At 70.7% G+C, this 110079-nt stretch carries 110 protein-coding genes, 1 tRNA gene, 3 pseudogenes and 1 riboswitch (2 of these 115 only partly in view); of the genes and pseudogenes, 57 read left to right on the forward strand and 57 right to left on the reverse strand.

Translation table 11 applies throughout. The features are described from left to right. The 3 genes from ACYQ8Q_RS21070 to ACYQ8Q_RS21080 form a co-directional block, all read right to left on the reverse strand. Nucleotides 1-1148 carry the 5' portion of an MFS transporter gene (locus ACYQ8Q_RS21070; RefSeq protein WP_460067021.1) on the reverse strand. 328 nt of this gene lie to the left of the window's left edge, so 1148 of the gene's 1476 nt are visible here — the first part of the coding sequence; its start codon is at nucleotides 1146-1148; its stop codon lies beyond the left edge, outside the window. A gap of 124 nt (nucleotides 1149-1272) precedes the next feature. Beyond that, nucleotides 1273-2103, reverse strand: a complete 831-nt coding sequence (locus ACYQ8Q_RS21075; RefSeq protein WP_460067023.1) for a metallophosphoesterase family protein — start codon at nucleotides 2101-2103, stop codon at nucleotides 1273-1275. A gap of 40 nt (nucleotides 2104-2143) precedes the next feature. After that, complete coding sequence (locus tag ACYQ8Q_RS21080) at nucleotides 2144-3271, reverse strand: NADH:flavin oxidoreductase (protein ID WP_460067024.1); 1128 nt, start codon at nucleotides 3269-3271, stop codon at nucleotides 2144-2146. 177 nt (nucleotides 3272-3448) lie between these two features. Here ACYQ8Q_RS21080 and ACYQ8Q_RS21085 point away from each other — a divergent pair, with 177 nt between their 5' ends. Together ACYQ8Q_RS21085 and ACYQ8Q_RS21090 are read left to right on the forward strand one after the other, a co-directional pair. Beyond that, nucleotides 3449-4414 carry a WD40 repeat domain-containing protein gene (locus ACYQ8Q_RS21085; protein ID WP_460067026.1) on the forward strand — a complete coding sequence of 322 codons (966 nt, stop codon included), beginning with the start codon at nucleotides 3449-3451 and terminating at the stop codon, nucleotides 4412-4414. Beyond that, entirely contained in the window at nucleotides 4411-5094 is a 684-nt protein-coding gene (locus ACYQ8Q_RS21090; protein ID WP_460067027.1) for a class I SAM-dependent methyltransferase, read from the forward strand. Before ACYQ8Q_RS21085 ends, ACYQ8Q_RS21090 begins: the two co-directional genes overlap by 4 nt. Here the strand turns inward: ACYQ8Q_RS21090 and ACYQ8Q_RS21095 are convergent. Beyond that, nucleotides 5075-5449, reverse strand: a complete 375-nt coding sequence (locus ACYQ8Q_RS21095) for a VOC family protein (protein ID WP_460067029.1) — start codon at nucleotides 5447-5449, stop codon at nucleotides 5075-5077. The genes ACYQ8Q_RS21090 and ACYQ8Q_RS21095 overlap by 20 nt on opposite strands. Nucleotides 5450-5522: 73 nt before the next feature. After that, nucleotides 5523-5861, reverse strand: a complete 339-nt coding sequence (locus tag ACYQ8Q_RS21100) for a hypothetical protein (protein ID WP_460067031.1) — start codon at nucleotides 5859-5861, stop codon at nucleotides 5523-5525. A gap of 113 nt (nucleotides 5862-5974) precedes the next feature. Here ACYQ8Q_RS21100 and ACYQ8Q_RS21105 point away from each other — a divergent pair, with 113 nt between their 5' ends. Continuing rightward, the gene (locus ACYQ8Q_RS21105) at nucleotides 5975-6814 is read left to right on the forward strand and encodes a helix-turn-helix domain-containing protein (RefSeq protein WP_460067032.1); all 840 of its coding nucleotides are present in this window, start codon (nucleotides 5975-5977) and stop codon (nucleotides 6812-6814) included. Further along, nucleotides 6798-6983 carry a DUF397 domain-containing protein gene (locus ACYQ8Q_RS21110; RefSeq protein ID WP_460067034.1) on the forward strand — a complete coding sequence of 62 codons (186 nt, stop codon included), beginning with the start codon at nucleotides 6798-6800 and terminating at the stop codon, nucleotides 6981-6983. Before ACYQ8Q_RS21105 ends, ACYQ8Q_RS21110 begins: the two co-directional genes overlap by 17 nt. Before the next feature lie 291 nt (nucleotides 6984-7274). Here the strand turns inward: ACYQ8Q_RS21110 and groL are convergent, their stop codons facing one another. The 4 genes from groL to thrC all read right to left on the reverse strand — a co-directional run bounded on the left by groL (nucleotide 7275) and on the right by thrC (nucleotide 11517). Then, nucleotides 7275-8897: a chaperonin GroEL gene (gene groL / locus ACYQ8Q_RS21115; RefSeq protein ID WP_055636802.1), complete on the reverse strand. Its 1623-nt coding sequence runs from the start codon at nucleotides 8895-8897 to the stop codon at nucleotides 7275-7277. Nucleotides 8898-9210: 313 nt separating this feature from the next. After that, nucleotides 9211-9417 (reverse strand): cold-shock protein, encoded by a 207-nt coding sequence (locus tag ACYQ8Q_RS21120; RefSeq protein ID WP_019057200.1) that lies wholly within the window; start codon nucleotides 9415-9417, stop codon nucleotides 9211-9213. A gap of 452 nt (nucleotides 9418-9869) precedes the next feature. Next, nucleotides 9870-10148 (reverse strand): MoaD/ThiS family protein, encoded by a 279-nt coding sequence (locus tag ACYQ8Q_RS21125; RefSeq protein WP_460067038.1) that lies wholly within the window; start codon nucleotides 10146-10148, stop codon nucleotides 9870-9872. A gap of 88 nt (nucleotides 10149-10236) precedes the next feature. Continuing rightward, a complete protein-coding gene (thrC, locus tag ACYQ8Q_RS21130) occupies nucleotides 10237-11517 on the reverse strand; it encodes a threonine synthase (protein ID WP_460067039.1) in 1281 nt (426 codons plus the stop codon). Nucleotides 11518-11535: 18 nt separating this feature from the next. Continuing rightward, nucleotides 11536-11674, reverse strand: a riboswitch (SAM riboswitch). Nucleotides 11675-11810: 136 nt separating this feature from the next. Between thrC and ACYQ8Q_RS21135 the strand changes: the two genes are divergently transcribed. Then, nucleotides 11811-12755 carry a glucosyl-3-phosphoglycerate synthase gene (locus tag ACYQ8Q_RS21135; protein WP_460067041.1) on the forward strand — a complete coding sequence of 315 codons (945 nt, stop codon included), beginning with the start codon at nucleotides 11811-11813 and terminating at the stop codon, nucleotides 12753-12755. Between the two features lie 103 nt (nucleotides 12756-12858). Further along, nucleotides 12859-14289, forward strand: coding sequence for an alpha,alpha-trehalose-phosphate synthase (UDP-forming) (locus ACYQ8Q_RS21140; RefSeq protein WP_460067043.1), 1431 nt, complete (start codon nucleotides 12859-12861; stop codon nucleotides 14287-14289). On the opposite strand, the gene otsB is transcribed toward ACYQ8Q_RS21140, so the two are convergent. The 3 genes from otsB to ACYQ8Q_RS21155 form a co-directional block, all read right to left on the reverse strand. Next, nucleotides 14277-15131 carry a trehalose-phosphatase gene (gene otsB / locus ACYQ8Q_RS21145; RefSeq protein WP_460067045.1) on the reverse strand — a complete coding sequence of 285 codons (855 nt, stop codon included), beginning with the start codon at nucleotides 15129-15131 and terminating at the stop codon, nucleotides 14277-14279. The two genes, ACYQ8Q_RS21140 and otsB, sit on opposite strands and share 13 nt — an antisense overlap. Before the next feature lie 9 nt (nucleotides 15132-15140). Then, nucleotides 15141-15371 carry a DUF3263 domain-containing protein gene (locus ACYQ8Q_RS21150; protein ID WP_460067047.1) on the reverse strand — a complete coding sequence of 77 codons (231 nt, stop codon included), beginning with the start codon at nucleotides 15369-15371 and terminating at the stop codon, nucleotides 15141-15143. 62 nt (nucleotides 15372-15433) lie between these two features. Then, complete coding sequence (locus ACYQ8Q_RS21155) at nucleotides 15434-16693, reverse strand: ABC transporter substrate-binding protein (protein WP_460067048.1); 1260 nt, start codon at nucleotides 16691-16693, stop codon at nucleotides 15434-15436. Between the two features lie 198 nt (nucleotides 16694-16891). Here ACYQ8Q_RS21155 and ACYQ8Q_RS21160 point away from each other — a divergent pair, with 198 nt between their 5' ends. The 3 genes from ACYQ8Q_RS21160 to ACYQ8Q_RS21170 all read left to right on the forward strand — a co-directional run bounded on the left by ACYQ8Q_RS21160 (nucleotide 16892) and on the right by ACYQ8Q_RS21170 (nucleotide 20091). Then, the gene (locus tag ACYQ8Q_RS21160) at nucleotides 16892-17836 is read left to right on the forward strand and encodes an ROK family protein (protein WP_460067049.1); all 945 of its coding nucleotides are present in this window, start codon (nucleotides 16892-16894) and stop codon (nucleotides 17834-17836) included. 104 nt (nucleotides 17837-17940) lie between these two features. After that, nucleotides 17941-19044, forward strand: a complete 1104-nt coding sequence (gene nagA, locus ACYQ8Q_RS21165; protein WP_460067051.1) for an N-acetylglucosamine-6-phosphate deacetylase — start codon at nucleotides 17941-17943, stop codon at nucleotides 19042-19044. 123 nt (nucleotides 19045-19167) lie between these two features. Next, nucleotides 19168-20091: a 1-phosphofructokinase family hexose kinase gene (locus tag ACYQ8Q_RS21170; protein WP_460067053.1), complete on the forward strand. Its 924-nt coding sequence runs from the start codon at nucleotides 19168-19170 to the stop codon at nucleotides 20089-20091. A 4-nt stretch (nucleotides 20092-20095) separates the two neighbouring features. On the opposite strand, the gene ACYQ8Q_RS21175 is transcribed toward ACYQ8Q_RS21170, so the two are convergent. Both ACYQ8Q_RS21175 and cdgB read right to left on the reverse strand, forming a co-directional pair. After that, nucleotides 20096-21058, reverse strand: coding sequence for a carbohydrate-binding protein (locus tag ACYQ8Q_RS21175; protein ID WP_460067055.1), 963 nt, complete (start codon nucleotides 21056-21058; stop codon nucleotides 20096-20098). Nucleotides 21059-21201: 143 nt separating this feature from the next. Continuing rightward, complete coding sequence (gene cdgB, locus ACYQ8Q_RS21180) at nucleotides 21202-22872, reverse strand: diguanylate cyclase CdgB (RefSeq protein WP_460067058.1); 1671 nt, start codon at nucleotides 22870-22872, stop codon at nucleotides 21202-21204. A 387-nt stretch (nucleotides 22873-23259) separates the two neighbouring features. Between cdgB and ACYQ8Q_RS21185 the strand changes: the two genes are divergently transcribed. Next, nucleotides 23260-23778, forward strand: a complete 519-nt coding sequence (locus tag ACYQ8Q_RS21185) for a flavin reductase family protein (protein ID WP_460067059.1) — start codon at nucleotides 23260-23262, stop codon at nucleotides 23776-23778. A gap of 265 nt (nucleotides 23779-24043) precedes the next feature. On the opposite strand, the gene ACYQ8Q_RS21190 is transcribed toward ACYQ8Q_RS21185, so the two are convergent. Continuing rightward, nucleotides 24044-24910: an alpha/beta hydrolase gene (locus ACYQ8Q_RS21190; RefSeq protein ID WP_460067060.1), complete on the reverse strand. Its 867-nt coding sequence runs from the start codon at nucleotides 24908-24910 to the stop codon at nucleotides 24044-24046. A gap of 87 nt (nucleotides 24911-24997) precedes the next feature. After that, nucleotides 24998-25435 carry an alternative ribosome rescue aminoacyl-tRNA hydrolase ArfB gene (arfB, locus tag ACYQ8Q_RS21195; RefSeq protein WP_460067062.1) on the reverse strand — a complete coding sequence of 146 codons (438 nt, stop codon included), beginning with the start codon at nucleotides 25433-25435 and terminating at the stop codon, nucleotides 24998-25000. Nucleotides 25436-25580: 145 nt separating this feature from the next. Here arfB and ACYQ8Q_RS21200 point away from each other — a divergent pair, with 145 nt between their 5' ends. The 4 genes from ACYQ8Q_RS21200 to ACYQ8Q_RS21215 all read left to right on the forward strand — a co-directional run bounded on the left by ACYQ8Q_RS21200 (nucleotide 25581) and on the right by ACYQ8Q_RS21215 (nucleotide 28869). Next, nucleotides 25581-26156, forward strand: a complete 576-nt coding sequence (locus ACYQ8Q_RS21200) for a TerD family protein (RefSeq protein ID WP_037709701.1) — start codon at nucleotides 25581-25583, stop codon at nucleotides 26154-26156. Between the two features lie 187 nt (nucleotides 26157-26343). Beyond that, a complete protein-coding gene (locus ACYQ8Q_RS21205) occupies nucleotides 26344-27057 on the forward strand; it encodes an MPN domain-containing protein (RefSeq protein WP_460067065.1) in 714 nt (237 codons plus the stop codon). After that, nucleotides 27054-27854: an SgcJ/EcaC family oxidoreductase gene (locus tag ACYQ8Q_RS21210; protein WP_460067068.1), complete on the forward strand. Its 801-nt coding sequence runs from the start codon at nucleotides 27054-27056 to the stop codon at nucleotides 27852-27854. Before ACYQ8Q_RS21205 ends, ACYQ8Q_RS21210 begins: the two co-directional genes overlap by 4 nt. Nucleotides 27855-27882: 28 nt before the next feature. Next, entirely contained in the window at nucleotides 27883-28869 is a 987-nt protein-coding gene (locus ACYQ8Q_RS21215) for a GNAT family N-acetyltransferase (RefSeq protein WP_460067069.1), read from the forward strand. 7 nt (nucleotides 28870-28876) lie between these two features. Here the strand turns inward: ACYQ8Q_RS21215 and ACYQ8Q_RS21220 are convergent, their stop codons facing one another. Continuing rightward, nucleotides 28877-30295 carry a M1 family metallopeptidase gene (locus ACYQ8Q_RS21220; protein ID WP_460073434.1) on the reverse strand — a complete coding sequence of 473 codons (1419 nt, stop codon included), beginning with the start codon at nucleotides 30293-30295 and terminating at the stop codon, nucleotides 28877-28879. A 7-nt stretch (nucleotides 30296-30302) separates the two neighbouring features. Between ACYQ8Q_RS21220 and ACYQ8Q_RS21225 the strand changes: the two genes are divergently transcribed. After that, entirely contained in the window at nucleotides 30303-30803 is a 501-nt protein-coding gene (locus ACYQ8Q_RS21225; RefSeq protein WP_460067071.1) for a hypothetical protein, read from the forward strand. A gap of 42 nt (nucleotides 30804-30845) precedes the next feature. Here the strand turns inward: ACYQ8Q_RS21225 and ACYQ8Q_RS21230 are convergent, their stop codons facing one another. After that, nucleotides 30846-31523 carry a pentapeptide repeat-containing protein gene (locus ACYQ8Q_RS21230; RefSeq protein ID WP_460067073.1) on the reverse strand — a complete coding sequence of 226 codons (678 nt, stop codon included), beginning with the start codon at nucleotides 31521-31523 and terminating at the stop codon, nucleotides 30846-30848. Nucleotides 31524-31656: 133 nt separating this feature from the next. Between ACYQ8Q_RS21230 and ACYQ8Q_RS21235 the strand changes: the two genes are divergently transcribed. Together ACYQ8Q_RS21235 and ACYQ8Q_RS21240 are read left to right on the forward strand one after the other, a co-directional pair. Then, nucleotides 31657-32631: a zinc-binding dehydrogenase gene (locus ACYQ8Q_RS21235; RefSeq protein WP_460067075.1), complete on the forward strand. Its 975-nt coding sequence runs from the start codon at nucleotides 31657-31659 to the stop codon at nucleotides 32629-32631. 123 nt (nucleotides 32632-32754) lie between these two features. Then, on the forward strand, nucleotides 32755-34248 hold the full coding sequence (locus ACYQ8Q_RS21240) for an MFS transporter (RefSeq protein WP_460067077.1): 1494 nt from the start codon (nucleotides 32755-32757) through the stop codon (nucleotides 34246-34248). Between the two features lie 47 nt (nucleotides 34249-34295). Here the strand turns inward: ACYQ8Q_RS21240 and ACYQ8Q_RS21245 are convergent, their stop codons facing one another. Both ACYQ8Q_RS21245 and ACYQ8Q_RS21250 read right to left on the reverse strand, forming a co-directional pair. Next, nucleotides 34296-35702, reverse strand: a complete 1407-nt coding sequence (locus ACYQ8Q_RS21245; RefSeq protein WP_460067078.1) for an NAD(P)/FAD-dependent oxidoreductase — start codon at nucleotides 35700-35702, stop codon at nucleotides 34296-34298. Beyond that, nucleotides 35699-36376, reverse strand: coding sequence for a rhomboid-like protein (locus tag ACYQ8Q_RS21250; RefSeq protein WP_460067079.1), 678 nt, complete (start codon nucleotides 36374-36376; stop codon nucleotides 35699-35701). The genes ACYQ8Q_RS21245 and ACYQ8Q_RS21250 overlap by 4 nt, the downstream gene beginning before the upstream one ends. A 10-nt stretch (nucleotides 36377-36386) precedes the next feature. On the opposite strand from ACYQ8Q_RS21250, the gene ACYQ8Q_RS21255 reads away from it, so the two are divergent. Next, nucleotides 36387-37280: an aminoglycoside phosphotransferase family protein gene (locus ACYQ8Q_RS21255; protein WP_460073436.1), complete on the forward strand. Its 894-nt coding sequence runs from the start codon at nucleotides 36387-36389 to the stop codon at nucleotides 37278-37280. A 14-nt stretch (nucleotides 37281-37294) separates the two neighbouring features. On the opposite strand, the gene ACYQ8Q_RS21260 is transcribed toward ACYQ8Q_RS21255, so the two are convergent. From ACYQ8Q_RS21260 to ACYQ8Q_RS21295, 8 genes and pseudogenes are all read right to left on the reverse strand, one after another. After that, nucleotides 37295-38284: an RCC1 domain-containing protein gene (locus ACYQ8Q_RS21260; RefSeq protein ID WP_460067081.1), complete on the reverse strand. Its 990-nt coding sequence runs from the start codon at nucleotides 38282-38284 to the stop codon at nucleotides 37295-37297. A 46-nt stretch (nucleotides 38285-38330) separates the two neighbouring features. Further along, complete coding sequence (locus ACYQ8Q_RS21265; RefSeq protein ID WP_460067084.1) at nucleotides 38331-39698, reverse strand: hypothetical protein; 1368 nt, start codon at nucleotides 39696-39698, stop codon at nucleotides 38331-38333. Between the two features lie 50 nt (nucleotides 39699-39748). Continuing rightward, nucleotides 39749-40687: a hypothetical protein gene (locus ACYQ8Q_RS21270; RefSeq protein ID WP_460067086.1), complete on the reverse strand. Its 939-nt coding sequence runs from the start codon at nucleotides 40685-40687 to the stop codon at nucleotides 39749-39751. Then, nucleotides 40684-41127: a hypothetical protein gene (locus tag ACYQ8Q_RS21275; RefSeq protein WP_460067088.1), complete on the reverse strand. Its 444-nt coding sequence runs from the start codon at nucleotides 41125-41127 to the stop codon at nucleotides 40684-40686. The genes ACYQ8Q_RS21270 and ACYQ8Q_RS21275 overlap by 4 nt, the downstream gene beginning before the upstream one ends. Nucleotides 41128-41600: 473 nt before the next feature. After that, on the reverse strand, nucleotides 41601-42197 hold the full coding sequence (locus ACYQ8Q_RS21280; RefSeq protein WP_460067090.1) for a hypothetical protein: 597 nt from the start codon (nucleotides 42195-42197) through the stop codon (nucleotides 41601-41603). Between the two features lie 164 nt (nucleotides 42198-42361). Beyond that, nucleotides 42362-43060, reverse strand: a complete 699-nt coding sequence (locus tag ACYQ8Q_RS21285; protein WP_460067093.1) for a YdcF family protein — start codon at nucleotides 43058-43060, stop codon at nucleotides 42362-42364. Continuing rightward, nucleotides 43057-43857: a GntR family transcriptional regulator gene (locus tag ACYQ8Q_RS21290; protein ID WP_460067096.1), complete on the reverse strand. Its 801-nt coding sequence runs from the start codon at nucleotides 43855-43857 to the stop codon at nucleotides 43057-43059. The genes ACYQ8Q_RS21285 and ACYQ8Q_RS21290 overlap by 4 nt, the downstream gene beginning before the upstream one ends. A gap of 11 nt (nucleotides 43858-43868) precedes the next feature. After that, a pseudogene (locus ACYQ8Q_RS21295) lies at nucleotides 43869-44057 on the reverse strand (ATP-binding protein); the annotation flags it as partial. Between the two features lie 2 nt (nucleotides 44058-44059). Between ACYQ8Q_RS21295 and ACYQ8Q_RS21300 the strand changes: the two are divergent. The 3 genes and pseudogenes from ACYQ8Q_RS21300 to ACYQ8Q_RS21310 form a co-directional block, all read left to right on the forward strand. Then, nucleotides 44060-45298 (forward strand): annotated as a pseudogene (locus tag ACYQ8Q_RS21300) (ATP-binding protein); the annotation flags it as partial. Between the two features lie 441 nt (nucleotides 45299-45739). Beyond that, nucleotides 45740-45940, forward strand: coding sequence for a helix-turn-helix domain-containing protein (locus tag ACYQ8Q_RS21305; RefSeq protein WP_460067098.1), 201 nt, complete (start codon nucleotides 45740-45742; stop codon nucleotides 45938-45940). After that, nucleotides 45940-47079, forward strand: coding sequence for a site-specific integrase (locus ACYQ8Q_RS21310; protein WP_460067101.1), 1140 nt, complete (start codon nucleotides 45940-45942; stop codon nucleotides 47077-47079). The genes ACYQ8Q_RS21305 and ACYQ8Q_RS21310 overlap by 1 nt, the downstream gene beginning before the upstream one ends. Nucleotides 47080-47158: 79 nt before the next feature. On the opposite strand, the gene ACYQ8Q_RS21315 is transcribed toward ACYQ8Q_RS21310, so the two are convergent. Beyond that, a tRNA-Thr gene (locus ACYQ8Q_RS21315) sits at nucleotides 47159-47231 on the reverse strand. Between the two features lie 220 nt (nucleotides 47232-47451). Between ACYQ8Q_RS21315 and ACYQ8Q_RS21320 the strand changes: the two genes are divergently transcribed. The 3 genes from ACYQ8Q_RS21320 to ACYQ8Q_RS21330 all read left to right on the forward strand — a co-directional run bounded on the left by ACYQ8Q_RS21320 (nucleotide 47452) and on the right by ACYQ8Q_RS21330 (nucleotide 50079). Next, nucleotides 47452-48537, forward strand: coding sequence for an ABC transporter ATP-binding protein (locus ACYQ8Q_RS21320; protein WP_460067103.1), 1086 nt, complete (start codon nucleotides 47452-47454; stop codon nucleotides 48535-48537). A gap of 221 nt (nucleotides 48538-48758) precedes the next feature. After that, a complete protein-coding gene (locus tag ACYQ8Q_RS21325) occupies nucleotides 48759-49226 on the forward strand; it encodes a hypothetical protein (protein ID WP_460067105.1) in 468 nt (155 codons plus the stop codon). A gap of 121 nt (nucleotides 49227-49347) precedes the next feature. Then, on the forward strand, nucleotides 49348-50079 hold the full coding sequence (locus ACYQ8Q_RS21330; protein WP_460067107.1) for a nucleotidyltransferase family protein: 732 nt from the start codon (nucleotides 49348-49350) through the stop codon (nucleotides 50077-50079). A 183-nt stretch (nucleotides 50080-50262) separates the two neighbouring features. On the opposite strand, the gene ACYQ8Q_RS21335 is transcribed toward ACYQ8Q_RS21330, so the two are convergent. The 6 genes from ACYQ8Q_RS21335 to ACYQ8Q_RS21360 all read right to left on the reverse strand — a co-directional run bounded on the left by ACYQ8Q_RS21335 (nucleotide 50263) and on the right by ACYQ8Q_RS21360 (nucleotide 56565). Next, the gene (locus tag ACYQ8Q_RS21335) at nucleotides 50263-51921 is read right to left on the reverse strand and encodes a DoxX family membrane protein (protein WP_460067109.1); all 1659 of its coding nucleotides are present in this window, start codon (nucleotides 51919-51921) and stop codon (nucleotides 50263-50265) included. A 150-nt stretch (nucleotides 51922-52071) separates the two neighbouring features. Beyond that, nucleotides 52072-53013 carry a 23S rRNA (guanosine(2251)-2'-O)-methyltransferase RlmB gene (rlmB, locus tag ACYQ8Q_RS21340; RefSeq protein ID WP_460067110.1) on the reverse strand — a complete coding sequence of 314 codons (942 nt, stop codon included), beginning with the start codon at nucleotides 53011-53013 and terminating at the stop codon, nucleotides 52072-52074. A 99-nt stretch (nucleotides 53014-53112) separates the two neighbouring features. Further along, the gene (gene cysS / locus ACYQ8Q_RS21345; protein WP_460067111.1) at nucleotides 53113-54513 is read right to left on the reverse strand and encodes a cysteine--tRNA ligase; all 1401 of its coding nucleotides are present in this window, start codon (nucleotides 54511-54513) and stop codon (nucleotides 53113-53115) included. A 33-nt stretch (nucleotides 54514-54546) separates the two neighbouring features. Further along, nucleotides 54547-55041: a 2-C-methyl-D-erythritol 2,4-cyclodiphosphate synthase gene (gene ispF, locus ACYQ8Q_RS21350; RefSeq protein WP_460067112.1), complete on the reverse strand. Its 495-nt coding sequence runs from the start codon at nucleotides 55039-55041 to the stop codon at nucleotides 54547-54549. Further along, complete coding sequence (gene ispD / locus ACYQ8Q_RS21355; protein ID WP_460067114.1) at nucleotides 55031-55783, reverse strand: 2-C-methyl-D-erythritol 4-phosphate cytidylyltransferase; 753 nt, start codon at nucleotides 55781-55783, stop codon at nucleotides 55031-55033. The genes ispF and ispD overlap by 11 nt, the downstream gene beginning before the upstream one ends. A 299-nt stretch (nucleotides 55784-56082) precedes the next feature. Continuing rightward, nucleotides 56083-56565, reverse strand: a complete 483-nt coding sequence (locus ACYQ8Q_RS21360; RefSeq protein WP_003953493.1) for a CarD family transcriptional regulator — start codon at nucleotides 56563-56565, stop codon at nucleotides 56083-56085. Nucleotides 56566-57238: 673 nt separating this feature from the next. Between ACYQ8Q_RS21360 and ACYQ8Q_RS21365 the strand changes: the two genes are divergently transcribed. After that, nucleotides 57239-57883, forward strand: a complete 645-nt coding sequence (locus ACYQ8Q_RS21365) for a DUF461 domain-containing protein (protein ID WP_460067115.1) — start codon at nucleotides 57239-57241, stop codon at nucleotides 57881-57883. Nucleotides 57884-57972: 89 nt separating this feature from the next. Here the strand turns inward: ACYQ8Q_RS21365 and ACYQ8Q_RS21370 are convergent, their stop codons facing one another. After that, on the reverse strand, nucleotides 57973-58653 hold the full coding sequence (locus tag ACYQ8Q_RS21370; RefSeq protein WP_015659563.1) for a response regulator transcription factor: 681 nt from the start codon (nucleotides 58651-58653) through the stop codon (nucleotides 57973-57975). After that, the gene (locus ACYQ8Q_RS21375; RefSeq protein WP_460067116.1) at nucleotides 58650-60017 is read right to left on the reverse strand and encodes a sensor histidine kinase; all 1368 of its coding nucleotides are present in this window, start codon (nucleotides 60015-60017) and stop codon (nucleotides 58650-58652) included. The genes ACYQ8Q_RS21370 and ACYQ8Q_RS21375 overlap by 4 nt, the downstream gene beginning before the upstream one ends. A gap of 190 nt (nucleotides 60018-60207) precedes the next feature. On the opposite strand from ACYQ8Q_RS21375, the gene phoU reads away from it, so the two are divergent. The 4 genes from phoU to ACYQ8Q_RS21395 all read left to right on the forward strand — a co-directional run bounded on the left by phoU (nucleotide 60208) and on the right by ACYQ8Q_RS21395 (nucleotide 62344). Beyond that, the gene (gene phoU, locus ACYQ8Q_RS21380; protein WP_460073438.1) at nucleotides 60208-60909 is read left to right on the forward strand and encodes a phosphate signaling complex protein PhoU; all 702 of its coding nucleotides are present in this window, start codon (nucleotides 60208-60210) and stop codon (nucleotides 60907-60909) included. Nucleotides 60910-61035: 126 nt separating this feature from the next. Then, nucleotides 61036-61194, forward strand: coding sequence for a hypothetical protein (locus tag ACYQ8Q_RS21385; protein WP_460067117.1), 159 nt, complete (start codon nucleotides 61036-61038; stop codon nucleotides 61192-61194). 140 nt (nucleotides 61195-61334) lie between these two features. Beyond that, nucleotides 61335-61583: an SCO4226 family nickel-binding protein gene (locus tag ACYQ8Q_RS21390; protein ID WP_460067118.1), complete on the forward strand. Its 249-nt coding sequence runs from the start codon at nucleotides 61335-61337 to the stop codon at nucleotides 61581-61583. 56 nt (nucleotides 61584-61639) lie between these two features. Beyond that, nucleotides 61640-62344, forward strand: coding sequence for a rhomboid family intramembrane serine protease (locus tag ACYQ8Q_RS21395; protein WP_460067120.1), 705 nt, complete (start codon nucleotides 61640-61642; stop codon nucleotides 62342-62344). 26 nt (nucleotides 62345-62370) lie between these two features. On the opposite strand, the gene ACYQ8Q_RS21400 is transcribed toward ACYQ8Q_RS21395, so the two are convergent. Next, nucleotides 62371-63756, reverse strand: coding sequence for a hypothetical protein (locus ACYQ8Q_RS21400; protein ID WP_460067122.1), 1386 nt, complete (start codon nucleotides 63754-63756; stop codon nucleotides 62371-62373). A 1022-nt stretch (nucleotides 63757-64778) separates the two neighbouring features. Between ACYQ8Q_RS21400 and ACYQ8Q_RS21405 the strand changes: the two genes are divergently transcribed. Both ACYQ8Q_RS21405 and ACYQ8Q_RS21410 read left to right on the forward strand, forming a co-directional pair. Beyond that, nucleotides 64779-65525, forward strand: a complete 747-nt coding sequence (locus ACYQ8Q_RS21405) for a ComF family protein (protein ID WP_460067123.1) — start codon at nucleotides 64779-64781, stop codon at nucleotides 65523-65525. A 1-nt stretch (nucleotide 65526) separates the two neighbouring features. Continuing rightward, entirely contained in the window at nucleotides 65527-66393 is an 867-nt protein-coding gene (locus ACYQ8Q_RS21410; protein WP_460067124.1) for a DNA-processing protein DprA, read from the forward strand. Nucleotides 66394-66445: 52 nt separating this feature from the next. On the opposite strand, the gene ACYQ8Q_RS21415 is transcribed toward ACYQ8Q_RS21410, so the two are convergent. Both ACYQ8Q_RS21415 and ACYQ8Q_RS21420 read right to left on the reverse strand, forming a co-directional pair. Further along, nucleotides 66446-67015, reverse strand: a complete 570-nt coding sequence (locus ACYQ8Q_RS21415) for a GNAT family N-acetyltransferase (protein ID WP_460067126.1) — start codon at nucleotides 67013-67015, stop codon at nucleotides 66446-66448. Continuing rightward, complete coding sequence (locus tag ACYQ8Q_RS21420; protein ID WP_460067127.1) at nucleotides 67012-67779, reverse strand: GntR family transcriptional regulator; 768 nt, start codon at nucleotides 67777-67779, stop codon at nucleotides 67012-67014. Before ACYQ8Q_RS21420 ends, ACYQ8Q_RS21415 begins: the two co-directional genes overlap by 4 nt. 576 nt (nucleotides 67780-68355) lie before the next feature. Between ACYQ8Q_RS21420 and ACYQ8Q_RS21425 the strand changes: the two genes are divergently transcribed. The 11 genes from ACYQ8Q_RS21425 (at nucleotide 68356) to ACYQ8Q_RS21475 (ending at nucleotide 79415) form a co-directional block, all read left to right on the forward strand. Further along, nucleotides 68356-68619: a DUF6284 family protein gene (locus ACYQ8Q_RS21425; RefSeq protein WP_460067129.1), complete on the forward strand. Its 264-nt coding sequence runs from the start codon at nucleotides 68356-68358 to the stop codon at nucleotides 68617-68619. Then, nucleotides 68616-68954: a hypothetical protein gene (locus ACYQ8Q_RS21430; RefSeq protein WP_460067131.1), complete on the forward strand. Its 339-nt coding sequence runs from the start codon at nucleotides 68616-68618 to the stop codon at nucleotides 68952-68954. The genes ACYQ8Q_RS21425 and ACYQ8Q_RS21430 overlap by 4 nt, the downstream gene beginning before the upstream one ends. After that, entirely contained in the window at nucleotides 68951-69838 is an 888-nt protein-coding gene (locus tag ACYQ8Q_RS21435; protein WP_460067133.1) for a DUF2637 domain-containing protein, read from the forward strand. The genes ACYQ8Q_RS21430 and ACYQ8Q_RS21435 overlap by 4 nt, the downstream gene beginning before the upstream one ends. A gap of 128 nt (nucleotides 69839-69966) precedes the next feature. Further along, nucleotides 69967-71487, forward strand: coding sequence for a hypothetical protein (locus ACYQ8Q_RS21440; RefSeq protein ID WP_460067134.1), 1521 nt, complete (start codon nucleotides 69967-69969; stop codon nucleotides 71485-71487). Nucleotides 71488-71489: 2 nt separating this feature from the next. Then, a complete protein-coding gene (locus tag ACYQ8Q_RS21445) occupies nucleotides 71490-73592 on the forward strand; it encodes a hypothetical protein (protein ID WP_460067135.1) in 2103 nt (700 codons plus the stop codon). A gap of 234 nt (nucleotides 73593-73826) precedes the next feature. Continuing rightward, a complete protein-coding gene (locus ACYQ8Q_RS21450) occupies nucleotides 73827-74135 on the forward strand; it encodes a hypothetical protein (protein WP_460067137.1) in 309 nt (102 codons plus the stop codon). Nucleotides 74136-74292: 157 nt separating this feature from the next. After that, nucleotides 74293-75099: a deazapurine DNA modification protein DpdA family protein gene (locus ACYQ8Q_RS21455; RefSeq protein WP_460067139.1), complete on the forward strand. Its 807-nt coding sequence runs from the start codon at nucleotides 74293-74295 to the stop codon at nucleotides 75097-75099. Continuing rightward, nucleotides 75096-75929, forward strand: coding sequence for a bifunctional DNA primase/polymerase (locus tag ACYQ8Q_RS21460; protein ID WP_460067140.1), 834 nt, complete (start codon nucleotides 75096-75098; stop codon nucleotides 75927-75929). The genes ACYQ8Q_RS21455 and ACYQ8Q_RS21460 overlap by 4 nt, the downstream gene beginning before the upstream one ends. 2 nt (nucleotides 75930-75931) lie before the next feature. Beyond that, nucleotides 75932-77404 carry an ATP-binding protein gene (locus tag ACYQ8Q_RS21465; RefSeq protein WP_460067141.1) on the forward strand — a complete coding sequence of 491 codons (1473 nt, stop codon included), beginning with the start codon at nucleotides 75932-75934 and terminating at the stop codon, nucleotides 77402-77404. A 450-nt stretch (nucleotides 77405-77854) separates the two neighbouring features. Then, nucleotides 77855-78100 carry a helix-turn-helix domain-containing protein gene (locus tag ACYQ8Q_RS21470; RefSeq protein WP_445034347.1) on the forward strand — a complete coding sequence of 82 codons (246 nt, stop codon included), beginning with the start codon at nucleotides 77855-77857 and terminating at the stop codon, nucleotides 78098-78100. Between the two features lie 76 nt (nucleotides 78101-78176). Further along, nucleotides 78177-79415 (forward strand): tyrosine-type recombinase/integrase, encoded by a 1239-nt coding sequence (locus ACYQ8Q_RS21475; protein WP_460067142.1) that lies wholly within the window; start codon nucleotides 78177-78179, stop codon nucleotides 79413-79415. A 78-nt stretch (nucleotides 79416-79493) separates the two neighbouring features. Here the strand turns inward: ACYQ8Q_RS21475 and ACYQ8Q_RS21480 are convergent, their stop codons facing one another. Then, nucleotides 79494-80255 (reverse strand): phosphoglyceromutase, encoded by a 762-nt coding sequence (locus ACYQ8Q_RS21480; protein WP_460067143.1) that lies wholly within the window; start codon nucleotides 80253-80255, stop codon nucleotides 79494-79496. Between the two features lie 162 nt (nucleotides 80256-80417). On the opposite strand from ACYQ8Q_RS21480, the gene ACYQ8Q_RS21485 reads away from it, so the two are divergent. Next, a complete protein-coding gene (locus ACYQ8Q_RS21485) occupies nucleotides 80418-81701 on the forward strand; it encodes an MDR family MFS transporter (RefSeq protein WP_460067144.1) in 1284 nt (427 codons plus the stop codon). Nucleotides 81702-81722: 21 nt separating this feature from the next. On the opposite strand, the gene ACYQ8Q_RS21490 is transcribed toward ACYQ8Q_RS21485, so the two are convergent. Continuing rightward, complete coding sequence (locus ACYQ8Q_RS21490) at nucleotides 81723-82157, reverse strand: DUF2000 family protein (RefSeq protein ID WP_460067145.1); 435 nt, start codon at nucleotides 82155-82157, stop codon at nucleotides 81723-81725. 49 nt (nucleotides 82158-82206) lie between these two features. Here ACYQ8Q_RS21490 and ACYQ8Q_RS21495 point away from each other — a divergent pair, with 49 nt between their 5' ends. Together ACYQ8Q_RS21495 and ACYQ8Q_RS21500 are read left to right on the forward strand one after the other, a co-directional pair. After that, a complete protein-coding gene (locus tag ACYQ8Q_RS21495) occupies nucleotides 82207-83013 on the forward strand; it encodes a helix-turn-helix transcriptional regulator (protein WP_460067146.1) in 807 nt (268 codons plus the stop codon). Nucleotides 83014-83037: 24 nt separating this feature from the next. Beyond that, entirely contained in the window at nucleotides 83038-83520 is a 483-nt protein-coding gene (locus ACYQ8Q_RS21500) for a hypothetical protein (RefSeq protein WP_460067147.1), read from the forward strand. Nucleotides 83521-83545: 25 nt separating this feature from the next. Here the strand turns inward: ACYQ8Q_RS21500 and ACYQ8Q_RS21505 are convergent, their stop codons facing one another. Together ACYQ8Q_RS21505 and mshA are read right to left on the reverse strand one after the other, a co-directional pair. Next, on the reverse strand, nucleotides 83546-84049 hold the full coding sequence (locus ACYQ8Q_RS21505) for a type III secretion system chaperone family protein (RefSeq protein ID WP_460067149.1): 504 nt from the start codon (nucleotides 84047-84049) through the stop codon (nucleotides 83546-83548). After that, the gene (mshA, locus tag ACYQ8Q_RS21510) at nucleotides 84042-85379 is read right to left on the reverse strand and encodes a D-inositol-3-phosphate glycosyltransferase (RefSeq protein WP_460067150.1); all 1338 of its coding nucleotides are present in this window, start codon (nucleotides 85377-85379) and stop codon (nucleotides 84042-84044) included. The genes ACYQ8Q_RS21505 and mshA overlap by 8 nt, the downstream gene beginning before the upstream one ends. A gap of 215 nt (nucleotides 85380-85594) precedes the next feature. Here mshA and ACYQ8Q_RS21515 point away from each other — a divergent pair, with 215 nt between their 5' ends. The 3 genes from ACYQ8Q_RS21515 (at nucleotide 85595) to ACYQ8Q_RS21525 (ending at nucleotide 89395) form a co-directional block, all read left to right on the forward strand. Beyond that, nucleotides 85595-86422, forward strand: a complete 828-nt coding sequence (locus ACYQ8Q_RS21515; protein WP_460067151.1) for a class I SAM-dependent methyltransferase — start codon at nucleotides 85595-85597, stop codon at nucleotides 86420-86422. A gap of 237 nt (nucleotides 86423-86659) precedes the next feature. Further along, nucleotides 86660-87748, forward strand: a complete 1089-nt coding sequence (locus ACYQ8Q_RS21520) for a C40 family peptidase (protein ID WP_460067153.1) — start codon at nucleotides 86660-86662, stop codon at nucleotides 87746-87748. Between the two features lie 288 nt (nucleotides 87749-88036). Further along, entirely contained in the window at nucleotides 88037-89395 is a 1359-nt protein-coding gene (locus ACYQ8Q_RS21525; RefSeq protein WP_460067154.1) for a PP2C family protein-serine/threonine phosphatase, read from the forward strand. A 72-nt stretch (nucleotides 89396-89467) separates the two neighbouring features. Here ACYQ8Q_RS21525 and ACYQ8Q_RS21530 read toward each other — a convergent pair whose 3' ends face one another. From ACYQ8Q_RS21530 to ACYQ8Q_RS21540, 3 genes are all read right to left on the reverse strand, one after another. Next, complete coding sequence (locus ACYQ8Q_RS21530) at nucleotides 89468-89806, reverse strand: DUF2516 family protein (RefSeq protein WP_460067155.1); 339 nt, start codon at nucleotides 89804-89806, stop codon at nucleotides 89468-89470. 162 nt (nucleotides 89807-89968) lie between these two features. Beyond that, entirely contained in the window at nucleotides 89969-90643 is a 675-nt protein-coding gene (locus ACYQ8Q_RS21535; protein WP_460067156.1) for a hypothetical protein, read from the reverse strand. An 86-nt stretch (nucleotides 90644-90729) separates the two neighbouring features. Further along, complete coding sequence (locus ACYQ8Q_RS21540) at nucleotides 90730-91143, reverse strand: helix-turn-helix domain-containing protein (RefSeq protein ID WP_055638318.1); 414 nt, start codon at nucleotides 91141-91143, stop codon at nucleotides 90730-90732. A 150-nt stretch (nucleotides 91144-91293) separates the two neighbouring features. On the opposite strand from ACYQ8Q_RS21540, the gene ACYQ8Q_RS21545 reads away from it, so the two are divergent. From ACYQ8Q_RS21545 to ACYQ8Q_RS21570, 6 genes are all read left to right on the forward strand, one after another. Next, on the forward strand, nucleotides 91294-92205 hold the full coding sequence (locus tag ACYQ8Q_RS21545; protein ID WP_460067157.1) for a DUF3152 domain-containing protein: 912 nt from the start codon (nucleotides 91294-91296) through the stop codon (nucleotides 92203-92205). A 142-nt stretch (nucleotides 92206-92347) separates the two neighbouring features. Continuing rightward, entirely contained in the window at nucleotides 92348-93322 is a 975-nt protein-coding gene (locus ACYQ8Q_RS21550; protein WP_460067158.1) for a hypothetical protein, read from the forward strand. A 52-nt stretch (nucleotides 93323-93374) separates the two neighbouring features. Continuing rightward, a complete protein-coding gene (locus ACYQ8Q_RS21555; protein WP_460067160.1) occupies nucleotides 93375-94859 on the forward strand; it encodes a peptidoglycan-binding protein in 1485 nt (494 codons plus the stop codon). A gap of 32 nt (nucleotides 94860-94891) precedes the next feature. Further along, complete coding sequence (locus ACYQ8Q_RS21560; protein ID WP_460073440.1) at nucleotides 94892-95623, forward strand: ABC transporter ATP-binding protein; 732 nt, start codon at nucleotides 94892-94894, stop codon at nucleotides 95621-95623. Between the two features lie 152 nt (nucleotides 95624-95775). Next, nucleotides 95776-96963, forward strand: a complete 1188-nt coding sequence (locus ACYQ8Q_RS21565; protein WP_460067162.1) for an ABC transporter permease — start codon at nucleotides 95776-95778, stop codon at nucleotides 96961-96963. 70 nt (nucleotides 96964-97033) lie between these two features. Next, nucleotides 97034-97822 (forward strand): patatin-like phospholipase family protein, encoded by a 789-nt coding sequence (locus tag ACYQ8Q_RS21570; protein ID WP_460067164.1) that lies wholly within the window; start codon nucleotides 97034-97036, stop codon nucleotides 97820-97822. On the opposite strand, the pseudogene ACYQ8Q_RS21575 reads toward ACYQ8Q_RS21570, so the two are convergent. The 5 genes and pseudogenes from ACYQ8Q_RS21575 to ACYQ8Q_RS21595 all read right to left on the reverse strand — a co-directional run bounded on the left by ACYQ8Q_RS21575 (nucleotide 97800) and on the right by ACYQ8Q_RS21595 (nucleotide 104159). Then, nucleotides 97800-98119 (reverse strand): annotated as a pseudogene (locus tag ACYQ8Q_RS21575) (hypothetical protein). The gene ACYQ8Q_RS21570 and the pseudogene ACYQ8Q_RS21575 overlap by 23 nt on opposite strands. Nucleotides 98120-98140: 21 nt before the next feature. Further along, nucleotides 98141-100204, reverse strand: coding sequence for a HelD family protein (locus ACYQ8Q_RS21580; protein ID WP_460067166.1), 2064 nt, complete (start codon nucleotides 100202-100204; stop codon nucleotides 98141-98143). 39 nt (nucleotides 100205-100243) lie between these two features. Next, a complete protein-coding gene (locus ACYQ8Q_RS21585) occupies nucleotides 100244-100879 on the reverse strand; it encodes a TetR/AcrR family transcriptional regulator (protein WP_460067167.1) in 636 nt (211 codons plus the stop codon). Nucleotides 100880-100940: 61 nt separating this feature from the next. Further along, entirely contained in the window at nucleotides 100941-103121 is a 2181-nt protein-coding gene (locus tag ACYQ8Q_RS21590; protein WP_460067168.1) for an aminoglycoside phosphotransferase family protein, read from the reverse strand. Between the two features lie 165 nt (nucleotides 103122-103286). After that, on the reverse strand, nucleotides 103287-104159 hold the full coding sequence (locus tag ACYQ8Q_RS21595) for a winged helix-turn-helix domain-containing protein (protein WP_460067170.1): 873 nt from the start codon (nucleotides 104157-104159) through the stop codon (nucleotides 103287-103289). A 172-nt stretch (nucleotides 104160-104331) separates the two neighbouring features. On the opposite strand from ACYQ8Q_RS21595, the gene ACYQ8Q_RS21600 reads away from it, so the two are divergent. Beyond that, nucleotides 104332-104514: a hypothetical protein gene (locus ACYQ8Q_RS21600; RefSeq protein ID WP_460067172.1), complete on the forward strand. Its 183-nt coding sequence runs from the start codon at nucleotides 104332-104334 to the stop codon at nucleotides 104512-104514. Here ACYQ8Q_RS21600 and ACYQ8Q_RS21605 read toward each other — a convergent pair. Further along, nucleotides 104505-105236 carry an HAD family hydrolase gene (locus ACYQ8Q_RS21605; protein WP_460067173.1) on the reverse strand — a complete coding sequence of 244 codons (732 nt, stop codon included), beginning with the start codon at nucleotides 105234-105236 and terminating at the stop codon, nucleotides 104505-104507. The genes ACYQ8Q_RS21600 and ACYQ8Q_RS21605 overlap by 10 nt on opposite strands. Before the next feature lie 29 nt (nucleotides 105237-105265). Continuing rightward, on the reverse strand, nucleotides 105266-106153 hold the full coding sequence (locus ACYQ8Q_RS21610) for a winged helix-turn-helix domain-containing protein (RefSeq protein WP_460067174.1): 888 nt from the start codon (nucleotides 106151-106153) through the stop codon (nucleotides 105266-105268). A 128-nt stretch (nucleotides 106154-106281) separates the two neighbouring features. On the opposite strand from ACYQ8Q_RS21610, the gene ACYQ8Q_RS21615 reads away from it, so the two are divergent. Then, on the forward strand, nucleotides 106282-106476 hold the full coding sequence (locus ACYQ8Q_RS21615) for a hypothetical protein (protein WP_460067176.1): 195 nt from the start codon (nucleotides 106282-106284) through the stop codon (nucleotides 106474-106476). On the opposite strand, the gene ACYQ8Q_RS21620 is transcribed toward ACYQ8Q_RS21615, so the two are convergent. The 3 genes from ACYQ8Q_RS21620 to ACYQ8Q_RS21630 form a co-directional block, all read right to left on the reverse strand. Next, the gene (locus tag ACYQ8Q_RS21620) at nucleotides 106466-107374 is read right to left on the reverse strand and encodes a winged helix-turn-helix domain-containing protein (protein WP_460067178.1); all 909 of its coding nucleotides are present in this window, start codon (nucleotides 107372-107374) and stop codon (nucleotides 106466-106468) included. The genes ACYQ8Q_RS21615 and ACYQ8Q_RS21620 overlap by 11 nt on opposite strands. A 302-nt stretch (nucleotides 107375-107676) precedes the next feature. Then, nucleotides 107677-108918 (reverse strand): GNAT family N-acetyltransferase, encoded by a 1242-nt coding sequence (locus tag ACYQ8Q_RS21625; RefSeq protein ID WP_460067179.1) that lies wholly within the window; start codon nucleotides 108916-108918, stop codon nucleotides 107677-107679. Between the two features lie 103 nt (nucleotides 108919-109021). Beyond that, nucleotides 109022-109588 carry an RsiG family protein gene (locus ACYQ8Q_RS21630; protein WP_460067180.1) on the reverse strand — a complete coding sequence of 189 codons (567 nt, stop codon included), beginning with the start codon at nucleotides 109586-109588 and terminating at the stop codon, nucleotides 109022-109024. 162 nt (nucleotides 109589-109750) lie between these two features. Here ACYQ8Q_RS21630 and dtd point away from each other — a divergent pair, with 162 nt between their 5' ends. After that, on the forward strand, nucleotides 109751-110079 hold the 5' portion of the coding sequence (gene dtd, locus ACYQ8Q_RS21635; RefSeq protein WP_460067182.1) for a D-aminoacyl-tRNA deacylase. It continues 97 nt past the right edge of the window; 329 of the gene's 426 nt are visible here — the first part of the coding sequence; it begins with the start codon at nucleotides 109751-109753; its stop codon lies off the right edge, out of view.

Here is a 110079-nt window from a genome sequence, read left to right on the forward strand (position 1 = left end):
CCGACACCGGCGCCGATGACGCAGGACGCCAGGACGACGTGCCAGACCTCGCTCATCAGGACGATGTTCAGGCTGTAGCCGGCGGCGACGATCAGCGCGCCGATCATCAGGGTGACCTTGGGGCCCTTGGCCCGGGTGATCGCGGCGGACACGGCCGACATGACCATCATCACCAGGCCCTGCGGGGCCAGCAGCAGACCGGCGGCGAGCATCGACTTGCCGAGGCCGTAGCCGGTCTGCGCGGGCAGCTGGAGGATCTGCGGCAGGACCAGCGACATCGCGAACATCGAGAAGCCGAGGGCGATCGAGGCGAGGTTGGTGAACAGCACCTGCCGCCTGGCGGTGGTGCGCAGGTCGACCAGCGGCTGCCTCGCCCTCAGCTCCCACCAGCCCCAGGCGGGCAGGATCACCAGGGCGGCGCCGCCCAGGCCCAGGGTGGCGGCGGAGGTCCAGCCCCAGTCGGCGCCCTTGGACACGGCGAGCAGCAGCGTGACGAGACCGGCCGACAGACCGAGCGAGCCGACCAGGTCGAAGCGGCCGCCCGAGCGGTTCTGCGACTCGGGGATGAAGACCAGGACGAGGGCCAGGGCGAGGACCCCGAGGGCGGCGGCGACCCAGAACAGGACGTGCCAGTTCCAGTTGTCCGCGATGAACGCGGCGGTCGGCAGTCCGAGCGCGCCGCCGACGCCGAGCGAGGCGCTCATCACGGCCGTCGAACCGGCGAGCTTCTCGGCCGGGACGGTGTCCCGCAGGATGCTGATGCCGAGCGGCACCACCGCGGCCGACAGACCCTGCAGCACCCGGCCGACGATCAGCGGGACGAGGGAGTCGGAGAGGGCGCAGACCAGCGAGCCGACGATCAGCATCAGGATGCTGACGACCAGCATCCGCCGCTTGCCGACCATGTCACCGAGCCGGCCGACGACCGGGGTGGCCACGGCTGCGGCGAGGAGGGTCGCGGTGACCGCCCAGGCCGTGTCGGAGGCGGGTGCGTCCAGGAGCCTCGGCAGCTCGGAGACGATCGGGATGACCAGGGTCTGCATCAGCGAGACGACGATCCCGGCCAGGGCCAGCACCGCCACCACGGCGTTCGACCTCGGCGGGGCGGATGTCCCCGCCGCGGCGGGTCGGGCAAGGGCGTCGGACATGACAGGGCCTCCGTCGGATGCGACGTGAACTGCTTGACTCAAGCAAGCTTATGCAGATTGATTGAGTTAAGCAAGCGAAATCTGCCGTGTCGGCCCCGCCCAGCGAGAACATCCGCGTCCGGCCTCAGCCCTCCCGCGCGATGAACTCCCGGGTCCGCTCCTCGTCCAGCTCGTACACCAGCTCATGGGCCCGCGGATCGCGCGCGTGGAAGGTGTGGAACATCGGCCCCTCCGCCCCGCCCAGCTCCACCAGCGAGGCCGACGCACCGCGCACCGCCCGCTCGGTGCCGGGCGCGGTGGTCAGGTCGATGCGGTTGACGATCCCGGGCGTCACCCACACCGGCACCGAAGCCAGGAACCCGCAGAGCTGGAGGTGGTAGTGCCCGGTCAGCAGGACCCGTACGTCGCTCCCCCGGATCACCGCCGCCAGTTCGCCGGGATCACGCAGCCCGAAGACCTGCTGGGTGGCCGAGAGGGCGAGGCCGATCGGCGGATGGTGGAAGGCGAGGACGGTGCCATGCCCGGCCGGCGTGCTCAGCACGCCCCTCAGCCAGTCGAGCTGGGCCGCGCCGACACGGCCGTACACCTTGCCCGGGACCAGCGAGTCGAGCGTGACGAACCGCCACCCGCCGACATCGCTGACGGCGGCCCGCGCCTCCCCCGGGAACACGACGGCGCCCTCCGGGTGCCCGCTGCCCAGCACCTTCGCGAAGGCGGACCGCTCGTCGTGGTTGCCGGTGGTGTAGAAGACGGGCGCGCCGAGGGGGCGCGCGAAATCGCCGACGAGCGTGCGGACGGTGGCGTACGCCTCCGTCGCGCCGTCGTCGGCGAGGTCGCCGGTGACGACGACGGCGTCCACGTCCCGCACCTGCCCGAGCTCGCCCAGCATCAGCCGCAGGGAGTCGGCCGCGCCGTCCCTCCCGAGGTGCGGGTCCGAGAGATGAAGGATCCTCATCTCCCGGACAGTACCCACGAGTCGTCCCGCGAACCGGGGTTCAGCTCAGGGTGCCCAGCGCGGCCGCGTCGTACGCCTTCAGCTCGTCCGTACGCCCCGCGAGGACCTTGGCCGCCCACTCCGGGTCCTGGAGCAGCGCGCGCCCCACGGCCACCAGGTCGAACTCGTCGCGCTCCAGGCTGTCGAGGAGGTCCTCGATGCCCTTGAGCGGCGCCCCCTCACCGGCGAAGCCCCGGAGGAAGTCGCCGTCGAGACCCACGGAGCCGACGGTGATGGTGGTCCTGCCGGTGAGCTTCTTCGTCCAGCCCGCGAGGTTGAGGTCGGAGCCCTCGAACTCGGGGATCCAGTAGCGGCGGGTGGAGGCGTGGAAGGCGTCGACACCGGCGGCGGCCAGCGGCGTGAGGATGGCCTCCAGCTCCTCCGGGGTCTCGGCGAGCCGGGCCCGGTAGGCCTCCTGCTTCCACTGCGAGTAGCGGAAGATGATCGGGAACTCGGCCGAGACGGTCTCGCGGACGGCCGCGACGACCTCGGCGGCGAACTTCGTACGGGCCACCGCGTCACCGCCGTAGGCGTCGGTACGGCGGTTCGTGCCGGCCCACAGGAACTGGTCGACGAGGTAGCCGTGGGCGCCGTGGATCTCGACGCCGTCGAAGCCGATGCGCTCGGCGGCGGCCGCGGCCTCGGCGAACGCGCCGATGACGTCGTCCAGGTCGCGCTGGGTCATCGCCTTGCCGGTGCCCTCGGTGCCGTCCATGCGCAGCCCGGACGGGCCGACGGCGGGGGCGTCCGCGTACGGCGGCTCGCCCTGCTTGCGGACCATGCCGATGTGCCACAGCTGCGGCACGATCGTCCCGCCCGCCGCGTGCACGCCCTCGGCGACCCTGGCCCACCCCGCGAGCTGCTCCTCACCGTGGAACCGGGGCACCCGGTCGCTCTGCCCGGCCGACTCGTGCCCGACGTACGTCCCCTCGGTGACGACCAGACCGACACCGGCGGCGGCACGGCGGGAGTAGTACGAGACCACGTCCTCGCCCGGGATGCCGTCCGGGGAGAACATCCGGGTCATCGGCGCCATCGCGATCCGGTTCGGGACGGTCAGACCGTTGATGTGCACCGGCCGGGAGAGGATCTCGGCGGCGCGGGTGGCGGTGGGCTCGGTGACGCTCACGTGGGGGGCTCCTCGTGAAGTATGCGATCTTGAAGACCGGTCAGTATGTGCACATGCATCGAGTGACTCGTAACGAGAACTCCCGCGCCGCCCGTCCCATTCCGGCCGCGCCCCGGAACGGCCTGTGATCCCGGCCACGCGGGGGCGTTGTCAGTGGTGCCGGTTAGCGTTTTCGGCATGGGAGACACGATGTGGGTGGGGACGTGGGCGACGGCCGGATCTCCGGGGGATCCGCGCCTGCTGCGGACGCTGACGGGGCACACGGGCTGGGTGACGGCGGTGGCCACGACGGTCGTGGACGGCCGCGCGGTGGCGGTCACGGGCAGCAGGGACCACACCGTACGGACCTGGGACCTGACCACCGGGGCGCCGGTCGGCGAGCCCGTCACCGCCGAGGTCACCCTGCTGGCGACGGCGGAGGTGGACGGCGACCCGGTCGCGGTGACGGCCGCCCCGGACGCGACACTCCACCGCTGGGACCTGGCCTCGGGCAAGGAGACCGGCGAGCCGATCGCCCTGCCCAGCGGCCGGATCCTGGCCCTGGCGACCGGGCGGGTGGCGGGGCGGCCGGTCGTGGTGACCGGCGGCTCGGACGGCGGCGTCCGCGTCTGGGACCTCGCGACCGGCACCGCCGTGGGTGAGCCCTTCACCGGCCACACCAGCCGCATCACCTGTCTCGCGACGGCCGAGGTGGACGGCAGGGCGCTGGCGGTGACGGGCAGCTGGGACAAGACCGTACGGCTGTGGGACCTGACGACCGGCACGGCCGTGGGCGAACCCCTCACCGGTCACACCGACTGGGTGACCTCGGTGATCACGACGGTGCTGGACGGCGAACCGGTGGCGTTGACCGCCGCGCGGGACGCCACGGTCCGGGTGTGGAGTCTGCGGGAGGGGAAGGAGTGGCGCGAGCCGCTGGCCACGGGCGCGATACGCGGCATGGCGGCGGGGGACACCCACCTGATCACGACGGACGGCACCGGGACGGTCGTCCTCCACGACCTGACGACCGGCAGCAGTCCCGTGGGCGAACCCCTCACCTTCCCCTCCCCCGTCCACGCCCTCGCGACCACGGCGGACGGCCGCCGCCTGGTGGTGGGCCACGGCCGGGAGGTCGCGGTGCTGGTCCGGGTGAGCGCGTGACGAGGCCCGTGCTGGTGGGGATGTCCGAGCTGGAGCGGTCGTCCGTGGTCGCCAACAACACGATGAACCGCGAACGCGGCCTCGCGGGAGTGAACAGTTACGCCCGCGAGCTGGGCGTGGACTTCCTGGCGCATCTCGAGAGGCCCGCGCCCTCCTGGCTGGACCTGTGCAGCGGGGAGGGCCGCGCCCTGCGGGAGGCAGCCTCGGCGCTGCCCGACGACGCGGTCCTCACGGGCGTGGACCTCGTGGGCCCGCTGGTTCCGCTGCCGACGCCGCCCGCCCTGGAGGAGATCACCGCGTCGGTCTCGACCTGGGCGCCGACCCGCCCGTACGACCTGATCACCTGCGTGCACGGTCTGCACTACGTGGGCGACCAGTTGGGCCTGCTCACCCGGGCCGCCTCCTGGCTGACGGAGGACGGACTGCTCCTGGCCCACTTCGACCCGGAGTCGATCCGTCGGCCGGACGGCGGGTCGGCGGGAAGGGCGGTGCTCGCGGCGCTCCGGGCGTCGGGATTCGCGTACGACACACGCCGTCACCTGCTCACCCTCCGGGGCGCCCGGACCCTCACCCTCCCCTTCACCTACCTGGGCGCCGATCCGACGGCAGGCCCCAACTACACGGGCCAGCCGACGGTCGGCTCCCACTACTCCCGGACGGTCACAGGTACGGCCGGGTGATCAGCTCGATGGCGTGACCGGCGGGGTCCTTGAAGTAGACGCCCCGGCCGCCGTGTTCGTGGTTGATCTCGCCGGGCCGCCGCATCTGCGGGTCGGCCCAGTGCACGACGCCGCGCTCGCGGAGTCGGCGATACGCCCGGTCGAACAGCTCGTCGTCGATGAGAAAGGCGTAGTGCTGCATCTGAATGTCCACCGGGGGCTCGGCGAACTGGAGCAGGACGCCGTCGTCGAGCTGGATGTTGGTGAAGGGCCCCCATGACGGGGCTTCCGCCAGCTCCAGCAGTTCACGGAAGAACTGGGCCGACTCGTTGCGGTCCTTGGCGGCGATGATGGTGTGGTTGAAGGTGACTGACATGCGGTTGTCCTCGCTTTGCGCTCGACACGGAGAAGGGTCTCGGTGCGCGAGCACTGCGGAGGTCCACGGGCGGTCAGCTCTCCACCGGATCGCCCGTCTGTGAATGGCGCGAGGCCGGTCCGGTGTTCATGCCAGGAACCCTACCGCGGTTGAGCAGCCGTACCCGCTCCCGCAGTTCGTCGGCGACGGACCCCTCACCCGGCTCCTCCGGCCCCGGGCGTCCCCGCAGGGCGTCGGCGAGCCGCGAGGCCACGACGAAGTTGCAGCGGCCCAGGTCGATGAGGGCGAACCGGTCGTCCCGCGCGGCCGACACCGGGTCGAGCCGCACGGACGGGAGCCGGACCCCCGCGTCCCGCAGGGCGGCGTGCAGCCGCGCCAGAGCCTCGGGGGCGTTGCGTGCCGTGTCCGTCATCGCCTTCCCTCCACGCTGAGTGTTCACGTTCACCACACAGCGTGGCCATCCCGTCCCTAGCCTGGCCAGATACGGCGTCCCAACAACCCCGTTCGTTGGACAAGGGAGTGGCCATGCCCGAACCGAAGGGCCTCGACCCGTCATCGTCGCCGCGCGCGCTGCTGGGGGCGGAGTTGCGCCATGCGCGGGAGAGGAAGGGGCTGAGCCAGGCCGAGCTGGGCGAACCCCTCTTCGTGAGCGGTTCGTTCATCGGTCAACTGGAGGCCGGGACGCGGCGCCTGCACCTCGAGTACGCCGTGCAGATAGACGAGATCCTGGGCACGAACGGCTTCTTCGAACGGAACTGCCGGGCCCTGGCCAAGTCGAAGTACCCGGACCACTTCGCGGAGGCGGCGGAGGCGGAGGCGGTTGCTACGGGGATCAGGGAGTACGCGCCGACGCTGATTCCGGGGTTGTTGCAGACCAGGGGCTACGCGCAAGCGATGTTCCGCAAGGGGCGGCCGACCGATACCGAGCGAGTCATCGAGGAGTTGGTCGCGGCCCGGCTCGAACGGGCAGATCTGCTCGCCGATCCAACAACGCCGTTGTTGTGGGCGGTCCTCGACGAGGCGGTACTGCGACGAAGGGTTGGCGGCGCAGCCGTGATGGCCGAGGCTCTGGAGCACATCGCGGCGCTCGCACGCCGGTGCCGAATCATCGTGCAGGTGCTGCCGTTCAGCGTGGGGGCGCACATGGCCGTGGAGGGCTCCCTCAAGTTGATGTCGTTCAAGGACGCTCCACCGCTCGCCTACCTTCAGGGCCTCGGCACGGGGCGACTGGAGGACGACCCGACCACGCTCGCCCAGTACGACCTGACGTTCCACCTCGTCGCCGCCAGCGCACTCTCACCGCAGGAATCCCTGGCCCTCATCGAATCGGTGGCAGAGGATTACAGACATGAGGCAGAGCACTAGCACCCACGCTTGGCGCAAATCCAGCTACAGCGGCCCCAGTGGAGGCGACTGCCTGGAAGCCGCCCTCACCCACCCCACCCTCATCCGTGACTCCAAGGCGCCGCACGGCCCGAAGCTCGCGTTCCGGCCGGAGGCCTGGGTGGCGTTCGTCCAGCACATCAGCCGCTGAGACCGCCCCTGAAGCTCAAGCGCCCAGCTCCGAGCCCTCTTTGCTTGGAATGGGTGGAGGGCCTCAACCCACCCGCCCACCCTTGGATTTGACTTTCGGCGACCGAGTTACGACGGACAGTCACGAGCCTCTAGCGCGCGCATAACGCAACAGCCCCCGCAAAGTGCTCACAACACCACCGAGAAATTGAAGGACTACGCGTTCTGAGGTGCTGCAACGCCCAAGGGCGGCACCCCCTGCTCAAGCAAGGGATACCGCCCCCGGAAAGGACGCAGATCAACCAGAGGTCGATCAGAAGTCCATGTCACCGCCCGGCATACCGCCACCGGCGGGCGCGGCGGCCTTCTCCGGCTTGTCGGCGATGACGGCCTCGGTGGTGAGGAAGAGCGCGGCGATGGAGGCGGCGTTCTGCAGGGCAGAGCGGGTCACCTTCGCCGGGTCGATGATGCCGGAGGCGATCATGTCGACGTACTCACCGGTCGCGGCGTTCAGGCCGTGGCCGACCTGGAGGTTGCGGACCTTCTCCACGACAACGCCACCCTCGAGACCACCGTTGACGGCGATCTGCTTGAGCGGGGCCTCCAGCGCGAGCTTCACGGCGTTGGCGCCGGTCGCCTCGTCACCCTCGAGGTCCAGCTTCTCGAAGACGGAGGACGCCTGGATGAGCGCCACGCCGCCACCGGCGACGATGCCCTCCTCGACGGCGGCCTTCGCGTTGCGGACGGCGTCCTCGATGCGGTGCTTGCGCTCCTTGAGCTCCACCTCGGTGGCGGCGCCGGCCTTGATGACCGCGACACCGCCGGCGAGCTTCGCCAGGCGCTCCTGCAGCTTCTCGCGGTCGTAGTCCGAGTCGCTGTTCTCGATCTCGGCGCGGATCTGGTTCACCCGGCCGGCGACCTGGTCCGACGAACCGGCACCGTCGACGATGGTGGTCTCGTCCTTGGTGATGACGACCTTGCGGGCCTTGCCCAGCAGGTCGAGGGTCGTGTTCTCGAGCTTGAGACCGACCTCCTCGGAGATGACCTCGCCGCCGGTGAGGATGGCGATGTCGTTCAGCATCGCCTTGCGGCGGTCGCCGAAGCCCGGGGCCTTGACCGCGACGGACTTGAAGGTGCCGCGGATCTTGTTGACGACCAGGGTCGACAGGGCCTCGCCCTCGACGTCCTCGGCGATGATCAGCAGCGGCTTGCCCGACTGCATGACCTTCTCCAGGAGCGGGAGCAGGTCCTTGACGTTCGCGATCTTGGAGTTCGCGATCAGGATGTACGGGTCGTCGAGGACGGCCTCCATACGCTCCATGTCGGTGGCGAAGTACGCCGAGATGTAGCCCTTGTCGAAGCGCATACCCTCGGTGAGCTCCAGCTCCAGACCGAAGGTCTGGGACTCCTCGACGGTGATGACGCCTTCCTTGCCGACCTTGTCCATGGCCTCGGCGATGAGCTCGCCGATCTGGGTGTCGGCGGCGGAGATGGAGGCGGTGGAGGCGATCTGCTCCTTGGTCTCCACGTCCTTGGCCTGCTCGAGCAGGGCACCGGAGACAGCCTCGACGGCCTTCTCGATACCGCGCTTCAGAGCCATCGGGTTGGCGCCGGCGGCCACGTTGCGCAGACCCTCGCGCACCAGGGCCTGGGCCAGGACGGTCGCGGTCGTCGTGCCGTCACCGGCTACGTCGTCCGTCTTCTTCGCGACTTCCTTGACCAGCTCGGCGCCGATCTTCTCGTACGGGTCCTCGAGCTCGATCTCCTTGGCGATGGAGACACCATCGTTGGTGATCGTGGGGGCGCCCCACTTCTTCTCGAGGACGACGTTGCGACCCTTGGGGCCGAGCGTCACCTTGACGGCGTCCGCGAGCTGGTTCATGCCGCGCTCGAGGCCGCGCCGCGCCTCCTCGTCGAACGCGATGATCTTGGCCATGTGAAGTGGTCCCTCCAGGACTGGGGGTGATTCCTTCGGACCGCGCCCGCGCCCGCGACGGACGGCTCGCATGCCGCGTGGTTCCTTGCCCCACCTGGCCTGCGGGCCTCACCGACCCGGTCCTTCTTTGTCACTCTCACCTTCAGAGTGCTAACGCCAATGATTAGCACTCGGCATGGTCGAGTGCAAGCGCCTCCCGAGGACTGGGGTCCGCCGAGGCGTCCGCGCGGGGCATGCCGAAGGGCCCGTACCCCAGGAGGTACGGGCCCTTCGAAGATGAAACAGAAGAACGACGCTTCAGTCGGCGCGTGCTTCAGCTGGTCGCCAGCCGGACCATGTCCGCCTGCGGCCCCTTCTGACCCTGCGAGATCTCGAAATCGACCCGCTGGCCCTCTTCCAGGGTGCGGTACCCGTCCATCTGGATCGCGCTGTAGTGGACGAAAACATCCGCACCACCGTCGACCGCGATGAAGCCGTACCCCTTCTCCGCGTTGAACCACTTGACGGTGCCCTGAGCCATGCCTAACTCCCCTATTACTGGCCCTTGCACAGATCCACACTTCGCGGATCCGGGTCAGACCTCACCCCCCAGTTGGTTGGGGGCGTGCGCCGGAACGCGTCGACCGCGGCCGAATGTATCTGTCCAACTGCCCTCTGCAACAGGTCACTTGGACGAGAATTCTGGACGCACGCGATCCGGAATGTGGCGAGAATTCGCCAGAATTCAGGGCAAGTCGGGCCCCATAAAAGCCACAAATGCCACGCAAGAGGCACGCACTTTGGCTACTTCTTGTCGGGCCCAAGGCAGAAATCAAAGATTCCGGATCAGTGTTTCGCGACCCGGTTCCCCAACTGTACCGCGCTCAACCACACTGAATTGCCCCCTCCGCTTCTCTCACGGAGGGGGCAATTCGATGAACACTCGGTAATCACTGTTACCGACGGTTACTACCGGTGGGTACTGAACAAGGGTCAGCAGCCGCCCGCGACGGCCGGGATGATCGACACGCCCGCCCCGTCCGGGGTCGCCGTCTCCAGCCCCTGCTCGAACCGGACGTCGTCGTCGTTCACGTACACGTTCACGAACCGCCGCAGCTTGCCCTGGTCGTCCAGGACCCGGGCGGCGATCCCGGTGTGGTTCTTCTCCAGATCCGAGATGACCTCGCCGAGGGTGGCCCCCTCGGCGGTCACCTCGGCGGCACCACCGGTGTAGGTGCGCAGGATGGTGGGGATGCGGACGGTGACGCTCACGATGTGACCTCCGGTCAGGTGCATGCTTTCAAGGGGCGCGGGGAACTGCGCGACCAGCCCCCATCGGCCCACAGCCGAACAACGACGCTTACGCGAGGCCCGCCTCGTGGAAGGACTCCAGCGACGGGCGAATCGTCGCGGTGAGTCCGGTCCCGGCCACCGCGTCCAACGTCTTCAGACCATCACCGGTGTTCAACACCACCGTCGTCTTCGTCGGGTCGAGCAGCCCGTTCTCGATCAGCTTCTTCGTGACGCCGACCGTCACACCACCGGCGGTCTCCGCGAAGATGCCCTCGGTCCGGGCGAGAATCCTGATCGCCTCGACGACCTGCTCGTCGGTCACGTCCTCCACCGCACCGCCCGTGCGACGCGCGATGTCGAGGACGTACGGCCCGTCCGCCGGGTTGCCGATCGCCAGCGACTTGGCGATGGTGTTCGGCTTCTGCGGGCGGACCACGTCGTGCCCGGCCTTGAAGGCCACCGACACCGGCGAGCACCCTTCCGCCTGCGCGCCGAAGATCTTGTACGGCTTGTCCTCGACGAGCCCCAGCTTGATCAGCTCCTGCAGACCCTTGTCGATCTTCGTGAGCTGGGAGCCGGAGGCGATCGGCACGACCAGCTGGTCGGGGAGTTGCCAGCCGAGCTGCTCGGCGATCTCGTACGCCAGCGTCTTGGAGCCCTCGGCGTAGTACGGCCGCAGGTTGACGTTGACGAAGCCCCAGCCCTCGCCCGCCGGGTCGCCGATGAGCTCGGAGCAGAAGCGGTTGACGTCGTCGTAGTTGCCCTCGATGCCGACCAGCTCGCCGCCGTAGACCGCGGCCATGACGACCTTGCCCTGCTCCAGGTCGTGCGGGATGAACACGCAGGAGCGGAAGCCGGCCCGCGCGGCGGCGGCGCCGACGGCACCGGCCAGGTTGCCGGTCGAGGAGCAGCTCAGGGTCGTGTACCCGAAGGCCCGCGCCGCCTCGACGGCCTGGGCGACGACCCGGTCCTTGAAGGAGTGGGTCGGGTTGCCGGAGTCGTCCTTGACGAACAGCTTGCCGGCCTCGACGCCCAGCTCGCGCGCCAGGTTGTCGGCCTTGACGAGCTTGGTCCAGCCGGGGTTGATGTTGGGCTTGTCGGCCACGTCCGCCGGGACGGGCAGCAGCGGCGCGTAACGCCAGATGTTCGCGGGTCCCGCCTCGATGCGCTTCCTGAGCTCCTCCGGGTCGTAGGAGGAGAAGTCGTACGCGATCTCGAGCGGGCCGAAACACTCCTCGCAGGCGAAGACCGGGCCGAGGGGCACGCGGTGCCCGCACTCGCGGCAGCTCAGTGCCGTGGCGGGACCCAGGTCTACGGTGGATTCGGTTGCAACAGTCTGCGCAGCCATGTGAGGCGAGGCCCTTTCTCCTCATCTTCCTCACGACGCATTTCGCCGTGAGACGGATTTGGCACCTTCCCAAGCCGGGAGCCTCGCGTGAACGAGACCGGCTGGAGGGTTGCCGGGGCTTCATCGGGCCGTATCCCTCTGCCCCTCTGGATGAGCGGTATGAAGTTGTGGACGGCGGGCCACCGAGGACATGCGATGGTCACCCGCGTTGTCCAAGACTGTAACCGACAACCTGGACAGTTGAGATAGTCGTCCGAACCGCGAGATGGATCACAGGTGAAGGAGCCGCCCACGTGCTGGAAGAAGTCGAGCGCTGGCTGACCACCCGCTCCTGGACCCTGACCGATCGCCCGCTGCACCGGATCATGGCCGCCAAACGGTCCTCGGGGCAGCGGGTCAGTGTCGTCCTGCCGGCGCTCAACGAGGAGGAGACCGTCGGCGACATCGTCGCGGTCATCCGCCACGACCTCATGCAGCAGGTCCCCCTGGTCGACGAGCTCGTGGTCGTCGACTCGGGCTCGACCGACCGCACGGCCGCGGTCGCGGCGGCGGCCGGCGCGCGGGTCGTCCACCGCGACACGATCCTGCCCCGCCTCCCGGCCGTGCCCGGCAAGGGCGAGGTCCTGTGGCGCTCCCTGCTCGTCACCACCGGCGACATCGTGTGCTTCATCGACGCCGACCTCAGGGAGTTCTCCTCGGACTTCGTCTCCGGCATCGTCGGCCCGCTGCTCACCGACCCCGCGGTGGACCTCGTCAAGGGGATGTACGACCGTCCCCTGGGCGGCGCCGCCGGGCAGGGCGGCCGGGTCACCGAGCTGATGGCGCGCCCGCTGCTGAACCTGCACTGGCCGCAGCTGGCCGGTTTCGTGCAGCCGCTCGGCGGCGAGTACGCGGCCCGCCGCTCGCTGCTCGAACAGCTGCCGTTCCCGGTGGGGTACGGCGTCGAGCTCGGGATGCTGATCGACTCGCTGCACCTGGTGGGCCTCGACGCGCTCGCGCAGGTCGACGTCGGGGTGCGCAAGCACCGCCACCAGGACGGGCAGGCCCTCGGCCGGATGTCGGCGGCGATCTACCGCACCGCCCAGCTGCGGCTGGCCCGCGGCCATCTCGTCCGCCCCGCCCTCACCCAGTTCGAGCGCGGCGCCGACGGTTTCGAGCCGCGGACGTACTCGGTGGACACGGAGGAGCGGCCGCCGATGGCGGAGATCGCGGAGTACCGGTCCCGCAAGGTCGCGTAACAACCGGGGCGGGTCGTATACGGCGATATACGGCCGGATACGACCCCTCCACACAGCGCCACCGTACGTTTGAGCGTTTCCCGACCGGGCTAGGTTGAGGCGTATGGCTTCCACGCACGACGCTGCTGCTCGGGGTGCTCAGGTGCTGGTCGCGTCCAACCGCGGCCCGGTCTCCTACTCGGTGGGCGAGGACGGCTCGCTGCACTCGAAACGCGGGGGCGGCGGGCTGGTCTCCGGTCTGTCGGCGATCGGCCCCGAGGCGGGCGCCCTGTGGGTGTGCTCGGCGCTGTCCGACGGCGACCGGGAGGCGGTCCGGCGCGGGGTCGGCGAGGAGGGCGTGCGGATGCTGCCCGTTCCCGCCGACGTGCACGCGGACGCCTACAACGGCATCGCGAACTCGGTGCTCTGGTTCATCCACCACCTGCTGTACCAGACCCCGCTGGAACCGGCCTTCGACACCGGGTTCCGGCGCCAGTGGGCGTCGTACGAGACGTACAACCGCGCCTTCGCTCAGGCGCTCGCGGAGGAGGCGGGGCCGGGCGCGGCGGTCCTCGTGCAGGACTACCACCTCTGTCTGGTCCCGGGGATGCTCCGCGCGCTCCGCCCCGACCTGCGGATCGGGCACTTCTCGCACACGCCGTGGGCGCCGGTGGACTACTTCGGGCTGCTGCCGACGGACATCCGCGAGCAGCTGCTGCGGGGCATGCTCGGCGCGGACCGGCTGGGCTTCCTCACCCGGCGCTGGGCGGACGCGTTCACCGCGTGCTGCGCGGAGTACGTGGGCGGCACGGGCGGCACCCGGATCGGGGTGCACGGTCTGGGCGCGGACGCCGACTTCCTGCGCGAGCGCGCGCACCGGCCGGACGTGGCGGAGCGGATCGCCGCCCTGCGCGCGGAGATCGGGGGCGCGGAGTCGGGGGGCGAGCGGCGCCGGACGATCGTCCGGGTCGACCGCACCGAGCTGTCGAAGAACATCGTGCGCGGTCTGCTGGCGTACCGGCAGCTGCTCGACGACCACCCCGAGTGGCGGGAGCGGGTCGTCCACATCGCCTTCGCCTACCCCTCCCGGCAGGATCTCGCCGTCTACCGCGACTACACGGCGGAGGTGGCACGGCTGTCGGCGGAGATCAACGAGCGGTACGGCACCCCGGGCTGGACCCCGGTCCTGCTGAACCTGGAGGACGACTTCGCCCGCTCCCTCGCCGCCTACCGCCTCGCGGACGTGGCCCTGGTCAACCCCATCCGGGACGGGATGAACCTGGTCGCCAAGGAGGTCCCGGTGGTCTCCGACGAGGGCTGCGCGCTGGTGCTGTCGCGGGAGGCGGGGGCGTACTGGGAGCTGGGCGAGGACGCGCTCGTGGTGAACCCGTACGACGTCCTGGAGACGGCCCGCGCCCTGCACGAGGCCCTGACCATGGGGCCGGAGGAGCGCGCCGAGCGCGTCAAACGGCTGGCCGCCGCCGCGACCGCGCTGCCCCCGGCCCAGTGGTTCCTGGACCAGCTGACGGCCCTGCGGGACCCTCAGCCCAGCTGAGCGGCCAGGTCCCGCAGGAGGCGTACGACGCCGGCGGGGCCGTCGACGACCAGGTCGGCGCGGGTGGCGAGTTCCGTCACCTCGGTGGAGCCGCTGCAGACGAGGAGGCCGGGGACGCCGTCCTGGCGGAGTTTCTCGACGGCGGCGAAGGCGGGGAGGTCCCCGAGGTCGTCCCCGGCGTAGAGGACGGACCCGGCGCCGGTGGCGCGGACGTGGTCGAGGAGGGCGACGCCCTTGTCCATGCCGGGCGGGCGCAGTTCCAGGACGTACCGGCCGGGTTCGACGATCAGGCCGTGGCGGGCGGCGAGGGCGGCGAGGGGGTCGCGGAGGGCCTCGAAGGCGGCGAGGGGGTCGGTGGCGCGGCGGGTGTGCACGGCGACGGCCCGGCCGCCCTTCTCCTCCACCCACACGCCCTGCCCGGTGTCGGCGGCCGCCAGGACGGCGGGCAGTTCGGCGCGGGCGGCGGCGACGCCCGGGTGGGGTGCGGGGGCGGTGATCTCCTGGGTGCGGGCCTCCCACCGTTCGGCGCCGTAGTGGCCGAGGACGGTGAGGTGGTCCAGTCCCCTGGCGCCCGCGAAGCCGCCGTTGCGGACGGCCACCTCCGCGGGGCGGCCGGTGATGACGGCGACGGCGGCGACCTTGGGTGCGAGGGCCGCGAGGGCGGGGAGGGCGTCGGGGTGGGCGCGGGCGTCCTCGGGGTTCTCGACGATCGGGGCGAGCGTGCCGTCGAAGTCGAGGCCGACGAGGGTGGCGGCGGGGCGCGCGAGAATCGCGGCGAGGGCCTCACGGCCCGCCGGGGTCGTGGGTGCGGGGTCCGTTGAGTACGTCTCCTGGGTGCCCATACGGCGACCCTAGCGGTCGCCCCGCCTGCTCTCCCGGACCCTTCTCAGTCTGTTCACCGTCACCGGGTCGTGGGCCAGTGCCCTCGGGTCGTCCAGCAGGGCGTTGAGGAGTTGGTAGTAGCGGACCGGGGAGAGGTCGAGTTCCTCGCGGATGGCGCGTTCCTTGGCGCCGGGGCCGGGGAAGGTGCGGCGCTCCAGGGCGAGGATGTTCCGTTCCCTCGTCTCCAGCTGTTCCGGCATTCCCCGCACCTCCGGCGCTCCCGCGTTCCTGAGCACCGTAACCCCGGCCACCGACAGCGGGCTCACTCCCCCGCGGCGTTCTGCGCGGTCACCGCCGTCGACTGGAGGTCGGACAGGACGGCCGCCGGGTCGCCGGAGGGGGTCACGGCCTTGCCGATGCCCTTCTTGACGGCCGCGCTGACCTGCGCCCAGGAGGTCCGTCCGACGGGGTAGACCTCGGCGAGCGGGAGTTCCTCCAGGAAGGGCCGCAGCGGTGCGTCCCGCTCGGCCGTGCTCATGATCTGGGAGGCGGAGGCGGTGACGGGCAGCAGGTCGTACTCGCGGGAGAAGCCGAGCACGTTCCGCTCGCTGTAGACGAAGTCGAGGAACCGGCCGATCTGCTCGGCGTGCCCGTTCTTCCTGAAGGCGGTCATCCAGTCGGCGACGCCCATGGCGACCTTGGAGGGGCCGTCGACACCGGGCATCGGCACCATGCCGAACTTCACGCCGGTCTTCTGGGCCATCTTCATCAGGGAGGGATGCCCGTTGAGCATGCCGACCTGTCCGTCGGCGAACGCCGCGAACGCGTCCGCGCGGTTGAGCGAGCCCGGTGCGACCGGTCCGGTGAGCCCCTTGCCGACCAGCTTGGCCTTCAGCCAGTCGAACGTCTCGACGTTCTCGGTCGAGTCGATGCTGTAGCTGCTGGAGGTCCGGGCGTAGCCGCCCCCGCCGCTGAGCAGCCACTGGAGGGTCTCGGCCTGTGCCTCCTCGGGGCCGAGGGGCAGCGCGTAGGGGTACTTCACGCCGTCGGCCTTGAGCTGCGCGGCGTCCTCGGCGAGTTCGGCCCAGGTGGTCGGCGGGGTGATCCCGGCCTCGGCGAAGAGGGTCTTGTTGTAGAAGAGCAGCCGGGTGGAGGAGGCGAACGGCATGCCGTACTGCACGCCCCGCACCTTGCCCGCGGTGGCGAGCTGCTGCACGAAGTCGGCCTGGACGGTGACGGAGAGCAGGTCGTCCGCCCGGTACAGCCGGTCGGCGGCCGCGTAGTCGGCGTAGGAGCCGATCTGCGCCATGTCGGGCGGGTGCCCGGCGTCGACCATGGCCTTGACCTTGGCGTCGACGTCGTTCCAGGAGGAGACGGTGACGTCGACGGTGACGTCGGGGTGCTTCTTCTCGTACGCCTCGACCAGCGCGCCCCAGTACTTCGTGGAGCTGTTGGAGGCGCTGTCGCCGTAGTCGGCGGCGACGAGTGTGAGGGTGGTGTGCTCGGAGCCGGCGGTCAGTCCGCAGCCGGACAGCACCGCCGCCAGGCCCAGCGTGGACAGTGCGCCCACGATCGGCGTCACTGACTTCCCTGCCTGCCGGTGCACGCGTCGCCCCTTCCTCCCGAATTGATTGTTCATACCAATGGGTCCGATATCCGGAACAAGGTCTACACCATGTGGGTGGACTAGACCTCTTTTGGGTCTCATGAGGCGGCACCGTACCCCCAAGACGGGTAAGTGGACTAGACCTCTCACCGTTCCTCGGTCCACACTGTTCCCGTGAGACATGTCATCGCCCTCGACGTGGGCGGCACCGGGATGAAGGCGGCGCTGGTCGGCGCCGACGGCACCCTCCTGCACCAGGACCGGCGGCCCACCGGCCGCGAGCGCGGTCCCGACGCGGTGGTGGACGCCATCCTCGGCTTCGCCGCCGACCTGCGCGCCCACGGCGTCGAGCGGCTCGGCGAGCCCGCGGCCGCCGCGGGCGTCGCCGTGCCCGGCATCGTCGACGAGACCGACGGCATCGCCGTCTACGCGGCCAACCTGGGCTGGCGGGACGTCCCCCTGCGCACGCTCCTCACCGAACGGCTCGGCACCCCCGTCGCCCTCGGCCACGACGTCCGCACCGGCGGGCTCGCCGAGGGCCGGGTCGGCGCGGGCCGGGGCGCGGACCGCTTCCTGTTCGTGGCCCTGGGCACCGGCATCGCGGGCGCGATCGGCGTCGACGGCCGGGTGGAGGCGGGGGCGCACGGCTTCGCCGGCGAGATCGGCCATGTCGTCGTACGGCCCGGCGGCACCCCGTGCCCCTGCGGGCAGCGCGGCTGTCTGGAGCGGTTCGCCTCGGCGGCGGCGGTGTCCGAGGCCTGGGCGGCGGCCTGCGGGGACCCGGAGGCGGACGCGGCGGACTGCGCCAAGGCGGTCGCGTCCGGCGACCCGAACGCCGTCCGGGTCTGGCAGCGGGCGGTGGACGCGCTCGCCGACGGCCTGGTCACCGCCCTCACCCTGCTGGACCCGCGCACCCTCGTCATCGGCGGCGGCCTCGCGGAGGCCGGGGACACCCTGTTCACCCCGCTCCGGGACGCCGTCCGCGCCCGGGTCACCTTCCAGAAACTCCCGGAGATCGTCCCGGCGGCCCTGGGCGACACCGCGGGCTGCCGCGGCGCGGGCCTGCTGGCCTGGGATCTTCTCCACCACACCATCGACAGTTCGGAGGTAACCGCGTGACGGCAACGCCCCCAGGGGCGCGGGGAACTGCGCGACCAGCCACAACGCTCCCGCACCCCGCAACGGCCGGCACCCCCCTGCTGCTGACCGGTGCCAACGTGGTCATGCCGACAGGAATCGTCCGGGGCGGCCAAGTCGCCGTCGACGGCACCGGCATCACCGCCGCCACCCCGGCGAACGCCCACGTCATCGACGCAACCGGCCACTGGCTGGTCCCCGGCTTCGTGGACCTCCACAACCACGGCGGAGGCGGAGCCTCCTTCTCCGGCACCGCGGACGACGTACAGCGGGCGATCCACACCCACCGCCGGCACGGCACCACCACCCTCGTCGCCTCCACCGTCACCGACGACATGGACGTCCTGGTCCGCCAGGCCGGCCTGCTGAGCGAGCTGACCGAGCAGGGCGACCTGGCCGGCATCCATTTCGAGGGCCCGTTCATCTCGCCCTGCCGCAAGGGCGCCCACTCCGAGGCGCTGCTGCGCGACCCCGACCCGGCGGACGTCCGCAAACTGCTGGACGCGGCGCGCGGCGCGGCCCGCATGGTCACCCTCGCCACCGAACTCCCGGGCGGACTGGACTCCGTACGGCTGCTCGTGGACCGGGGCGTGATCGCGGCGGTGGGGCACACGGACGCGACGTACGAGCAGACGGTTCAGGCCATCGACGCGGGCGCGACGGTCGCCACCCACCTCTTCAACGCGATGCCGCCACTCGGCCACCGCGCCCCCGGGCCGATCGCCGCCCTCCTGCAGGACGAGCGGATCACGGTCGAGCTGATCAACGACGGCACCCATCTGCACCCCGCCTCCCTGGCCCTGGCGTTCCGTCACGCGGGGGCGCACCGGGTCGCGTTCATCACCGACGCGATGGACGCGGCCGGCATCGGCGACGGCCGCTACCTGCTGGGACCGCTGGAGGTCGAGGTCAGCGAGGGGGTGGCCCGGCTGGTGGAGGGCGGTTCGATCGCCGGCTCGACACTGACCCAGGACCGTGCCTTCAAGCGGGCGGTGACCGTCGACCGGATCCCGGTGGAGGCCGCCGTCACCGCGCTGTCCGCGACCCCGGCCCGCGTCCTCGGCCTCTTTGACACCGTGGGCTCCCTGGAGCCCGGCAAGGACGCCGACCTGGTCCTTCTCGACGAGAACTTCGACGTCAGGGGCGTGATGCGCAAGGGCGATTGGGTGGTGGATCCCCAACTGGGCTGAAAAGTCCCCTCCGTCGAGGACGGTGACCGACCGGGGGTCTGGGCCGGTCGCCGTCCTTTTGGCATGATCGGGCCCCGGACACAGTCACGCGCACGCGGCATCGCTCGGGGGAGGTCGGCACAGGTGATCCTCACGGTCACGCTGAACACCGCTCTCGACCTCACCTACCGCGTCCCGGCGCTGCGGCCGCACGCCGCGCACCGGGTGACGGAGGTGACGGAGCGTCCGGGCGGCAAGGGGCTGAACGTGGCGCGGGTGCTGGCCGCGCTGGGGCACGAGGTGACGGTCACCGGTTTCGCGGGCGGGGCGACCGGGCGGGTCGTCCGGGAACGGCTCCCGATGGCGATCGGCGACGCGCTCCTGCCCGTCTCCGGCGCCACCCGCCGCACGGTCGCCGTCGTCGACACCCGCACCGGTGACACCACGCGGTTCAACGAGCCCGGGCCGCTGATCACCCCGGCCGAGTGGTCCGCCTTCCAGGAGGCGTACGAGGATCTGGTCGCCGACGCCGACGCGGTGGCCCTGTGCGGGAGTCTGCCGCCGGGGGTGCCGGTGGGGGCGTACGCGGGACTGGTGCGCAAGGCGCGGGCGGCGGGGGTGCCGGTGCTGCTGGACACCAGCGGGGAGCCGCTGCGGCGGGGGGTCGCCGCCCGCCCGGACCTGGTCAAGCCGAACGCCGAGGAACTGGCCGAACTCACCGGCTCGCACGAGCCGCTGAGGGCGACTCAGGACGCGCGCCGGCGTGGCGCGCAGGCCGTGGTGGCCTCGCTGGGCCCCGACGGCCTGATCGCGGCGACCCCCGAGGGCCGCTGGCGCGCCACCCCGCCCACCCGCGTCCACGGCAACCCGACGGGCGCGGGCGACTCCGCCGCCGCGGGCCTCCTCTCGGCCCTGGTGGAAGGCCTCCCCTGGCCGGCCCGCCTGACCCGGGCGGTGGCCCTCTCGGCGGCAACGGTCCTCGCCCCGACGGCCGGCGACTTCGACCGCCCCATGTACGAGGCCCTCCTGGACGACGTCACGGTGACCGGGGAGGCCACGGCTGCCTGAGCGGTCAGCGCTTGACCTGGCCCGCCTTCAGGTACAGCTGGTCGAGCAGGACATCGCACTTGTCGCCGCTCTCGCAGGACAGGCTGATCGTGTTCGTGCCCTTGGTGAGGGTGGGCCACGAGTACGTCGTCGTCCAGCCCTTGGCGAAGTCGCCGTCGGCGGCCTTCGCGTAGTTCTTCAGGCTCATCGGGCTGCCGAACTTCTTGCCGTTGATGGTGAGCGTCATCGACTGGTCCTCACCGGCGGTGCTGTAGTGCGCGAAGAGGGTGTACGTGCCGTCCGAGGGGATGCTGTTGACCGTCCAGGTCACCGACGCGCCCTGGTTGTTCAGGTTGCTGACGTAGATCCCGCCGTCCGCCTGGGCGCCCTCGACGTCGGAGGCGAGCGAGGCGCCGCCGCCGAGCTTGAGCGCCTTCGCGTCGATGGGCGGGATGTCCTCCGCCGCCTCGCCGGTGGAGGACTCGCTCGGGGAGGCGCTCGCGGAGGCGGAGGCCGAGGGGGAGACCTCGCCGCCCGCCTGGTTGTTGTCGCCGGTGCCGGAGTCGCCGTTGGCCATGGCCACCGCGATGCCGATCACGACGGCGGCGACCACGGCCACCGCGCCGATCAGGAGGCCCTTGGTGTTGGGGCCGCGGCCCCGGCCGCCACCGCCCGGTACGGGCTGCTGACGGCCGGTCGGGCCGCCGGAGCCGGGGAAGGTCTCGGGTGCCGCGTAGTTCGCGTTCGGCTGGCCGTAGGCGCCCTGCTGGGGCACCGTGGGCTGGCCGTACTGACCGTACTGCGCGGTCTGCTGCGGCTGCGGCTGTCCGTACTGGCGCTCACCGACCGCACGCACTCTGTTGACCGAGCCCGGGTAGCCGTAGCCACCGGAGGGTGGCTGGGCGCCGTTGGCCTGGCCGTCGGCGTAGAGGTAGCCGAACGGGTCGTCGTCCTCGGGCGTACTCGCGCCGTTGTTGCCGGGCGTCATCCCTTCGTACTCCTCAACAGGTGCGGGGCTGATGCGTTGCAAGGTGCGAATGGCGAGCCTACCCGGTCCAGCTGCCCCGAACGGGTGACCCGGATCGCATCACCTCGGCGACCTGGGGGCTGACCTGGCGGTTCGTCGGAGTTTCACCCCGCACGTCTGTGCTGTTTGGGACGAGATCGTTTCTCGACGTACATCCGCTCGTCGGCGGATTTCAGGACTTCGTCGGCGGTCATCCCGCAGTGCGCCCAGCCGATGCCGAAGCTGGCGCCCACCCGGACCGCCCGCCCCTCGGCGCGGATCGGCTGGATGATCTCGTTGCGCAGGCGTACGGCGAGGTCGGCGGCGTCGGCGCGGCCGAGGCCGTCGGCGAGGATCACGAACTCGTCGCCGCCGAGCCGGGCGACCGTGTCACCGTCGCGGACGGCCCGCGACAGCCGCCGGGCGACCTCGATGAGGACCGCGTCACCCGCGTTGTGCCCGAACCGGTCGTTGATCGACTTGAAGCCGTCGAGGTCGCAGAAGAGGACGGCGAGCCCCTTGGTGCCGTCGTCGCGCGCGGCGTCCTCGGGGGCGGCGGTGTGGACGTGGTGGTCGTAGCCGTCGTAGGACTCGGCTCCGGCCGGGCGGTAGTCGAAGCCGTGGCCGTTGGCGTCGAAGGCGGGGTGGCCGTAGGTCTGGTCCATGGCGTCGACGGCGGCGGGGTGGGCCGACTGGGGGCGTGAACAGATCCGGGCCGAGAGCCGCGAGCGCAGTTCCGCGGAGTTCGGCAGACCGGTGAGGGAGTCGTGCGAGGCGCGGTGGGCGAGCTGGAGCTCGCGGCGCTTGCGCTCCTCGATGTCCTCGACGTGGGTGAGGAGGAAGCGGGGCCCGTCGGCGGCGTCGGCGACGACGGAGTTGCGCAGGGAGACCCAGACGTAGGTGCCGTCGCGGCGGCCGAGCCGCAGCTCGGCGCGCCCGCCCTCGGCGGACGTACGGAGCAGGGTGCCTATGTCCTCGGGGTGGACGAGGTCGGAGAACGAGTAGCGGCGCATCGTGGAGGCGGGGCGGCCGAGCAGCCGGCACAGGGCGTCGTTGGTGCGCAGGATCCGCCCGTGCTGGTCGCCGCCCATCTCGGCTATCGCCATGCCGGAGGGGGCGTACTCGAAGGCCTGGCGGAAGGACTCCTCGCTGGCGCGCAGGGCCTGCTGCTCCCGTTCGAGGCGGACCAGTGCCCGCTGCATATTCGCACGTAGACGCGCGTTGCTGATGGCGATGGCGGCCTGGAACGCGTACATCTGGAGCGCCTCGCGCCCCCAGGCGCCGGGCCGGCGGCCGTTGCGCGGCCGGTCCACGGACAGGACGCCTATCAGCTCACCGCAGGTGCCGCCGCTGCCGGGCGGGGCGGGGGTGTACATCGGGGCGAAGAGCCGGTCGGAGGGGTGCCACTCGTCCTCGAAGCGGGGGGCGGGCCCGTCGGTGTACCACTGCGGGACGTCGTCGTCGTCGAGGATCCAGCCCTCGGTGTGGGGTATGAAGATCAGGTCGCCCCAGGTCTCGCCCATGTTCAGCCGGCGTTCCCAGGACTCACGGGAGCCGACCCGGCCGGTGATGAGGGCCTCGGCGGCGGGGTTCCCGGAGAAGGCGGCCACCACGAGGTCCCCGTCGGGGCGCACGAGGTTGACGCACGCGAGCTCGTAGCCCAGCGCGGTGACCACACCGTCGGCGACGGTCTGCAGTGTTTCGGCCAGGCTGCGGGCCGTGTTCATCTCGGCCATGACCTGGTGCAGCTGTCGCAGGGACGCAAGACGGACGTACGGCTCCGACTCGGTCTCCATGCTTCGCCCTCCCCCCGAGACTTCGCAGCGAATCAAGGGTTGTCTTCGGCGTAACGTTCGTTTCTGTCGTTCCAGTCCGTTGCGTATGTCCTAGTGACACCTCCGCCACTGAATCACAGCGCGCTGCCCACTCGGTACACAGGGTCAACAATTAATGCGTCTTGTGACTCAAGTCACAGACGAACCTGAACATTTGAGTGGAGTTTCTGCGTTTTCCCTGTGCGTTTACTGAACGCGGCACGCACACAACAAATCGGTCCAGGGACCTACGACCCTACTCGGACCGAGGTCCGATGCGGCGGGCCGGTCATCGACACTAGCGTTCCGGGCGTGGCTACCGACGTACTGAAGACCCCTGCCGCCCCCGCCTTTGGGCATCCTGAGGGAGTGAGCAGCGAAGAGTTCCGCGCCGTGATGTCCCGGCTGGCCGGCGGGGTGGTCCTGGTGACCGCGCAGGAGCCGCCGCTGGACCCGGACGACCCCGGGGCGCCGGACGGCGAGGACGCCGGCATGACGGCGACGGCGTTCCTCTCGGTCTCCCTGGACCCGCCCCTGGTGCTGGTCAGCCTGCGCACGGGCTCCCGGATGGACGACCTGCTGGACGAACAGCCGCTGTGGGCGGTGTCGGTGCTCTCCGAGAGCCAGCGGCACATCGCGGGCCGGTTCGCGATGAAGGGCCGGCTCAGCGACCGGCTGCTCTTCGAGGACATCCCCTACGTCCGCGGCGAGGCGACCGGGGCGCCGCTGGTGGGCGGTGCGCTGGGGACCCTGGAGTGCCGGACCGAGCAGCGGGTGGCGGCGGGCGACCACACGCTCGTGATCGGGCGGGTGCTGAAGGCGCGGATGCCGAGCGCGGACGGCGGTCCGCTGCTGTATTTCCGCGGCCGCTACCGGCAGTTGGGCTGAACGGAATTCAGTGGCCGAAGGTGACGGGCCGCCTTGCCTTTCCGGGACTTCTCTCAGGCTCGAAGAAATCACCTCCGGGAATCTCGACACCGCTCTCGCGGTCAAGGCCGGGCCCGAGCAGGAATTCGCAGTCGCACCCGTGGTGAGGGACGGTGACCGTCCTGGGTGCTTCGACATCGCTTCCGGGGAACAGGGCCGCGGTGACGGCCGTTTCGCCGTGCAATCGGTCGCGGACGACGCCGCACACGAAAGACGGTCCGCACCGTCAGGCGGCCGCCCGGGCCCGGCATTCCTCCAGGAAGTCCAGCAGGCGCAGATGGTGGCGGCGGGCGGAGCGGCCGAGGCTGATGTTGTGGCCGGCGTCCGGTTCGTGGTCGACGCGGACGGGGGCGGTGAGGGAGCGGGTCAGCTCGCGCAGGGCCGGCGGGTCCCAGGCCCACAGGCGCTCGTACTCCGCGAAGGTGAACCGCACGGGGACGCGGATACGGCGGGCCACGTCGGCGTACCGGCCGGGCCAGCCGGGGATCTCCTCGGCCTCCCGCACCGGGACGGGCGCGAGGAAACGGCGCGCGAGCCGGAAGGTGTCCGGCGGGTAGAGGGTGAGCGGGCCCCAGTGCAGCCGGGGGTCGGGGCGGTGGCGCAGGGCGGCGAGCCGGTCGGGCGGTACGGCCCAGCGGGCGCCGACCCCGGAGACGTCCACGCCGAGCAGCCGGTCGTCCCTGCCCGCCGTGGCCGCCGCGGTCAGCGCGACCTTGCCGCCGAGCGAGTGCCCCACGAGCAGGAACCCGGCCCCCGTCGCGTGTCCGTCGGCGTACGCCCGGACGGCCGCCCGCACGCACCGGGCCTGCTCGGCGAGACACAGTCCGTGCGGCAGCGCACGCGCGGAACGGCCGTAACCGGGCCGGTCCAGGGCGAGGGCGGCATAACCGGCGCCGGCGGCGAGCGTGAGGAGGGAGGTGGAGGCGTCGGCCTGACCGTGGAAGTACCCGGCGGCCATACCGCTGCCGTGCAGGGCGACGAGAACCGCACGGGGCGGTACGCCGTCCGGGGGAAGTGCGAGCAGCCCGGACAACGGGACGTCCCCACCGTCGAGCTCGACCCGCCGGACCTGCTCCGTCTGCCGCACGCCCATGCCACCGCTCCTCGCTGCCGAGCTGCCGACCCCTGCGGTCCAATGTCACATCGATGGGGGCGGGGTGCCCGGCGGGGAGGGGCGGATTCAGGTCCAGTTGCGGCCGGTTCTGCCCTGCTTCGTTTCCGAGCGGGCCTTCTTCTGTCTGAGGCGGCGTTCGTTGATGCCGCGGGGGATGCGGGTGGGGCGGCGCGGCTTGGGCGGCGGGGCGGTCGCCTCGGCGAGGAGCGCCGCGAGGCGTACCGCGGCGGTCTCCCGGTTGCGCCACTGGGAGCGGTGCTCGGAGGCGCGTACGACGATCACGCCGTCGACCAGACGGCCGGCGAGCCGCTCCAGCGCCCGCGCCTTCCACACCTCGGGCAGGGCCTCGGTGCCGGCGAGGTCGAAGCGGAGCTCCACCTGCGAGTCGCTCGTGTTGACGTGCTGCCCGCCCGGCCCCGAGGACCGCGAGAAACGCCACGCCAGCTCGGCCTCGGGGAGCGGGACGGAACCGCGGATGAGATAGGGACCGGACATGTCCCCCATGGTCGCCCGCCGGGCATGCCCGCGTCATCCGAAATTCCCAGGTAAAGAAAGCAAAGAGACCTGGAACCTTGTGTACCCCTCTTGGCGTTCATACCGGTAGCTGTAGCTTTCTGCCGTACCTGAACCGAGGGAAGGGTCCCAAACCATGGCTGTAAGCCTGTCCAAGGGTGGCAACGTCTCGCTCACCAAGGAGGCTCCGGGCCTGACCGCCGTCACCGTGGGCCTCGGCTGGGACGTCCGCACCACCACCGGCACCGACTTCGACCTCGACGCCTCCGCCATCGCGGTCAACACCCAGGGCAAGGTCTACTCCGACGCCCACTTCGTCTTCTTCAACAACAAGCAGACCCCGGACAGCACGATCGTCCACACCGGCGACAACCGCACCGGCGAGGGCGCGGGCGACGACGAGGCGATCAACGTCAACCTGGCCGGCCTCCCCGCCGACATCGACAAGATCGTCTTCCCGGTCTCGATCTACGACGCGGAGAACCGCTCGCAGAACTTCGGCCAGGTCCGCAACGCCTACATCCGCATCGTGAACCAGGCCGGCGGCGCCGAGATCGCCCGCTACGACCTCTCGGAGGACGCGGCGACCGAGACCGCCATGGTCTTCGGCGAGCTGTACCGCAACGGCGCGGAGTGGAAGTTCCGCGCGGTCGGCCAGGGTTACGCCTCCGGCCTGGTCGGCATCGCCCAGGACTTCGGCGTCAACGTCTGATCCAGCACGCGATCAGCGGCTGATCCGCATCCGATCAAGCCATCGAGGGGCCCCGGTTCACGCCAGGGGCCCCTCGTGCGCGTGCGGGCACCGAGGGATAACCCCACGCATGGCCGATTCACTGCAAGTTTCAAACATCAGCCCCTAGGCTCTCCTCGTCCCCCACGAGAAACGGAGCCGGCCCACCATGTCCCCCACGTCCCCCCACTCCGACTTACCTGCCGGGTCGAACGACCCCGACGCGGACTGTACGGCCACCGACGGCGGTCCCCTCACGATCCCCGCGATCCCCACGATCCCCACGATCCTGATGGACGACGAGGCGCTCGACGACTTCCTCACCGCCGCCGTCGGCGAGTACCAGCTCATCACCCCCACGACCCCGCTCCCCTGCTTCGCCCTCCTCCTCGGCACCACCGGCCCCACGACCCTGCACGTCGAACGCGTCGCCTTCGGCCGCAACGCCCGCACCACGGACCCTGCGGCCCGCCGCGAGTTCAGCGAGACGATCGTCCCGCGCTTCGGCCCGGCGTACGAGAACGAGCACCGCGCCTGGTGGGTCGACTCCCGTGACCTGCTGAAGGCCTCCCGGGAGGCGGAGGCCCTGGGCCTGGAGCTGCTCGGCTCGATCCATATGCACCCCGACTGGCACCGCATCGGCCCGCCGCAGGAACGCGGCCTGGTCCTCAGCGAACGGCCCACCCCGATGGACCGTCATGTCTTCGCCCAGACGGCCTGGCCCATCAACGTCATCTGCTACCTGGAACGCCGGAACGACGCCTTCTACCACGCCCTCGCGGCCTGGTCCCCGGCCCTTTCCGGCGCCGACGACCGCACCGAACTCGCCGAACTCACCGAACTCCCCTTACGCATCCGCACCCGAACGAAGGTGGGCGCATGAGCGCAGACAACGCAAGCACGCCGGACGAGGCGGCGATCCACGCCCTGTGGGACACCATGGCGCGGGGCTGGGCGGCGGCCGACGCGCCGCTGTTCGCCTCCGTGTTCGCCGCCGACTGCGACTTCACCACCGTCCGCGGCGACAAGCCCCGGGGCCGGACCGGCATCGAGGAGGGCCACGCCGCCCTGTTCGCCGGCCCGTACGCGGGCACCCGTCTGACGGCCCGCGTCCGGGCCGTACGCCCGCTCCGCCCCGGACTGGCCACGGTGGACGCCGAGTCGACGATCCACACGGCGGACGGCACGGCGATCGCCACGACCCACGCGCTGGCGGTGGTGGAGCGAACGGCCCCTCCCGAGGACGGCGGCTGGCGCGTCACCGCCTTCCACAACATGATCCCCGCCGCCCCCGCCGCGCCCCCCGAGCCCGCCCGTCCTCGGCTCCGCCACCTCGCGATCGTCGCCAGGGACCCGGAGAAGCTGGCCGGCTTCTACTCCTCGGTCTTCTCCCTGGAGCTCTTCCACCGGGACCCCGACGGCAGTTGCTTCCTCTCCGACGGCTATCTCTCCCTGGCCCTCATCAAGCACCAACTCGACGGTGACACCCCGGTCGGCATGAACCACTTCGGCTTCCACATCGCCGACACGGGGACCGTGTCGACGGCCCTCACGGATGCCGGGACCCCCAAGCCGGCGGAACGCTTCACCAACCGCCCCTTCGCCGAGTACCGCGCGATGGACCCGGAGGGCAACTGGTTCGACCTCTCCGAACACGGGTTCGGCGGACCGAAGCCCTGACCCCGGCCCGCCCGGCTAGCCTGCCCCCGTGATCCTCGAACCGCTCCCCCTCACCCCCGACCGCGACATCCCCGCCCCGCTGCTCACCGAACTCACCGCGCTGTACGCCTCGAACCGCGAGTTCCAGGCGCTCAGCGGTGACTTCCCCGATCCGGACGACATCCGGCCGGAGCAGGTGGCGCGGGCGCTGGCGGACGAGTTGGCCGGTCCGAGGGTGGAGGTGCTGCTCGCGAGGAGCGAGGGGCGGCTGGTCGGGCTGGCGATCACCCTGGACCGTCACCCCGACCCGGCCGACCCGGATCCCTGGATCGGGCTGCTGATGGTCGACGCGGGGGCGCACGGGCAGGGGTACGGGCGGCGGATCGCCGAGCGCGTGGCGGAACGCTTCCGCGCCGACGGGCGTACGGCCGTACGGCTCGCCGTGCTCGACGCCAACCCCAAGGGGCTCGCCTTCTGGACCGCCCTCGGCTACGAGGTCATCGGGCACCGGCCCGATCTGCAACTCGGCCGCCCGTGCTCCGTGCTCCGCAAACAGCTCGTCATGGACCGCCGCTCCGCCCGGGTCGCCGTGCTCGACCCCGCGGGCGGCGTCTTCCTCTTCCGGTACGACAACGAGGACATCGGCCCGCACTGGGCCCTGCCCGGCGGCGGGCTGGAGGAGGGCGAGACCCCGCCCGAGGGCGCCCTGCGCGAACTGCGGGAGGAGACGGGGTGGGCGGATCTCGCACCCGGACCGCTGCTGTGCACCTGGGAGCACGACTTCACCCGCTTCGGCGTCCGCGTCCACCAGCACGACCACATCTATCTCGCCCGCGGCCCGCACCGGGAGCCCACCGGACCGCACCTCGCCGCCGCCCACGCCGCCGAGGGCATCCTCGCCTGGCGCTGGTGGACCCGGGACGAACTGCGCGTGCCCGCCGAGCCCGTGTGGCCACCCCATCTGGCCCGGCTGCTCGACCGGTTCGACCGCTCCGGCCGGTCCGACCGGTCCGACCGGTCCGACGAGGAGGGCTGAGCGGGCCTCAGCCCCTCAGCTCCGGTCTGCCCTCCCCGTGCAGCCAGTCGTCCCAGATCTCGTCGAAGTCCTCGTCCGGCGCCTGTCGCTCGACGTACGCCGTGAAGTCGTCGGCGTCCGCGGTGCCGTGGCGGTGGGCGGCGGTCCAGCCCTGGACGATGTCGTAGAAGGTGTCGTCGCCGACGGTCTGCCGGATGCGGTGGACGACCATCGCGCCGCGCTGGTAGACGGGGTCGGACGAGATGTCCTCGGCGGTCGGGGGATCGCCGGGCGGGAAGTCCCACAGGTCGGGGTAGTCGTCCTCGCCGTGCTCGTAGAGGTCGGTGAAGGTCTCCTCCGCCGTGGCGCCGCCCTCGTCCTCCTCCCACAGCCATTCGGCGTAGGTCGCGAAGGCCTCGTTGAGCCACATGTCCCGCCAGGTCCTCGGGGTGACGGAGTCGCCGAACCACTGGTGGGCGATCTCGTGGACGAGGGTGGCGGTGTCCGGGGCGCCGGGGAAGACGGGGCGGTTCTGGGTCTCCAGGGCGTAGCCGGAGTCCTCCGGGCGGTCGACGATCGCGCCGGCGGAGGTGAAGGGGTAGGGGCCGAAGTTGTCCTGCGCCCAGTCCATGACCTCCGGCAGCCGGGCCAGCACCTCACGGCTCGCGGAGACCTGCGTCGGGTCGACCGCGACGTACACCGGCAGCCCGTCCTTCGTCGTGGAGCGGGTGACGGTGTAGCGGCCGACGGCGAGGGTGGCCAGGTAGCTCGCCATGGGTTCGGCGGTGTGCCAGGTGAAGGTGGCGCGGTCGCCGACGGTCCGCTCCCCGGCCTGCTCGCCGTTGGAGACGGCCGTCAGCCCCTTCGGGACGGTGACCGCGAGGTCGTACGACGCCTTGTCGGAGGGGTGGTGGTTGCCGGGGAACCAGGCCATGGAGCCGACCGGTTCCCCGAGGGCCAGGGCGCCGTCGGCCGTGCGCAGCCAGCCCTCCTGCGAGCCGTCGGGGTCGGTGATGGGCCGCGGGGTGCCGGAGTAGGCGACCGTGACGCGGAACGTCTCGCCCCGGTCGAGGGTGCGGGAAGGGCGGACGCTCAGCTCCTGGCCCTCGCGGCTCCAGTCGGCCCGGGTGCCCTCGACCGTGACCTTCTGGACGCTCAGTCCCTTCAGGTCCAGGTGGAAGGAGTCGAGGTCCTGCGTGGCGCGGGCCGTGATCACCGCCGAGCCGGTCAGCGCCGGGCGGCCCCCGGGGTCGTAGGCGAGGGTCAGGTCGTAGTGCGTGACGTCGTATCCGCCGTTGCCGGCCTGCGGGAAGTACGGGTCGCCGACGCCCGCCGCCCCGTCGGCTCCCCGCCCGCCGCCGCCCGAGCAGGCGGTGAGGAGGAGCAGTGCGAGGACGGAGCGCACGTATCGGGGCACAACCGCGATCCTACGAGGGCATGACACCATCACCCTCGTGCTCGACATCGGCTACGCCCTCTCCAACCGCTTCCCCGACCCGCCGCAGACCGACTACCGGCGCGCGGACGTCCACGCGCTGCGGCACGACCTGTTCTGCGGTGATGTCTACCTCGCCGACACCAAGGCGGACCGGGAGCTGTCCACAGCCTGGGGATGGGTGCCGGTGCTGGACTTCGCGTGGGCGCTGTGCGACATCGTGGAGCGGATCGACCGGGACCCGGCGGGCTCACGCGCCTCCCGCCCCCAGCACGCCGAGCTGGACTTCACCGAGTCCACCGACCGCATGCTCTTCGAGCGCCGCTTCGGCTGGGTGGACGTCGAGGCCGACTGGATGCCGGCCGAGGAACCCCCGCTGACCTTCTCCCACACCGAACTGCGCCGCGAGTCCCGCGACTTCCTCCACGACCTCCTCGCCGATCTGATCGACCTGCACGAGGACCTCGGCGAGAACCCGGCGATCTGGACCCTCCAGGCCCGCTTCCCCCGCGTCGGCTGACACCCGCGTCGGCCGACACCCGCGTCGGCCGACCCACACGCCCTAGCCCTCCACCCTGAGCCCCAGTTGCGCCGCCAGCACCGGTGCCAGGTCCAGGAGCTGGGCCGCGCTGATCACCGCGCCCGACAGCCGGTCCACGCCCGAGGCGATCCCCAGCTCCGCCGCGCCGCGCAGATCGACGTCGGTGAGGGTGGCCGCCGTGAAGTCCGCCGCCCGCACCGCGCAGTCCACGAACTCCACCCGCTCCAGCCGGGCCCCGCCGAAGTCCGGCTCGACGAGCACACAGCCCTGGAAGACGACGTCCCGCAGCCGCGCCTGCCGCAGATTCAGGAAGTCGATCTTCCCGCCGCGGACCAGCACCCGCTCCAGCACGGCGCCGTACATCTGTGTCCCGCCCAGACGGGCCTCGGCCAGCTCGACATCGCGCAGGGTCGCCTCCGCGAGATCGGTGCCGACGCCCCGGACACCGGTGAGGACCGAGTCGAGGAAGCGGGCGTGTCTGAGCCCCGTGCCGTCCAGCGCGCACTCCGCCAGGGCGCAGTCCATGAAGCGGGCCCCCGCGCCGTCCTGCCCGGCGAGGTCCAGCTCGCGGAACTCCAGCCCGTCGTAGTCCCCGTCGGGCTCCAGCCCCCCGCCCTCGTACGGCTCCAGCGCGGGCAGCCGCACCTCGGGCCGCCGCGCCCCCTTCACTCCCGCACCGCCACTCGCTCGCCTCGCCATGCCCCCATCGTGCACCCCACCACTGACAACACCCCTGACCTGCGACTTCCCGCCCTTGCTTGACCTCAAGGATGCTTGAGGTTGAACCGTGGATCCCCTGAACGGCACACCGACACACCCATGGGGGACCCCGATGCACGCCATCCGTCTGCACACCTTCGGCCCGGCCGGGAACCTCTCCCACGAGGAGGTGGACGACCCCGCCCCCGGCCCCGGACAGGTCCGTGTCGCCGTACGGGCCGCGGGCGTGCACCTCCTGGACACCGCCCTGCGCGAGGGCGTGCAGGGCCCGCCCGCCCCCGCGCCGAGCGCGCTGCCCACGATCCCCGGTCGGGAGGTCGCCGGAGTCGTCGAGTCGCTCGGCGCGGGCACCCCCGGCTCCTGGCTCGGCCGGCGGGTCGTCGCCCACCTCGGCTTCGCGCCGGGCGGCTACGCCGAGCTGGCCGTCACCGACGCCGCGCGGCTGCACGAGATCCCGCCGGGCCTGGACTTCGCCGAGGCCGTCGCGATGATCGGCACGGGGCGTACGGCGCTGGGGGTCCTGCAGTTCGCCGAGCTCGGGCCGGACGCCGTGGTCCTCGTCCCGGCGGCCGCCGGAGGCATCGGCACCCTCCTCGTCCAGTACGCGCGGAGCACCGGCGCCACGGTCGCCGGTCTGGCCGGCGGGCCCCGCAAGACGGCCCTGGCCGCGGCGAACGGCGCCGATCCGGCCGTCGACTACGACGACCCCGGCTGGCCGCGGACGGTCCGCGCCGCGCTGGGCGGCCGGGCCGTCACGGTCGTCCTCGACGGCGTCGGCGGGGAGGTCGCCCGCGAGGCCGTGGCCCTCCTCGGTCCCGGCGGGCGGCATCTCGTCTTCGGCTGGTCCGCCGAGGGGATCCGCCACGGGCAGGGCCACTTCGTCGAGGGCGTCTCGCAGTCGGTCCTCGGGCCCGTGATGCTGGAGCGGGCCGGTGGTCTGCGCGCCCTGGAGGAACGCGCCCTCGCCGAGGCCGCCGCCGGCCGGCTCACCCCGGCCGTCCAGCGCTTCCCGCTCGCCGAGGCAGCCGCCGCGCACCGCGCCCTGGAGACCCGCCGGACGGTCGGGAAGGTGGTGCTGGAGCCCTGACGGCCCGCCCGCCGCCCGCCCGCCGGGCCCCCGCCCGAGCACCCGCCCGAGCACCCGCCTAAAAAGTCGCCCAAGTCACCGAACGGGGATGCATTACCTCCCGATTCGTGGTCTTCTGGGCAAATGAGTGCCACCCGGACAGGTGAATCCTCGACGGAGGCCGACCCCCGCCGCTGGTGGGGGCTGGTGATCATCGCTCTCGCCCAGCTGATGGTCGTCCTGGACGCGACGATCGTGAACATCGCGCTCCCCTCCGCCCAGCGGGACCTCGGCATCTCGGACGGCAACCGGCAGTGGGTCATCACCGCCTACACCCTCGCCTTCGGCGGTCTGCTGCTGCTCGGCGGCCGGATCTCCGACCTCGTGGGCCGCAAACGCACCTTCGTCATCGGACTGATCGGCTTCGCGGGCGCCTCCGCGCTCGGCGGCGCGGCCGTCAGCCCCGGGATGCTGTTCGGCGCCCGCGCCCTGCAGGGCGTCTTCGCCGCCGTCCTCGCACCCTCCGCGCTCAGCCTGCTCACCACGACGTTCACCGACCCCAGGGAACGCGGCAAGGCCTTCGGCATCTACGGCGCCCTGGCCGGCAGCGGCGCCGCGATCGGGTTCATCGTGGGCGGCGTGCTCACCGAGTACCTGGACTGGCGCTGGTGCCTCTACGTGAACGTGCCCATCGCGATCGTCGCGGTGCTCGGCGCGACCGTCCTGCTGCACGACTCCCCCGGCAACCCGGCCCGGCTCGACGCGCCCGGGGCGATCCTGGGCTGCGGCGGTCTGTTCGCGATCGTCTACGGCTTCAGCGAGGCCGAGTCGCGCGGCTGGAGCGATCCGTTCGTGCTGTCGCTGTTCGCGGTCGGGGTCGTGCTGCTCACGGCCTTCGTGTGGTGGCAGACGCGCGCCCCGAGCCCGCTGCTGCCGCTGCACATCGTCAAGGACCGCAACCGCGCGGGCTGTCTGCTGACGATGATGCTGGCCGTCATCGGCATGTTCGGCCTGTTCCTGTTCATGACCTACTACCTCCAGGTCATCCTCGGCTACTCGCCCATGAAGACCGGCTTCGCCTTCCTGCCGCTCACCCTCGCGATCATCGTCGGCTCCACCCAGATCTCGGCCCGGCTGATGAGCCGGGTGCAGCCGCGCGCGCTGATGGTCCCCGGCATGGTCCTCGCCGCGAGCGGCATGGTGATCCTCACCCAGATGGGGGTGGACTCCTCCTACACCAGCGAGATCCTGCCCGCGCTGCTGCTCATGGGGCTCGGCATGGGCCTGACCTTCATGCCGGTGTTCGCCACGGCCACCGCGGGCGTCGCCCCGAAGGACGCGGGCGTCACCTCGGCCACCGTGAACACCTCGCAGCAGGTGGGCGGGTCCATCGGGACGGCGCTGCTCAACACCATCGCCACCACCAGCAGCGCCGCCTACATCACGGCCCACCTCACCCGCCCCGCCGAACGAGGCGCCGTCACCCGCGAGGGCATCGTCCACGGCTACACGGTCGCCATCTGGTGGGCCGCCGGGGTCATGCTCCTGGCGGGCCTGGTCGCGGGCGTGATGGTGACGGCGAAACCCCCGAAACACGAACTCCCGTCCCAGGAGGCGGTCCCGGAGTCGGTGGGCTGAGCACCCGGGTGGGCCGAACTCACATCACGCCACTCCCGGCGGAGCGCTCAGTGCCGCCCCGCCACCCGGTCCGCGAGCCGGGCCAGCCGTGAGGAACCCGCGCTGTGGGTCCGCGTCTCGCGGCGGTCGGCGGTGCGGTAGGTGGCGTACATGCCCTGGACGCCCAGCCAGCGCAGCGGTTCCGGTTCCCAGCGGCGGACCTGGTGGCCGACCCACGGCAGGACGGTCAGCTCGGTGTTGCCGCCCTGCCCGGAGTCCAGCAGCACCAGGTCGCGCAGGGTCCGGCCGGCCAGGTTGGTGGTGGCGACGCCCGAGCCGACGTAACCGCCCGCCCAGCCGAGACCCGAGGCCCGGTCGAGGGTGACCGTGGCGCACCAGTCACGCGGCACGCCGAGCACCCCGGACCAGGCGTGCGCGATCCGCACCCCGGCGAGCGCCGGGAAGAAGGCGACGAGGATGTCCCGCAGCGCCTCGACGGTCTCGGGCTGGGTGCGCCCGTCGTGGTCGGTGCGCGAGCCGAAGCGGTACGGCACCCCGCGCCCGCCGAGCGCGATCCGCCCGTCGGCGGTGCGCTGGGCGTACATGTAGGCGTGCGCCATGTCCCCGAGCGCCTCCCGGCCCTCCCAGCCGACGGCCGCCCACTGTTCGCCGGTGAGCGGCTCGGTGGCGATCATCGAGGAGTTCATGGGCAGCCAGGTCCGCCGCTCGCCCTTCAGCGCGGCCGTGAAACCCTCGGTGCAGCGCAGGACGTACGGCGCGCGCACGGTGCCGTACGGCGTCACGGCCCGTCCGGCGTGGATCTCGGTGACCGGCGTCGACTCGTGCACCTGGACGCCCAGCGCCTCGACGGCCGCCGCGAGCCCCTTGACCAGCTTCACCGGATGCACCCGCGCCCCGTGCGGGGTCCACGTCGAGCCGACGGCCCCCGTGATCCGCAGCCGCTCGGCGGTCTCCCGGGCGCCGTACAGCTCGCGGTCGGTCTCGCCGTACGACAGTTCGTGCGCGTGGAAGTCCTTGAGCCGGGCCAGTTGCGCGGGGGTGCGGGCCACCTCCAGGACGCCTCCGACATGGACGTCGGCGTCGACGCCCTCCTCGGCGAGCGCCCGCACCACCTCGGCGACGGTGTCGTTCATGGCGCGCTGGAGCCGTACGGCGGCCTCGTGGCCGTGCAGGGCGGCATAGCGGTCGCGGCCCGCGATGCCGTTGTAGAGCCAGCCGCCGTTGCGGCCGGAGGCGCCGTAGCCGCAGAACCGCTGCTCCAGGACGGTGATCCGCAGATCGGGGGCGGCCTTCTTCAGGTAGTACGCCGTCCACAGCCCGGTGTAGCCGCCGCCGACGATCACGACGTCGGCGGACCGGTCGCCGCCCAGCGGCTCCCGTACGGCCGGGAGTCCGTCGTCCGCGTACCAGTAGGAGATCCCGCCGTTCACGACATCGCTTGCCGAGGTGCTCATGGCCGGACGTTATCCGGGGAAACGCCCCCTGTCTCCTTCGGATTCCGTACTCTTTCCCGCCCTCTGACCAGCGGACGGCAGCCGAGCCCGATGAGGACGGCGACGAAGTGGCCGAAGTCGGTGAAGGTCGGCCCGGCGGCCAGCGGCACCGCGAAGAACGCGAGCACGACCGCCAGATACGCCCAACGCCACGGCGTGCGGATCCGGTAACCGAGCACCCCGACCACCCCCGCGAGCGCGTAACTCACGCCCACGTCAAGGGTGTTGACCGAGGAGGCCGGTGCGATCCCGTCCCGGATCGCCTTGAGCAGCGCGCCCTCGCTGACCAGGGTGGCCAGCACATGCGCCGCCACGCACACCGTCAGCCAGCGCCAGGTCCCCAGCCAGCGCTCGGCCTGTGCGTGGAAGACGGAGTACAGCACCGCGTACGGCAGCCAGTACCCGCCGTCGATCCACATCGCACTCGCGATCAGCACCCGCACGGGGTGCCGGGACAGCTCATGGAGGTTGGTCGACCGCTGCCGCAGGAACTCCTGCTCGAACTCCGGGGACATGTGGTGCAGGGCGACCGTGGTGAAGAACAGGACCGCCAGCCACACATAGGTGCCGGGCGCGCTGCGGACGTACGACCACACCGCCCGCCGCACAGCGGAAAACCGCGGGAGCCGATTCACACCCGCAAGTATCGTCCGGAAGGTGATCGAGATTCCGGGCGCGCTGGTGACAGAACAGGTAAAGATCAACGGCGAGGCGGGGCGGGCGTTCGTCACGGGTCTGCCGGACCTGGTCGCGGCCTTCCTGGAGCGCTGGGAGCTGCGGACCGACGGGCCGCCGATGCACGGCATGTGCGCGCTGGTCCTGCCCGTCGTGGCCGCCGACGGCACCCGGGCCGTGCTCAAGCTCCAGCTCCTCGACGAGGAGAGCGTGGGCGAGCCGGTCGCCCTGCGCCGCTGGGGCGGCACCGACGCCGTACGGCTGCTGCGGCACGACGAGCCGACCGGCACCATGCTCCTCGAACGCCTCGACTCGCACCGGATGCTGTCCCGGGTCGCCGACATCCACGAGGCGGTGCTGGTCATCGCGGGCCTGCTGCGTCGGCTGACGTCCGTGCCCGCGCCGGAGGGCATCCGGGAGCTGGGCGGCATCGCCCGGGCCATGCTGGAGCGGACCCCCGCGGCGCTGGCCCGGATCCCCGGTCCGGACGAGCGCCGTCTGATCGCCGACTGCGCGGCCGCCGTGAGCGAGGTGGTGACCGAGCCGGGCGACCGGCTCCTGCACTGGGACCTCCACTACGAGAACGTCCTCGCCGCCGACCGCGCCCCCTGGCTCGCCATCGACCCCAAGCCGCTCGCGGGCGACCCGGGCTTCGAACTCTGGCCCGCCCTCGACAACCGCTTCGACCCCGACGACGTCCGCTGGCGCTTCGACGCGATGACCGAGGTGCTGGGTCTGGACCGGGACCGGGCCCGCGCCTGGACGCTGGGCCGGCTGCTGCAGAACGCCCTGTGGCGGATCGAGGACGGCGAGCCCCAGGAGGCGACCGATCTGGAGATCGGCCGCCGTCTGCTGGGCCGCTGACGCGTACGCCCGGATCAGTGGGCGGCCGGTGGCGGGTCCCCGCGCAGGGCGAGGGAGTGGTAGGCGCCCGCCGTGACGGCCTGGACCTTGGTGTTGGCCGTGGTGGGGACCGTGTTCAGGGCGGTGGTGTTCACCTTCCACTCGATGGCCCGGCCGCTGTCGAGCAGGGCCACGATGTGCCCGTATCCGGCGGCCACCGAGGTGACCTTGGACTGGGCGAGGGACGGCACGGACTGGTTGGCCACCTTGGCGCCCCAGGCGTAGACCCGGCCGCCGACGACGGCGACGGAGACGTCCTTGCGGGCGGCGATGGCGGTGACGGTGCCGTTCTTGACCGGTGTGGGGATGTTCGTCTGCTGGTTGCGGTTGTCGCCCCAGGCGATGACCTTGCCCTCGTCGGTGAGGGCGAGGGCGTGGTAGGAGCCGGCGGCGATCGCGGTGACGCCGGAGTGGGCCGTCTCGGGCACGTCCGTCTGGCCGTAGCGGTCGTCGCCCCAGCCGATCACCGCTCCGTTCTTGAGCGCCAGGGAGAAGAACTGGCCGGCGGCGATGGCGCTGACGTCGGCCTTCGCAGCGGGCGGCACGACCGTGGAGTCGTAGCGGTCGCTGCCCCAGGCGACGACCGACTCGTTCTTCAGGGCGAGGGAGTGCAGATAGCCGCCGGAGACGGCGGTGACGCCCGAGGAGAGCGAACTGGGCACCTCCGTCTGCTGGTAGAGGTTGCTCCCCCAGGCGAGGACGGCGCCGTCCTTGATCGCCAGAGAGTGGAAGTCGCCCGCGGAGACGGCGCTCGCTCCCTGCTTGACGTCATCGGGGAGGGTGGCCTGCTGATAGGTGTCGTCACCCCAGGAGAGGGTCTCCCAGTCGGTCGCGGCGGCCCGCTGGAGGGACGACCGGGGTACGGCGGTGGCGGGGTGAGTGAAGGTCAGGAGCCCGCAGACCGCGGCCAGGGCCATCAGTACGGGCGGGAGCGCGCGGCGGCGCCGGTCACGAGGTGTCGGCATGGCTCGGTCTCCGTCTCGCTCGGCGCGCGGGGGCGCGCAGGTCGTCTCAGCCACGGTCGGCTCCGGCCGCCGGGGAACCCGCGTCGTTGGGGGTCTCGGCGGAGGGCCGGTTGGAGCGGCAGCGGGACAGCTCGGCCGCGGTCATCGGACCGGTGCGCTGGTAGAAGCGGTCGGCGAGCTGCGGGGAGGGGTGGTCCAGGACCGTGTACAGGCGCCAGTCCTGGTTCGGGTCGGCGGGCGTGGGGTTCGACTTGAACCAGCCCTCGGTGCGCTGGCGTCCGGTCTGGGTCTCGATCCAGGAGACCTCGCCGGGGCTGATGATCTCCTTGACGGTGCGTTCGGCGGTGGGGCTCCAGGCGGGGGTGGTGCCGGTGCCGGTGGTGAACTGCTGGTTCATGTTCGACGGCGCGGGAGGCGGGGTCGTGGCGGCCGGCGGCAGTCCGGCGGGCGCCGGGAGGTCGCTGATCGTCCGGGCGGAGTACTTCAACGGGCGCTCGCGGTCGAGGGTGGCGCGGGTGCAGTTGACGTAGTTCTCGCCGGTCACCCGCGCGGGCTCGTAGTAGGCGAAGGAGTAGTCGTCCTCGGGGGTGAACGCGCACTTCGTGGCGTTGCTGTTGCACTCGGTGACGGCCTCGGCGACCGTGCGCCTGTCGTTGCCCTTGAAGGCGACGGACGGGGGCAGTTCGTTGCCGCGGATCGTCTTGTCGAGCGGGGGCGGGACCTGGACGGCCTTGACGGCGGCGATCATCGGGCCGCAGTTGCCGCCGTTGGTGCCGGTGCCGTTGGCGGCGGCCCATGGCTTGACCGGGACGGTGGAGGCGAAGGTGAGCAGGGGCTCGTACTGGTCGGCGGTGAAGGTGTAGGTCCGTCCGGTGCGCCAGACCCCGGAGCCGAGGACGTTGTACTCCTTGTCCGGGTCCGGCTCGGTCAGCTCCTCCTGGACGTCTCCGCCGTCGCCCTGGACCGTGTAGGTCTGGCCCTGTTCCACGGTGCGCGGGGTGCAGTAGAGGCCGACGCCCGGACTGTCGTCGAAGGTGACGGTGACCCTGGCGCCCGGGCGTACGCCCCGCAGGCGCTGCTTGAACTCGAAGGCGGCGCCGTTCTCGCGCAACATCGCGGCGACCTTCTTGTCCGGGTGTCCGGAGGCGTCGCCCGAGAAGCGATGCACGCCGCCGGCCGTGCCGGCGCCGTTGTTCGCCGAGGTCGAGCCGACCGACCAGCCTGTGACGTTGGCGCCGTTGGCCGCGGTGCCGGTGAACTCCGGCAGGGCCAGGTCGCCGTTGATCACCTCGACCGGCTCCTGCTGGACCCGCTCGGCGAACGCGGGACCGGCCGGCAGGGCGACAAGGCCGAGGCTTCCGAGGCAGAGGACGGCGACGGCCGGACGGGCGAGGGTGGGGGGTCGTCTTCTCACGGTCGTCTTCTCCAGGGTCCGGTCGCGTGGGGGCTTCGGCGCGCGGGCGATCACGAGACCTCACCCCCGAGTTCGACGCGCTCCTTCAGCCGGGACCCCTCGGGCAGCTCCGGGGTGCTCGGCAGGGCGGCCGACCTGGTGAGGCCGGGGGGCCTCGGGGTGGTGGTGTCCTCGACGCCGGTCCTGCCGCCGGGCCGCAGCTTCTGGCAGGTGTTGCCGGGGACGGTGAAGGTGTCGGCGACGAACGTGCTGGTGTTGACGCTGGAGGGACCGTCGACGAAGACGTTGCGGATGCCGAGCCCGCCCCCGGTGGAGATGCTCCCGGCGACCCGCTGCATCGCGGCGCTCGCCCCGAACACCAGGGCGTCACCGGGCTTGACGACGACCTCGTAGGAGGTGGACTCGGTCTGCTGGGTGCTCCAGGTCTTGGAGTACGACAGCCTGAACGCGCCCTCGAAGGCGGCCCTCAGCGACGCCGAACCACCGATCGTGCCGCTGGCGTTGGCCCCGCCCTTGGCGTTGACCTCGGCGCTGGGCCCCTTCGACTGGTCCGGCATCTTGAAGTTGCCGCCGGCCTCGCCGCTCACCCCCGCGGTGACCGAACCCTGGGCGGTGAGCTGGCCGTCGAGCGTGATCCGGCCGGTGATCTCGCCGCCGAGGTTGTCGGAGCTGGACACCTGGAGGGAGACCTGCCGGGTGACCTTGATGTCGGCCTTGGTGCAGTTGACGACCGCGTTGCCGAGGGACTTGACGGCGGTGTGGTACTCGCTGGAGGCCGCGCGGTCGACCTTGAACCGGCAGTCTCCGGCGTGCGCGGCACAGTAGTCGCTGACCTCCTTGACGGAGGTCAGCGGGGTGTCGCCGTTGAAGGCCTGGGCGGCGGGCACGGTCCGGTCGGGGTCGGCGACGGCGGAGGCGGCCGGCACGGTCAGCGCGACGACGACGGCGGCGGCGCCGAGGGCGAGGGCCCGGCGGTTCATGGTCGTCACGGGTTCATCAGCTCGCAGACACCGGTCAGCTCGCCGGAGTCGGCCGAGGAGGTGAGCGCGGAGGGCAGACCTGCGGCGAAGTCGTCACAGGCGCCGTCGACGACCGCCGAGGCGTTGTTCTCGGGGGCCGGGTGGACGTCGTTCAGGGCCTGCTGGGTCTTGGCCATGCCCTCCTTCTGCTCCTGGCCCTCCCCGGCCAGGTCGCTCATGCACTGCTTCGAGGAGGGCGGGCACTTGGTGGCCTGGCCCTTGGCGGCGGCCATGTCCTCCTTGGCCTGGGCGGTGTCCTTGCCCACCTGGTCCTTCTGGCCGTCGACCTCGCCGCTGGAGGGCGGCGGGTCGTCGAACGCGCGGACGGCGGCGACGGCCGGGGAGGCGGTGAGGACGGTGACGGCCACCGCGAGGGCGGCGAGTCCCTGGGATACGCGGATGCGTGACATCTGAGGCACGAGCCCTTCCGAACATGCGACGAACGCATGTTCATGAATCGGTCATAGCGCCGCAAAGATATGCAAATAATCACAAGAATCAACGCAGCCGCGCCGGACGGCGCACACACGAAAACGGCCCCGGACGAAACGCCCGGGACCGCGCCACCACAAGAAGAACGAGAAAAGAGCCCCCTGTCGGACTCGAACCGACGACCTTCGCTTTACAAGTTCACCCCCGCGGCCGAGGAGCCAGGGGCTCGACGTGTCGGCCTGCCGAGAGGAGCGCCCGGTCGGCTCTCCCGGTACGGCGACGTCCACCGGCGTTGCCGTCAAAGACTGCCGTCAGCCGACAGGCGCCGAAGCTAGCATTTCGTCCCTGCAACCGTCTTCAGCCGATCTCGGGGATGCCGAGCGATCCACCTGAAGTCCGGTTACAGTTGCCGTAACTGCGCCTCTCACCACCGAGGCCGACGCGGGTTGGTTCATTGCATGTTCAAATAACACTGCTTGGCACCCAATTTCTTCACCAGTTCCAATTGTTCCACTCCAGGCTTGTTGATTTTTTGCAGGAACTCTCCATAGAGCACCGCAACCTCCGCAGGGTCAACCGCCTCACGCACGTCGCTTGAAAATTGGAAAATTAGCACAGTTCCATAATTAATGCTCTCAATGAGTCTATCTACCTCTTCGCCGTGCCGACTAGGGCGGTCGATATCATCGAGATCGGTTTTAAACCCCCGCACCCTACTAGCCAATGCAGCCACGTCATTTGCTACCGTTTCCCGAAGAGTTTCAAATTGATCCTTCGGGAGCGAATTCTGGGCGGCTGCGAGCTGCTCCACCGATGACCACACTTTTACCGTGTTCGCAAAGTTTACCGAACGGTCGCAGACCTCGTCAGCCTCCCTACGCCAGTCATTTACCGTGAAATCCGGCTTAGGGCCCCAGCGGTCAACGACGAGCAACACCCCGGCTACGACACCAGCGACACTCGCCGCCACTCCCAGCCACGTCCTGAAACGCCGTGACAGACGTCCAGGTCTGCCTTCCTCATTGATCTCACCACGCTCGTCTCCCATACCGCCATGATCCCAACAGGTCATAACCACGAGCCAGGATAAGCCGAAAATTCGCCCGATAGGTGGCATTCTCTACGCCGGAAAGCCTCCTACGCGCATCCGTCACCTAAACCCCTGTAAACGATGTCTTGGAAGGTGATCAAGATGAAGCCTGGAACTAGGTGCTAGCCGATTCTCCTGGCGCGAATCGCAGAGTCGACAGCACTGCTGACGGATGCGGCGACAAGTCGACTCGTGAAACCACGAGAGGCAAGCCGCCCGTACGCACAGATCACCTGAATCGGTACATCCTGCGCAATCATAAACCCCTGATCGGGATAGATCATCAGTCGCTGCAATGCCCCCACCAGCATGTCGATCACGAGACGGGGATCTCGGATTGAGTCGACGTATTCCAGGAGAGTCATGGGCGTCGATGGGCTGACGAATTCGACTCCCGCCCAGAGCTTCCGCGCCGTGGCGTAGGCTCGACGTTCCTCGTACGGCTTGCTGACGAGAAGTGCAGATGTAACCTCAATCCTGCTCTCCTCGAGCAAGACGCGGGACAGGGTAATGTTCTGGCCAGTGTTTTGGGCATGTGGTTCAACAAGAATGGCTTCCGTCGGAACGCCTAGTTCCAGGGCGCGATCCCGATAGTGCTCGGCTTCGCCGCGCGGCATGCGGTCTTTTGTAGTCCGGCTGGTGGCACCCGTGAAGACGATCAGCGGCATCATGCCACGCCGGTACAGGTCGACAGTGGTGTCGGCGACGCCGAGATCGTGGCTGCCGAGACCGATAGCGACCGAGCAGGGGCGCGGCTCGTGATGCATCTGCTGGTAGTCCCACAAGAGCTGGGCGTCCTGCCAGTCCTGTTCGGAGATCACGCTGAACCCTCCGCGCTGTTATCGTTGGCGGAGTCGGGAACCTTGAACTCGTACTCCCACGCGAAGCGGGATGCCGAGTGGATGCCGACTGCGAACTCAACGACCGTACCGTCCGCCGTGTACGTCGTCCGGTGCAGCTCGACCACAGGCTCGCCGGGAGGGAGCTGCAGGAGCTGCACCTCGCGCACCGTGGGAACGCGCGCGAACAGCGCCTCCTTCATGTGGTCAATCTCGTATCCGGCGTCGTAGAGGACGCGATACCCGCCGCCCCGGCCAGCGGGGCCGGGGGTGGGGTCGACGATGCGCGTTCCCTCCACGTGTTCGGGCCTGTAGTAGCTGGTCAGAGTGTGCGTCGGCTGCGCCCCCTCCTTCACGAGGCGGGCGCGCGCGTAGACGTCGGAGCCGACAGCGACTCCGAGCCCTTCTGCCACAAGACTGCTCGCCTGCTCGTGGCTCACCGTCTGCGTCTGCTCGTCACGCTTGTACGCGCGCCCAGACGCAACACGGTCAGCGATGAACGCGACTTCGTCCCCATCTCGCCACTTGGCCTTGTCGTAGCGGGCGATACCGAGTCGTTTGAGGGGTGTACGCGGCCGCACGACGGTTCCATGGCCACGCGTGGAGGTCACCAGCCCCTCAGCCTCCAGGGCCTTGTACGCCTGATGAACAGTGGCCTTTGAGCCTTCTCCCGCCTCGACTAGCTCTCTGATCTGGGGCAACTGGGCGCCCGGGGCATACTGCCCGTTTCTGATCTGCTCCGCGAGCCTGTCCGCCAGCTCGCGCCACTTCGGTGCCACGCAGAACTCCTCTCGAACGCCTCCTTGAGGGCGGTTCCGTTGAAGACGCCGACCCCGTCACGGAAGAGGCCGACCATGAGTTCCTGCCGGTGGCTCCCGGTCGTGCCCTGCGAGCGGATCGGGCGCGCCACGGGGTGGCCGGTGCGCTGCGCGTACACGGTCCCGTCCACGGTGCGGAAATACCGGAAGTGCGCCTGCGCGCTTGATCGAGGCTCTCGCCCTCACCGAGCGGGTACAGCCCACCCACATCCGTGTCGCCCCCGGCTTCGACGGAGCAACCTGGCTCGACCTCGGCCGCGACGACGGCCGGTCCGTGCGCATCCACCCCACCGGCTGGGACATCCGCGTCCCCGACCCCGAGGAGGTGTGCTGGCGGCGCACCCAGCTCACCGGTGAACTCCCCCTGCCCGCCAAGGACACCAACGGCAAGGGCATCGACCTGCTGATGCGGCTGTGCAACTTCGCCGACGCCAAGACCGAAGCCCTCGCCCTCGCGTGGCTCATCGGCTGTCTGGAGCCGTCCGTGCCCGTCCCCGCGCCGTTCCTCACCGGCCCGCAGGGCGCCGGCAAGTCGACCGGCGGGCGGATGCTCGTGCGGATCATCGAGGGCATGACCGGCGACCTGCGCCGCGCCCCGAAGGACGAAGAGAACATGATCACAGCGGTCGCGGCCGGATGGATCACCGCCCTGGACAACCTCTCCCACCTGCCCCCGGACCTGTCCGACCTCATGTGCTGCGTCATCACCGGAGCCGAGAGCATCAAGCGCGCGCTGTTCACCGACGGCGACGTCGTCCGCTCCCGCTACCGCCGGCCCATGCTGCTGACCGGCATCGACGTCGGCGTCATCCGCCCCGACCTCGCCGAACGACTCCTCACCCTGCGCCTGGAACGCCCCCGGGTACGGCGCACCGAAGCGGAGCTGTGGGCGGAGTACGCCGAGATCCTGCCCGCCGTCCTCGGCTCCCTGCTCGACCTCACCGTCAAGGTCCGCGCCGTGCAGGCCGAGACCCCCACCGATCTGCGCATGGCCGACTTCGCCCACCTGTGCGCCCAGCTCGACACCGCCACCGGCTTCGGGACGCTGGAGGCATACCGGGCCAGCCTGGACGACTTGAACGACGACGTCATCGAGGGCGATCTCCTGGCGCAGACGGTCCTCAAGCACGCCGCCGAACTCACCCCGGGCGCGGAAGAGCGGATGACGTCGGCGGAGTGGCTGCACGCCCTGACCGCCCTCTACAGCGGCGAGGAATGCCGCCCCCTGCCCAAGGGCTGGCCCACCACCGGCAAGGTGCTGTCCGACCGGCTACGGCGCATCCAGCCCACCCTGGCCGCGCGGGGCGTCCTGGTCGACTGGGGCCGCACCAGCGCCGCCCGCTACATCGAGCTCAGCCGCCAGGCCCCGCCCCCGCCGCCCGAGCAGCAGACCGCGTTCTGACCGCCCGCCCGGACCGGCGGACAAGCAAGAGGAGCACGCCACGGCGGGGGTGCTCCTCTTGCTGTTCGGCGGCAACAGCCGCCCTGCAAGGGTCGCGCCCGCGAAGCGGCCCGTTCTTCAAGCCCTGAGCGGGACCCAAGACCCACAGACACCACCCCTTCTTTTCCCAAGTAGGGAAGATCTGCGTCACTGCGTCACCACGGGCCCGACAGACGGCCGCTGACCTGCGGCGACAGTGGGTGACGCAGAGGGAGAATCCTGCGTCATCCCGCGTCATCAGCGTCACCCCGTGACGAGCGCCCGTGTCATCGGTGACGCAGGGCCCGCCACGCTGCGTCACCGGAACCTGCAGATCAGAAGCCTGATTGACGCAGGTGACGCGATGACGCAGAAATCCCCGCTTCGGACAGCACAGACCATCCCGCCCCGAGGAGATCTCGCGTGAGCATCGCCGCGCCCCCACCCCCTCAAGCGCTCAAGGTCCCCGAAGTCATGACCGCCCTGCGCCTCAGCCGCAGCAAGGTCTACGACCTCATCCGCTCCAAGGAACTCCCCAGCTACACATCCGGCCGCGCCCGCCGCATCCCGGTGCAGGCCGTCAGCAAGTACATGCAGGACCGACTTGAGGAGAACGCGGCCTGATGGCACCCCGCAAGAAGAACCCGAACGGCGCCGGCAGCATCTGGCAGCGCAAGGACGGGCGTTTCGAGGCGCGCGTCTACGTCCCCCAGCCCGACGGCACCCGCAAGCGCAAGACGGTCTACGGCTCCACCTGGGAGGAGTGCGACGAGAAGCGGCAGGAACTCGTGCGCCGCGACCGGCAGGGGATCCCGACCCCGTCCCGGTCGGCCAAGCTCTCGGAGTGGCTGCCGTACTGGCTGGAGGAGTACATCCGCCCCAACCGGAAGCGGACGACGTACGTGAAGTACGAGATGCACATACGCCTCTACCTCGTGCCGCTGCTGGGCACCCGCCGGCTGGAGTCGCTCACCACGGCGAACGTGCGGCAGATGATCGCCAAGGTCACCGCGCAGTCGTCTGCCGCGACCGCGAAGGAAGCGCACCGCGTGCTGCGTACGGCGATCACCGCCGCGTGCCGCGACGAACTGATCAGTCGCAACGTCGTCCAGCTCGTTCCCGCGCCCCGAGTCGAGCCGCGAGAGCTGCACCCCTGGTCTCTCGACGAGACGCTGACCTTCCTGGAGGCCGCGAGGACGGACCCGCTCTACACCGCGTTCGTCCTCGCCGTCGCCCTCGGTCTGCGGCGCGGCGAGATCCTCGGCTTGCAGTGGCGGGACGTCGACCTTGACCGGCGCACCCTCACGGTCCGGACCACCCTCAACCGGGGCGGCAAGGCGCTCTACCTGGACACGACCAAGAACCGGCGGTCGCGAGTGATCCCGATTCCGATGATGTGCGTGGCGCCGCTCCGGTGGCACCGCATGCGGCAGGCCGAGCGACGCACGGCGGCCGGCGCGGACTGGCACCGGAGCGATCACGTGTTCACGACCCGGAGCGGTCGGCCGATCGAGCCCCGGAATCTCTACCGGTCGTTCCTTCGGATATCGGAGTCCGCGAAGCTGCCGAGGGTGCGCCTGCACGACACCCGTCACGGGTGCGCGTCCCTGCTCTTCGCCGCCGGCGTCGCGCCCCGCACCGTCATGGAGATCCTCGGTCACTCGCAGATCGCGGTGACCATGAACGTGTACACGCACGTGAGCGACGACCACCGGCGAGAGGCCATGGGCCACATGGATCGTCTGCTGAAACGGCGCCGTTAAGCGGGACTGCCGTCAAGTGCTGCCGTCAACGCCCTCACGGCCGGAAGGTCGCGGGGGCGTTGTCCCAGCTAGATCAAAGAGCCCCCTGTCGGACTCGAACCGACGACCTTCGCTTTACAAGAGCGGTGCTCTACCAGCTGAGCTAAGGAGGCCTGCGCGGGCATGGCTCATGACCGCGCCCGTGCAGTGTACCCAGGTCGGCGGGGCGGTCTGTCGAAAATTTCCGCGAAGTTCACATGCCTCCGGGTACTGACAGATCCGCCGGACGCGAGGTAGCGTCCTGAGCCAGTTCACTCATGTGGACTACACCAACCACCTTCCTACAACGGATCGTCCGGCACGTTCCTGCCGGTAGAAGGGGGCCTCTGAGCCATGGCCACTGTTACGTTCGACAAGGCGACCCGGATCTACCCCGGTTCGACCAAGCCCGCCGTCGACGGCCTCGACATCGAGATCGCGGACGGCGAGTTCCTCGTCCTCGTCGGCCCGTCCGGCTGCGGCAAGTCCACCTCGCTCCGCATGCTCGCGGGGCTCGAGGACGTCAACGGCGGTGCGATCCGCATCGGCGACCGCGACGTCACCCACCTGCCGCCCAAGGACCGGGACATCGCCATGGTGTTCCAGAACTACGCGCTCTACCCGCACATGAGCGTCGCCGACAACATGGGCTTCGCGCTCAAGATCGCCGGCGTCAACAAGGCGGAGATCCGGCAGAAGGTCGAGGAGGCCGCGAAGATCCTCGACCTCACCGAGTACCTCGACCGCAAGCCGAAGGCCCTGTCGGGTGGTCAGCGGCAGCGTGTCGCCATGGGTCGCGCCATCGTGCGTGAGCCCCAGGTGTTCCTCATGGACGAGCCGCTGTCGAACCTCGACGCCAAGCTCCGTGTCTCGACCCGTACGCAGATCGCGTCCCTCCAGCGCCGTCTGGGCATCACCACCGTCTACGTCACCCACGACCAGGTCGAGGCCCTGACGATGGGCGACCGCGTGGCGGTCCTCAAGGACGGTCTGCTCCAGCAGGTCGACACCCCGCGCAACATGTACGACAAGCCCGCCAACCTGTTCGTGGCCGGCTTCATCGGCTCCCCCGCGATGAACCTCGTCGAGGTCCCGGTCGCCGACGGCGGCGTGAAGTTCGGCAACTCGGTCGTGCCGGTGCAGCGTGACGCGCTCTCCGCCACCTCCGACAAGACGGTCACCGTGGGTGTCCGCCCGGAGCACTTCGACGTCACCACCGACGCCGACACCGGTCTCGGCGTCGTCGTGAACGTGGTCGAGGAGCTCGGCTCCGACGCCTTCGTCTACGGCACCGCCCAGGTCGGCGGCGAGACCAAGGACCTCGTGGTCCGCGTCGGCGGCCGTGAGGTCCCGGAGAAGGGCAGCACGCTGCACGTCGTCCCGCGCGCCGGCGAGACCCACGTGTTCTCCACCTCCACGGGCGCCCGCCTCTCCGACTGACCCAAGGAGACAACCCGGATATTCCGGACCAGTTGACGACAAGGGCCCCGCGGTTCGCCGCGGGGCCCTTGTCGCTGCCCGCACACACCCCGGCGCACCGGACATTTCCCCCCGACCGGACCGGCGACCGTCAACCCACTACCCCACAAGAGACACCACTTCATCCCCCGTCCGAGTGACGAAATGTCGCCGAATGATTACGGGGCGCTACCCTCACACGCGTGAAGCACTCCGCGAACCACTCCACCCAGCGCACGCAACGCGGCCAGGGCGGCCCAGCCCGCCGGATCGGCCGCTCGCTCGCCCTCGTCCTGCCCGTCGTCATGGTGCTCTCGGGAACCCTCGCGGTCACCCGGGTCAACTGGTCGGGAGACCCCTCGGACTCGGTGCTCACCGCCTCCGACGTCTCCACCGCCCACCGCACCTCCCACGGCGCCCCCCAGGCCCCGCAGGACGTCCTGCGCGACCAACTGCTGACCGAGCTCCAGGAGAAGGACCCGGGCACCGCCCTGACCCACCTCCAGGCCGCCGTGAACGGCAAGCCGTCGCTGGCGAGGCACTGCACCTCCATCGCCCGCGCCCTGGGCCGCGCCGCGGTCCGTGTCTACGGCCCCTCACGCGCGCAGTCCTACGCCCGCCCGGTCTGCGACACCTCCTTCGCCTCGGGCGTCCTCGCGGCCCACAGCTGAGCCCACAGCTGAGCCCCCACCCCTCGGTGCGGCTCCCCCTCCCGGCCCGGGCGGGGGACCGCCCGGACCGTCCACGGGCACCTCTTACGGGACGTACACCCGCGCCGCGTACAGTGCGCCCATGACTCACCCGCACGCCGCGTCCCGCCCCACGCAAGCCGTCATCCTGGCCGGTGGCCAGGGGTCCCGGCTGCGTCCGTACACCGACGACCGGCCCAAGCCCATGGTGGAGATCCCCGGCACGGGGACGCCGATCATCGGCCACCAGCTCACCTGGCTCGCCGAGGAGGGCGTCACCGACGTCGTCGTCTCCTGCGGGCATCTCGCCGAGGTCCTCCAGGACTGGCTGAAGACCGCCGACCTGCCGGTGAACGTGATGACGGTCGTCGAGACCGAGCCCCTCGGCCGCGGCGGCGGCCTCAAGTACGCGGCCGGCCGTCTCCCCCACCCCGACCGGCCCTGGTACGCCACCAACGGCGACATCTGGACCCGCTTCTCGCTGCGCGAGATGGCCGACTTCCACACCGAGCGCGACGCCGTCGCGACGCTCGCGCTGGCGCGGCCGCGCATTCCGTGGGGCGCGGTGAAGACGGACGGCTTCGGACACATCACCGACTTCATCGAGGCGCCGCCGACGACGTACGAGATCAACGCGGGCGTGTACGTCTTCTCCCCGGAGTTCGCCGGACTGCTCCCCGAGCGGGGGGACCACGAGCGGACCACGTTCCCCCATCTCGCGCGGGAGCGGAGGCTGGCGGGGTTCCCGATCCCGCAGGGGGCGTACTGGCGGGCCATCGACACGGCGAAGGATCTGACGGAGGCGGCGAAGGAGTTGGCGGCGCTGGGTCGCTGACGGTTCGGCCGTTCTTCAGCCGTTCGTCGGCTGCGGGCCGGTGGGGGTCGTTCGCGCAGTTCCCCGCGCCCCTGAAAAGCCGAAGGTGCCGTGCGCCGACAAGCGCACGGCACCTTCATGTACCTCAGGGGCGCGGGGAACTGCGCGACCAGCCCCCACCGGCCCGCAGCCTCCCCGCAACCGCTACCCCAACAACCCCCCCACCAGCCCAGGCTGACCGGAAGACGAAGAGCCACCCGACGTACCCCCGGTCGAACCACCGGAGGTGCTCGCAGGGCCGGAGCTGGTGCTCGGCGCCTCGCCACCCCCCGAGGGAGCGGACTGCTGCGGCGGGGCCTGCCCGGCCGTCCCCTGGGTCTGGCTGGGCGCGCCCGCACCCGTGCCCGTCGTCGCCGTGCCCTCGTCGCGGGCCGTCGGCGTGCTGTCCGTACCGGCCGTCGGTGCCGCCGAGGTCGCGCCCTGGGTGGGCGAGGTGGACGCCTCGGGACTGCGGGACGACTCGTGGGTGCCGGACTCCTCCGGGAGGGGCGCGCCGGGCAGTTCGTTGCGCGGGGCCTCGCCGGGGCCGGGGACGACGACCCGGTCGGCGTCGCGGACCGCGCCGCCCAGCAGGGCGCCGATCAGCAGCGTGAGACCGACGGCGATCGCGGTGACCAGGGCGCCGCGGCGCAGGACGTACCGGCGCAGCTCCCAGATGTCGGAGCGGGGGCCGAGCCGGCGCCAGGCCGCGGCGGCGAGACGGCCGTCGACGGAGTAGACCGGGGCCCCCGCGATGACCAGCGGCGACCAGGCGGCGAGACAGATGATGTCGGGGGTGTCGTAGACCGGCGCGGTCTTCCAGCTGACGGTGACGAGGATCGCCGCCGACAGGCCCGCGCCGCCCACCGCCGCGACCCGCTGCCAGCAGCCCAGGACCGTGAGGACGCCCACGACGACCTGGAGGAAGGCGATGACGAGCCCGGAGCCGACGGGGTGGTGCAGGGCGAACTGGCGCAGCGGCTCGGCGACTTCCCAGGGGTGCAGGGTGTTCAGCCACTTGACCATGGAGCCGCGCTTGCCGCCGTCGAAGAAGACGGGGTCGCACAGCTTGCCCATGCCGGCGTAGATCGAGATGAAGCCGAGGAAGATCCGCAGCGGGAGCAGCACCACGCCCAGGTTCATCCGGCGGCCGGGGTAGTAGGCGTGCCGGGAGGCGTCCGGGTCGCCGGCGTGGCGCCTGCCGCGCGGCTCGACCGCCTCCGCGAGCGCCTCCCCGAAGTCCTCGAACTCGGCGTCGTCGTAGGGGGGTTCGTCGTAGGCGCTGCCGACCGTGCGCATCTGCGGCAGCAGCCGGTGCTCGCCGGGGACCGGGGCGCGCTGGGCGCCGACGATCGGGGTCTCCAGGGTCTGCGCGGTGAGGTCGCCGTCGTAGCCGTCGCCCACGCGCGGGATGACCTGGGTGGCTCCGGCGTCGGCCCCGGGCGGTCCGCCGTGGCCGACGCTGCCTGCCCGCACCGCTTGCAGCAGCCGGTGGGCGCCGGTGTCGTCCGGGGCGGTCTGGCCGCTCCAGACGACGGGCCGGCGGCGGGCACCGGAGGCGGCGCCCGCTCTGCCCGCCGCCCCGACGACGGGGACGCGCGTGGTGTCCTGGCTGGCGCTCGCATGCCGGGCGATCCGCGGGGATTGGTTACGCCGCGCCGACACGCCCAGCTGCACGCGGAAGCTCGCGTGATTGACGATGATCTGCGCCGGATCGCTCGGCACCTTCACCATGCTCAGCGCGGGAACGTCGTCGAGACCGGATGCGAATCCCGACGAGCGGCCCCCCGTGGGTGTGCGGGGTGTTCTGGTGTCCACACTCATCTAACCGAGTGACGTGTGGTTAGGACACTGCTTTGACCCGCCGGATCTGTCCGGTCTCCGTCAAGGTTGCCCTCCCCGCCGGATTTGACCCGTCGGGGTGAGCGGACGGACGTGCGTTCAGATCCGGCACCGGGTCCGGGCGGGCCTCCGTCAGGCCCGGCGCCGCGCCGCCTCGTAGAGCACGATGCCCGCCGCCACACCGGCGTTGAGGGACTCCGCGCCACCCGGCATGGGGATGCGGACGCGGAAGTCGCAGGTCTCGCCGACCAGTCGGGACAGGCCCTTGCCCTCGCTGCCGACGACGATGACGACCGGGCCGTCCAGCGCCTCCAGCGCACCGATCTCCGCCTCGCCGTCGGCGGCCAGGCCGACGACCGCGATCCCGGCCTTCTTGTACGCCTCCAGGGCGCGGGTGAGGTTCGTGGCGCGGGCGACGGGCGTACGGGCCGCCGTACCCGCGGAGGTCTTCCAGGCACCCGCGGTCATCCCGGCCGCACGGCGCTCGGGGACGACCACGCCGTGGCCGCCGAACGCGGAGACCGAGCGGACGACGGCACCCAGGTTGCGCGGGTCGGTCACCCCGTCGAGGGCGACGATCAGCGGGTCCTCGCCCTCGTCGTGCGCGGCGTGGACCAGGTCCTCGGGGTGGGCGTACTCGTACGGCGGGACCTGGAGGACGAGCCCCTGGTGGTTGAGACCGTTGGTCATCCGGTCCAGCTCGGGGCGCGGCGCCTCCATGAGGTTGATGCCGCCGCGCTCGGCCGCGAGCTGGAGTGCCTCGCGCACCCGCTCGTCGTTGTCGATGAACTGCTGGACGTAGAGCGTGGAGGCGGGGACGCCCTCGCGCAGCGCCTCCACGACCGGGTTGCGGCCGACGACCAGCTCGGAGGCGCTCTTGCCGCCCCGGCCGCGCACCACCGGGCGGCGCTGGACCTGCTTGGCCTTGGCCGTGGCGATGCGGTTCTTCTTGTGCCCCTTGCGCATCTCGGCGGGCGGGGTCGGGCCCTTGCCCTCCAGGCCCCGGCGCCGCTGGCCGCCACTGCCGACCTGCGCGCCCTTCTTGCCGGACATGCGGCGGTTGTTGGCTGCCATGACCTACCTGATTCTGTGCGGAGGTGTGCGTACGTCTATGCAGTGTGCCGCCCGGGGAGCCGGACGGCACAATCGATCAAGGGAACGGGCAGCGCGCGGCTAGCGCGAGCCGAGGATCCAGCGCGGTCCCTGCGGGCTGTCCTCGATGGTCAGCCCGGACTGGCCCAGCTGGTCACGGATGGCGTCCGCGGTCCCCCAGTCCTTGCGCGCCCGGGCCGCCTCCCGCTGGTCCAGGACCAGGCGTACGAGGCTGTCGACCACGCCGTGCAGATCCTCGCCCTTCTCCGCCTCGCCCGCCCAGTGGGCCTCGAGCGGGTCCAGGCCGAGGACGCCGAGCATCGCGCGGACCTCGGCGAGCCGGGCGACGGCCGCTTCCTTGTCGTCGGCGGCCAGTGCGCTGTTGCCCTGGCGGACGGTGGTGTGCACGACGGCGAGGGCCTGTGGGACGCCCAGGTCGTCGTCCATCGCCTCGGCGAAGGCCGGCGGCACCTCGGCGGCGGGCTCGACGACGCCCCCCGCCTTCTCGACAACGCGCTGGATGAAGCCCTCGATCCGCGCGAACGCCGACTCGGTCTCGCGCAGCGACTCCTCGCTGTACTCGATCATCGAGCGGTAGTGCGGGGTGCCGAGGTAGTAGCGGAGCACGATCGGGCGCCAGGCCTTGACCATCTCGCTGACCAGCACGCTGTTGCCGAGCGACTTCGACATCTTCTCGCCGCTCATGGTGACCCAGGCGTTGTGCACCCAGTACTGGGCGAAGTCGTCGCCGTAGGCCTTGGCCTGGGCGATCTCGTTCTCGTGGTGCGGGAAGATCAGGTCGAGGCCGCCGCCGTGGATGTCGAAGGCGGAGCCCAGGTACTTGTGGGCCATCGCGGAGCACTCCAGGTGCCAGCCGGGACGGCCGCGGCCCCACGGGGTCTCCCAGTCGGGCTCGCCCGGCTTGGTCGCCTTCCACATCGCGAAGTCGCGCGGGTCGCGCTTGCCGGTGATGCCCTCCTCGGTGGGCTGGCGCAGATCGTCGATGTCCTGGTTGGACAGCGCCAGATAGCCGGGGTAGGAGCGCACGTCGAAGTAGACGCTGCCGTCGGCCTCGTACGCGTGACCGCGCTCGATGAGGCCGCGCATCATCTCGATCATCTCGGGGACGTGCCCCGTCGCCCGCGGCTCGTACGTGGGCGGCAGGCAACCGAGGGCGTGGTAGCCGTCGTTGAACGCGCGCTCGTTGTCGTAGCCGATGGACCACCAGGGGCGGCCCTGCTCGTGCGACTTGGTGATGATCTTGTCGTCGATGTCGGTGACGTTGCGGATGAACGTGACGTCGTAGCCGCGGTACTCGAACCAGCGGCGCATGATGTCGAAGTTCAGGCCGGAACGGATGTGGCCGATGTGCGGGGCCGCCTGCACGGTGGCGCCACAGAGGTAGATCGAGACACAGCCCGGCTGGAGCGGGGTGAAGTCACGGATCTGCCGGGCGCTGGTGTCGTACAGGCGAATAGTCACGATCCCTAGGGTAGTGGGCGGTGGGCCCTGCCCTCACCCCAGTCTGACCACCAAAGCGGTCGCCACCGCCATCAGGCCTTCCTCCCGTCCCGGGAACCCCAGTCCGTCCGTGGTCGCCCCGGAGACCGAGACCGGGGCTCCGGCCGCCTCCGACAGGATCCTCTGCGCCTCGTCCCGCCGCTTGCCGATCTTCGGCCGCGGCCCCACGACCTGTACGGCGATGTTCCCGACGGTGAAACCGGCCTCGCGGACGATCCGCGCGGCCTCCGCCAGCAGGGTCACCCCCGACGCCCCGGACCACTCGGGGCGGCCGGTGCCGAAGTGCTGTCCCAGGTCGCCGAGGCCGGCCGCCGAGAAGAGGGCGTTGCAGGCGGCGTGCGCGACGACGTCGGCGTCGGAGTGGCCGGCCAGGCCGGACCCCTCCCCCTCCCACTTCAGGCCCGCGCACCACAGCTCGCGGCCCTCCTCGAAGGCGTGGATGTCGGTGCCGATGCCGACCCGGGGCAGCGGGAGGAGCTCAGAAGCCATCGTTGAGCCTCCTGCGGGCCAGGACCGCCTCGGCGAGGACGAGGTCGAGGGGACGGGTGACCTTGAAGGCCTCCTCGTGGCCGGGGACGACCACCACGGTCAGGCCGAGCTGCTCGACCATGCTCGCGTCGTCGGTGACGTCCTCGGTGACCGTCTCGTGGGCGCGCGCCAGGGTGGCCCGGTCGAAGCCCTGCGGGGTCTGTACGGCGCGCAGCCGGGCGCGGACCGGGGTGGCGACGACCGGCTCGGGCTCGCCGGGGGCGGCGGCCGGTTCGACCTCCTTGACGGTGTCGGCGAGCGGCAGCGCCGGGACGACGGCGGGGGCGCCCTCGCGGACGGCCTCGATGACCGCGTCCACGGTGTCCACGGGGACCAGGGGCCGGGCGGCGTCGTGGACGAGGACGATGTCGTACTCGGGCGGCAGCGCGTCCAGGCCGAGGCGCACGGACTCCTGGCGGGTGTCGCCGCCCGGGACGACGAGGAAGTCGGTGCGGTCGGGCAGCGCGTGCGCGTCGAGCAGCGACTTGACCTCGCCGGCGCCGTCCGGCGGGGCCACGACGACCACCAGCGAGACGGCGCGGGAGGCGGCGAGGGCGCGGACCGCGTGGATCAGCATGGGCGTGCCGTTCAGCGCGCGGAGCGCCTTGGGGGCGCCCGGACCGAGGCGTACGCCCCGGCCGGCGGCCGGAATCACCGCGGCCGTGCGGGCGGGCGCGGGCGAGGGACGCGAATCGTCAGACATCGGTTCCTGTCAGGTTTGTGTGCTCGGCCTAGTTGGGTACGGAGACAGCGTGCCGGGCGCGACGCCTTGACCGGACCCTTCCGTGACACGCCGGTCGAGCGCTGCCCGGGCTCGGCACGCAAAGTATCGGGGTTTCGCGGGTTACCCCGAAGTGGACGACCCGTGGGTGGGCACCCCGTGGGTGGGCGCACGGCATCCGGACGCGAACATGCCGCAGCGCCCGGCGACGGGAATTCGTCATCGGGCACCGCGGCATTTCGGTGTTCAACGGTGTGCGTCGGCGTCGGCCTTCGCCGGCGTCAGGACGCGAGAACCTCGTCGAGCAGGGCTTCGGCCTTGTCCTCGTTGGTGTTCTCCGCGAGGGCGAGCTCGCTCACCAGGATCTGGCGGGCCTTGGCGAGCATGCGCTTCTCACCGGCGGAGAGTCCGCGCTCACGCTCGCGACGCCACAGGTCACGCACGACTTCCGCGACCTTGATGACATCGCCGGAGGCGAGCTTCTCCAGATTTGCCTTGTAACGACGCGACCAGTTCGTGGGCTCCTCGGCGTACGGCGCGCGCAGCACCTCGAAGACCCGGTCCAGCCCGTCCTGACCGACCACATCACGCACGCCGACGAACTCCGCATTGTCCGCTGGCACACGTACCGTCAGGTCACCCTGGGCGACCTTCAGCACCAAGTAGGTCTTGTCCACGCCTTTGATCTGGCGAGTTTCGATGGCCTCGATCAGCGCGGCCCCGTGATGGGGATAGACCACGGTGTCGCCAACCTTGAACGTCATGTGACAGGTACCCCTTCCGTGGCTATCCAGGGTAACACGGAAACTGCGGTTCCTGAATGGCGTTTTCGCAGGTCAGGGCATATCTCGGGGCTTGACAACTGCAACAGGAACGTGCTTCGGACGGCTCCCGGAAGCAGGTATTCGCAGGTCGGAGCGGCTCTCCGAGGGGGGTGAAACGCGGACGTTACACGCGTAGGGAGCATGCCCCGAGCGGCCGAACGTCCACATATGTCCACTTCCAGATGTGCGACTTGCGCTACTCCGTTCGACGTCCGTGGCCGGATACCAGTCGTTTCCGGAATTGATCACCGGGGCTTCGAGCAGACCCGTGATCAATTTCCCGGACGACCGCGCATTCCTTCACGGAAAATCCGCGAGCGGAGCGCGACGGCGCTTAACCGGAGCCCCCGTGCGGATATGCGAATGACGTACGACGACGTACGGGCAGGAAGAGCGAGGATGAAGTCCGAGTGACGGATGGGTCACCCGAGAGTGTCGTGACAGGTGTGATGACCAGGGAGATCATGGCGCGCCGCGGCCCCCGGACGCGTTAGAGGCGGGTCGGGTGCGGCGGCGCGGGAACGGCTCGGTAACCTAAGGCCGCTGACAGACCCTTAGGGCGGCTTTATCACCAGGTGAGCTGCCCGTGTGCGTTCAAGGAGTTGCCGCCGCCGTGAGCAGCAGCCTTCGACGCGGCGCCCTCGCCGCATCCGCCCTCGCGTTCTCGATCGCCACGCTCGCCGCCTGCGGCGCCGGCAACAACAGCCAGACGCTGGAGATCAAGCCGGACAACGCCTCCACCAGTGTGGGCGACATCAAGATCCAGAACGCTGTCGTCATCACCCAGCCGAACCCCGCCGGGGGTGGCCCGGTCGCGGTCTCCGCGACCGTCTTCAACACCGGCAAGCAGGCCCAGACGATCGAGTCGATCGACGTCGAGGGCCTCGGCACCGCGAAGCTCTCGCCCGCCGAGGGGGAGAAGAACCTGACGGTTCCGGCCGGCGGTGTCGTCGTGATCGGCGGCGAGGGCAACGCCTCCGCCGTCCTGGAGCACCCGGACGCGGAATCGATCGAGGGGAACGCCCAGAAGACCACCTTCATGCTCAGCGACACCGGTGCGGTGAGCCTGGCGGCCTTCGTCGTGCCGGCCGAGAGCTACTTCTCCAGCTGGGGCCCGAGCGACATCCCGAGCACCCCCTCGGAGTCGCCCGCCGAGAGCGCCTCGGAGACGGCCACGTCCACCGAGTCCCCGGCCGCGGGCAGCACCGAGTCCCCGGCCGCCTCGGAGTCCCCCTCCGAGTCGGCGTCGGGCCACTGAGCCCCGTACCCCGCACACCTACGACAGGGGCGGCACCCTCGGCGAGGGTGCCGCCCCTGTCGTATGCGGTGCCGTACGCGGCTACCGGCCTACGGCTCGAACTTGTAGCCCAGGCCCCGCACCGTCACCAGATACCGTGGCGCGCCCGGGTCCGGTTCGATCTTGGCGCGCAGGCGCTTGACGTGGACGTCGAGGGTCTTGGTGTCGCCGACGTAGTCGGCGCCCCAGACCCGGTCGATGAGCTGCATGCGGGTCAGGACACGGCCGGCGTTGCGCAGCAGCATCTCCAGGAGGTCGAACTCCTTGAGGGGCAGGTCGACCTTGGAGCCGGAGACGGTGACGACGTGACGGTCGACGTCCATCCGGACCGGGCCCGCCTCCAGGGCGGCCGGGGTCACCTCCTCCGGCTCGCCGCGGCGGCGCAGGACGGCCCGGATCCGGGCGACCAGCTCGCGCGAGGAGAACGGCTTGGTGACGTAGTCGTCGGCTCCTATTTCCAGGCCGACGACCTTGTCGATCTCGCTGTCCTTGGCGGTCACCATGATCACGGGAACGTTGGAGCGGCCGCGCAGCTGCCGGCACACCTCCGTGCCGGGCAGCCCCGGCAGCATCAGGTCGAGGAGGACGAGGTCGGCGCCGTTGCGCTCGAACTCGTCGAGTCCGTCGGGCCCGGTGGTCGCGACGGCGACCTCGAAGCCCTCCTTGCGGAGCATGTACGACAGGGCGTCGGAGAAGGACTCCTCGTCCTCGACGACGAGCACTCGGGTCACGGAAGGACCTCCGGGGCGGAAAGCGTCTGGTACGCGGTCGAATCGGGGGATGAGCGGCGGGACGAGGTGCGGGAGGGGGTGGGGGAGGAGATGCCGCCGGCCTGCCCGCCCTCGTCATTGAGGTCGTCCAGGTCGTCGAAGGTGTCGAAACCCCCGAGGCCTTCCGGGTCGTCGGGATCCGGATGCTGGTGGGCGCGATCGCGGTCGCGGGCGGCCGCGGCGGCCTCGGGCAGCCGCAGCGTGAACGTGGAGCCCTGTCCCTCGGCGCTCCACACCGTGACCTCCCCGCCGTGCGAGGCGGCCACATGCTTGACGATCGCGAGCCCGAGGCCCGTACCGCCCGTCTGACGGGAGCGGGCCGGGTCGACTCGGTAGAAGCGCTCGAAGATGCGCTCCTTGTCCTTGTCGGAGATCCCGATGCCCTGGTCGGTCACCGCGATCTCGATCAGGTCCCCGCCGGGCGCGGTCACCCGGCGGGCGGCTATGCCGACACGGGTGCGGGCGGGCGAGTAGTTGACGGCGTTCTCGACCAGGTTGCCGAGGGCCGCGGCCAGCTGGCCGCGGTTGCCCCAGACACGCAGGTCGGCGGTGCCGCCGGCCGCCATGGTGATCTGCTTGGTGCCGGCCTGGTGCCGGCAGCGGTCCACGGCCTCGGCGACCAGTTCGTCGACGCCCACGGGCTCGGCGTCCTCCAGCGGATCGTCGTTCTGGACCCGGGACAGATCGATGAGCTCCTGGACCAGGTTGGTCAGCCGGGTCGCCTCGATCTGCATCCGCCCCGCGAACCGCTCCACGGCCTCCGGGTCGTCCGAGGCGTCCATGACGGCCTCGGAGAGCAGGGAGAGCGCGCCGACCGGGGTCTTCAGCTCATGACTGACGTTGGCGACGAAGTCCCGCCGCACCGCCTCGATCCGGCGCGCCTCGGTGAGGTCCTCGACGAGGACCATCACGAGCCGGGAGCCGAGCGGCGCCACGCGCGCGGACACGGCGAGGGCCTCGCCGCGCCCGGTCCCGCGCCGGGGCAGATCCAGCTCGACCTGGCGTATCTCCCCGTCGCGCCGGGTGTCCCGGGCCATCTTGAGCATCGGCTCGACCGAAAGTTTTCCGCCACGCACGAGTCCGAGGGCGTACGCCGCGGAGCTCGCCTTGACGACGGCGTCGGCCTCGTCGAGGACGACGGCCGAGGAGCGCAGCACCGACAGGACCGTGTCCACGCCGGGCGGGAGCACGGGGTCGGTGTGCAGGGAGCTGCGGGTGGGGCGTGCCTGGTCGCGCTCGCTCCAGCGGAACGCCAGCATGGCGATGACACCGGTGAGCACCCCGGCGATCGCTGCCGCTGCGGCGACCGCCGCGTTCACGTCCATGCGTCCAGGTTAGGCACGGGATCCGGCGTGACCACAGCCATGCGGGTGCGACCTCGAACACTCGTCGCCCAGAGTTCACCTTGGAGCCAGTAGTGGTTCATTTGGGGTGACTGAATCCGACGCGTAGCGGGCGGACCGTGGCACCGTGGGGTTCGCCCCGGAGCATTCGTACGTACGAGAGGGAATCCTGATGCGGGACGCGTACCACGAGGAACTTGACTCGATAGGCGACAGCCTGGTGGAGATGGCCCGGCTGGTCGGGTCGGCGATCGGGCGCGCCACGACCGCCATCCTCGACTCCGACCTGAAGCTCGCCGAGAGCGTCATCGAGAACGACCAGAAGGTCGACGAGCTGCAGCACGACCTGGAGGCGAAGGCGATCGCGCTGCTCGCCCGCCAGCAGCCGGTCGCCACCGACCTGCGGATCGTCGTCACCTCGCTGCGGATGTCGGCCGATCTGGAGCGCTCGGGCGACCTCGCCCAGCACGTAGCGAAGCTCGCCCGGCTGCGCTTCCCGAACCGGGCGGTGCCGCACGACCTGCACGCCACGATCCTGGAGATGGGCCAGCTCGCGCAGCGCCTGATGGCGAAGGCGGCGGAGTGCATCATCACCAAGGACGTCGACCTGGCGCTCCAGCTGGAGGCCGACGACGACGCGATGGACCTGCTGCACCGCACGCTGTTCCAGCACCTGATCGACGACCGCTGGAAGCACGGCATCGAGACGGCCGTGGACGTGACCCTGCTGGGCCGCTACTACGAGCGGTTCGCCGACCACGCGGTGGCGGTGGCCAAGCGCGTGGTGTTCCTGGTGACGGGTGAGCACGCGGACGAGCTCCAGCCCGACATCCAGCCGGACATCCAGCCGGCCACGGGAACCGAGGGGGTGTAGGTCCCCCGCCGGGGAGGCGGGCGGGGTGGGCTTCCGGAAAGCGTGCGGGCGCCACTGTGCGCCGTTGATGCGCCCGGCACCAGGGGCATGAAATGGGCACAGGCCCTACGCCTCCGGGAGGAACCCATGGCCGAGTCCCCCAGCACCCCACAGCCCGACCCCGCCCAGGAACGCCCGACCGAGCAGCCCGCCGAGATCAGGAACCTGATGCTGATCGGCGCGTGCGGCTGCGGTTCGGGGTGCGGCTGCGGGTGCCAGTCGGGCAGCCCGTGCCAGTGCGGCTGAGCACGGCGTCGTACGTACGACGGGGCGGGGCCCGGTGACCACACCGGGCCCCGCCCTCTTGTCGCGGGAGCGCCTGGCCGGGCGCAGCATGGAGGGGACGACCGGACACCCGGACCGAGACCGGAAAGGGGGTGGACCCCATGCCCAAGTTCATGGACGTCCACCACAACATGAAGGGCATCACCCGCGAGCAGCTCCTCCAGGCGCACCAGGACGACCTCGCCATAGAAGGGGAGGAGGGCGTCCACTTCGAGTCCGCGTGGGCGGACCCCGAATCCGGCGTCGTCTACTGCCTCTCGGAGGCCCCGTCGGCGGAGGCGGTGCAGCGCATCCACGAGCGCACGGGCCACAGGGCCGACGAGGTCCACCCGGTGCCGCTCCAGGTGTGAAACCTGCATGATGGAGGTCCGGCGGGTGGAGGTCCGTCGGGTTGGGGGGAGACACCATGGACAGGCCGACGTCCGATGCGCAGCTGATGGTCGCGGAGGCGCGGAAGGCGTTCTTCGTGATGTTCGGGTTCCTAGCGCTGGTCTGGCTGGTGCAGCTGGCCAACTTCGCCGACGACTACACGCCGGCCCGCGAGTACGGCCTGGTCTCCGGCGACGTCGGCTCCCTGCCGCACCTCCTCACGGCGCCGTTCCTGCACTGGAGCTGGGCGCACATCGAGAGCAACTCCGGCCCGCTGTTCATCTTCGGCTTCCTGGCGGCGTACCGCGGGGTGCTGCGTTTCCTCGGGCTGAGCCTGCTGGTGGCGGTGACCAGCGGCCTCGCGGTCTGGCTCTTCGAGGGCGGGAACGCGGAGACGGTCGGCGCGAGCGGCCTGATCTTCGGCTACTTCGGATACGTCGTCGTCCGCGGCCTCTTCGACCGTCATCTCATCGACACGCTCATCGGCATCGTGATGGCGGCGTCCTTCGCCTACATGCTCACGGTGACCGTCCCCGGCACCCCGGGCGTCAGCTGGCTGGCCCACCTGGGCGGCCTCGTCGGCGGCCTCCTGGGCGCGTGGCTCTTCCGCGACCGCACGAAGCCCTCGCGGAACCCTTCCGGTTCCTCCGGTTCCTCCCGGCAACTGCCCGAGACCACCGCCAACACCGGGAATCCACGGGCGGACCTGCACAAGGAACTGGGGGACTTGGGACTGCTCTGACGGCGGCTGGTGTGCGACGACGTGCCTCACGACGTAGTGCTCACTGACCCTGGGGCCGGCGGGCTGGACGTCGTCCACGTCGGGCGTCGGCTCACGGGGCTGAGCCTCTGGCGCAGCAAGGAGAGACGCCGGCGCCGGGCTTGCTCCGATAAGCGTTGCTCCGTTTCCTCGTCCGCCGCCGCGAGGATGCCGAGGATCATCAGCAGCACCACGACCAGCAGGGCCAGAACGGTCACGGTGGTGGTCGTGGGGTAGGTCCACAGGAAGAGGGTGAGGCCGCCGGCTCCGATGACCGCGGCTGCGGCAAGGGGCTGGTTCCTGCGCAGCCACTGTCCGGCAGCCCCGGTCGTCACCCCCCTCCGGACGAGCGTGTGACCGGCGGTCTCGGTGCTTCGGGCCGCAGCCGAGCGCACGGCGGTCGCGCCACGGCCGGGTCCGCACAGATACCCCGCGCCCACGGCGAGCAGGGCCGTGAGGAGCACGGTGAGGACGGCCTCCCGGAGGAACCTGACCAGGGTGTCGTAGACCGCTGCCGTGGCCTCCCGCGTCTGACCCGACCGCGTCACCGCGTCCAGACAGATCTGGCGGGTGACGGCGAGTCCGACGAGCAGCCCGCACATCATGAGTGCGGTGCCGATGCCGCCGGCCATCAGCGCGACCCGGCGGGAGGGCGCCGCCCAGATGCCGAGCCCGCCGAGCAGAACCACCGTCAGGGGCAGCCACGGTCCGACGGCACCGAGCCAGCGGGCACCGTCCCGGGCCGCACCGAGATTCTCGTTGCGGACCAGCACGATCGATCGGTCGGCCCCGGGAATGCCCTGCGCCTTGACGAGCGTCGCGCCGACCAGCTGCTGCTGCACTTCTTCCGCCACCGGGCCGACGTTCAGGGTGAGGGTGTCGCCCTTGATCTCGAGCGCTCCGTCCCCCTCTCCCGTGAGGACATTCGTCGCGACGGTGTGAGCGCCGCGATTGACGCTGTCCCACGCGGTGCCGAAGGCGTCGCTCGTCACCACTTTCCCGACCGCGAAGCGCACGCCGGTCGTCAGTCCGGCCTTGATCTGGTCGTCCAGCGACCGGGCCGTATCGACGAGGAACCGGGGTGCGTCGCGCTCGGCCAGAGCGTCGGCGAGCGCACGGGTGACCGCGCGCACGTCGATCTGCTTCACCAGCCCGTCCGTGACACGGTCGATCACCACGTTCTGGACGGCGGGGTCCCTGGCCAGGGGTGAGACGGTCTGTTCGTACCGATCGGCATCGGTGATCTCGGAATTCACCCACGTGGCGACGACGGTGACGGGTACGAGCAGCACGGCCAGCGAGAGCAGCAGAGAAGCCGCGCAGAGTCGCAGGCGACGGTGGAGGGTGCCGTGAGTGCGCCGGCCGGAAGCCACGAGACCTACTTGCCCAGGCATGCGTGACAGCGGCGTCAGCGCTTGACGGCGCCCTTGACCCTGTTCTTGTGCACCGCGTGGGCCGCCTTCCGCACGGTCGCCCCGACGACCTGTCCGGCCTTCGCCCTGCCCCTCTCGCCGGCGCTCATCTCCACACCTCCGTACCGCCGCACCCCCGCGCAATCACCGACCGAGTTCCCTGAAGACACGGGTGCAACCACTCCACGCCCCCTGCGGTCAACGCAGAAGGCCCCTTGCCCACGGATGATCCGTGGGCAAGGGGCCCGTACGCGTGGGGCTACTTCTTCTTGCCCTGGGTCTGGGGGGCCCGTTTTTCACCCCTGGTCAGCGGGCCGCACACCTCAAGTGACCTGCGGTTGGGCCGTCGTTGTTGGTCGTTATTGGTCGTCGTCGGTCGACCTCGGAGGGCCCAGAGAGGGCCCGTCCGCGTCGCCGCGGCCCCTCACTCACGAAGAGGAGCAGCCTCCCACCTGACTTGCGAGCACGGCCTTCTCTTCGCCCGCTGGAAAGTACAAGAGGCCCCGGCGTACTGACCAGCCACTCTCACCACTGACCTGCGTCGCGGCCTTCCGTGGTCCGGTCGTGCAGCCCATGCTGGCCAGAGGACGGCCACAACTACACCCACGCCAGCATCCGTGGTCGAAGGTTATCCACAGACCCGCACGCACTGGCCTGCTGCGAAGTACGGTGCTGCTCCCGTTGAGACCACACGGAGTGCTGATGTCACACCAGACCGACGCCGCGCGGAGCACCCCACGAGCCCCGGAGGCGGAGCGAACAGTGCGGTCCGTTGTCAGTGCCTACGTCCATACTGCCGCCATGACCAAGTTCGAACGCTTGATCCATTGGTGTGAAGGACTGCCGAGCAAGCGCGAGAGGGCTCCGTGACCCTAGAGACAAGCCGCCGCCCCATCACTAGGCTGACTTGATTAGCCAGTTGGCGGAGGGGGCGTTGGGTGCGCATCGTGTGGCCGGCATTTATTCCAGATGGTCGTGCGAACCGACTCAAGGAGTACGCGCTAATGAAGCTCGCCAAGGAGGTGACACCGGATCGGTGGCTCTACCTTCGCGGCCCGGAAGAAGCGGCTCAACAAATACATATGCTCGGCACGTGCACCCCCGAAGAACTGACGGACGAACAAACGAGAGAATGGACCCACAGGTTCCATCTCATGGAATCAGATAAGGATGAGCTGCAGCCACTGTGTGAACTACTCAAAGAAGTATTATCCCTGACCACCAAAGGGGATCTCGACTTCGCGATAGCCTTCGATTGGTACAAAGACCCCGTCGGAGACGATCCCATGAGGTGGCCTAACACGCCATCTGGTGAGCTCATCTATCGAAGTAAATACTATTCCGAGGGGGTAGCCAGGACTAGGGCCCGAAGGGAACTTTTGGAAAAATTCTCCGACCTGATAGAAGAGCATCCACTTCTTCGAGAATGCCCCAATATCGTGACAGTCCCAGGGCATAAGGCGGACGGACAGAGCTTCGGGGAGCGTCTGGCGGATAGAGTGGCATCGAAAACTGGGAAGCAACTCACCCGAACAGAGTCGCCGGGTGGAACGCGACCTCAAGCCAAAGAAGGGACGGCGACAATAGCTGACGGCCACTTCGAAATGCCTGGCGGCATTTCTGGTGACGTGATCATCCTTGATGATGTTTACAGGAGTGGCACGACAATGAATGCAGTCGCTAGAACCGCGAAGCGTGCTGGTGCACGGCATGCATTTGGTTTGGCGGCAGTGCGAACGATGAGGAACTGAGATGTCCCAGAAGAAGTATGACTCGGTGTTCCTAGCGCTAGTTGCCTTCGAGACGGCGCGGACTCCAGCATGTATAGACGCCGTACTGCGCGAGAAGGGGCCCACAGGGCTTGAGGAACTGGCACTCAACCTAGACGATGCAGCGACTCAAGCATGCCGTCAGAAAGCGGCAGAACTGGCTGATCGAGGAATCTACGCTGTTCTGCGTGGGGAGCCAGACTATCCTGACACGTTAATCCATAGGGAGAAGTCGAGCGCTCCAATTCTGTTCTGCTACGGAAACTCAAAGTTGCTGAAGGCGGACGGCATCGGAATGTGCGGCTCTCGCGCCGTTAGCGATCTAGGCCTTAAGGCCGCAATTGCATGCGGAGAAGAGGTGAGCAGTCGCGGCCTGAGCGTGATCTCGGGATATGCAAAGGGTGTGGATACGGCAACCCATTTGGCGGCGCTGCGTGTTGGCGGATCCACGGTGATAGTCCTCGCCGAGGGTTTCGATCATTTCAAGATCAAGAAAGCTTTCGCTGACGACTTCGATCGCGATCGCGTACTTGTTCTCTCCCAGTTCCCGCCAACCCAGCCCTGGCTGGCCCATGCCGCAATGACGAGGAATCGGATCATTTACGGCCTAGGTCGAGCCCTCGTGGTTGTCGAGGCAGGAGAGCGGGGTGGAACCCTGGCTGCCGGCGAAGGCGCAATCCGGATGGGTCGGCCGGTCCTGGTGCTGAATTTCGGAAATGACACCCCTGCCGGAAACAGGATTCTGCTTGATAAGGGAGGATTCCCGATTGAATCTCGTGAAGCACTGGGCCAAATTCTCGACAAGCGGCCTCGCAACAACGGCGCTGCACAATTGACCCTTCCTGTCTGAGCGGGCCAATCTTGATTATGGAAGAGAATTCCCCCAGCGACAGATCCCGCGCTTAAGCCGCGAACGGAAGCCGTTCGGGAGTTGGCGTACGATCCGTAAATCCATGATCTGCTGGCCGTGCTGCTCGCTGCGCAAGCCACCCAGAGACCCGTGGTCCACCGTTCACCGCACTGCCATCCCGGACCGTTCTGACGTATGTGAAGCCCTGAGCGAGGTAGTACCGCTGGAGGGCCTCGTTCGTCGTCCACGCATCCAACCGCACCCAACGGGCACCTGCACGGTGCGCGCGGTCACCGGCCCAATCGAGCAGCTGCCCTCCGAGGCTCTGCCCGGCGTACTCGCGGGCCACGGTGAGCTTGTTTACGAACATCGCCGGTTCTGTCAGCTCTTCGTCTGTCCACAGGCCTTCTTCGGCGTCCGGGGTAAGCGTGATGGTGCCAGCGGTGGTGTGCCCGTCGCGGAGCATGAAGACTGTGCCAGCTTCGATGGTGGCCAGAAGCTTGGCGGCCGGGTACGGGCGGCTCCACTGATCGGAGCCAATGCCTCGTAGCCAAGCTGCGGCTTCCTCACGAAAGGCCAGCAGCTTGTCTACATCGTGCGGCTCCGCAGGCGTAATGATCACGTGTTCTCGCTCCGGGCGGCAAGGTTGCCGGTCTCGTAGTTCATCCGGTTCAGGTCCCCCCGGAACGTCGTAATGGTGCAGCGGATTGGGCGGTCTGCCGAGTATCCGGTTCGCGTCCAGAGCATCACCGGCACGCCCGCTCCGATCTCCAACAGACGAGCCTCCTCCGGGGTCGGCATCCGCGCCGCAATCTCATCGAAGTACCCAACCTGTTCGATCCCTTGAGCAGCCAGGTACCGCGTTGTTCCCTCCGCGATGTCTCCAGGCTCAGCCAGGCGCGGCGACGCGTCGACCAGCCACGACGGATAGTAGGTCGCCTGTGTGGACCATGGAACGTCGTCCACATAGCGATGACAGAACCGCAATACCGTCTTCGTACTCGGCTCGATCTTCAGTCGCTCAGCGATCTCCTGCGACGCCGGCAGCATCTCGACACGGAACGTCTGGTGCGGCCGGCGCCCCGCGTTCGTCACGTCTGTGTTGTACGCGTCGCCGTTCTGCGGGAACGTCAGGTTCTCGAAGCGAGACGCGTTGAGCTCGAACACCTCGTGTGACTTGACCTCGTACCCGAGTCCCTGGCTGGACGAGATCAGCCCCTCACTGACCAGCAGACTCAGCCCGTTGCGGATGGTGTTCCGCGACGCGTCGAAGCGCTGCTGTAGGTCGTTCTCAGAGGGCAGCCGCGATCCCGGCGCATGGGTGCCGTTGACGATCTCGCGGCGCAGGACGTCGGCCACTTGCCGGTACTTCGGCTGCTTGTTCATGGCCCCATCATGACGCACTCGCGCAACTTGTTGGTACATGCAGCCCCTAACCCCTTGACGCATCACTGTCCGTCGGTGCAGCATCACTACATCAGCTTGTACCAACAAGCTGAGCAGGTGGTGCAACACCTCCAAGTGTGCCTGCCTGTGCCCACAACTCAACAGCGTGATCCGCCACAGACGTGACGGCCGTGTCCATGCCGGCCGAGGTGAGCGGAGACCAGTCGGTCATCTCCCGTCAGGGACACGTGCCGACTCAAAAGAACGGATCTGCCCAAGGGCTTCCACGCCGCGCGAAGAGACCGGGATGCGATTCCTCGGAGGAGCGGGACTGAGGCACAGATCCATATCGCGCAGTACGGGCCGTCACCTCCCGCAAAGGGTGTCCGGCGCGGCTCAGGCCCGCGCACCTCTGACCGCCGCATCTGTGCGGCGGCCGGTTGCCTCCGCTGCTCGTCTCGTACGAGCAGCGCTGAGGGGGAGCCGGATCTACCGACTTCAACGGCGTGCGGCCCCGGTGCTGGAACACCGGGGCCGCTGTTCGGGCCGTTCACCTGTGGAAGGACACACGACCCAATGAATCACATCGTCACTGTTCAGGACGCTGTTACCGCGTTCGCCGACTTCATGGAGCCGACCAGCGCGGAGCTGGACGCGATCGAGGCGGAGATGCCGGTCATCGTCGCGGACGTCGAGCTGATGGACGCCTACATCGTCACCCTGGACCGCACTCCGACCGAGGTGGACACGCGCCGGCTGCGGCGGGCCCGCCGCAGGGCGCTGGCCGCGCGGCTGGAGCTGACCCGCATGGCGGCCACGGCCGCGGGGGTGAGCGCGTGAGTACCGAGACGCTCACCCTGGACGGCCTGGCCGTGTCGCTGCGGGTGCTGCGGCTGCTGGCCGTGGACTTCGGGCGTCTGCCGGCGCCGACAATCGACGTGTCGCCCATCTTCCCCGACCAGTTGGGGTTGAGGTTCCACGACGACCTGGCCGGCTTCGAGGCGTGGCGCGAAGCGCTGGGCATCGTCCCGGACAACGTGGACTACCGCGAGCAGGGCGACTGCAGCACACACGTGCTGAAGGCGTCCGTCGACTACGCCGGCGCCGTGCTGGAGCTGACCGGCTTCGGCGACGTCGACACCCCTGCGCCGGCCGCGGCGGGGGGTGCGGCGTGAACCGGTTCGGCAAGACGCTGCTGGTGCTGGCCCTGGTCGCGGTGGTCGCGATGGCGTTCCGGGTGTCGTGGAACGCGCTGCGGGACGTGGCCCGGGTGGTCGGTGCGGATGCGACCGCGGCGACGCTGTACCCGTTCGTCGTGGACGGTCTGATGGCCCTGGCCCTGGTCGCCACGCTGGTGCTGACCGACCAGCGCGACAAGCGGTTCGCGCTGCGCGTGCTGGCCGTCTACACCCTGGCCTCCCTGGTCCTGAACTACGTTCACGGCCTGGTCCCGGAGCTCCACGGCGGCGCGGTCGACTGGGGCCGGCTCGCCGACTGGGACCCCGCGAACTGGGCCCTGGTCCTGCTGGCCACCTCCCTCCCGGTCGGCTCGATCTACTTCGGTTCCGACCTGGTCGCCAAGGTGCTGCACCACCGTCCCGCACCCGCCCACGAGTCGGCGGACGGACACCGTGCGGATGCATCCGCACACCTCCCGCACACCCCCGCCCCGCCCGCGCCGGACCTTCCGCACGCTGAGCTGACCGGCACGCCGCAGCCGATTGCGGAGCCGGTGTCAGTGCAGGTGAACGGGGGTGCGAATGGTGTGCGGATGCCGGATCCGCACACCCCGCACACCGTCCGCACACCCGAGCTGAGTGCGGAGGAAGAGGCCGCCCGGCAGGCACAGTTCGAGGATGCGGAGCTGGAGCGGATGCGGCAGGACGCACGCCGCACGTACGCCGAATCCGCACAGGCCGCACGCCCCCTCAGCGCGCGTGCGCTCGCTGAGGCGTACGGCATGAGCGAGTCGTGGGCACGTAAGCAGATCCTCGCCGTGCGCAGTGCCGACGACCCCGACCGGCCGCACCTGGTGGCCGTGGGCAGTGAGGGCCAGTGAACGCGTCGCAGTCCCCGCGGCTGCGGGTGCTCTCGCTGGGCACCGCCTGAAACCCCATGTCAGCAGGCCCGACCGGCAACTTCCTACGGCCCCGGTCGGGCCCTACTCCACAGAGGAGTGCTCACAGCATGACGGAACTCAGCACTGAGCCGGTAGCCGTTCAGGCTCCCGCCGTACCGCCCTCGCCGCCCGACACCCCGCCCACCACTGCCACGGGCAAGGACGTGAAGGAGGTGGACCACACCCCCGGTGGCTGGCCCATCGTCCCGCTCGCCCTGTCCGGCGCGAACAGCACCGTTGGCGCGGTCGCCGCCGCTTCCCTGGCCGGTGGGCCGATCGCCGCGGTGGTCGCCGCAACCGGCATGGTCGTGCTCGGAACGGTCGCCGCCTCCCGCTCCCGTAAGGCGAACCCGCGTCGCGTGGCTCGCAGGTCTGCGGCCCGCGCTGCCGGCCGTGCGGCTGCACGCTCCGCAGGGCTACGGAACACGGGATCGGGCACCCGCGGCAGCACCGGGAGCCGTGCGGCCGGCTCGCGCGCCAGCCGCTCCGGTGGACCGTCGGGCAAGGTGCCCGGCCAGCACCGCCGTGGCACCGGCACCGCGAGCAGCGCGAACACGGGCAAGAGCGCTGCGGGTCGGGCCGGGCAGGTCAAGGCGTTGCGGGCCGCGCAGCAGGCTGCGGCAGGCTCGCGCGCCGGGCAGCGGGCGCAGACCACCAACGCGCGGCGCGCGGTCGCCGACGCGCGCCGCATCGCCAAGGCCGCGGCCGGCACCGCCCGGTCGGGCAAACGCCCCGGTCTGGCAGGCCGTCTGATGGGCGGCACAGCCCGCAAGGCGCGCGCGGCCCGAGACGCGGCTGTCACCAAGCAGCGCAGCCAGCGGGACGCCAAGACGGGCGCCACGGTCGCGGCGCAGCGGGCGCAGGTGCGTAAGGCCCCGGCCCGTCGGGCGGCGCGTAAGGCGCTGCGCCGGTCCGCGGCCCGCTTCCACGGGCGCCGACTGCTGGCCGCGCTGCTGGCGCTGCCGGTCGGGCTGCTGGGCTGCGTGTCCACGTGGCTCGGTCGCAAGCTCGGCATCCCCGCCCTGATGCACCCGGGGCGGCGCCTGTACCGGCGGATGGTCGACACGGCTGACGAGCAGGCCGCGGAGCGCGACGAGAACACCCGCAAGACCCTGCGCGAGCAGGAGGCCGCCGCGGACGCGGAAGCGGCGCAGGACGGCACGGACGGCATCGCGGACGGCGTCGAGCGGCCCGCAGTCATGGTTCCCACCAGCACGAACACCGATGTGAGTGAAGGAGAGCACGTGTCCGGTTTCCGGTTCGAAGAGGTCGCTTCCGAGATGGAGCAGGCCGCCAACCAGTACGACCCCGAGAACGCCATGGAGATCCTCGCCATGGTCGAGGGACTGCCCGCCGCACTGACGTCCGTGGCGAACGTGATGAAGATCCTCGCGGAGCGCTCCGACTCCGAGTTCCCGCTGGAGAAGGAAGTCGCGGACGGCTTCAACGACATCTTCGGCGCCCTGATGAGCGCCGTGGCGGTCGCGGAGGACATGGGGCCGCTGTTCCGGCAGGCGCACGAGCAGGACATCGCCCGCCACGAGGACCCCCGCAACGGCACCGAGGCCGAGAAGGGCTGGAACGTCTAACCATGAGCAGCACCGCCACCGCCAAGAAGCAGAACGTCAGCAGTGGCCCGGTGCTGGACTGGGCGGCCGGTCACGGACCCGTGACCGGCGCCCTGTCCGCCACCACCGGAGCCTTCGCCATCGCCACCACCGGCGCCGCCACCGCCATGCCCCCCGGCTGGGCACTCGCCGTCGGCGCCGCCGGCGCCCTCGGCCACACTGTCGCCGGACTGCGCGTGCGCAACGCCGGCCGCACCCTGGCCACCCGCGCCGCCTCCTGGCTGGTCGGCGCCGGATGGACCACCTGGGCCATGACCCACGGCCCACTCACCTGGGCCGCGCTCGGCTCGCTGGCCGCCATCGGTGTCGGGATCGGCGCCGCGGCCCGCTCGTCCGCGCTGTTCGAGGAGGCCCGCGAGGAGGAGGCCATCGCAGCGGAGCAGCGGCAGATCGCCGCGGAGTTGTCCGCGGAACGCCGGGCGATCGCCGCGGAATGGGTCGACCGGATCCAGCGCGTGTGCTCGATCACCGTGCGGGTGCTGGGGGTGGAGATGTGGGAGACCGGCGCTGGGTTCTCCATCGACGCCGAGCTCCCGCCCGGCGGCGCCACCTGGAACAAGATTGCCGGTGAGTCGCCGCGGCTGTCCGCGGACGCCCGGTTGCCGCACGGCTGCACCGCCACCGCCTCCCCCGGTATCCACCAGGGCCGGGTCATCCTCGACGTCACCACGGTCAACGTCCTGGAGCAGGAGCGCACCTACCCCGACGACTACAGCGTCCTGTCCCTGCACACGGGCATCCCGTGGGGCTACCGCACCAACGCACAGCAGATCCTCGCCTACCTGCGCGAGCAGTGCGCGCTGATCGTCGGCCCGACCGGATCGGGCAAGACGAACATGGTCCACAACATCCTTGCTGGCTTCGCCCGCGCCGAAGACGTCCTGACGTGGGTGATCGACCTGAACGCCGGATCGGCCGGCCTGCCCTGGGTGCTGCCCGCACTGAACGGGGAGATCACCCGGGAGGACAGCAAGCCTGTACGCCCGGGGGTGGACTGGCTCGCCGGCACCTACGACGAAGCCATGACCATGCTGGATGCGGCCGTGCGCGTGGCCAAGCAGCGCAAGATGGGCTACCAGGCGCTGCTGTCCAAGGCCAACACCGATCTCCTGCCGATCAGCCCGCGTATTCCTCAGATCATGCTCGTGATCGATGAGGGCGCGGAGATCCTGGCCAGCCCCGACCGGGCCGTGCGCAAGCTCGGGGACAAGATCCTCGAAGTGATCCGGATCGCCCGCGCCATGGGCGTGCGCACCGTGCTCACCGCGCTCGGTGCCACCGGGTCGGTGTTGAGCAACCTGATGATCCGTCGGGAAGCCAAGGTCCGCGTCGCCCTCACCGGCGGCGAGACCGAAGGCATGGACCTGTCCAAGATGTTCCCCGGCGCCCGCGGCCTGCGCGTGGAGCAGGCCCCGCACAAGGGTGCCGGGTTCATGGGCACCCCCGAGTCGCCGGCCGCGCTGTTCAAGACGTGGCGGATCCTGCCCAACCAGATCCGGGACATCATCGCCGCCACCTCCGACCGGCACCCCGTGCTCGATGACGTGTCCGCCAAGGCCGCCGGGCCCGCCTACGCCCGCCGCTGGGACACCGACCGCACCGCATGGATGCGCGACCAGGTCGCGACCGGCGACGCCGGCGACGCCTCGCCCGCTACACCCGGGGCACTGCGGCTGTCCGCGCTGAGCCAGCAGCAGGAGTCACCGGAAGACGCGTTGGCGCGCCGGTTCCGTGAGGAGATCGACGCCCAGTTCGACACCGCACCCGACCCCCGCACCCTCGAGCAGGACGCCGGGCCGGACCGCCCGGCCGGACTGAACCTGTCCGCGCTGCGGGACGAGCAGGACAGCCCCGCGCAACAGGCGGCGCTCGCCGCGCTCCTCGCCGCCGGCCCCGAAGGAACCGGAGCGTCCGCGATCGCCCGCGCGCTCGCCGACACCTACGGCACGACCCGTCAGACGGTCGTCGGCTGGCTGAAAACGTGGATGCAAGACGGCACCGCCGTACGCGTCGGGGAAGGCACCAAGGCCCGCTACGTCCACCGCTCGCACGCGCCCAACGACTGATCGCTTGTCACTTGTCGTCCCCGCTTCATTGCATGCCGCTTCTTTGGGCTTGGAGTCCCGGAAACGGCTTGTGACCTGGGAGGCGACAAGCGACAAGACAAGCGACAAGACAAGCAAGGCGACAAGCCGCACGACAAGAGAGACGACAAGCAACGCGACAAGCACAGCACTCATCCGCACGGGCCCGCGCCACCTGTTGGCGCGGGCCCGCGGCACAACCCGAGGGAGCCAGAAATGAGCCAGCACACCCCGCCCGGTCAGATGGCCCCGCACATCCCCGCCGACGTCTTCCAGCGCGCACAGGCGACCGGACAGCCGGTCGTGATCGTCGTCAACAACACCCCGGCCGGCTTTCCCTGGCAGCGGCTGCTGATCCCGTTCGCGATCGCCGGGGCTGCCGCGCTCGGCACCTGGGGCATGGTCGCCGCCCTGTGCTGGCTCATGGACGTCGCCGCCCACACCGCCACCGTCATCGCCGGCGCCGCCGGACCCATCGGAGTCGGCGGCATCACGTTGAAGCTCGCCCGCGGCAAGAACACCTAGCTACGCCAAGGGCGACCCCCCATTCCGCCAAGAACCGGGGTCGCCCTTGCCAACCAGCCCACTACAGACCTGTTGGAGGTCATCCAGCATGACGCAACCCACCGGCATTCGGCGAGCCTTACCGCCAGCCGCACCCACGCCCGCGGCGGGAGCTCCCATGGCACCCCGCATGCGGTTCTACCTGACCACCCACAAGCGGCACTGGCTCCGCCTCACCGACGTGCCGCTGTTCCTCAAGAGCGAGCACTTCGACCGTGCGGTGAAGTGGGACGAAGCCCAAGGTCCCTACGCCATCGACTCCGGCGGCTTCACGGAGCTGAAGCGCAAGGGAACGTGGACGCGCCCTCCCCGCCAGTACGTTCAGGACCTGCGCCGCATCTGGGAGCACGTCGGCCCCTACGACTGGGCCGCACCACAGGACTGGATGTGCGAGAAAGCGATCATCGAGGGCGGTTGGTTCGGCGGTGAGCACTTCGTCGGCACCCATCTCAGCGTCGCCGAGCACCAGCGCCGCACCGTGGCCAACTTCCTCGAACTGCGCTCCCTCGCCCCGGACCTGCGGATCGCCCCCGTCCTCCAGGGCGACAACGTGCCGGCCTACGAGCGGTGCGTGGAGCTGTACGAGAAGGCGGGCGTGGACCTGCGGGCCGAACCGGTCGTCGGGCTCGGCTCAGTGTGCCGGTTGCAGTCCACCCGGCAGGGCGCCGCGATCGTCACCGCCATGGCCGCCCACGGCTTCAAGCTCCACGGCTTCGGCTTCAAAATCCTCGGCCTGGAACGCGTCGGCCACCTGCTCGCCTCCGCCGACTCCGCCGCCTGGAGCTCCCACGCCCGCCGCCGCCCGCCCCTGCCCAGCCACACCCACAAGAACTGCGCCAACTGCATCGACTACGCCCTCAAGTGGCGCGAGCGCGTCATCCCCACCCACCAGCAGACGATGCTGACCGACCGGAGCGCCGCATGAACCCCCTGTCCCTTGCCCTGAACCTGGCCGCGGACGGGATCCCACCCCTGCCGCTGCGGGCCGGGAAGCTGCCGTTCGGGAACTGCCCCACCTGCACCGACAACGCGTGCGGCGGCAGGCCGAACATGAAGACCCCAGGCCCCTGCCAGTGCCCCGACGTCTGCCACGGCTGGGCCGCCGCGACCACCGACACCCGCACCCTCACCTCCCGGCCGTGGGCGGTCGCGTGGCGCCGGGCCGCCGCCGTGGCCTACCACCCCGGTGGCGCCGGTCTGACGGTGGTCGATCTCGACAACCCGGCCGCCGTCGCCTGGGCCGCACGAACTCTGCCGGCTACCCGGACCGTGGCCACCACGCGCGGCGAACACTGGATCTACCAGGGCACCATGCAGTCCGTGAACGCCGTCCACGACGGCGTCGACATCAAATCCACGATGTCCTACGCCCGGTGGCTCGGTCCCGGCACCGGCGCCATGACCGCCCTGCCGGACGTCGTGCGCGCGCTCGCCGTGAAGGAACCCCCCGCCGTCCGGCCGACACGGCACGTCGCCGTGCCTGCCCTGGCCGGTGGCGGGGAGTGCCGACACCGCACGCCCGCCTACCTGGAGCACGGGATCGCCATGGCCGAGCAGCGCATCACCGAGGCCCGTGAAGCGGTGCACACCACCGTCTACCGCACCTTCCTCGCCGTGCTGTCCACGCACGGCCGGTGCGGCTGCCTCACCGACACCCACATCGGCCGACTGTTCACCGCCGCGCAGGCCAAGGGTGAGTCTCCCCGGCACTGCACCGACGCGTGGACCAACGCCCGCACCCGGTTGGGACTGTGACCATGTCCGACGACGAGAAGAACCCCGCCCGCGAGGTCATCACCGACTACGCGCAAGCGCACTTCCGGTACTTCCGCACCGCCGACGGGACCGTGTACGCGCAGAAGAACGGCCACCCCGTCGCGCGGCCGATCCGCTCCCAAGGCACGACAGGCAGCCACCGACAGGAACTCATGGTCGGCCTGTTCAAGGACGGACGCGGCGTATTCAACGGCACCGCCCTCAAGGAGGCGTTGGACCTGATCGAAGCACTCGCACTGACGGAGGACGTGCAGCCCGTTCACATCCGCGTCGCCCCCGGATTCGACGGGGCGACGTGGCTCGACCTGGGCCGCAACGACGGGCAGTCCGTCCGCATCCACCCCGCCGGCTGGGACATCGCCATCCCCGACCCGCGTGAAGTGTGCTGGCGACGCACCCAGCTCACCGGAGAACTGCCCCTGCCCGCCAAGGACACCGACGGCAAGGGCATCGATCTCCTGCTCCGCCTGTGCAACTTCGCCACCGCCGAGACCGAGTGCCTGGCCATCGCGTGGCTCATCGGCTGCCTGGAGCCCTCCGTGCCGGTCCCCGCGCCGTTCCTCACTGGGCCGCAGGGAGCGGGCAAGTCCACCGGCGGCCGGATGCTCGTACGGATCATCGAGGGTATGAGCGGCGACCTGCGCCGGGCGCCGAAGGACGAGGAGAACCTGGTCGCGGCGGTGGCGGCCGGATGGGTCACCGCCCTGGACAACCTCTCCCACATGACGCCGGACCTGTCCGACGCGATGTGCTGCATCGTGACCGGCATCGAGAGCGTCAAGCGCGCCCTGTTCACCGACGGAGACGTGTTCCGCGTCGGCTACCGCCGGCCCTTGCTGCTGACCGGTATCGACGTGGGCGTCATTCGGCCCGACCTCGCCGAACGGCTCCTGCCGCTGCGTCTGGAACGGCCCCGTGTCCGGCGCACCGAGGCGGAACTCTGGGCGGAGTACGCGGAGGTTCTGCCCGTCGTGCTCGGCTCGCTCCTGGACCTCACAGTCAAGGTCCGTGCGATGGAGGCGGAGACCCCCACAGATCTGCGCATGGCGGACTTCGCCCGCCTGTGTGCGCAGCTCGACGCCGCAACCGGGCTCGGAGCTCTCACCGCCTACCGGGCCAGCCTGGACGACCTCAACGACGACGTCATCGAAGGTGACCTCCTGGCACAGACCGTGTTGCAGCACGCCGCCAGTCTCGACGCGGGCGCGGAGCAGCGGATGACGTCCACGGAGTGGTTGCACTGCCTCAGCCGCGTCTACGCCGGCGAGGACTTCCGCCCCCTGCCCAAGGGCTGGCCGACCACGGGCAAGGTGCTCTCCGACCGCCTCAAGCGCCTCCAGCCGACCCTGGCCGCCCGGGGCGTCCTCATCGACTCGGGCCGCACCCGGGAGGGCCGCTTCATCGTGATGACCCGCTCAGCGGCCGCGCCCTCGCACGAGCAGCAGGCGTTCTGACCGGCGCCGCCGTACGAGCAAGAGGAGCACCACCGGCCGAGGGTGCTCCTCTTGCTGTTCGGCGGCGCGCCGCCCTGCGATGGACGCGCCGCGTAGCGGCTCCTTCTTCACGTCCTGAGCCGCATCACACCACCACAGACACCCCCTCTTTTTTCCCAAGTAGGGGAACGCTGCGTCACAGCGTCACGGAGCCCACGCAAACGGCGGGTGACCTGCGCAGACGGGCGTGACGCAGACGGCCCCGGCTGCGTCACGCCGCGTCACCTGCGTCACGCGTGACGGACAGCCTGCGTCACGCGTGACGCACCCCCGCCCCTCTGCGTCACACAAACCCGCAGGTCAGAAGCCTGGATGACGCAGGTGACGCTGTGACGCAGAAATCCACACCTCGGACACACGCGGTCCGAGAGACACCCCCGAGGCCAACGCGACTCACCCTCTGAGGACTCCATGAGCCGAACCCGTTCCGCTCAACCCGACCCCCGCGCCACACTCCGCAGCGGCTTGCCTGACCGGTACCTCACTCCCGACGACATCGCCGAGATCTTCGGCGTCCCACTCGAAACCGTCTACCAGTGGCGCAGGAAGCGCACCGGTCCTCCCGGCTTCCGCGTCGGCAAGCACGTCCGCTACGACCCCGCCGAAGTGGGGGCCTACGTCGCTCAGCTCAAGAACGTCGACCGCGTCGCGGCCTGACGCAACCTCGCACACCGCCAGGGGTGGCCGTTGAACGGCCACCCCTGATCCATGCTGAGAAGGGACTCCGCCTCCGATGGCAGGCAGCATCCAAGACCGCTGGTACAAGACCGAGACCGACGCCAACGGCAAGACCGTCCGCGTCAAGACCGAGCGCTACGGGACCGGCCTGCGCTACCGGGCCCGCTACTTCGCGCCCGACGGGAAGCGCAAGGGCAAGTCCTTCCCCGACGGACAGAAGCGGCTCGCTGAGCAGTGGCTGAGCAAGGTCACGGCGGACGTGGCGCGCGGCGACTACATCGACCCGAACGCGTCGCGGACGTCCTTCCAGGAGTTCGCGGAAAGCTGGCTCGCGAGCCAGAGCGGTGACCCGAACACCCGCGCGTCCATGCAGTCCCAACTCAGGTTGCATGCCTTCCCGCGCATCGGGTCACGCGCCCTCGGCTCCTTCCAGCCCAGTCACATCCGCGAGTTCGTGACGCAGCTCGAAGCGTCCGGCATGTCCGGCGCGTACGCCCGCGTGATCTTCTCCAACGTCCGGGCCGTGCTCTCAGCGGCCGTAGAGGACGGCTACCTTCGCCGGAACCCGTGCAACTCGCGCACGGTGACGCTTCCCGAGATGGGCATGCGCCGGGTCGTCCCCTGGGAGCCGGGACGCGTCTTCGCCATGCGGGCCGCCATGGTCGAACGCTTCCGGCCCATGGTGGACATGGGCGCCGGCTGCGGCCTACGGCAAGGCGAGATCCTCGGACTCTCCGTGGATGAGCTGGACTTCGACAGCGGCACCCTGCACGTGGTGCAGCAGCTCAAGCTCAGCCTGAGTAAGGCCGTGTTCGCGCCCCCGAAGGGCGGCAAGCTCCGTGATGTTCCTCTGCCCGATCCCGTGGCGGAAGCGCTCCAGGAGCACATCAAGCGGTTCCCGCCCGTTGAGATCACGCTGCCGTGGATGCGGGCGAACGGTCAGCCCGTGACCAAGCGTCTGATCTTCACCGGGCCCAACGGTGGCCACGTCTGGCGTACCTCGCTGAATGAGGACCACTGGAAGCCCGCTCTGGCGTCCGTGGGCGTCATTCCGAAGGCCAGGAGCCGGGAGCACACCGCCGCGCGCGAACACGGCATGCACGCCCTGCGGCACTTCTACGCGTCGGTGCTGCTGGACGCGGGCGAGAGCATCAAGGCCGTCAGCGAGTACCTCGGGCACTCCGACCCGGGACTCACGCTGAAGGTGTACGCGCACCTCATGCCGAGCAGCCGGGACCGGGCCCGGAAGGCACTCGGTCAGGCACTCCGCCCGCCGCAGGACCCGCCGCGCTGAGGTCCCACAGAGGGCCCAGGCCGTGAAAATGCCCCCGCCCCGCGCCGTAAGCGCAGGTCGGGGGCATGATCACAGAACCTACTTCTTCTTGCCCTGGTTCTTGACCGCCTCGATCGCCGCTGCCGCCGCCTCGGGGTCGAGGTAGGTGCCGCCCGGGGTCAGGGGGTTGAAGTCGGCGTCCAGTTCGTAGGACAGGGGGATGCCCGTCGGGATGTTCAGGCCCGCGATGTCCGCGTCGGAGATGCCGTCGAGGTGCTTGACCAGGGCGCGGAGGCTGTTGCCGTGGGCCGCGACCAGGACCGTGCGGCCGGCCAGCAGGTCGGGGACGATGCCGTCGTACCAGTAGGGGAGCATCCGGACGACGACGTCCTTCAGGCACTCCGTGCGCGGGCGCAGCTCCGGGGGGATGGAGGCGTAGCGGGGGTCGGTGGCCTGGGAGAACTCCGAGTCGTCGGCCAGAGGCGGCGGGGGCGTGTCGTAGGAGCGGCGCCAGAGCATGAACTGCTCCTCGCCGAACTCGGCCAACGTCTGCGCCTTGTCCTTGCCCTGGAGGGCGCCGTAGTGGCGCTCGTTCAGGCGCCAGGAGCGGTGGACCGGGATCCAGTGGCGGTCCGCCGACTCGAGGGCGAGCTGCGCGGTGCGGATCGCGCGCTTCTGGAGGGACGTGTGGACCACGTCGGGGAGGAGATCGGCGTCCTTCAGGAGCTCACCGCCGCGGACCGCCTCCTTCTCGCCCTTCTCGTTGAGGTTGACGTCCACCCAGCCGGTGAACAGGTTCTTCGCGTTCCATTCGCTCTCGCCGTGGCGGAGGAGGATCAGCTTGTACGGTGCGTCGGCCATGGCTATGAGCGTAATCCACCGTCCTGATGCGGTGCGCCCCTGCTCGTTCCTCGGACGGTTGACTGGTTCTGTTAATCGGCTCGCTTCCGGCGGCTCCCGCTTCGTAAGTTCTGAGGGCTACCTACGGCACTTACCTACGGCACTACCTACGGGGGCTCCGCCATGTCCGTCACCGCGCTCAGACGTGCCGCCCGCGAGACCCTCTCGGGGCTGCCCCGTGAGTTCTGGTGGCTCTGGACGAGCACGCTCGTCAACCGGCTGGGCGGGTTCGTCGCCACCTTCATGGCGCTGTATCTGACGCTCGACCGCGGGTACTCCGCCTCCTACGCCGGGCTCGTCGCCTCGCTGCACGGGCTGGGCGGGGTCGTCTCCTCGCTGGGCGGCGGGGTGATGGCGGACCGGATCGGGCGGCGGCCCACGCTGCTGCTCTCGCAGATCGCCACGGCCGCTTCCGTCGCCGTGCTCGGGTTCGTCACCGATCCCGTCGCGATCGCCGGTGTCGCGTTCGCCGTCGGTGCCGCGTCGAACGCCTCGCGGCCCGCCGTGCAGGCGATGATGGCCGACATCGTGCGGCCCGAGGACCGGGTGCGGGCGTTCTCCCTCAACTACTGGGCGATCAACCTGGGGTTCGCCGTCTCCTCCATGGCCGCCGGGTTCATCGCCGAGGTCAGCTACCGCGCCGGGTTCCTGCTCGAGGCCGGGATGACCTTCGTGTGCGCCGTCGTCATCTTCCTCAAGCTGCCGGAGTCCCGGCCGGAGCGGGAGAGCGAGGCGGTGCGGGAGGAGGAGTCGGTCGGGCTCGGGACCGTGGTGCGCGATCTGCGGTTCATGAGCGTCGTCGGGCTGTCCTTCCTGGTCGCGCTCGTCTTCCAGCAGGGGTCCGTCGGGCTGCCGGTGGCCATGGGCGCCGCCGGGTTCACGCCCGCCGACTACGGCCTCGCCATCGCGGTGAACGGTGTGCTGATCGTCGTGCTCCAGATTCCGGTCACCCGCTTCATCGAGCACCGGGATCCGCGCCGGCTGCTGGTGATCTCCTCCGTCCTCGCCGGGTACGGCTTCGGGCTCACCGCCTTCGCCGGGTCGGTCGGCGTCTTCGCGCTCACCGTCTGTGTGTGGACCCTCGCCGAGATCGTCAACGCGCCGACCCAGACCGGGCTCGTCGTGGCCCTCTCCCCCACCCACGGCCGCGGGCGCTACCAGGGCATGTACACCCTGTCCTGGGCCGTCGCCTCCCTGGTCGCGCCGGTGATGTCCGGGTTCGTCATCGACCGGTTCGGGGCTGAGTGGCTGTGGGGCATGTGCGCGGTCGTGGGGACGGTCGCCGGGGCCGGGTACGCGGTGCTGCTGCGGCGCCTGGGGGGCGAGGAGCCCGTCGCCGACGGGAGTGGGAGGGCTGACGAGGGGCGTACGACGGCGGTGCGGAGCGGGTCGGGCGCCGGCGCCTGAGCCCGCGCACCAACAGCCCCCTCACGGATGCATCCGCGCCCCCTTCATCACCTTGTCCACCGCGTTCCGGGGTCCGTACACCGCGAGCCCCACCAGGTCCAGCTCCGTCGTCCGTACGGCCCGTACCGCCGCCCGGTTGTCGCGGTCGTTGCCGGTGGCGAAGAGGTCGCCGGTGAACACCGCGCGCGGGAGGGACCGGGAGAGCACGCGCGCGTGGGCCGTGGCCAGCATCTCCTTCGTGCCCTCGAAGACCAGCACCGGCTGGCGGAACATCGGCAGGTACGGCACACCGTCGCCGTCCTCGTACGGCTCCCCGATCACCTCGGGGAGCCGGGTGCCCAGGCCGCTGACCAGGAAGGCGGTGACGTTGAGGCGCTGCCAGGACTCCAGGTCCTCGCGGAGCAGGACGGCGATCTTGGTGTCGAAGCGCGGGGGTGTGGCGTCGTTCACGTTCATGGTCCGAGACTGCCGACCGCCGTCCGACCCCGTCTTGTACGTTCTTTGCATGGCTCCCCGTCGGCAGGTCTCCGCCTGGCGCCCCCGGATACCCGGTGTCGTGGAGGTCTTCCACGCCCACTTCACCGCGTACGCGTATCCGATGCATGTGCACGACGTGTGGACGCTGCTCATCGTCGACGACGGGGCCGTACGGTACGACCTCGACCGGCACCGGCACGGCACCCCGCACGACACCGTCACCCTGCTGCCGCCGCACGTGCCGCACAACGGCTCGGCCGCCACCCCGCACGGGTTCCGCAAGCGGGTGCTGTACCTCGACGGCACACGGCTCGGCGAGGATCTGGCCGGGGCCGCCGTCGACCGGCCCGATCTGCGCGATCCCGTGCTGAGGGACCGGGTCGGCCGGCTGCACACCGCGCTCGCGCAGGGCGGGGAGGAGCTGGAGGCCGAGAGCAGGCTGACGTTCATCGGCGAGCGGCTGGTTGCGCATCTGCGGCCCTCGGCGGCCGGTCCCGGGCGGCTGCGGAGCGATCCGGTCCTCGCCCGGCGGCTGCGCGAGCTCCTCGACGCGTCCGTGGTCCGAGGCATCGGGCTGGAGGAGGCGGCGCGGATCGTCGGGGCCCATCCCGCGCATCTCGTCCGGGCGTTCAGCGGCGCGTACGGCATCGCACCGCACCAGTACCTCACGTCACGCCGGGTGGAGCGGGCGCGGCGGCTGCTGCTCGACGGGGTGCCGGCCGGTGAGGTGGCCGTGGCGGCCGGTTTCTTCGACCAGTCCCATCTCACCCGGCACTTCCGGAGGTCGGTGGGGGTCACACCGGGGCGGTATGCGCGGAAGTCCTTCGTCCGGTGATCGCCCCCGGCTAGCGTCCCCGGCATGGACGAGACACAGAACGCACAGAGAGAACACGGCGACGACTCCTCCACCCCCTTCACCCCGTCCGGCCCGCGCACCCGTCGCGTCGGACGTCTCACGGCCGCCGTCGCGGGGGCGGCGGCCCTGGTCGCGCTGAGCGTCGGCGCCGCCCTCGCGGCCGGAGCGGACGACGGCGACGCCCCTCTGCCGACGGTGAGCGAGAGCACCCAGCCGGCCGACACCGGGGGCGGCACGGACGGCGGCGACGGCGGATCCGTCGGCCTCAGCGAAGGCGCCGACGGCGGCACGGGCGGCACCGACGGCGGCACCGATCCCGTGCCCACCGAGAGCCCCGTCGACCCGCAGCCCGGCACCGGCTCCCCGGTGGATCTGGCGGAGCTGGACCGGCGTATCGCCGAACTGGACGCCAAGGTCGACCAGTTGCCGACCAAGAAGGAGCTGGCCGACGCCCTGCGCGCGTTCGCCGATCAGCTCGACCCGTAGTTCGTGTCCCGGGAGACTCCCGGGGTCAGTCGGCCGGACGCCGGGTGAGGTGGGCGAAGGCGTCCAGGTTGCGGGTCGGCTCGCCCCGGGAGACCCGCCAGGCGTACTCCCGGCGGATCGCGGAGGCGAAACCCAGCTCCAGCAGGGTGTTGAAGGCGCCGTCCGCCGCCTCCAGGACCTGGCCGAGGAGGCGGTCCACCTCGTCCGGCGTCACCGAGGCCAGGGGCAGCCGGGCGGTGACGTAGACGTCGCCGAGCTGGTCGACGGCGTAACTCACGCCGTACAGCCTGAGGTTGCGCTCCAGCAGCCAGCGGTGGACGCCGGGCTCGTTCTCGTCGGGGTGGCGGATGACGAAGGCGTTGAGGGAGAGGGAGTGACGGCCGACCAGGAAGGACACCGTCGTCTTCAGCTTGGCGGTGCCGGGGAGCTGGACGACGTAGGAACCGGGGCGCGGGCTCTCCCACTCCAGCTCCGCGCCCGCGAGGTACGCCTCGATGATCCGCGCCGCGCTCTTCTCCGCCTCACCCATGCTGGGAGCGTACGGGACGGCGGTGGGCCTGGGTCGCGGCCGTGTAGACGTCGGCGGTGCGGGCGGCCGCGGTGTCCCAGCCGAAGGACTGGGCGTGGGCGGCGGCGGCCGTGCCCATCCGGGCGGGCAGCTCCGGGGTGTCGGCGAATCGTTCGAGCACGCGCGCGTACGCGGTCGGGTCATGGCCCTGGACCAGGAAGCCCGTCTCGCCGTCGCGTACGGCCACCGGGAGGCCGCCGACCGCCGCCGCGAGCACCGGGGTGCCGGCCGCCTGGGCCTCTATGGCGACCAGGCCGAAGGACTCGCTGTAGGAGGGCACGACGAGGACGGAGGCGGCACGGAACCAGTCCGCGAGCCGGTCCTGGCCGACGGGCGGGCGGAACCGTACGACGTCCGCGACGCCGAGCCGCGCGGCGAGCTTCTGCAGGCCCTCCGGCTTGGCGAGGCCGCTGCCGCTGGGGCCGCCGACGACCGGGACGACGAGCCGGGTGCGCAGGTCGGGGCGTACGTCGAGGAGGGCGGCGACGGCGCGCAGGAGGATGTCCGGGGCCTTCAGGGGCTGGATACGGCCCGCGAAGAGGGGGATCAGGGCGTCCTGCGGGAGGCCGAGGCGGGCCCGGGCGGCGGCGCGGCCGTCGGCCGGGGAGAAGCGGTCGAGGTTGACGCCCGGGTGGACGATCGCGACCTTGCCGGGGTCGGCGCCGTAGTGCCGTACGAGTTCGTCGGCCTCCTCCGCCGTGTTGGCGATGAGGCGGTCGGCGGCCTCGACGATCTGGGTCTCGCCGATGACGCGGGCGGCGGGTTCCGGGGTGTCGCCGTCGGCGAGGTTGGCGTTCTTGACCTTGGCCATGGTGTGCATCGCGTGCACCAGGGGGGCGCCCCAGCGCTGGGCGGCGAGCCAGCCGACGTGGCCGGAGAGCCAGTAGTGGGAGTGGACCAGGTCGTAGTGGCCGGGGCGGTGGCCGGCCCAGGCCTGCATCACGCCGTGGGTGAAGGCGCACAGCTGGGCGGGGAGGTCCTCCTTGTTGAGCCCCTCGTAGGGTCCCGCGTCGATGTGGCGGACGAGGACGCCGGGGGCCATCTCCACCTTCGGGGGGAGGGCGGCGGCGGTCGCGCGCGTGAAGATCTCCACCTCGATGTTGATCGCGGCGAGGCGCTGGGCGAGCTCCACGATGTAGACGTTCATGCCGCCGGCGTCGCCGGTGCCGGGCTGGTGGAGCGGTGAGGTGTGCACGGAGAGCATCGCGACTCGGCGGGGGCGGCGGTGGAGCCTGAGCCGCTGGGGTACCACCGGAGAGCGACGCCCGAGCCGGCTGGCGTGGTGGCTCACGTGGCGTTCCTCCTTGCTGCGGGCATGCCGGACGGAGGGGGCGAAAGCCTCCCAGGGGGCTGGAACGCCGGAGGGAGGCGTTCCCATTCCGGGCGGGATCACCGGGGCGGTGATTTTTGCCTGAGCGTTACCTGTATCGCTCAACCGTTCGAGCCTTACGGGCGTCCCCGGGCGGATCATCGCCCGCCCCGGCGCACCGCCTACCCTCGTATGTCATGACCTCCCGCGCGCCCCTTCGCATCGTGGGCACCGTTACGCGCGGGACCACCAACCCCAACCGGCTGCGCCGCATGGACCGCTGGATCGCCGCGACGCACGGCGCCGAGCTGCGGCGGGCCGCCGATCCCGTGGCCGTCGACCTCGGGTACGGGGCGGCCCCCTGGACGGCCGTCGAGCTGCTCGGCCGGCTGCGGTCCGTGGCGCCACGCGCGCGTGTGGTGGGCGTCGAGATCGAGCCCGCGCGGGTCGCCGCCGCGAAGCCGTACGAGCGCGAGGGGCTGGCCTTCCGGCACGGCGGGTTCGAACTGCCCCTCCCCCAGCGGCCGCAACTGGTGCGCGCGGCCAATGTGCTGCGGCAGTACGACGAGGAGCAGGTCGCCGGGGTCTGGGAGCGGCTGTGCGCGCGGCTCGCGCCGGCCGGCGGGGCCTCGGCGGGCGGGCTGCTCGTGGAGGGGACCTGCGACGAGATCGGGCGTCGGCACGTCTGGGTCGCGCTCGGGCCCGAGGGGCCGCGCACGGTCACCTTCGCGGCCCGGCTGGGGTCCCTGGAGCGGCCGTCGGACCTGGCGGAGCGGCTGCCCAAGGCACTGATCCACCGCAATGTGCCGGGCGAGCCGGTGCACGCGTTCCTGCGCGACTTCGACCGCGCCTGGGCCGCCGCGGCGCCCTACGCCTCGTACGGCGCCCGCCAGCGCTGGATCCGCGCGGTGCGCGACCTCGGCGCCGACTGGCCGGTGACGGACGGGCCGGCGCGGTGGCGGCAGGGGGAAGTGACGGTGCGGTGGGGGGCGTTGGCGCCGCGGGGCCGAAGAGGGCCCGCGTAGCTGCCGTTTCACCGATCGTTCACCCTTTTGTGGGACATGGGAACGATCTCCTTGAGTCGTTCGTCACATGAGCGGGGCGATCATCATTCCGGGGCATGCCGGGGGGCATGCAGGGAAGGGCTCAGCTGTTCGGTACCTGTCGGTTCCGGGCCTGACTCTGTCACTTTCGGCCGTGACGTGGCACGATCCCCCGAGCACCGTAAGTTACTGACGGGAAATCAGTTTGGGGGACGAGGTATGGGTCCGGGCAAGCGCGGCCTGTTCGCGGTCGCGGTGGCGGTCGTCTGCGCGGTGACCGTCCTGGGGGCACCCGGCGCGGCGTTCGCCGCCCCCGACACCCCCACACCGTCCCCGACGGCGACGACCGCCCCCGACCTCACCCTCCCGCCCAGCAAGGACCTTGAAGAGGTCCGCGAGAAGCTGGAGGCGCTGTACCACGCGGCCGCGGTCGCCACCGACGCGTACAACGCGGCCGAGGAGGCGGCGAAGAAGCAGTCCGCGGAGATCGTCGCCCTCGCCCAGAAGATCGTCGAGGGCCAGGAGCGGCTCGCGAAGCTGAAGGACCGGGCCGGAGCCGCCGCCCGCTCCCAGTACCGCACGGGCGGGCTGCCCGACGAGGCCCAGCTGATGCTGAGCGACGACCCGAGCGACTTCCTCGACGGCGCCGGCCGGGTGCTCCAGGGCCAGCGCGCGACCAAGGGCCTGATCGCGGAAGTGACCCGCACCCAGGAGGACTTGGAGCAGTACTCCGCGGACGCCTCGGCGCAGTGGACCAAGCTGGAGGCCAACCGCAAGGCCAAGGCGGCGGCCCAGAAGAAGGTCGAGAAGCAGATCGCGGCGGCCGAGAAGCTGGAGTCCCAGCTGGAGAAGGCCGAGAAGGAACGCCTCGCCCAACTCCAGGAACAGGCCGACCAGAAGGCCCAGACCGCCTGGCTGGACACCGGCATCCTCGACGAGATCGACGGCAAGGCCAGCGCCGCCGGCAAGAAGGCCATCGCCTACGCGACCGCGCAGCTGGGGAAGCCGTATGTGTGGGGCGCCGAGGGACCGGACTCCTTCGACTGCTCCGGGCTGACCTCCGAGGCCTGGAAGAGCGCCGGGCGGACGATCCCGCGCACCTCGCAGGAGCAGTGGAAGCAGCTCCCGCACGTCGCCGTCGAGGCCATGCGCCCGGGCGACCTGATCATCTACTTCGGCGACGCGAGCCATGTCGCGCTCTACGTCGGCGACGGCGTGATCATCCACGCCCCGCGCCCGGGCCGTACCGTCACCCTCGCCGGGGCCGGCACCATGCCGATCCTCGCGGTGGTGCGCCCGGACGCATAAGGCGAAAGCCTCACATCGGTTCAATCACCGCCCTCGTGACCCCGGACACGTGACGCACGGCACCCGGCCGGGCGTCCCAAACCCCGCACGGACGTGACCTTCGTCATCCGTCCCCCGTACCGGCCTGCCCAACTGCGGTACGGAACGTGGCATATGACAGTGGCCTGAGATCAAGCAGGGTGCCGCACACCATTCCGCTGTGGCGCCTTCTGCCGCTATGGTCCCCGTCGGTGGGTCGAGGTCCCTCGTCCCCGCCGTGCCCTCGGGGGGAGGGAAGGAACCCGACACATGCCCGCACCCGTACCGCGGCAGAGAGCGATCCCGGCCGCGGAGTGTGGTCAGGCGCAGGCCGTGCCCGCAGCAGGCGGCCCCTCCGGCGATGCGCACCCGCCCCGGCGGGACGCCGCCCGCACGGACGAGACCGCGCGCGACACCGCGCCGGCCGACAACGACACCGCGCACCCCACGCTCACCCTGCTGCTGATCGAGGACGACCCCACGGCCGCGCCGATCGTCCCCGATCTGCTCGACTCCGACGGCAGACCGATCCGCGTCCGCACCGCCCGCAACCTCACCGAGGCCGAGCGGCTGCTCACCGACGACGTGCACTGCATCCTGCTCGACCTGGCGCTGCCCGCGCCGGGCCGGGCCGCGAAAGCCGGCGAGACCGACGAGGAACTCGCCGTGCTGCGGCATGTGCTGCGGCTCGCGCCCCGGCACGCCGTGCTCGCGCTCACCGCCTCCGGCGACGCCGAGCGCGGCGCCGAGGCCGTGCGCGTCGGCGCCCAGGACTATCTCTTCCGGGATGAGCTGGACGGCCGGCTGCTGAGCCGCGCGATCCGCTACGCCGTTGAGAGGAAACGTTCCGACACGGCCGAGCGCAGGCTCGCCGAGGGCAAGCTGCGCGCCCAGGAGAACGCCCGGCTGGAGCGCGGGCTGCTGCCCACGCCGCTCCTGGAGGGCTCCCCGCTGCGCTTCGCCGCGCGCTACCGCCCCGGCCGCTCGCGCGCGCTGCTCGGGGGCGACTTCTACGACACCGTCCGCACGCCCGACGGCACGGTCCACGCGATGATCGGCGACGTCTGCGGGCACGGCCCCGACGAGGCGGCGCTCGGCGTGGAACTGCGCATCGCCTGGCGGGCGCTGACCCTGGCGGGGCTGTGCGGCGACGAACTGCTCGGGACGCTGCAGCAGGTGCTGGAGCACGAGCGGGACGACGACGAGATCTTCGCGACGCTGTGCACGGTGGACATCGCGCCGGACGGACGGCGGGCCGGGCTGTGCCTGGCCGGGCACCCGGCGCCGCTGATCGCCGCTCCCGGGCGGCCGGCGCGGCTGCTGCCGCAGGAGAACAACGGGCCCGCGCTCGGGCTGCTGCCGGGGGCCCGCTGGCCCCGTATGCAGGTGGAGCTGGGGGCGGAGTGGAGCCTGATGCTCTACACCGACGGGCTGATCGAGGGGCGGGTCGGCGCGGGGCGCAAGGAGCGGCTCGGGCAGGACGGGATGGTGGAGATGATCCGGCGGCAGTTCTCCGAGGGGCTGAGCGGGGAGGAGCTGCTGCGGGCCGCGGTGAGTGAGGTGCGGGAGCTCAACGGCGGGGAGCTGACGGACGACGTGGCCGTCGTGCTCCTGGATCGGGTTCCGTAGGGGCTTCGGCGTGGGGGTGGGGGTCGCGGCCCCGCGCCCCTGGGGACGGGGCTGCGCCCGTCCCGAAGACTCTTATCGTCCGCCGTTGTACGGGCCGTAGGGGCCGTCGCTGCTGGAGCCGCCGCCTCGGTGGCTGCGGCCACCGCCGGGGAGCGCTCGCAGGGCGGGGCGGACGTCGACCATGTAGACGATCGTCGCGACCAGGCCGATGACCGGCAGGAACGCCAGGATCGGGAAGATCAGGTCCACCACGAAGGCGATCCCGAGGATGATCAGCCAGAAGGGCTTGGTCTGCTTGTCGGCGGCGCGGAAGCCGTCCTCGCGGCGGACGGCCGCGTCGATCAGAGCGAAGCCGCTGAACACGATCAGGGCCAGGCTCAGCAGCGACATGAACCCTGCGAATCCCTGCATCAGCACTACGTCCACCACCCGACTAGGCACGACCCGGTTCGTCCTTACGCGGTCACCGTACCCGCAACCGCGCTCTCGTTACCCGTACAACGGGCCGGGCACCGTTTCCGTGCCCGGCCCGTGACCGTATGTCCGTGTCGGCGTCGCGGCCGGCGCTGTGTCTCACTTGGCGGGCGGCGTCGTCTTCTTCGCGGTGGTGGTCTTACGGGCGGCCGGGGTCTTCTTGACGGCCGTCTTCTTCGCGGGCGCCGGGGCCGGCTGGGCCTTGGCCTCGGCGGCCGGGGCGGGCTTCGGCTCGGACTTCGGCTCGGCGGCGGGGGCGGGCTCGTCCTTGCCCTCGACCGCGATCGCCAGCTCCTCGATCTCCTCCGCGGCCTCGCCACGCCAGGTCTTCACGGCCTGCTCGCCGTGCTCGGCCACCTTCTCGTAGGTCTCACGGGCCTTGACGGCGTACTCGGCGGCGACGCCGACACCGCGCAGCGCGAGGTCCTGGGCGGACTCGCCGAGCTTCTTCAGGTCGGTGTCGAGCGTGGTGCCGAGCTTCTTGATGTCGCCGTCGAGGGTGGAGATGAAGTCGTTGACCTTCGTCTGGAAGGTCTCCTGCGCCTCCTTGGCCTTGACCCCCGCCTCCTTGGCGCGGGCGGCGGCCTTCTCCTGCACGGCCTTGGGGTCGGTGTTGCGCACGGCCTCGATACGGGCCGGGGCCTCGGCGCGCAGCTGCTCGACCAGGGCCGGCACCTTCTTCGCCTGCTGGAGGGCCAGGTCGGCAGTGCCCGCGGCGAAGTAGAGCGGGGTCGGGTCGCTGAAGGTCTTGCGCAGGTCGTCGGTGATGGCCATGGTGGTAGGTCCTCCCGGATTCACATTCGTCGTCTTCGGCTGAGGGTCGTACGAGTCCGCAGTCGGCGGCCGGTCCCCTGGTCCGGTCAACTGGCCGTCTGCTGCGGATCGGCGTCGCCCTCGTCCCCGGGCCGGCTCTCCTGACCGCTCTCGAATCCGTTCTCCTTGCGGAAGGACTCGTAGATCTGCAGCAGTGCCTGCTTCTGTGCCTCCGTCAGGGTGGGATCGGCGAGGATGACCGCGCGGGTCTCGACCTCGTCCCGGTCCCGCTCCGCGTCGAGGATGCCGGCGCGCACGTACAGCGTCTCGGCGGAGATCCGCAGGGCCTTGGCGACCTGCTGCAGCACCTCCGCGCTCGGCTTGCGCAGCCCGCGCTCGATCTGGCTCAGATAGGGATTGGACACCCCGGCGGCGTCGGCGAGCTGCCGGAGCGAGAGCTTGGCGTTGCGCCGCTGCTCGCGCAGGTAGTCACCGAGATTGCCGACGTTGAGCGATGCCATGCCTCCACTGTGCACCACCCGCGCTAACTATTGCAAGCACCTGCTTGCAATAGTGTGTCGCGCCACAGGGGCCGCCGAAAGATCCATCGTTACCGTCTCGTGACAGTTTGAGCTCGGCGCGATCATTTGGGATGACCAGCTTGAGCTGCCATGCAATCGGTACGAGAGCGGGAGTCCGCACCGCCGCCCACCGGCGGCCGCCATCGGTCCTCCCACCGCCGGAAACGGCCGCGCCGCTGGGGCCGGACCCCCCTGGTCGCCGGGCTGGTGACGGTCGGTCTGCTGGGTTCCGCGGCGTTCTTCCTGGTGGACGGCGGACGGGGGGATACGACGACCTCCGCGCCGCGCCCGCGCGGCACGGTGCGCTCCGGCACCCCGACGCCCACTCCCACGCCCACCCCCACACCGTCCCGGACTCCATCCGCGACGCCGACGCCGACTCCGACGCCTCCGGCCACGACCCCGGCCCCGACGCCGACCGGGATCGACGTTCCCGCGACGGGCCCCGGCACCTTCGTCACCGCGCAAGCCAGTGGCGCGAAGGTCGGTCGGGGGGCGCGGCTGCTCCGGTACGTGGTGCAGGTCGAGAGCGGGCTCGACATCTCGCCGGACCAGGCGGCGAACGAGATCGCCGACATCCTCGCCGCGCCCCGCGGCTGGACCCGGAACGGGGTGTCCTCGTTCCAGCTGGTCAGCGCGGGGCAGCCCTATGACCTCAAGGTGAAGATCGCGACGCCGGGGACGGCGGACGCCCTGTGCTGGGCCGGCATCCGCCAGGACACGCACGGCGAGTACAACTGCGAGATTCCCGACGGGGTGGTGGTGAACCTCAAGCGCTGGGTGAAGGGCTCGCCCACGTTCGACGGTCCGATCCACGAGTACCGGGCGCTGATCGTGAACCACGAGATGGGTCACTTCCTCGACTACACGCACCAGACCTGCGCGGGTCCCGGGCAGCTCGCCCCCGTGATGATGCAGCAGATCAAGGGCCTGCACGGATGCGTCGCCAACGCCTGGCCCTACGACAAGAACGGTGACCTCGTCTCCGGGCCGCCGGCGTAGCAGGCCCGCAGTTACAGCTTGGTCATGATCCGCGCCCATGGTCATCAACTGCGGACACCACAGTGGGCCTCCAGTGGAACGCAGCCCCCACGGTTCCCACGTTTTCCACGATTCCCATGATTCCTCTCGATCGGATGGACACATGTCTGGATCCCGCGCTGTCCGGAAACTGGCCGTGGCCGTGAGCCTGTTGCCGCTGCTGGCGGCTTGCGGCGGCGGTGAGTCGGCCTCGTCCTCCTCGGCGGGCGACGGGAGCGCCTCCACGAGCGGCGGGAAGGCCTCTGCCGGATCGTCGGGACAGCTCGACATTCCCGCGGACGCCAGCGCCGAACTCAAGAAGCAGTACCTCGTGGAGAACGCGATCGCGGTCTGCATGAAGAAGCAGGGGTTCGCCTACACCCCCGAAGCCCCGGAGGACTTCAGGACCGGCTGGGCCACCGACGGGGCGGACTACGGACTCACCAAGAAGTTCCGGCAGAAGTACGGCTTCGGCTACACCGCGATCGCGGTCTACCCCGACGATCCCCAGGTGTCGCGCAAGGCGGCGAACGAGCCCTCGGCCAACGCGAAGTACCTGGACACGCTCACCCCCGCGCAGAAGGCCGCCTACGAGAAGGCGCTGGGCGGTCCCCCGGACCCGAAGATCGGCCAGAAGGACTGGACCGGCTGCATGGGAACGGCCGACAAGGAGGTCTACGGCGGTGAGTCCGTCGAGGACCGGAGCGCCGCGTCCGCCTCCGAGAACCAGGCCAACGCGCAGGCGCTCAACGGTGACCAGGAACTGGTCGGCCTGGCGCAGTCGTACGCCTCGTGTCTGAAGAAGGACGGCATCACCGTCACGACCACCCAGCCGACCAGCATCGGGGAGATGGTGAAGCTCCAGGCGGCCGCGTCCGCTCCCGCCGGTGCCGGTGGCGCCGTGTCGGTGGAGGCCGGCGCGAACGGGGAGAAGCCGGAGGGCGAGCCCTCCACGGAAACGATGAGCAAGGACGAGGCGCTGCCGCTGCTCACCAAGGAGATCGAGCTGGCGATGAAGGACCTGGCGTGCGGCAAGGACTTCCGGGCCGCCTACTTCCCCAAGTTCTTCAAGGCCCCGGGGTCCACCGGTGCCGGGTGAGTCGGCCCCCGAACCGACCGAGCAACGCCCCTCTCTCGAGCCAAGGAAGAGCATGCAGCGCCGAAAAGGTGGGAGCAGCCGTCCCAGACAGCTGGGGATCATCGTCACCGCGGTGGCGCTGGTGGGGGCGGGCGGGTGGTTCGCCGGATCGCAGATGCAGTCGCCGGCGGACGCCGCCGCCGCCCGCAAGCCGCCGAAGGCCGGACCGGTCACCGTCGCGGTCGAGCGGCGCTCGCTGACCGCGAGCGTGGTGGCCCAGGGCTCGGTGGAGTTCGACTCACCGCAGAGTCTGGCCCTCGCCGGGCCCGTGGGCACCCCGGATTCCGGGTCCACCGACACGGTCGCCCAGCGGGTCACCAAGGCACCGGTCGCCGGGTCGGAGGTGAAGGAGGGCGACGTGCTGATGCAGCTGAGCGGCCGGCCGGTGCTGGTGCTGCGCGGATCCGTCCCGATGTACCGCACCCTGGGTCCCGGCACGTCCGGGGACGATGTCAAGCAGCTCCAGCGGGCCCTGGCCCGGCTCGGCTTCAACTCCGGTGCGGCCACCGGGCAGTACGGGCAGGGGGTCGCCACGGCGGTGAGCCGCTGGTACAAGAGCAAGGGTTTCCAGGCGCAGGAGCCCAGCATCGCGGACAAGCAGCAGCTGGGGACGCTCGAAGCGGCGGTGACCGCCGCGCAGCAGGGCCTCCTCTCGGCCAAGAACCCGAGCGGCGGCACGGGCAGCGGCAGTGGTACGGAGACCAGCGGCAGCGGCACGGAGAGCAGCGGTACGTCGGCCAGCGGCACGGAGACCAACGGCAAGGGTGGCACCAGCGGCACGAAGAGCACCGCCACCGGCACCAGCAGCCAGGCGGAGAAGCTCCAGCTCAAGGCGGCACAGCAGCAGTTGGACGCGGCCAACACCGCGCTGTCGGCCTTCCAGGCCGGCTACGGAACCAGGATTCCCGCCGGTGAGGTGGTCTTCCTGCCGGATCTGCCGGCCCGGTTGGACAAGGTGACGGTGAAGGTCGGGGACAGCCCGTCCGGACCGATCGGCACGGTGACCAGCTCCAAGGTCGTGGTGCAGGCCGTGGTGCAGGGCAGCGACGCCAAGTTGCTCCACAAGGGCATGACGGCGGAGGTGGAGACCACCGACGGCAAGAAGGTGGAGGGGGAGCTGGTGGCACTCGGTGACGACGTGCCGAAGACGGGTTCGGCCGACGGCACGACCGCGCAGGGCACTTCGGCCGGCGGGAGTGACGACGCGTCGGCTCCCGTGCCGGTGCAGATCTCCATCCCCGCGGGGAAGCTGACCAAGAACGCGGGCGGTTCCGCGAAGGTGACCATCAAGGTGGGATCGTCGGCCGGTGAGGCGTTGACCGTGCCGATCGCCGCGCTCCACACGGCGGCCGACGGACAGGCCACGGTGCAGGTCCGGCGCGGCGGCACGGTGGTGGACGTGTCCGTCAAGGCGGGACTCTCCGCGGAGGGGCAGGTGGAGGTCACACCGTCCGGTGACGCCCTGAAGGCAGGCGACCAGGTGGTGATCGGGCAATGACCTTCGTGCTCGAAACGGACACGGACGCGGACATGGACAGGGACAAGGACAGGGACAGGGACAGGAACAGGGACAGGGACACGGTCATCCGGCTGGTGTCCGTCGACCGGACCTTCGACTCCGAACCGCCGGTGCATGCCCTGCGGGACGTGAACCTGGCCGTCCGGCGCGGCGAGCACCTGTCGATCGTCGGCCCGTCCGGTTCCGGCAAGTCGACGCTCCTCAACACCCTGGGCCTGCTGGACCGCCCCACCTCGGGCGCCTACTGGCTCGACGGGGTGGAGACCAACACGCTCGGCGACCTGGAACGCACGGCGCTGCGCGGCAGCCGGATCGGATTCGTCTTCCAGTCCTTCCATCTGCTGCCCTACCGGACGGTGGACGAGAACGTCATGCTGGCCGAGGCCTACCGCCGGCCGCGCCCCGGGCGCGGCCGGGCCGGCCGCCGCGCGAGGGCGGAGGAGGCGCTGGAACGGGTGGGCCTGGCGCACCGGTCCGGCTTCCGTCCGGACCGGCTCTCCGGTGGGGAGAGACAGCGTGCGGCCATCGCCCGGGCGCTGATGAGCGAACCCGCTCTGCTGCTCTGCGACGAGCCCACCGGCAACCTCGACAGTGAGAACACCGAGTCGGTGCTGGACCTCTTCGACGCGTTGTCCGAGCAGGGCATGACCCTGGTCGTGATCACCCATGAAGAGGCGGTCAGCAGGCGGGCCGACCGGCGCGTGCGGATCAGCGACGGCCGGCTCACCGAGGAGGGCCGATGAGGACCCGAGCCCCGCTGCCGGCAGAGTCGCCGGAGTCGGCAGAGTCGGCGCAGTCGGCACAGTCGGCAGAGCCAGGGGATCCCTGGGGCGCCGACGGGCGCTCCACCACGGCCCCGGCCCCGGCGCCGGCCGGGGCCACCGAGCGTCCCTGGATGGATTTCCGGGACCTGTGGACCGAGGCGCTGGCGGGGGTTCTCGCCCGTCCGATGCGCTCCGCCCTGACCACGCTGGGAACGGTTCTGGGCATCACCACCCTGGTCATCACCATCGGGGTCTCGGCCACGGCGGGCAATCAGATCGTCGGCCGGTTCGACGCCCTCACCGCCACCTCGGTCACGGTGGTGGTCCCCCCGTCGGCCGACGCGGTCCCGCTCGTCGGCTGGTCGGGGGTAGACGCGGTCCGGCGGCTGGCCGGGGTGGAATCGGTGGCGGCGCTCGCCTCCTCCACCGACACCGCGAGCGTCCAGGTACGGGCGAACGACGTGGTGGCCCCCGGGGACGTCAGCGGCCAGACCATGGCCGTGTTCGCCGCGTCCCCCACACTGCCCGCCGCGGTGCGCGGCACGATGACCGCCGGGCGTTTCTTCGACAGCGGCAACATCGCCCGGCACGACCGGGTGGCGGTGCTCGGCGACCAGGCCGCACGGCTCCTCGGCATCAGCTCGGTGCAGGGCTCCCCCGCGGTCTTCCTGAAGGGCCAGTCCTACACCGTGATCGGGATCCTCGGCGAGGCCGAGCGGGAGCAGCAGCTCTCCACCTCGGTGATCCTGCCGCCCACGACGGCCGAGGACCAGCTCGGCCTGGGAGAGGTGACCCGGGTGCTGATCAACACCGCGCTCGGTGCGGCGTATCAGGTGGCCCACCAGGCGCCGATCGCGCTGGCGCCCGGCGCCGAGAGCGCCCTGGCCGTCACGGCGCCGTCCGACCCGGTCAAGGCGCGCACGGGGGTGCAGGGGGACGTCAACGGCCTGTTCCTGGTCCTCGGGCTGGTCTCGCTGGTGGTGGGGGCCATCGGTATCGCCAACGTGACGCTGGTGACGGTCATGGAACGGATCGGGGAGATCGGACTGCGCCGCGCCCTCGGCGCCTCCCGGCGGCAGATCGCCGGCCAGTTCCTCGTGGAGTCGACGACCATCGGACTGCTCGGCGGCGTCATCGGCGCCGCCCTGGGCATGGTCGTCGTGGTGGCCGTGTCGGCCGTCCGGGAGTGGACCCCGGTCCTGGATGTGCGGCTCGCCTTCGGCGCCCCGGTCGTCGGGGCGCTCGTCGGTCTCCTGGCGGGTCTCTACCCGTCCCTGCGGGCCTCTCGCATGGAGCCCGTCGACGCGCTGCGCTCCTAGCCTGTCATGCTCGCCCTCTGTCGTTCCGCCCCGGCCGTGCGGGCGGTACGCCCGGAAGGAGCACGCCCAGGTGACCCCGTCGAAGTCCCCGTCTCCGCCCTCCTCCGTGGGGTTGGTCCTGTCCAGCGGGGCGGTTCTCGGGGCCGCGCACGCGGGGGTGCTGCGGGCCGTGGAGGAGGCGGGGATCGAGGTGACGGCGGTGGCCGGGGCGAGCGCGGGGGCGCTGATCGGCGGGGCCTGGGCGGCCGGGGTCGACAGCGAACGTCTCACCCGGCGGCTGCTGCGCGCCCAGTGGGCGGACTTCGGGACCGCCGCGATCAGTCCGCGCCTGGGGCTGCTGGACACCTCGCCGCTGGCCCGGAACATCGAGGACCTGGTCGGCGACCTGCGGATAGAGGACCTGCCGATCCGGTTCGGCGCGGTGGTCACCGAACTCGGCTCCACCACGCCCCGGTTGGTGACCTCGGGCTCCTTCACGGCCGCACTGTGCGCGAGCAGCGCCGTCCCCGGGCTGTTCCCTCCGGTCCGGCTGGAGGAGGGCGGGGCGCTGTGCGTGGACGGGGCCGTGGTCTCACCGCTGCCGGTGTGGGCCGCGCACCGGCTCGGCGCGGGCCGGGTCATCGCCGTCGGTTTCGGCCGCGGTACCACCCGCTGGCGCCGCTGGTTCGAATCCCGCCCGACCCACCCCGGCCAGGGCCGGCTCCCCGACCTCTCCATCACCATCGACACCACGGGCCACTCCTCCTGGTCCCCGTCAGGTGTCCCGTCCCTGGTCGAACGGGGCTACGAGGCCACCCGCGCGGCCCTGCAGACCTGGCCCCGCTCCCCCACCACCCCTACACCCCCGCCACCCCGGTGATCTCCGCGACCCAGGCCTCCACAGCCGCGAAGTCCCCCTCCCCGAGCCCGTACCGGTGGTCGACCCGGTGCAGCAGCGCCGGGCCCGGATGGCGAGCCCTCACCCAGGCGCGGTCGACATCGCCGATCTCGTCGTCGCCCAGACCGGTGCGCAGCCCAGCGCGAGCAGCCGGGGTCCCAGGGCCGGGTCCAGGCGGGGCAGCAGGGGGTGGGACGAGGTCCCGTACTCCTGGTAGGGACCCGGTCCCCCGAAGGGGATCAGCGTCCCGTCGACGTCGAGGAAGAGCAGAGGCGGCATCCTTCAAGGATGGGCCCGGGATCAGCCCTCCACGGTCTCCTCACCCCACGGCAGCTCCCGGCGTTCGTGGACCACGTCCAGGCGGGACACCGCGCGGGTCAGGACGACGTACAGGCGGTTGAGGCCGCGTTGTTCGGACTCGGCGATCGTGGTCGGTTCGACGGCGACGACATGGTCGTATTCGAGGCCCTTGACGAGGGAGGCGCCGATGACGGTCACCCGGCCGGCCGCCGGGGCGAGGCCGGCCGTGGTGAGGGCCTCCCGGAAGCGGGTGGTCTCGGTGTCCGGGGTGATGACGCCGATCGAGCCCTCGTGGGTGAGCGCGTCGCGTACGGCGGCGACGACCGTGGCGGCGAGGCCGCCGTCCGGGGCGCGGCGGACGCGCAGGGCGCCGTCGTGGCGCAGGGAGCGGGCCGGGGGTACGTCCGTGTCGAGCCGGGCCAGGAGCCGGTTGGCGAGACCGAGGACCGCGCCGGGGACGCGGAAGCCGGTGGTGAGCGGGACGACCGTCGCGTCGGGTTTGCCCAGGTGGGTGAGGTGGACCGGCCAGGAGCGCGCCGCCCACGGGGTGGTGCCCTGGGCGAGGTCGCCGAGGACGGTGAGGGAGCCGAAGGGGACCCGGCGGGCGATGGCCCGGCATTCCATCGGGGAGAGGTCCTGGGCCTCGTCGACGACGACATGGCCGTAGCCCTGGGGGTGTTCCAGGAGCCCGGCGATCTCGTCGAGGAGGACGAGGTCGGCGGCCGACCAGCGTGCGGACTTCGGTGAACGCGGCGGCCGGGCCCAGAGCAGGGCCTCCTGCTCGGCCCGCTCCAGCAGCCCGTCGGCCGCCCCCGCCAGCGCCTGCGCGTCGCCCAGCAGCCCGGCCAGCACCTCCTCCGGCCGCAGCCTGGGCCAGAGCGCCTCCACGCACGCGCTCACCGCCCGCGCCCGTTCGATCCGCCGCAGCCAGGCGGCCGGGGGCGGCCCGCCGCGCCGCTCCGCCCGGGTGAGGATGCGGCGCACGATCCGGCTGCGGACCCGTTCCCGTCCGACCTCGTACGGCGGCTCCTCGGCGAGCACCGCGCTCACGATGTCGGTGAGCCGGTCGCCCGCGATCCGCCAGCGGTACGACCCGTCCGGTACGGCCAGGTCCTCGGCGTGACCGGCCGTCACCCGCCCGTACACCGCCCGGCGCAGCACCTCGGCCATCCGGGGGTCGTGCTTGAGGGCGGCGGCCCGGTCGGTGTCGGTCGCGGTGACGGGGTGCCGGGCGATCTCGTCCTCGAGGGTCGACTGCCGTACGCCGGTCTCGCCGAGGGAGGGCAGCACCTCGGCGATGTAGGAGAGGAAGGTGCGGTTGGGGCCGAGGATCAGCAGACCGCCGCGCTCGACGCGCTGCGGGTGGGTGTAGAGGAGGTAGGCGGCCCGGTGCAGGCCGACGGCGGTCTTGCCGGTGCCGGGGGCGCCCTGCACACAGACCGAGTCGGCGAGTCCGCCGCGGACGAGGTCGTCCTGTTCGGGCTGGATGGTGGCGGCGATGTCGCGCATGGGCCCGACGCGGGGCCGTTCGAGCTCCCGCAGGAGGAGGCCGCCGGGGCCGGCCGCCGGCGTGCCGCCCGTCAGGTGTTCGTCCTCCAGGCCGGTCAGGTCGGCGGAGTCGCCGCGGCTGCCGGGCGCCCATCCGAACCGCCGCCGTACCGTGACGCCCTGCGGATCGCGGGCGCCGGCCTGGTAGAAGGCGCGGGAGACGGGGGCGCGCCAGTCGACGACGAGGGGCGGGGCGGCGGGGTGCTCGCTGATCCGCAGCCGGCCGATGTGGTGCCCGTCGCCCTGTGCGAGGTCGATGCGGCCGACGAAGAGCGGGCCCTCGGGGAGTTCGTGCAGGGCCTTGGCGCGGCTGCGCAGCCCGTGGCCGAGGACTTCGGCGTCGGCGCCGGACGCGGAGACGTCCTCGCCGATGACGACCTGGAGGTCGGCGCCGTCGACCATGGCGGTGAGGGCGGCGCGGCAGGTGTCGTGGTGGGCGCGTTCCTCGCGCAGGGCGGTGTCGAGGTCGTGATCGGGTCCCTTTACGGCAGGCTCGGCCGGCTCGGCAGTCGTCATGTGCCGAGGATAGCGAAGAACGTAACCGAGTTAAATATTTTACCGAGTCACACTAGCGGTCGTGAGCTCCGGAAGCCCCGCCTCCAGCGTCGCGAACGCCCGCTCGGCCGCCCCGGTCGCGTCCTTGCGCACGTCCTCCACCGGCTCCCCCGCCGAGATCCGCCGCCAGTTCTCCTCGGCGAGGATCCGCCGTACGGCGATGATCTGCCCGGCGGCCAGCCTGGCCCGGAGGCCGCCGCCGAGCGCCTCGGCGAGGGCGGCCTCGGAACGCTCCAGGTGGGCGTGGAGCCGGGCGACCAGGGACGGGGTGCCGTAGAGGAGGTCGTAGAAGGCGCGGACGGCGGGGTGGTCGTTGAGTCCGGTGACCGGGTCGTGGGCCGCGATCCCCTCCAGGAAGTGCCGGCGCAGGGCGACGAGCGGCGCGACCCCCTCGGCCCGTCCGGCCTCCACCACGCGCGCGGCCTCCCGCTCGTGGTCGGCGATCCGGTGCAGGACGAGGTCCTCCTTGGCCGGGAAGTACCGGAAGAGGGTCGGCTTGGAGATCTCGGCCGCGGCGGCGACCTCGGCGACGGACACCGCCTCGAAGCCCCGCTCCAGGAACATCCGCACCGCGATGTCCGACACGGCCTGATACATCCGCTGCTTCTTCCGCTCACGCAGCCCGGGGTCGCTCATGGGGTGAGCGTACGGCGGCTTCAGCGCGTGGGCCCAGGAGTGGACGGAGCACGGACACGCCCTAGGCCAGGGCGCGGGCCAGGTACGGGTTCGCCGTCGACGGCACGGGAAGGCCCAGCGCGGCGATGCCGGCTGCGAGGGTGTCCGCGTACGAGTTCACGGCCCGGCGGACGTTGGGGGCGTCCAGGCCGGAGCCGGTCACCAGGCGGTCGAGATCGATGTACGCGGAGCGGACCTGCTCGATCCAGCTGTAGACGCGCCAGTCCGCACGCCAGTTCATGGTGTACCTCGGCGGCAGGTTCTGTTCCCAGCGCCGGAACATGCGCTCCCTGATCTCCGGCCGGGTCGGGGTGAGGTGCATGTGCCGTACCAGGTCGTAGAGGGGGTCCCCGACCAGGGCCATCTCCCAGTCGATGATGGTCAGCGCCAGATGGTCGTCCCGGCGGACCAGGTTCCAGGGGTTGAGGTCCCCGTGCAGCAGACTCGGCTCACGTCGGCTGACCTGGTGCCTGCTCAGGATCGCCGCCAGACGGACCGGGTCGGGCAGTCCGAGCAGGCGCGCCAGCTGCTGCGACTCCCCCGGCAGCTGCATGACCAGGGCGACGAGCTGGTCCCGCAGCCACGCGTGGAAGTCCACCTCCTCACCGGTCGGGTCGACCCGCCGGTGGTCCACCCGTGTCAGCGCGCACAGCTGGTCGACCAGTCCGTCCGCCTCACGCGGGCGCAGGCCGTTCACCGGATGGTTGGGGGGACCGATGTGCGGTCCGACATAGGTGTGGACGGAGAAGCGGTCGTCAAGGTAGCTCTCACCGAGGGCGAGGACCCGAGGAGCCGCCACCTTGACGCCCGACTGCTGGATCGCGCGCAGCACGGCGTGCTCGCTCAGATACCTGGGCTCCCTGCGGGAGACGTTGGGAAGCGTGCGCCGGACGACCACGGGATCGCTCAGCTCCCTGACCCAGACGACCGTGTTGAGATGAGCGGTCCCCTTGAACACGCGGTCCGCGGGAGCGGCTCCCTCGGCCAACAGCGCATCCCGTACGGCGGACCGCGGGAAGCCGGGGCTCTCCGGACAGCGCGGGTCCGGCCGCCAGTCGCAGGCGTTGGCGAGCCAGCCCCCGTCGGCACTGGGACCGCCCCGCGAGGTCAGCCATCGGATGAGGGCCTTCTCGATCTCGTCGCGCCTCGGCACGTTGCCGAGCCGGAGCGGCTCGGCCGCGGCCTCCAGCGCCCTGTGCACCTCCTGCGTGGCCTCGTCGAGGCGCCTTTGGGTGAACGAGTCCTCCAGCGACCGGGCGGCGCGCATGATGTCGGGGTAGACCGACTGCGCCCGCTCGAAGCCGAGGTAGTGGCGCAGGTCCCTGGTCACGCCGTTGACCGCGCCGGGCCGGAACTCCGCCATCTCCTCGGCCCATGCGTCGATGACCTCGGGCCACTGCTGACTCGGGTACTGCATGCGGACCAGGTGCACGGCCAGGTCGTGCAGCGGATCGCCGTAGGTGGCGAGTTCCCAGTCCACGCAGATGAGGGGAGGATCGCCGTCGTACGAAACGATCAGGTTGTCCCGGTGCAGATCGCCATGGAGCAGGCTGTACGGCCGGCGGGTCAGGGTGGGAACCCGCTCGGCCAGCCGGAGCAACGCGTCGTCGGGGATGCCCAGCGCCTTGAACAGGCCGCCGAACTCGTCCCAGTTGGGCTTGCGGATCTGCTCGTCCGCGAGATGGGCCAGGGTCTTCAGGAAGGCCTGGCTGTCGCTGAGGTTGGCGGGCCAGGATGCCGGCAGGCGGGGCAGCGCCGCCCGGCGCACCTGGGTCATCTGGGCCAGCAGACCGGCCAGCGCGCGCACGAGCAGCGTGTCGACAGGCTTACCGTTTCCGCAGATCGTGGAGAGCGGTACACCTTCCACATAGCTGTGGAGCGCGTACTCCGGCCGCTTGACCAGGCACTCGGGGGCGTGCGGCAGGGCGCCGCGCACGGCCTGGAGGATCACGGCCTCGTCCGGCCAGGTCCTGATCACCACGGGCAGCGCGTCGGCCCGCCTGATGCGCACGGTGACGGAAGTCCCGGCCTCCCGGCCGACCAGCCGGGCCACCTCTTCGGTCAGCGGGAGGACGTAGTTGCGGTTGTGGTACCCGCTGGTGGACTCCTGCGTCGATTCCGCGGCTTCGACGAAGGCACGGAGGACCGCGTCCTCAGCGGCTCGTTCCCCAAGGTGCCGAGGGGGAACAAAGTGGTCGACCACTGGCCGCTCCGGGAGGTAGCGCGGGAATGGGTACGGCAATCGTCGAGTGCCGTGTGGTGCGCCGCACTACCGGGGTGGCCGGTGGGGTGAGCACAGGAAGTAATACGTACAACAGGAGAGGATTACTCGCGCGCGATGCCGGGGATACTAGCGCACACGCCTGAGCTATTCGGCGAGATGACTCCAGACCGAGTCGAACCAGGCCTGCCAGGTCTCGACGAAGACCGTGCCCGGTGAGTTCGGGTCGGTGTCCTTCACCTGGTGGGTGAGGGTGGCGCCGAGGCCGAGGACGTCGAGAGCGGTGACCTCCCCGCCGGAATCCAGTTCGATCTGGCGCTGGATCACCTCGTACGGACCGTGCAGCGCCTCCGTGCCGTTGAAGAGGTAGAGCTTGAAGGTCGGCGTCAGGGCGGCGTGGCGGATCTGGACGTCGACGGACGGCACGAGTTTCTCGGTCCTGAGGTCCTTCAGCACGCCCCGCAGAGAGTCCGTGTGACGGTTGGTGATGTCGTGCAGACGGCTCTTGAGGCGGTCGTCGTCCTTGTCGTCCCTGACCCTCGGGTAGGGCAGGTTGAGTTCCTCGGACGGCAGGATCATCCGCAGGCCGATGTGCTGCGGCGCTATGGAACCGCCGTGGATCCGCTCGGCCTGCAACCGGATGTGCGCGTCCAGCGACTCGGACGTCAACGTGTAGACGTCCAGGGTGACTTGAGGCTGCTCGAACGCCTCGCTGAGCAGCGGCCCCAGCGCGGCCCCGTGGCGCTGGCGGGTGGCCCTGGGCGTGGACGACTGGATCCGCTGCGTCTTGACCACCCGGGAGCCGCTGCCCTGCCGGGACTCGATCCAGCCCTCGTTGGCCAGCTCCCGCAGCACCCGCTGGACCGTGTCCCGGGAGACCTCGTACTCCTCCGCGAGATCCCGCTGGGACGGCAGGAAGGAACGCAGCGGATAGGTGCCGTTCGCCATCCGGGCCCGCAGGTCGTCGGCGACTCGGTGGAACTCCCGGCCGCCGACGTCACCACTCTGCTGTGCGTCCACACCGCGTCCGTACCGCCATCCGTCCAATACCAAACCACTGCCAGTCAAGTCTCAGCCAAATTGGACCGATTAAGGATCAATCAGCCAGGGGAAACCGATCTCAAAGCGTCAAGCAGTCCAATTGGACCGAGACTTGAACGCTTCACTGAGACTGGCGGGCAGGTGGAATGACATGCTCCTTTTAGCGGTGTCCCAGGAGTTGCTGGGCCTCGTCCTGGGAAGTCTGGCGCAGGCTCGGCTCGGCCTCGCGGGAGTGGTGCTTCTGTCCCTGGTCGGGATAGGAATCCGAGCACGTCACAACGGCCTCGCCGTCACGGCGGCGGTCGTGCTCGTGGTCCTCGCGAGTCAGGCCTGACCTCTGACCGCTCTCAGCACCGTCTCCAGTGAGTTCACCACCGTCGTCGCCCCCGCTCCCCGCAGCAGCTTCTCCTTGCGCTCGTTACGCGCGTAGCCGAGGAAGGGGACGCCGGCCTCGTCGGCGGCGAGGAAGTCGGAGGGGGTGTCGCCGATCATCAGGGCGGTTTCGGGGGCGGAGCCCGTCGCGCGCAGGGCGCGGCGGAGGCAGTGGGGGTGCGGCTTGAGCAGGTGGAGTTCCTGCGTACGGCCGTAGACGTGCGGGGTGAAACAGGAGGCCAGGCCCCGGCCGGCGAGGTACTTGGCGACCACGCGGGGGGAGTTGTTGGTGGTGATGGCCAGGCGCAGGCCCAGGGCGGTCCAGGTCCGCACCAGGGGGTCGGCCCACGCGGTCGGCATCGCGGAGGAGGCGGCCCGCAGTTCCTCCTGGGTGAGACGTTCCTCCAGCTCCGCGACCAGGTCGCTGCCGGGGCGCAGGCGGTCCACGGCGCGCAGGACGACGTGCGGGTCCAGCGACTCCCGCTCGGACTCCGTCAGCAGATGGTGCAGGCCCCGCCCTTCGAGCCACTCCACCAGTCCGTCGGCCACGTCCTCCGCCGAATGGCCCGCGAAGAGCCGGCAGATGGGGCCGTCGAAGTCCCACAGGACGACCCTCGTACGCGCGATCAGCTCCCGCAGATCCGCGGTTCCGTTTCCCTGGGTGTTGTCGGTGTCGGCTGCCACCTGTTCAGTCTGCGTCGTATCAGAAGTCACTAGGAGAGTGTCAGGTCCGTCGTGATGGTTTCCCAGAGGGCGTTGAACCACTTCTGCGATTCCTCGACGAACGTGGCGTCGCGCGGACCGGCCGAGGACTGGAACGAGAACAGGAGCGACTCCGTGCCGAGGACGTCGTACATGTCGAGCGTTCCGGCGTCCGTGGACTCCTCGCGCCGCTCGACCATGTAGTACGCCATCAGCGCCTCCGTGCCGTTGAGCAGGTACAGCTTCACCGGCGGGGTGAACGGCAGCGCGCGGAAGGTGATGTCGACGTCGATGCCGTGGGAGCGCAGGGTCTGGAGGTTGTGGCGCAGGACGTGGCCCTGGGCGTTGCGCATGGCGAGCCAGCGCTGGTGGACCGGGTCGTCGTCGCCGCGCCCCTCGACCGGGACGGGAAAGGCGAGATTGATGCGTCGGGAGGGCAGCAGGATCCGGACGTCGATCCGCTGGGGGTGGAGCACGCCCGCGTGGATGAGGCGCAGGGGCTCGCCCAGGGCGGGGATCAGGCTCTCGGCCGTCAGGCAGGCCGCGTCGATGCGGACGTGCGGGGCGGAGAACGCCTCGGTGAGCCGGGGGGCGAGGCCGACCATGGTGGGCTGGGGCTCGTCGTGACCGGGCGCGGGCGGTTCGGCGATACGCGGCGGGCTGCCCTTGCTGACGTTGGTGAGGAGGCCGTCGAGCTGGAGTTCGCGCAGGGCCTGGCGTACGGCGCCGCGCTCCACCCCGAACTCGTCGGCGAGCTCGGCCTGGGTGGGCAGGCGGTCGCCTGCCTTGAGTTCACCGGCACGGATGCGCTGCCGCAGGACGTCGGCGATCTCCTGGGGCGACCTTCTGCTGCCGTTCACTGCCACGTTCTCCGCCACGTTCTCCTGGGTCACGACCAAACGCTACAACTTAGATCCATCTATGGGGAGTTGCTTGAAAGTTGTTTAGTGGTTGGTACCAAGTGGGGACAACATAATCAGAGTTGGTTGCCAACTTGATCGAGTTGGTAAAGAAAGGGGGGAATACCATGCCTGTCCTCACCCTCCTCTGTGCCGCCATCGTCGTCGGCGTGGAGCAGACCATCCAGTGGAAGTACGGCACCACCGGCGCCGTCGGACTGCTGCTGCTCAGTATCGGCATCAAGGCCAAGAGCCCGGCCCTCAGCTCGGTCGGCGCCGTGGTCCTCGCCCTCGTGGCCACCGGACCCGCCGTCAGCTCGTGAGCAGCAGCTCCGAGCTGATCGTCTCCCAGAGTGCGTCGAACCACAGCTGGGACTGTTCCACGAACGCCGAGTCGCGCGGACCGGCCCCCTGTTCGAAGGCGAACAGCACCGACCGCGTGCCCTCGGCGTCGTACATCTCCAGGTTCTCCTGGTCGATCGTCTCCTCGCGCAGCCGCACGGTGTAATAGGCGAACAGCGCGTCCGTGCCGTTGAGCAGATACAGCTTCACGGGCGGGGTGAACGGCAGCGCGCGGAAGGTGACGCTGACATCGATGCCGTGCGTGGAGCGCAGGCTCAGCAGGTTGTGCCGCAGCACCTGCCCCTGAGCGTTGCGGTGGGCCAGCCAGTGCCGCTGGAGCCGCTCGGTGGCCGAGGTGTCCACCGCCGCGGGGAAGGCCAGGTCGATGTTCCGTGAGGGCAGCAGGACCCGGACGTCGATCTTGGCCGGTTTCAGCTGTCCGGCATGGATCCGGCGCAGCGGCTCGCCGATCGCCGCCGTCAGCGAGACCGCCGTGAGGCAGAGGGCGTCGACCTGGACATGCTGGGCCGCGAAGGCCTCGGTCATCCGCGGTGGGAGGTCCACCATGGACGGCTGCGGGGTCGTCTGCGGACCCATCGGCAGGCCGGCCGCGCCCGGCGGCGGGGCGACCGTGGCCGGGCTTCCCTTGGAGACGTTGGTGAGCAGGTGCTCCGACTGGAGGATGCGCAGCGCCTGGCGTACGGCCCCCCGCTCCACCCCGAACTCGTCCGCCAACCTGGCCTGCGTGGGCATGCGTTCGCCCGGCCGCAGCACTCCGGTCCTGATCCGGGTGCGCAGCTCGTCGGCCACCTCGCGGTGCGAGGGCTGGGGCCGCCCCGCTCTCCGCCGTCCGTTGACGGGGGCATGTTCCGGCTCCACGGGGGAACAGTACAACTTCCCGCCATCTTGTGGCAGTTCTCAGAGAGATGGTTATAGGACGCTTCCAAGCGGACATAAGTACAGTGAAGTTGGCAGCCAACTTCAACAACATGGTCAAACTTCCAGACGGTTGGCCGGTCGGACTCCCTTCCGGAGGGGAGCCGGGAGCCCGAGAAGCCGACACCTGAGCACAGCCACAACTCAAGATCGCCGCACAGCCACAACCGAACATCGCGCGCACAGCCACAACTGAACAGCTACGGATGCACCACCTTCCCCACCGTCGGACGTCGAAAGGAGTGTCAGAACAGGTCCGGGCACCACGGTCGCCCGGGCGTACGCAGCAGGGCGTCGGCCCCCCGGGCGGCGCCCGCTCGTTCTTCCCGGAGCCGGCCCAGCGCCGCGAGCCGCACCGCCGACTCGTCGCCGAGCCACAGGGACGCCAGCTCGGCCACGTCCAGGGTGAGATCGGCGTCGCGGGCCGTCGGCGTACAGGAGGCGCCGTCGGGGGCCGCGTCCAGCAGGAAGCGTCCCCCGGCCAGGCCGGCCCCGTCGACCACCTCCAGGACCAGGGCGCCCGCCGTGTCGTACGACCGCGCCCGAAGGGCCGTCGCGACGTCCAGGAGCCGCACCCACAGCCAGTCCGCCTGGGTGGTGATGCTCGCCGCCCGCGGGTCGGGCAGCAGGAGCGGGAGCAGATCGTCCGGGGAGCGCCAGCCCGACTTCACCCGGGTGATCCAGTCGATGGAGCACAGGTAGTGCCACAGAGCGCGGGCGGCGGCCGTGGTCACCGAGAGCAGCCAGTTCACCGAGGCCGTGTTCCGCGGCTGCTTGGCGTCGGTCCAGTGGTCGTCGGCCTGGTACGAGACCAGCCCCTCGACCTCGCCGTCCGCCGAGCGGTACACCGCGTAGAACGGCTCGGTCCAGCTCGCCTCCCCGTGCAGATGGATCACCCCGGTGTTCATGTCCCACCAGTGCTCGTGTCGGCTGACGGCACCCGGCTGGCATCGGCGCAGGCGCTCGTGCAGGACGGGGCCGAGCTTGCGGACCTCCGCGCCGTCGACCAGGTCGATCCGGCCGCCGGCCAGCGGGACCGGATGGCGGGGGTCGAAGCCGGCCCTCGGGATGTCGATCGTCCACTCGGTCGTGGTGGTGGCGGGACCGAAGCCGTACCGGCCGTAGATGCGGTACTCGGCGGCGACGAGGGTCGCCACGACGTCCCCGCGGTCCTTCGCGGCCCGGAGGTCGTCGGCCATCAGACGGGTCAGGAGGCCCTGGCGGCGGTGGGTGGGCAGGACAGCGACGTTGGAGATGCCGTCCGCGGGGACGGGGGCCCCGCCCGGGACGGTGAGTTCCTGCGGGAAGGAGCGGAAGGTGGCCACGCAGGTGTCGGCGTCGAAGGCGCCGGTCAGCCGGGAGTCGCCGAGCGTGGCCCGGCGGGCGGCGAGGGACTGTTCGGTGACGGCCGGAGGGCGCAGGAAGCCCGTGTTCAGGGCGCGCATCCAGGCGGGGAGTTCATGGTCGGTGATCGGGCGGACGTCCATGGGGCCACGGTAGGCAGGGCGGGAGCGGGTGTCGCCGGGTTTTCGCCCCGCCCCCGCCCCCATCGCCGCCAGGGGGCCCGGCCCGCCGGACCGGCCCCGGAGGTCACACCAGCAGGTCGTCCACCTGGGCCTCGCCCTCCCGGTAGCGGCGGGTGATCTCCGCTCCGCAGTCGTCGGCCGTGCGCTGGAGGTGCTGGCGGCGCCGGGAGACCTGCTGCTCGTAGCCGACCAGCCGGGCCATCGCCGCGTGGAGTTCCGGGTCGGTGCGGGCGTCGAGGTCGGAGAGTTCGACGTCGGCGAGCATGTCGGCGGCGAGGCGGCCGTACTCCTCGCTGTGCGGGGTGCCCAGGGTGACGTGGCGCGCCGAGGAGCGGTGGCGGGCCGGGGCGTCGGTGAGGATCTCCGGGAGGCGTTCGACGACCGACGCGGCGCCCGACGGGGAGCGGCGGGCCAGCTCCGCGCGCAGGATGTCGATCCGGCCCTGCAGCAGGCGTCGTACGTAACTCAGGTCCGCCTCGTCGCGCTGGGCGCCCTGGCGCAGGGTGCGCAGCTCGGGCAGGCTGAGCCGGGCCAGCTCGTGCCCCGGAGGATCCGCGGGCGGCCCGGGGCTCTCGCCGCGCTGGGCGGGCGGCCGGTGTGTCTCCAGCCGCTCGGTACTCGGTGTGCTCATGTCCCTCTACCGTCCCCTCGACCGGCGTGTGGTGGAAAGCATCGTGCCACCCCAAGTCGCCGCGAGGTGACCGAGTCCCCCCGAACGGCCCCAGACAGGGCCTAAAGGATCAAAAATGGGCCCTTCGTGAGTCCGTGCGGGGCACCCGGCATGATGGTCGGCATGCGAGCAGTGGTGCAGAGGGTGGACGGCGCGAGTGTGGTCGTCGACGGGGAGACGGTCGGGGAGATCGCCGGCGAGGGGCTGTGCGTGCTGGTGGGGGTGACCCACGAGGACACCAAGGAGAAGGCCGCCCAGCTCGCCCGCAAGCTGTGGTCGGTGCGGATGCTGCACGAGGAGAAGTCGTGCAGCGACATCGACGCCCCGCTGCTGGTGATCAGCCAGTTCACCCTGTACGGCGACGCGCGCAAGGGACGGCGGCCCACCTGGAACGCCGCCGCCCCGGGGCCCCTCGCCGAGCCCCTGGTCGAGGAGGTCGTGGCGCAGCTGCG

The sequence above is a fragment of the Streptomyces sp. YKOK-I1 genome (assembly GCF_054660435.1).

Bases quoted from the DNA above. Each gene is read 5' to 3' on its own strand.
- ACYQ8Q_RS21465 (WP_460067141.1), top strand. From the start codon at position 75,932: ATGTCCGACGACGAGAAGAACCCCGCCCGCGAGGTCATCACCGACTAC.
- ACYQ8Q_RS21420 (WP_460067127.1), bottom strand. From the start codon at position 67,779: ATGAACAAGCAGCCGAAGTACCGGCAAGTGGCCGACGTCCTGCGCCGC.
- groL (WP_055636802.1), bottom strand. From the start codon at position 8,897: ATGGCCAAGATCATCGCGTTCGACGAGGAGGCGCGGCGCGGCCTCGAG.
- ACYQ8Q_RS21175 (WP_460067055.1), bottom strand. From the start codon at position 21,058: ATGACGCCCGGCAACAACGGCGCGAGTACGCCCGAGGACGACGACCCG.
- ACYQ8Q_RS21110 (WP_460067034.1), top strand. From the start codon at position 6,798: ATGAGGCAGAGCACTAGCACCCACGCTTGGCGCAAATCCAGCTACAGC.
- nagA (WP_460067051.1), top strand. From the start codon at position 17,941: ATGCCGACAGGAATCGTCCGGGGCGGCCAAGTCGCCGTCGACGGCACC.
- ACYQ8Q_RS21440 (WP_460067134.1), top strand. From the start codon at position 69,967: ATGACGGAACTCAGCACTGAGCCGGTAGCCGTTCAGGCTCCCGCCGTA.
- ACYQ8Q_RS21260 (WP_460067081.1), bottom strand. From the start codon at position 38,284: ATGCCGACACCTCGTGACCGGCGCCGCCGCGCGCTCCCGCCCGTACTG.
- ACYQ8Q_RS21390 (WP_460067118.1), top strand. From the start codon at position 61,335: ATGCCCAAGTTCATGGACGTCCACCACAACATGAAGGGCATCACCCGC.
- rlmB (WP_460067110.1), bottom strand. From the start codon at position 53,013: ATGGCAGCCAACAACCGCCGCATGTCCGGCAAGAAGGGCGCGCAGGTC.
- ACYQ8Q_RS21105 (WP_460067032.1), top strand. From the start codon at position 5,975: ATGCCCGAACCGAAGGGCCTCGACCCGTCATCGTCGCCGCGCGCGCTG.
- ACYQ8Q_RS21425 (WP_460067129.1), top strand. From the start codon at position 68,356: ATGAATCACATCGTCACTGTTCAGGACGCTGTTACCGCGTTCGCCGAC.
- ACYQ8Q_RS21555 (WP_460067160.1), top strand. From the start codon at position 93,375: ATGCAGCGCCGAAAAGGTGGGAGCAGCCGTCCCAGACAGCTGGGGATC.
- ACYQ8Q_RS21395 (WP_460067120.1), top strand. From the start codon at position 61,640: ATGGACAGGCCGACGTCCGATGCGCAGCTGATGGTCGCGGAGGCGCGG.
- ACYQ8Q_RS21625 (WP_460067179.1), bottom strand. From the start codon at position 108,918: ATGGACGTCCGCCCGATCACCGACCATGAACTCCCCGCCTGGATGCGC.
- ACYQ8Q_RS21120 (WP_019057200.1), bottom strand. From the start codon at position 9,417: ATGGCTCAGGGCACCGTCAAGTGGTTCAACGCGGAGAAGGGGTACGGC.
- ispD (WP_460067114.1), bottom strand. From the start codon at position 55,783: ATGTCTGACGATTCGCGTCCCTCGCCCGCGCCCGCCCGCACGGCCGCG.
- ACYQ8Q_RS21530 (WP_460067155.1), bottom strand. From the start codon at position 89,806: ATGCAGGGATTCGCAGGGTTCATGTCGCTGCTGAGCCTGGCCCTGATC.
- ACYQ8Q_RS21630 (WP_460067180.1), bottom strand. From the start codon at position 109,588: ATGAGCACACCGAGTACCGAGCGGCTGGAGACACACCGGCCGCCCGCC.
- ACYQ8Q_RS21455 (WP_460067139.1), top strand. From the start codon at position 74,293: ATGGCACCCCGCATGCGGTTCTACCTGACCACCCACAAGCGGCACTGG.
- ACYQ8Q_RS21275 (WP_460067088.1), bottom strand. From the start codon at position 41,127: ATGTCACGCATCCGCGTATCCCAGGGACTCGCCGCCCTCGCGGTGGCC.
- ACYQ8Q_RS21205 (WP_460067065.1), top strand. From the start codon at position 26,344: ATGTCCCCCACGTCCCCCCACTCCGACTTACCTGCCGGGTCGAACGAC.
- ACYQ8Q_RS21230 (WP_460067073.1), bottom strand. From the start codon at position 31,523: ATGGCGAGGCGAGCGAGTGGCGGTGCGGGAGTGAAGGGGGCGCGGCGG.
- ACYQ8Q_RS21450 (WP_460067137.1), top strand. From the start codon at position 73,827: ATGAGCCAGCACACCCCGCCCGGTCAGATGGCCCCGCACATCCCCGCC.
- ACYQ8Q_RS21550 (WP_460067158.1), top strand. From the start codon at position 92,348: ATGTCTGGATCCCGCGCTGTCCGGAAACTGGCCGTGGCCGTGAGCCTG.
- ACYQ8Q_RS21335 (WP_460067109.1), bottom strand. From the start codon at position 51,921: ATGAGTGTGGACACCAGAACACCCCGCACACCCACGGGGGGCCGCTCG.
- cdgB (WP_460067058.1), bottom strand. From the start codon at position 22,872: ATGGAGACCGAGTCGGAGCCGTACGTCCGTCTTGCGTCCCTGCGACAG.
- ACYQ8Q_RS21580 (WP_460067166.1), bottom strand. From the start codon at position 100,204: ATGACGACTGCCGAGCCGGCCGAGCCTGCCGTAAAGGGACCCGATCAC.
- ACYQ8Q_RS21360 (WP_003953493.1), bottom strand. From the start codon at position 56,565: ATGACGTTCAAGGTTGGCGACACCGTGGTCTATCCCCATCACGGGGCC.
- ACYQ8Q_RS21490 (WP_460067145.1), bottom strand. From the start codon at position 82,157: ATGAACGTGAACGACGCCACACCCCCGCGCTTCGACACCAAGATCGCC.
- thrC (WP_460067039.1), bottom strand. From the start codon at position 11,517: ATGGCTGCGCAGACTGTTGCAACCGAATCCACCGTAGACCTGGGTCCC.
- ACYQ8Q_RS21210 (WP_460067068.1), top strand. From the start codon at position 27,054: ATGAGCGCAGACAACGCAAGCACGCCGGACGAGGCGGCGATCCACGCC.
- ACYQ8Q_RS21515 (WP_460067151.1), top strand. From the start codon at position 85,595: ATGACCTCCCGCGCGCCCCTTCGCATCGTGGGCACCGTTACGCGCGGG.
- ACYQ8Q_RS21235 (WP_460067075.1), top strand. From the start codon at position 31,657: ATGCACGCCATCCGTCTGCACACCTTCGGCCCGGCCGGGAACCTCTCC.
- ACYQ8Q_RS21480 (WP_460067143.1), bottom strand. From the start codon at position 80,255: ATGGCCGACGCACCGTACAAGCTGATCCTCCTCCGCCACGGCGAGAGC.
- ACYQ8Q_RS21535 (WP_460067156.1), bottom strand. From the start codon at position 90,643: ATGGCCATCACCGACGACCTGCGCAAGACCTTCAGCGACCCGACCCCG.
- ACYQ8Q_RS21085 (WP_460067026.1), top strand. From the start codon at position 3,449: ATGGGAGACACGATGTGGGTGGGGACGTGGGCGACGGCCGGATCTCCG.
- ACYQ8Q_RS21100 (WP_460067031.1), bottom strand. From the start codon at position 5,861: ATGACGGACACGGCACGCAACGCCCCCGAGGCTCTGGCGCGGCTGCAC.
- ACYQ8Q_RS21240 (WP_460067077.1), top strand. From the start codon at position 32,755: ATGAGTGCCACCCGGACAGGTGAATCCTCGACGGAGGCCGACCCCCGC.
- ACYQ8Q_RS21190 (WP_460067060.1), bottom strand. From the start codon at position 24,910: ATGGGCGTGCGGCAGACGGAGCAGGTCCGGCGGGTCGAGCTCGACGGT.
- ACYQ8Q_RS21410 (WP_460067124.1), top strand. From the start codon at position 65,527: ATGTCCCAGAAGAAGTATGACTCGGTGTTCCTAGCGCTAGTTGCCTTC.
- ACYQ8Q_RS21280 (WP_460067090.1), bottom strand. From the start codon at position 42,197: ATGGGAGACGAGCGTGGTGAGATCAATGAGGAAGGCAGACCTGGACGT.
- arfB (WP_460067062.1), bottom strand. From the start codon at position 25,435: ATGGGGGACATGTCCGGTCCCTATCTCATCCGCGGTTCCGTCCCGCTC.
- ACYQ8Q_RS21540 (WP_055638318.1), bottom strand. From the start codon at position 91,143: ATGGCATCGCTCAACGTCGGCAATCTCGGTGACTACCTGCGCGAGCAG.
- ACYQ8Q_RS21565 (WP_460067162.1), top strand. From the start codon at position 95,776: ATGGATTTCCGGGACCTGTGGACCGAGGCGCTGGCGGGGGTTCTCGCC.
- ACYQ8Q_RS21150 (WP_460067047.1), bottom strand. From the start codon at position 15,371: ATGCCGGAACAGCTGGAGACGAGGGAACGGAACATCCTCGCCCTGGAG.
- ACYQ8Q_RS21220 (WP_460073434.1), bottom strand. From the start codon at position 30,295: ATGGTGTCATGCCCTCGTAGGATCGCGGTTGTGCCCCGATACGTGCGC.
- ACYQ8Q_RS21500 (WP_460067147.1), top strand. From the start codon at position 83,038: ATGGACGAGACACAGAACGCACAGAGAGAACACGGCGACGACTCCTCC.
- ACYQ8Q_RS21320 (WP_460067103.1), top strand. From the start codon at position 47,452: ATGGCCACTGTTACGTTCGACAAGGCGACCCGGATCTACCCCGGTTCG.
- ACYQ8Q_RS21495 (WP_460067146.1), top strand. From the start codon at position 82,207: ATGGCTCCCCGTCGGCAGGTCTCCGCCTGGCGCCCCCGGATACCCGGT.
- ACYQ8Q_RS21520 (WP_460067153.1), top strand. From the start codon at position 86,660: ATGGGTCCGGGCAAGCGCGGCCTGTTCGCGGTCGCGGTGGCGGTCGTC.
- phoU (WP_460073438.1), top strand. From the start codon at position 60,208: ATGCGGGACGCGTACCACGAGGAACTTGACTCGATAGGCGACAGCCTG.
- ACYQ8Q_RS21460 (WP_460067140.1), top strand. From the start codon at position 75,096: ATGAACCCCCTGTCCCTTGCCCTGAACCTGGCCGCGGACGGGATCCCA.
- ACYQ8Q_RS21075 (WP_460067023.1), bottom strand. From the start codon at position 2,103: ATGAGGATCCTTCATCTCTCGGACCCGCACCTCGGGAGGGACGGCGCG.
- ACYQ8Q_RS21505 (WP_460067149.1), bottom strand. From the start codon at position 84,049: ATGGGTGAGGCGGAGAAGAGCGCGGCGCGGATCATCGAGGCGTACCTC.
- ACYQ8Q_RS21095 (WP_460067029.1), bottom strand. From the start codon at position 5,449: ATGTCAGTCACCTTCAACCACACCATCATCGCCGCCAAGGACCGCAAC.
- ACYQ8Q_RS21560 (WP_460073440.1), top strand. From the start codon at position 94,892: ATGGACAGGGACAAGGACAGGGACAGGGACAGGAACAGGGACAGGGAC.
- ACYQ8Q_RS21475 (WP_460067142.1), top strand. From the start codon at position 78,177: ATGGCAGGCAGCATCCAAGACCGCTGGTACAAGACCGAGACCGACGCC.
- ACYQ8Q_RS21385 (WP_460067117.1), top strand. From the start codon at position 61,036: ATGGCCGAGTCCCCCAGCACCCCACAGCCCGACCCCGCCCAGGAACGC.
- ACYQ8Q_RS21375 (WP_460067116.1), bottom strand. From the start codon at position 60,017: ATGGACGTGAACGCGGCGGTCGCCGCAGCGGCAGCGATCGCCGGGGTG.
- ACYQ8Q_RS21400 (WP_460067122.1), bottom strand. From the start codon at position 63,756: ATGCCTGGGCAAGTAGGTCTCGTGGCTTCCGGCCGGCGCACTCACGGC.
- ACYQ8Q_RS21245 (WP_460067078.1), bottom strand. From the start codon at position 35,702: ATGAGCACCTCGGCAAGCGATGTCGTGAACGGCGGGATCTCCTACTGG.
- ACYQ8Q_RS21615 (WP_460067176.1), top strand. From the start codon at position 106,282: ATGCCTGTCCTCACCCTCCTCTGTGCCGCCATCGTCGTCGGCGTGGAG.
- ACYQ8Q_RS21585 (WP_460067167.1), bottom strand. From the start codon at position 100,879: ATGAGCGACCCCGGGCTGCGTGAGCGGAAGAAGCAGCGGATGTATCAG.
- ACYQ8Q_RS21525 (WP_460067154.1), top strand. From the start codon at position 88,037: ATGCCCGCACCCGTACCGCGGCAGAGAGCGATCCCGGCCGCGGAGTGT.
- ACYQ8Q_RS21140 (WP_460067043.1), top strand. From the start codon at position 12,859: ATGGCTTCCACGCACGACGCTGCTGCTCGGGGTGCTCAGGTGCTGGTC.
- ispF (WP_460067112.1), bottom strand. From the start codon at position 55,041: ATGGCTTCTGAGCTCCTCCCGCTGCCCCGGGTCGGCATCGGCACCGAC.
- ACYQ8Q_RS21600 (WP_460067172.1), top strand. From the start codon at position 104,332: ATGCTCCTTTTAGCGGTGTCCCAGGAGTTGCTGGGCCTCGTCCTGGGA.
- ACYQ8Q_RS21545 (WP_460067157.1), top strand. From the start codon at position 91,294: ATGCAATCGGTACGAGAGCGGGAGTCCGCACCGCCGCCCACCGGCGGC.
- ACYQ8Q_RS21485 (WP_460067144.1), top strand. From the start codon at position 80,418: ATGTCCGTCACCGCGCTCAGACGTGCCGCCCGCGAGACCCTCTCGGGG.
- otsB (WP_460067045.1), bottom strand. From the start codon at position 15,131: ATGGGCACCCAGGAGACGTACTCAACGGACCCCGCACCCACGACCCCG.
- ACYQ8Q_RS21330 (WP_460067107.1), top strand. From the start codon at position 49,348: ATGACTCACCCGCACGCCGCGTCCCGCCCCACGCAAGCCGTCATCCTG.
- ACYQ8Q_RS21310 (WP_460067101.1), top strand. From the start codon at position 45,940: ATGGCACCCCGCAAGAAGAACCCGAACGGCGCCGGCAGCATCTGGCAG.
- ACYQ8Q_RS21470 (WP_445034347.1), top strand. From the start codon at position 77,855: ATGAGCCGAACCCGTTCCGCTCAACCCGACCCCCGCGCCACACTCCGC.
- ACYQ8Q_RS21445 (WP_460067135.1), top strand. From the start codon at position 71,490: ATGAGCAGCACCGCCACCGCCAAGAAGCAGAACGTCAGCAGTGGCCCG.
- ACYQ8Q_RS21405 (WP_460067123.1), top strand. From the start codon at position 64,779: ATGAAGCTCGCCAAGGAGGTGACACCGGATCGGTGGCTCTACCTTCGC.
- ACYQ8Q_RS21200 (WP_037709701.1), top strand. From the start codon at position 25,581: ATGGCTGTAAGCCTGTCCAAGGGTGGCAACGTCTCGCTCACCAAGGAG.